We start from the raw sequence: 112,549 nt of genomic DNA, 5'->3' as shown, positions 1-112,549 counted from the left end.
GCTCGCCGACGGTCCGGTTGAAGCTCCACTCCTCGCCGGGCCGGACGAGGGAGCCGTTGATCAGCTCGGCGGCGCGGCCGATGTTGGTGCTGCGGTACGGGGCGGCCTCGAAGTCGACCGTGAACGACGACATCTTCTCGGTCAGGCCGAGCTCGTCGACGTTCTCGCGGCTGATCTGCGGCTGTGTGGTCTTCGTGGCAACCTCGCCGGTACGGGCGGTGGCGCCGGTCTTGGTCAGCAGCGGCATGACGGCCTTGCCGAGGGCCTTGTGGGTGACTTCCTGCCCGTCCCTGCCGTCGCTCGCGACCACCACGCGGTCGCCTTCGAGGGCCAGGTCGGCGTTCTCGGCGCCGCTGTTGAGTCCGTCGATGCGCTCTGCGACCTGCGGGTCCTTGATCAGGCCCTTGCTGTCCAGGCTCGGCTTCAGCCGGCCCTGGTCGTCGGCCTTCAGGTCCAGGTACTTGCCGAGCGTGCGCTCACCGATGGTGAGCTTGCTTCCGGCGACGTCGAGGGTGACGGGCCCGGACATGGCGGGCTCGGCGAACTCGCGCAGGGCGCGGTCGGTCTCCTTCGCGGAGACCTTCGGCTCGGTCCTGTGCGTCGGCAGCTTCGTCTCGGCGGCGGGCTTCTCGGGGAGGTACGCGGCGCGCAGGGCGGTGACGGCCCCGTCGACGTCGAGGGTGTGGCCGGTGCGGGCCTCGCGGGCCTCGGCCTTGCCGTTCTTGAAGGTGACGGCGCCGTTCCGGACCTTCTGCTGGTGCCGGTCGGCCAGGTCCTCCACGGCGGCACGCGCCTTGGACTCGTCCACGTCCACGACGGGTTCGACGTCACCACCGGAGCGGAAGAGTCCGCCGATCACGGTGAACGGGTCGGCGCCGCTGCGGGCCGCCTTGTCGACGGTGGCCTCGGTGTCGACGCCGAGCCCGGCGGCTGCGGGGACGACGGTGGCCTCCCGGTCCCCGATGCGCACGGCCAGGGGTTTCGAGCCCTCGCCCGCTACGAGCTCGCGCTCCAGCTTCTGCTGCGCCTCGGCCCGGCTGAGTCCGCCGACGTCCACGCCGCGAATGCGGGTGCCCGGGTCGATCCCGTCGCCGTTGACCAGCGAACCCGCCAGGTAGAGACCGCCGACACCGACCGCGAGCACACCTCCCGCTATCGCGGCGGCGTGCAGGTACGCGGGGCGTATTCGCTGCTGCATGGAGCTCCCTCGGAGACGGCTTCGGGCAGGATCCCGGCAGGGTGCGGGCGGCGCACGGGACAACCGAGCAAGTAACCCATAGTCGGGCATTGAGCGTGTAGGGCGCACCTCACAAATGCGTACATAGTGGGTCTTGCGTGAGCATCGTCACGCTCGCGATCACAGCAGGTTCCGGTCACTCCTGAAAGCCGGTCCGCTTACCCTCCGTGACGAGAGCGCTGGGCTTGCCCTCCGTGGCGAGAGCGCTCGGCTCACCCTCCCTGGCCAGAGCGCTCGGCGTGCTCCTCTGCGAAGCCCTTCACGTACCGGTCCATCCAGCCGACGAACCGCTCGCCGTACCGCTCCTCCGCCGCGAGCACGACCCCGTCCGGATCCACCGCGGGGCCCAGGCCGAACTCCCGCTTCAGCCAGGCGACATACAGTTCGTGCACCTCACCGGAGCCGGCGCCCTCCGCCGCGTCCTCCTCCGGGTCGGAGAAGGAGACCCCCTCCGGGAAGACGTACACATACCGGTCGCAGGCGAGCAGGCGCAGCAGGTCGCGCAGGGTGGACGCGACGAGGTGCACGCCGCCCTCGTCACCGAACGCGACGACCGGCAGCTCGGCCAGATCCTCGCGGTCGTCCACGCGCCACAACGCGTACAGCGACCCGGAGCCGTTGGCCAGGCCGAAGGAGCGGAAGCGGTCGAGGAACTCCGGATCGCTCGACCAGGTGTCGATGCCGCCGGTCGCCCCGAACTCGTCCAGTTCGAAGCCCTGCGAGAAGGAGGCGGCGAGGGGGTCACTGAAGGCGTGCAGCAGGTTCAGCTCGGGCACGGGCGCATACGCGTGGTCGGTCATACGAGCGACCGTACGACCCGGCAGTGACAATCCCGCCCTCCAAAGGGGGAGTTGAGCCCTCCGAAGAGGGAGTTGCGCCCTCCGCACTCACTCCCCCGGCGCGCTCCGCTCCACGAGTACGTCGATGATGCGGTCGATGCCGTGCGGCTCGAGCAGGGCGGGCACGGTCAGGTCGTCCACGATCACGCCGAGCATGGCGAGGTAGAGCAGCAGCACGGTGTCCCGGTCGCCTGGCAGCCCCGCGTCGAGGTGCCAGTTGATGTTGTCGTCGAGCAGCTCGGTGAACGTACGGGTCAGGTCCTCCTGCAGCTCCGGGCGGCGCGTGGACTCCAGACGCAGCTCCAGCATGGCCCGGTGGCTGCTGCTGTCGGCCCGCATCCGCTCGACGAGCTGCCGCAGCAGGGTCGCGGTCAGCTCACGGCTGGGCTCGGCCTTCATGGTCTCCGCCATCGCGGCCGGGTCCGGAGTGAGACGCTCCTTCGTACGACCCATGATCTGGCGGAGCAACTCGGCACGATTGGCGAAGTAGTTGGTGGTGGTGCCGGTGGGCACTCCGGCGGCCTTGTCGACGGCGCGCAGGGTGAGCCCACGCGACCCCTCCTGGGCCAGAACCTCGATCGCCGCGTCGAGCAGCGCGGTCCGGCGGGCGGGATTCTGTCGCATGGGTCTCCCCCACAAGGTCGCAAGACGGATACACAACTACGAATGCAGTACTACGGTTTTACCACTGCGGGCAGAGTACCGCCCCAGCACCCACCCCTGACCAAGAAAGGCCTGCCCATGCGAGTGCGAGTCAAGGACTTCGACCACCTGGTCCTGAACGTCGAGGACGTCGAGCGCGCCCTGGAGTTCTACTGCGGGCCGCTCGGCCTCGAACCGGTGCGGGTCGAGGAGTGGCGGGCGGGCAAGGTGCCGTTCCCCTCCGTGCGGGTCAGTCCGACCACGATCATCGACCTCCTCGCCCGCCCGCGCGGTGAGTCCAACGTGGACCACATCTGCCTCGTCGTCGAGCCGCTCGACTGGCAAGAGGTCATCGACGCGGGCGAGTTGACGGTCCTCGACGGCCCGGTCCCCCGCTTCGGCGCCCGTGGCGACGCCCAGTCGATCTACGTGCGGGACCCGGAGGGCAACACGGTCGAGCTGCGCTGGTACCCGCAGGACCGGTAGCACCAGGACGGTTCCACGAGAACGCACGAGACCGCAGGACGAGCAGGGGCGCGTCGGAGACATCCGGCGCGCCCCCGCCTAGTTGCGTGAAGAGCAACTCGATACCGATTTCAGCAACCATCAGAGACTCGACGCCCCCATAACTACCCTGCGGTCACCCTTGACAGGGCAATTCAGCGTTCCCATAGTTGCGTCATCGTTGCTTGTCGCGCAACTCGGATGCATGGGAGCCACGTTCATGAGCAACCCAGCCGCCCCACGGCCCGCCGACCCAGCCCCGGATCGGACCGAGGCGCACGCGTCCTCACCGGCCGACGGCGTCACCCCCGGGGCCCGCCGTCGAGTCGTCGCCGCCAGCTTCATCGGCAACTTCGTCGAGTGGTTCGACTACGCCGCCTACGGCTATCTGGCGGCGACCATCTCGACCGTCTTCTTTCCGGCGACCGACCGCACCACGGCACTCCTCGCGACGTTCAGCGTCTTCGCCGTCTCCTTCTTCGTCCGCCCGCTCGGCGGCTTCGTCTGGGGTCACATCGGCGACAAGGTGGGGCGGCGCAGTGCGCTGTCGCTGTCCATCGTGATCATGTCCGTGGCCACCTTCTGCATCGCCCTGCTGCCCAGCTACGAAGCGGTCGGACTGCTCGCGCCCCTGCTCCTGCTCGTGGTCCGGGTGGCGCAGGGCTTCTCGGCCTCCGGCGAGTACGCGGGCGCCTCCGCCTTCCTCGTCGAGTACGCACCGGAAGGGCGGCGCGGGCTCTACGCCTCCGTCGTCCCGGCCAGCACCGCGTCGGGGCTGCTCCTCGGTTCCCTGCTCGCGGCGCTGCTCACCGAACTCCTCTCCAACGACCAGATGCACAGCTGGGGTTGGCGCCTTCCGTTCCTCCTCGCCGCGCCCATGGGCCTGATCGGCCGCTACATCCGGCTGCGCCTGGAGGACACTCCGGCGTTCCGCTCACTGGAGCAGGAGCAGGACGTGGCGCGGGTTCCGGCCAAGGAGATGCTGCGCGCCAACCGGCGCCCGCTGCTCCTCGCCATGGGAGCCACGGTGCTCAACGCCATCGCCTTCTACATGCTGCTCAGCTACATGCCGACGTACCTCTCCGAGGAGCTCGACTTCGGCACCACCGAGTCGTTCCTCGCCACCACCGTCTCGCTCGCCGTCTACATCGTCTTCGTCTTCTGCACCGGCCTGGCCTCCGACCGGTTCGGCCGCAGGAAGCTGCTGATCACCGCGTCCGTACTGTTCACCCTGTTCACGGTGCCGGCGTTCCTGCTGCTCGACGGAGCCGGCCTGCTGACCGTCATCGCCGTCCAGGTGCTGCTCGGCGGCATGCTCGCGCTCAACGACGGGACGCTGCCCAGCTTCCTCGCCGAGCAGTTCCCGACCCGCGTCCGCTACAGCGGCTTCGCCATCAGCTTCAACCTGGCCAACGCCCTGTTCGGCGGCACCGCGGCCTTCGTCGGCACGCTGCTCATCTCCTGGACGGGCAGCGGCCTCGCCCCGGCCTGGTATCTGGCCGGCGGGGCGCTCGTCTCACTCGGGGCCGTACTGGCCGCCAAGGAGACCTCGCGCGAACCCCTCCGCGAGGACTGAGCGCACCCCACGCCCCCTCTCACTTCCCGACCGCACCGGTCGGGGGCACCCGCACCGCACCACGAGAAGGAGTACCCGTGTCCACCACAGACCTTGAGCGCCTGAAGCTGATCCGCAACGGCGAGAAGGAGCAACTCACCTTCTCCGACGCCGAGATGGAGCGCCGGCTGACCCTGCTGCGCAAGGCGATGACCGAGGCCGGAGTCGAGGTCGCCCTGTTCACCTCGTACCACAACATCAAGTACTACTCGGACTTCCTCTACACGGCCTTCGGCCGGCCGTACGCGCTGATCGTCACCGAGAGCGAGCAGATCAGCGTCTCCGCCAACATCGACGCGGGTATGCCGTGGCGGCGCTCCTTCGGGGACAACGTCGTCTACACCGACTGGCATCGCGACAACTACGTCCACGCCATCCGGGAGGCGCTGAAGCAGCGTGCCGTCTCGCCGCGCCGGATCGGTGTGGAGCACGACAGCCTGCCCCTCGACCTGCTGCGGAAGTTCGAATCCGCCTTTTCCGACGCCGAGTTCACGGACATCGCACAGGCGACCATGCGGCAGCGGATGGTCAAGTCGGACGAGGAGATCGCGCTCATCCGGGAAGGCGCCCGGATCGGCGACATCGGCGGCGAGGCGGTCCGCGCGGCCGTCACCGAGGGAGTCGCGGAGTACGAGGTGGCTCTCGCGGGCACGCAGGCCATGGTCCGCGAGATCGCCCGGGCGTACCCGCACACCGAGATCCGCGACACCTGGGTCTGGTTCCAGTCGGGCATCAACACCGACGGCGCGCACAACTGGCCCACCACGCGCACCGTTCAGCGCGGCGACATCCTCAGCCTCAACTGCTTCCCGATGATCTCCGGTTACTACACGGCCCTGGAGCGAACCCTGTTCTACGGCGAGCCGGACGCCCGCTCGCTCCAGCTGTGGGAGATCAACGTCGAGGTGCACCGCCGCGGCCTGGAACTCATCAAGCCGGGCATCAGCTGCGCGGAGATCGCGCACAGCCTCAACGAGATCTACGTCGGCCACGGTCTGCTGCCGAACCGCACCTTCGGATACGGCCACTCCTTCGGTGTCCTGTCGCACTATTACGGCCGCGAGGCCGGTCTCGAACTCCGCGAGGACATCGACACCGTCCTGGAGCCGGGCATGGTCGTCTCCATGGAACCGATGCTCATGGTGCCCGAGGGCGAGCCCGGCGCGGGCGGCTACCGCGAGCACGACATCCTGGTCGTGACCGAGGGCGGCGCCGAGAACATCACCAAGTTCCCCTTCGGCCCCGAGCACAACATCCTGGGCCGCTGACCGGAGCCCAGTGGCACACCCGGTGCCGCACCGTCCGGCCAGGACGGTGCGGCACCGCTCTGTCCCCTTCGGACCACGCCGTCCCGGGCGCCCACGCGGTCCCGGGCACCACGCGGTCCCCGGCCATGCGGCAGGATGGGCGCACCATGGCAGACACCCAGACGGACAAGATCAACGACGGTACGGGCGCGGGAGAGAGCCGCGGGATCTCCGTGCTCCACAACGGCATCGCCGTACTGCTGAGCTTCAGTGCCGAGGAGCCCCTGCTCGGAGTCACGGACATCGCCGCACGGGTCGGCCTGCACAAGAGCACGGTCTCCCGCATCCTGGCTACGCTCGAACTCGACGGTCTCGTGGAGCGGGACCCGGAGACCAGGCGCTTCCGGCTCGGGCTCGGCGTCATCGCCATGGCCGGCCCCCTCCTCGCGGACCTCGACGTACGCCGCGTCGCGCATCCGGTGCTGCGGGAGCTGAGCCGACGCACCGACGAGACCACGGCCCTGATGCTGTGGAACGGGTCCGAGGCCGTCTGCATCGAGCAGGTGCCGAGCCGCAACGAGATCAAGCACAGCACCCCCCTGGGCACCCGCTACAACACCGCGGCGAGCTCCTCGGTCCAGGTCTTCCTGGCCCAGCTGCCCACCGCCACCGCGCGGGCCCTCCTGACGGACGGATCCGTGGCCTTCGCCGGGCCGGACGACACGGCGATCGCGGCGTACCAGGCCAAGCTCGACGAGGTGCGCGAGCAGGGCTACGCCGTCAACTACGGGGAGACCTCGGTGCAGGAGGTGGGTGTGGCCGCGCCGGTCTTCGACCACCGGGGCGACGTGGCCGCCACCGTGCTCATCTCGGCGCCGCGCTTCCGGGTCTCCCCCGACCAGCTGCCGATCCTCGGCGACGCCGCCCGTGACTCCGCGGACCAGGTCACTCAGCGCCTCGGCGGACACCGCCCCGGGGCGTGAGTGGCGGCGGGGAGTCCACCCGCCCGCACACACGTATTTCGCGGCGGCAGCACGCGTATTTCGCGGGGCAGCACGCGTATGTCACGGGGCAGCACGCGTATGTCACGGGGCAGCACGCGTATGTCGCGGCCGCAGTCGGCCGTCACCGGCAACGCCCGATTCCCGTCAAGCGCGTTACGCCTGACGGGAATCGGGCCATGCCCCCGGTTCGCCCCGGGCGGCCTCCGGCTCAGCCCGCGGGCCGCGGAGCGTACTTCTCCGGCACCTCGACGCGCTCGATGTGCCGTACTTCCGTCAGGACCCCGGCCGCGTGGGCGGCGATCTCGCCGAGGGTGGCGACCCAGACGCCGTCCAGAGCGCGGACGTCGGCGATGAGGCGTTCAAGCGCGGCGGACCGCGAGGGACGGCCGGAGATGAACGGGTGGTTGGTGAGCACGAAGCAGCCGCCCTCGGCGTGCTGCGCCTCGGCCTCCAGGAGCCACATCTCGTGCACCTTCTTCGGGCTCTCGATCACACCGCTCCCGGTCCACCCCGGGTAGAACGCGTACTGCTCCCAGTCGTCGAGACTCCAGTCGACCGGTATCTCGACGAGGTCCCCGGCCGCACCGTGCCCGCCCAGTCGATAGGGGGTGTCGCCGTCGAGCAGGCTGGAGTCATAGCGGAAGCCGCGCTCGATGAGCAGGTCCGGGGTGTGCCAGTTCATCTCCCACCACGGCGCCCGGTATCCGACCGGTTGGACGCCGACCCGCTGCAGCGCCTCCAGGCCGCGGTCGAGGTACTCCGCCTCCGTCGCGGCGTCGATGCCTCGCATCGGCTCGTGGAGGTAGCCGTGGTGGGCCACCTCGTGCCCGTCGTCCACGATCGCCCGCACCACGTCGGGATACGTGTCGGCCGTGAATCCGGGGACGAAGAACGTGGCCTTCACCTCCTGGCGGCGCAGCAGCCTCAGGATCCGCGGGACACCGACGCGCGGCCCGTACGCCTGATGGGACATCAGGGACATGCGGGAGGAGGCCGAGGGGTCGTGCGCGAGGACGCACGACTCCGCGTCGACGTCGAAGGTGAAGGCGGCAGCGGCTGAACGGCCTTCAGGCCAGGGGAAGTTCATCGTCGAGCCTTTCCGGTGCAGAGGAGGTGGCGGGCCGAGGGGCGGGAGCGGAGGGCTGAGTGGCGCGGGCCGCGCGGGGTCCGAGTACGGCGTAGACACCGGCACTGGTGAGTCCGCCCGCGAGCCAGGACAGGTCGACTCCGCCGAGGGCGACGGCGCCCGGCCCCTGGAACGGCGGGATCAGGCCGTACATGAACAGCCAGGTGCCGAGGATGCCCGCGGCGAAGGCGGTGAGGCCGGCCCAGTTGATGTCGGGCAGCCGCCGGGTCCCCACGGGGTCGAAGAGCCGCTCGACCGCTATCTCGCCGCGCTCGATGCGGATGTAGTGGACGAGCATGATCCCGCCCCAGGCGGAGACCCAGGCGACCAGGCCGACCAGCCAGGTGTCGAGGATGGCGGCGAAGTCGGACTGGTAGATGAAGAAGACCACGACCACCATGGAGAGGACCCCGACGACGCTGCTCAGGGTGCGCCGGTGCACCTTGAGGTCGAGGGCCTGGGCGGCCACGGTGAAGGTGTAGATGTTGAGGATGTTGGTGGCGATCGGCCCGTGCAGGACGAGGAGGAGCACGGGTACGGCCAGTACGCCGAAGTTCTCCACGATGAGGCGGCCTGGATCCACGTCGCCGTTCTTGGTGGCGAGCGTGGCCCCGAGGACCCCCAGCCAGACGACGGGGATGAACTGGCCGAGCGTGCTGGCCAGATAGAGCTTGCGGCGGGGCACGCGGCGGCTGACGAAGCGTGAGTAGTCGGCGGCGTAGGTGAGCCAGGTGATGCCCCAGCCGATGCCGATGGCGGTCATCACCGCCGTCATCGCGGCGAACCGGTCCCCGCCGGTCAGCACGTCCCCCGCCGGTCCGGCGTACGACCAGTCGATGTCGAGGAAGAACCACGCCACCACCGACATCGCCACCAGGACCACGATGGTGGGCGGCACCGTCCAGCGCTCGAAGGCGGCTATCGCGCGGTAGCCGATCCAGGAGATGCCCACCTGGACGGCCATGATCGCGCCGGCGACCGCGATCTTCCAGATGTGGTTGGCGCCCTGCGGATCGACCAGACCGAGCCGGCCGAGCAGCGCCATGACGAGATCCAGGATGATCCAGGTGTTGACCGAGCACCAGCCGACGGCCAGGAGGGCCTGCACGGCGGCGGGCAGATAGTTGCCGCGCCGCCCGAAGGGAGCCCTCCCAAGGACCATGCCGGTGACTCCGGTCCGCTGCCCCAGGAGTACGAAGACGCCGAAGAACGCCATGCCGACGAGGTTGCCTGCGACCAGGACGATCAGTGTGTCGGCGAGCCCCAGGCCGAGATGGACGCCGAGAGCGCCGAGGACCCAGTTGATGGGAGCGATGTTCGCCCCGCACCAGATCCAGAACTGCCCGGAGACGCTGTCGGTCCTGGCGCTCTCGGGGACGGGCTGCAGTGTGCCCTCGACGTCATGGGCGGTGGACGGTTGTGGTGGAGACGAAGCTGACATCAGTTGGCTCCCAAGGAAGGTCCGGCGGCCCCGCTTGCCGAGCAATCCTGGTGGCGTGCGTCACACACAACAAGGAACGATCTGTCGCACAGATCGCGTGAAGTGATACACACATCGTCATGCGAATGACGGTGTCACGCGTGCTCGCCCACCCCAGCCTGGCCCCCGCCCGGCCGCGGATCCTGACCGGTTCCGAAGGCCTGGACCGGACCGTGCGCTGGATCCACTCCAGTGAGGTGCTTGCGATCGCGCCGCTGCTGCGCGGCGGTGAGCTGCTGTTGACGGGCGGCTCCACGCTGGCCCGCGCGGGCGAGTCCCAACAGCGTTCGTACATACAGAGCTTGTCGGATCGCGCGGTCGCGGGCGTGGCGATCGAGACCGGCGCGGAGCTGGCCGAGGTTCCGCCCGCGCTGCTCGCGGAGGCGTCCGGGCTTGGCTTCCCGGTCATCGAACTGCGCCGGGTCGTCCCCTTCGTGGAAGTGGCGGAGGTGATCAACGCGAGCCTGGTCGACGACTCCGTGGTGCGGCTCCGGTCCGCGGGTGCGCTGTCCCACGAGATGTCCGGGGTCCTCGCCGATGGCGGCGGCACCCAGGAGGTGCTCGACACTCTGGCCCGTCACGTCTCGGTCGGCGCCGCCCTCTTCGACCCCGCCGGTCGCGTCATCGCCACGAGCGGTTCCGGGGGCGTTCCGGAACCGGAGCTGCCGCACGCGCCCGTTCCGGAACCGGAGCTGCCGCACGCGCCGAGTGCCATGGAAGCGCCGCTGACCCTCCGTGGAGTGCCCACGGCCACCCTGGTCCTCTATCCCGGCGCCGAAGCCGATGTGGCGCTCCTCGAACTGGCGCAGGACCGCGCCGTCGAGGCGCTTCAGCTGGCGCTGCTGCGCACCCGGCCGCCGGGCGTGCAGGAGTTGGCCGCCGGCGAGCTGGTCCGCCTGGCCGCCGGGGAGAACGCCCGCCCCCAACGCATCCGCCGCCTCGGGGAGTCCCTGCGCTTCCCGCCGGACGGCCAGGTGATCGGGGTCGCGGTCCAGGCGGCGGGGCGGCCGACCGCCTTCCAGGGCCTGGAAGGCGTACTGGCCCGGCACGGGCGGACCGCGATCGACATGCCATCCCCGCTCGGCATCCACGCCCTGGTGTCCCTGCGCGCTCCCCGCCGCTCCGCGCGTGGCGTCCGGGCCCGGCTGATCGCGGAACTCACCGAGTGGAGTGCCGGGCGGACGGCGATCGCCGTCGGGCCGACGGTGCCCGAACTGGCGGACGCCGCGGTCTCCTTGAGGGCCGCGATGGAGTGCCTTCGGCAGCCGGGCGGCGGGTTCGCGGCCGGAGTCGTCGACGCGAGCGAGCAGAGCGTGGAGCGGCTGCTGCTCGACGACTCGTTCCGCGGCCCGGCGGAGCGACTCGTACGCGAACAGCTCGGGCCGATCCTTGCCCTGCGCGACGGTGAGCGCGAGCTCCTGCTCACCACGCTGAGCGCCTACTTCGAGACCAGCTTCAACAAGACCCGCACCGCGGCGGACCTGCATCTGCAACGGCAGTCCCTCTACGCCCGGCTGCGGCGGGCCTTCGACCTCCTCGGCGGCGACCCCACCGGAACACCGCGAGCCCTGCCGCTGCATCTGGCCCTGCGTCTGTACCGCCACGTCCTGTGACCCGGCCGCGGTGGCACCCGCAAGATCGGTGACCGGCCGGATCCAGCCGTCTCGTCCGCGATCCGGACCTCACTCCCCGACCGGCCCACCCGCCCCGTAGGCTGACCCGCGCAGCTGGTTCGCCCCGTCCGCCAGGCGGGAGGCGTCGCAAGAGGGAACCCGGTGGGAATCCGGGACTGCCCCGCAGCGGTGAGTGGGAACGACCGCCGTCACAAGCACTGGGTCCGAGGAAGTGGTCCTGGGAAGCGACGGCCAGTAGGAGTCTCGTACGACATGTGCGAGGCGCGCCCGCGAGTCCGAAGACCTGCCAACTGCCCGTGCACGTACGACGCGTGCGCGGACATCCCGGTGACCCCGAGGGCGGGTCGGCGTGCATCTCAGGCGTACGGCCGTGCCTCGTGGCGCGTGTGCGGCGCCTGGTCCCGTCACCCCTTCGCGCTCTCGTCCCGGCCACCGGGATCTCAGGGATTCATCTCGCGAAGGAGATCTCCGTGACCAGCAGGACCGCAGCCGCGACAGCACGGGCCACCGTGTACGGCTACCCCCGGCAGGGCCGGAACCGGGAGCTGAAGAAGGCCGTCGAGGGCTACTGGAAGGGCCGCGTCGACGCCGACACGCTGCGTGCGACCGCCGCCGAACTGCGCCGCTCGAACTGGCAGGAGCTGGCCGGGGCGGGCCTCACCGAAGTCCCCACCGGCGACTTCTCGTTCTACGACCACGTCCTCGACACCAGCGTCATGCTCGGCGCGATCCCCGAGCGGCACCGCGCCGCCGTGGACGCCGACCGGCTCGACGGCTACTTCGCGATGGCGCGCGGCACCCAGGACGTGGCACCCCTTGAGATGACGAAGTGGTTCGACACCAACTACCACTATCTCGTACCGGAGTTGGGCCCGAGCACGGTCTTCACGGCCGACTCGACCCGGCAGGTCGCCGAGCTCGAGGAGGCCCTCGCGCTCGGCCTCACCGCCCGCCCGGTCCTGGTCGGCCCGGTCACCTACCTGCTCCTGTCCAAGCCCGCCCCCGGCGTCGCCGCCGACTTCGACCCGCTCACGCTGCTCGACCGGCTCCTGCCGGTGTACGCGGAGGTCCTGGCCGACCTGCGCGCGGCGGGCGCCGGGTGGGTGCAGCTGGACGAGCCCGCGCTCGTGCAGGACCGCAGCCCGGCCGAGCTGAACGCCGCCGAGCGCGCCTACCGCGACCTGGGCGCCCTCACCGACCGGCCGCAGCTCCTGGTCGCCTCGTACTTCGACCGGCTCGGCGAGGCGCTGCCGGTGCTGGCCAAGGCACCCGTCGAGGGGCTCGCCCTGGACTTCACCGGCGCCGGGGCCCTGAACCTCGACGCGCTCGCGGCGGTCGGCGGGCTGCCCGGGAAGCGCCTGGTCGCGGGGGTCGTCAACGGGCGCAACATCTGGATCAACGACCTGGAGAAGTCCCTCGCGACCCTCGGCACCCTGCTCGGCCTCGCCGACCGGGTCGACGTGGCCGCCTCCTGCTCGCTCCTTCACGTGCCGCTCGACGCCGGCCTGGAGCGGGACATCGACCCGCAGGTGCTGCGCTGGCTGGCCTTCGCCAAGCAGAAGACCGCCGAGATCGTCACGCTCGCCAAGGGGCTCGCCCTCGGCACGGACACGATCGCCGCCGAACTCGCCGCCAACCGCGCCGACCTGGCCTCCCGCGCCCATTCGGCCCTGACCCACGACCCGGCGGTCCGCGACCGCGCCGCCGCCGTCAGCGAGGGCGACGCGCGCCGCTCGCAGTCGTACGCCGAGCGGGCCGTGGCGCAGCGCGCCCACCTGGGCCTGCCGCGGCTGCCGACCACCACCATCGGCTCGTTCCCGCAGACCGGCGAACTGCGCACGGCACGCGCGGACCTGCGGGCCGGGCGGATCGACACCGCCGGGTACGAGGAGCGCATCAGGTCCGAGATCCGCGAGGTCGTCTCCTTCCAGGAGAAGACCGGCATCGACGTCCTCGTGCACGGCGAGCCCGAACGCAACGACATGGTCCAGTACTTCGCCGAGCAGCTCTCCGGCTACCTCGCCACGCGGCACGGCTGGGTGCAGTCGTACGGCACGCGCTACGTCCGGCCGCCGGTCCTGGCCGGGGACATCTCCCGCCCCGAGCCGATGACGGTGCGCTGGACGTCGTACGCGCAGTCCCTGTCGGACCGCCCCGTCAAGGGCATGCTGACCGGTCCGGTCACGATGCTCGCCTGGTCCTTCGTGCGCGACGACCAGCCCCTCGCCGACACCGCCCGGCAGGTGGCGCTCGCCCTGCGCGACGAGGTCGACGACCTTGAGGCGCAGGGCACTTCGGTGATCCAGGTGGACGAGCCCGCGCTGCGTGAGACGCTTCCGCTGCGCGCCGCCGACCACCCCGCGTACCTCGCCTGGGCGACGCAGGCGTTCCGCCTCAGCACCAGCGGCGTACGGCCCGACACGCAGATCCACACGCACATGTGCTACGCGGAGTTCGGGGACATCGTCCAGGCCATCGACGACCTCGACGCGGACGTCATCAGCCTGGAGGCCGCCCGCTCCCACATGCAGGTGGCCCGCGAGCTCGCCGCCCACGGCTACCCGCGCGAGGCCGGGCCCGGTGTGTACGACATCCACTCGCCGCGCGTACCGAGCGCGAAGGAGGCGGCGGCCCTGCTGCGCAAGGGACTTGAGGCCATCCCGGCCGAGCGTCTCTGGGTCAACCCGGACTGCGGCCTGAAGACCCGCGGCTGGCCCGAGACGCGCGCGTCCCTGGAGAACCTGGTCGCGGCCGCGCGCACGGTCCGGGCCGAGCTCGGGTCGTCCGCGTCCTGACGCAGGGCGTGCCGGGTCGGGGCGCCGCGTGCGCCCCGCCCCGGCACGCCGTACCGCCGATGGGACCCGGTCGGCCATAACCAGCCGTCCCCCGGCAGCCCCTCTGGTCCCATCGGCCCGAGCCGACCTACGCTGACCGCGCAGTCGGTTCGCGCGCACCGGGAGGTGCCGTGCCGTAAGAGGGAACCCGGTGCGCGTCCGGGACTGTCCCGCAACGGTGAGTGGGAAACGGCCCGCCCTGTCACGGCGGCCGCGCCCACGAGTCCGAAGACCTGCCCACTGTGCGCGTACGGCTGCCGTGCGCGCTGTTCACGGTGACCTCGAGGACAGGGTGTGCTGGGTGAAGAGGAACGCCGGGCCTGCGCCGCAGCAGCGCGCAGCTCCCGCTCTCCGCCCGTCGCCGCACACGTACTCCGGCGTCTGCCACGGCACTCTGGGCGAGCTCTACCAAGGGCCGCTGTGTCCGGGGCCCGACCCGGACATCGCGCTCGTCTCGTTTCCCGTCGACCGGCACTCGTACGTGCACTACACCCTCGGGGACGACCTGCCCCGAGGGGCCCTGCCCGGACGGAAGTCTCAGACGGCCGCGCGGCTCTTCCTCGACCGCTCCGGGCTCCGGCTGCCACCGGGAGGCTGGAGCACCCACTCCGAACTGCCGGTCGGCGTGGGCATGGCCAGCTCCACCGCCGATGTCGTGGCCACGCTGCGCTGCCTGTTCCGGGTCTTCGCGCTGCCGTACGACCCGGACGCGGTCCTCGGCATCCTCTCCGCGATCGAGCGGGCGGACAGCGTGTTCCTCGACGAGTTCGCGCTGCACCTCAGCGGGAGGCATCGCGTCCTGCGCCGCCTCGGCACCGACGTCGGCTTCCACACCGCGTACGTCACTGAGGCCGACACCGTGGACACGGCCGCCGTGACACCGCTGCTGCTCCCCCACTACCGGCGCCGGGCCCAGGAGTACGAGCGGTGCCTGACCGACCTCCTCAAGGGTTTCTCGGTGGGGGACGCGGGGGCGGTGGCGCGGGCCGCGACGACCAGTGCCGTGCTCTCCCAGGAGGTGCTGCCCAAGCAGACCTTCGCCGAAGTCCTCGCCCACCGCGAGGAGTTCGGCGCCGACGGGGTGTTCGTCGCCCACACCGGCTCCCTCGTCGGCTATCTCTTCACCCGCCGCCCCGCCCCCGGACTGAAGGGTGAACTGTCCGCGTTCTTCCACTCGCTCGGCCACCAGTGCTCTTTCGCCCGAGGCGGCCATGGGTGATCCACCCGCATATCGCCGACGCCCTGAAGTCCCCCGACCTGGTCCGGCAGGCGGGCTTCGACCGGGTGCAGGTCTTCGGGGGAGTGAGCGCCCTCGGGAGGGGCGCACGCCGCTGTGACCTGCGCCCTTTCACTCCGTGCCGCGACAACCGTAGGATCGGCCGGTCATACCGCGACGGGAATCAGGAAGCCGGTGCGAATCCGGCACGGTCCCGCCACTGTGACCGAGGAGTGCGCCCCTCTCGACGTTCGAGATGCCACCGTGCGACGCGCGGGAAGGCCGGGGACGCGTGCTGATCCGGGAGTCAGGACACTGGCCTGTCGCGGGCCCGTTGTGAGGAGCGCGGACTCCCAGGAGGCTTCACGTGTACGACGGCATGCCCCGTCCCGGTTCCACCCTTCCCTTGCGCGTCCCCTCGCGCGTCCCCTTGTCGCGGCGCCGCACCCTGCGCGGCGCCGCCCTCGCGACCGCACTGGCGGCCGTCCTGCTGTCGGGCTGCGGTGCGCAGCAGGAATCCACTTCCCGCGACGACTCGGGGGGCGCCGCCGAGGGCTTCCCCATCACCGTCGACAACTGCGGTACGAAGACGACGTACCGGAAACCCCCGGCCCGCGCGGTCACCATCCACCAGCACCCGGCGGAGCTGATGCTGGCCCTCGGCCTGAAGGACCGCATGGTCGGCACCGCCTTCCCCGACTCGGCCGTACTGCCCGAATTCCGCGAGGACTTCAAGGCGATCCCCGAACTGGCGAAGAAGGAGCCGTCCTTCGAGACCGTCCTGGAGGCCGAGCCGGACTTCGTGTACGGCGGGTACGCCAGCGCCTTCGCGGAGAACGAGGGCCGCTCGCGCAAAGCCTTCGCGGACGCCGGTATCGACACGTATCTGAACCGCGAGTACTGCGGCAAGAAGCAGGTGTCGATGAAGGACGCCTACGACGAGATCAACACCATCGGCAGGATCTTCGGCGTCGAGGACCGCGCCGAACGGCTCGTCGAGGACCTCAGGTCCCGTGTCGACAAGACCGCGGCGGCCGTGAAGGACGAGCGCGAGGTGTCGGTGTTCGTGTACGACAGCGGCGACAAGTCCGCGTTCACGGCGGGCGGCAAGAGCCTGGGAACGGAGATCATCCGGCTCGCGGGCGGCCGGAACGTCTTCTCGGACCTGGACGAGGTCTTCGGCGACGCCTCCTGGGAGCAGGTCGTGGACCGCAAGCCCGAGGTCATCGCGATCTACGACTACGCGGGCGCGGGGAACGTGGAGCGGAAGAAGAAGTTCCTGCTCTCCCAGCCCGCCCTCGCGGACGTCCCGGCCATCAAGAACAAGCGCTTCGTGGTGCTGCCGCTGACCGCGACCATGCTCGGGGTCCGGCCGCCGTACGCGGTGGAGGACCTGGCGCGCGGACTGCACCCCGAGAGCTTCCGGTGACGGCGACCGCCGCCTCCCCGGCCACAACGAGGCAGACTTCCAAGGTCTCCGGTGAACGGCCGTGCTCGGGCCGGTCGTTCGCGCTGACGCTGTCGGTCCTCGCGGTACTGCTCGTGGTCTCCGCCACCGCGGCGGTGGCGATCGGCTCGGTGCGGGTGCCGCCCGGTCAGGTGTGGGGCATCGTCACGCACGCGGTCGGCCTCGACTGGGCGGACCCGGTGTGGTCGCGGGCGCGCGAGACGATCGTGCTCGACGTCCGGGCGCCGCGCGTGCTCCTCGGCGCGGTGACGGGCGCGGGCCTCGCCGTGGTCGGTACGGCCATGCAGGCCCTGGTCCGCAACCCGCTCGCGGAGCCCTACCTGTTGGGCGTCTCCTCGGGGGCGTCCCTCGGGGCCGTCGTGGTGATCGTGTTCGGCGTGACCCTGTTCGGACCGGTGTCCCTGCCCCTGTCGGCGTTCCTCGGGGCGCTCGCGACGCTGCTGCTCGTCTACGCGACGGCGCGCGCGGGCGGACGCGTGACCTCCGTACGGCTCGTGCTGTCCGGAGTGGCGATCGCGGCCGTGCTCACCGCCCTCATGAACGTGCTGCTGCTGATCTCGGAGCGGGGCAACGAGGCCCGTGCCGTGCTCGCCTGGACGCTGGGCGGGCTCGGCGGCGTGAACTGGGGCACGCTGTGGCTCCCGGCGGTCGCGCTCGCCCTGGGCATCGGCGTACTCCTCTTCCAGGCACGGTCGTTGAACCTGCTGCTCGCGGGCGAGGAGGCGGCCACGACGATGGGGCTCGACGTGGCCCGGTTCCGCGCCCGGATGTTCGTACTGCTGTCCCTGGTCACCGGCGTGCTCGTGGCGGCGGCCGGGCCGATCGGCTTCGTCGGCCTGATCCTGCCGCACCTCGTGCGGCTCTTCGTCGGCGGCGACCACCGCAGGGTGCTGCCGACCGCCGCGCTCGCCGGGGCGGTGTTCCTCATCTGGGCGGACGTGGCCGCCCGTACCGTCGCCGCGCCCATGGAGATCCCCGTCGGCGTGCTGACCGCGCTGTGCGGCGGGCCGTTCTTTCTGTGGCTGATGCGCCGCGAGGCCCGCCGGAGCACCGAGGAGGGAGTGGCATGACCGTCTCTTCGAGCGACCTCACCGTCGACGGTGTGACGCTCAGCGCGGGCGCCCGCCGGCTCGTCCAGGACATCTCGCTGACCGCACGGCCCGGCGAGGTGGTCGGCCTGGTCGGCCCCAACGGCAGCGGCAAGTCCAGTCTGCTGCGCGCCGTCTACCGGGTGCTGCGGCCCGACTCCGGCACGGTGCGGGTGGACGGGGACGACGCCTGGTCGCTGCCGGTGCGGCGGCTCGCCCGGACGGTGGCCGCGGTCGTCCAGGACGGCGCGGCCGACTTCGACCTGGCGGTGCGGGAGGTCGTCGCCATGGGCCGCACCCCGCACAAACGCCTCCTCGACGGCGACACCGCCGAGGACACCCGAATCGTGGAGTCCTGCCTCGCCTCGGTGGACGCCGCCGACCTCGCCGACCGGCCCTTCGACCGGCTATCGGGCGGCGAACGCCAACGCGTCCTCGTCGCACGCGCGTTGGCGCAGCGGCCGTCGCTGCTCGTCCTTGACGAACCGACCAACCACCTGGACATCCGGCACCAGTTGCAGGTACTCGGCATCCTGCGCGCCCTGCCCGCGACGGTTCTGGTCGCCCTGCACGACCTGAACCTGGCGGCGTACTACTGCGACCGGCTGTACGTCCTGTCGGAGGGCCTGGTCACGGCGTCCGGTCCCCCGGGGGAGGTGCTCACGCCGCGGCTCCTGAGTGAGGTGTACGGCGTGGAGGGGGAGGTCACGCCGCACCCGCGTACGGGGGCGCCTCAGGTGGTGTTTCTGCCTGAGGAGCGGGTTCCTGCCGGTTCTGCGTGAGCGTGCGGGTCCGTCGTGGGGGGGTCTTCTCCCCTCCCCGCCCCTTCCCGGCTGTGTCGATATGCGGCTGGCGCCGCGTGGCCTGCGGTCGGCCACGGGGACTCCGCCCCCGGACCCCGCTCCTCAAACGCCGGAGGGGCTGAATTTAATCGTGCGGCTCGGCCCGGCCAGTCGTTCGCTGCGCCGCGCGGGGCGAAGGAGCCGCACCAACAGCAGGACCAGGCCCTCTACCTGGTCGCAGTCGTCAACTACCGGCCGCCGCCTCCCCGAGCGGCCCGTCGTCCGGCAGGCAGGTCCAGGGGCGGAGCTGTTCCAGGGCCTTGCCGATGCGGAATACCGTCGCGTCGTCGTAGGTGTGGCCGACGATCTGCAGGCCCGTCGGCAGGCCCCAACTGGAGTGGCCGCTGGGGACGTTGAGGACGGGGCAGCGGTTGTTGATGTTGAAGGGGATGGTCATCGCCGCCCACAGCGGCTCGCCGTGGTCCTCGCCGTCGACCACCAGGCGTCCCAGGAGGTCGTCCCCGGCGGGCAGGCCCGGGACCGCGGTCGTCGGGCAGATGAGCGCGTCGAAGGGCCCCATCGCCTCGGCGAGTTCGCGCTGCATCCGCGTCTCGACGCGCAGTCCGTCGACGTACGAGAAGCGCGCACGGGCTTCGGCCATGTTGTCCGCGAAGGCCGCCGCGTAGGCGGACATACGGTCGCGGTGCTTCGCCTCGATCTCGGAGACGACGGCGCCGAAGATGGTGGAGAAGTGCGCCGCGAGGCTGATGAGGATGTCCTCCTTGGTCCACGGGAGTTCGATCTCCTCCACCTTCGCGCCCGCGTCGGTGAGGGCCCGGGCGACCGCCCGGGTGTTGGCCTCCACCTCCGGGTGGACCTCGTACGCACCGAGGTCCACGCACAGCGCGATCCGCAGGCCCGCGACCGAGTCGTACGTGGTCGGCAGGACGAGCTTCGGGCGCAGCGACACATGGTCGCGCGGGTCGGGCCCGGCGAGGACGTTGGCGAAGGTGACGCAGTCGTCGACGGTCCGCGCCATCGGGCCGTCGCCCCGGTAGTGGTCGGCGGAGAGCGGCGCGACGCCGGGGATCCGGCCGTACGGGGCCTTGTAGCCGACGGTGCCGGTGAACGCGGCGGGGATGCGGGTGGAGCCGCCGATGTCGGAGGCGGACGCGAGCAGCGTCGTACCGGCCGCGAGGGAGGCGCCCGCGCCGCCGGAGGAGCCGCCGGGGGTGAACTTCGGGTTCCACGGATTGCGGGTGACCCCCCACAGGCGGCTGTGCGTGAAGGTGGCGACGGAGAACTCGGGGGTGGCGGTACGGGCGTGGATGATGCCGCCGGCGTCCAGGACGCGGTCGATCACGGGGGCGTTCTCGGTCGCGGTGTTGCCGACGTTGACGAGGGAGCCCTCGGTGAGGGAACGCCCGGCGATGGCGTGCTTCTCCTTGGTGGCGACGGGGATGCCTTCCAGCGGACGCGGCGTCAGGCCGCCCTTGCCGAGGAAGCGGTCCTCGGCGTGCCGGGCCTGTGCGAGCGCCTCGTCGAAGAGCTGCTCGGTGAAGGCGTTGACGACCGGCTCGGTCCGCTCCGTGCGCGCGATGACCGCGCGCATCAGCTCCACCGGGGACAACTCCCGGGCCTCGAAGAGCCGTCGCGCCTCGGTGGCGCTGAGATAGCCGAGCTCGGTGCGGGAGTCGTACGCGTTCATGCGGAAGCCTTTCCGGACGGGAGTCGGACGGATCCGGTCGGGTGGTCCTCGGGGCACAGCCACGGGGTGGCTGCCGTGAGCAGGGACGTCACACCGGTCCGGAGGGTGGGTTCGGGTACGGGGGCGAAGTGCGGGGAGTGGTTGACGGGGATCGTGTCGGGCAGTCCGTCCGTCAGCATGGCCTCGGGGTCGAGGTCCTGGAAGAGGGCGGGGTCGGCGCCGCCGAAGTGCCAGAAGACCGAGGGAACGCCGAGGGCCGTCCCGAAGGCGCCGAAGTCCTCGCTGCCGGTGAGGGGCTGGGGCAGGGTGAACACCCGATCCGCACCGAGGACTTGGGCGAGCGCGGACAGGACGGTGCCGGTGGCCTGCTCGTCGTTGACGGTGACGGGGAAGGAGTTGATCTCGGCGATCTCGGGTTCCCGGGGTGCGCCGGAGGCGGCCGCCTCGGCGCGGACGATGCGGGCGATGGCCGCCAGGACCCGGTCCCGTACGGCGGGTGTCGTGGAGCGGATGTTGATCCGCAGCTCGGCGGTGTCGGGGATGACGTTCTCCTTCGTGCCCGTGTGCAGCGAGCCGACGGTCACCACCGCGGTCTGTGCCGCCCCCACCTCCCGGGAGACGACCGTCTGCAGCCGCATGACGACGGCGGCGGCCATGACGACCGGGTCGACGGTGCTCTCGGGGGCGGACCCGTGCCCTCCGCGCCCGAAGAGGCGGACCCGCAGGCCGTCGGAGGCGGCCATCACCGGTCCGGGGCGGGTACCGGCGAAGCCGACGGGCGCCGGGAACACATGCTGGCCGAGGCAGACGTCGGGGCGCGGGAACCGTTCCGGGAAACCGTCCTCGATCATCGCCAGGGCCCCGCCGCCGACCTCCTCGGCGGGCTGGAACACGGCGACGACCGTGCCCTGCCATTCCGCACGGGCGGCGGCGAGTTGGGCGGTCGCGCCGAGGAGACAGGTGACGTGCATGTCGTGGCCGCAGGCGTGCATCACGGGTACGTCGTTGCCCTCGCCGTCGACCCCGGTCTCCCGGGAGGCGTACGGCAGTTGGGTCCGCTCCTCCACCGGGAGCCCGTCCATGTCGGCGCGGAGCAGGACCACCGGGCCCGCCCCGTTGGCCAGGACGCCGACGACACCCGTGCCGCCGACCCCCTCGGTGACCTCCCAGCCCTGTTCCCGGAGCCGGTCGGCGACCACCTCGGCCGTGCGGAACTCCTGGAAGGACAGCTCGGGGTGGGCGTGCAGGTCCTCGTACAGGGCGAGCAGTCCGGGCAGCCGGTCCTCGAAACCGGCCAGCAGGCGCGTGACGGAGTCAGCGGTCATGTAGTGCTCCTCTGCGGGCGCGGGCAGTTCGGACGCACAGGTGCCAGTCCGGGGGGGACGGCGTCCTGCGAGGTCGGCAGGGCCATCGCGGTGGCGGTGGCCCCGCCCTACGATCCGGTCTGTGACCGGAACCGAGGAAGAATTGCAGGAAAGCATCTCGCGAGCACCAGCCACGCCGGATTCCCGCGGCACCGGCACGGACGGGTGCTTCGCCGAACTGGACCTGGCGCTCGTCGACGCCCTGCAGGCCGCTCCGCGGGCGCCGTGGTCCCGGATCGGACGCGCACTGGGCGTGGACGCGACCACGGCGTCCCGCCGCTGGGAACGGCTCCGCGCGAACGGCCTGGCGTGGGTCACCGCGTACGGGTCGGCGAAGTCGACGACGGTCGCCTACGTCGAGGTGAGGTGCCGGCCGCGGGCGGTCGAGTCGGTCGGGGCCGCCCTGGCCGAGATGCCCTGGGTCTTCAGCGTCGACGAGGTCGCGGGCGACTTCGACCTCCTGGCGTCGGTCGCCGCCGCCGACCTGCCCTCCCTCGGACGCTCCGTGCACGGTCTGATCGGCGATCTGGACGGGGTGCGGTCCACCCGCACGCGGCTCGGCATCACGCTCTACGGCGAGGGCGGCGACTGGCGGGTGCGGGCCATGGAGCCCGCCGGGCGCGCGGAACTGTCCGCTCCGCGCACCGCACGGCCGACCGTGTACAGCGCCCGTCTGCACCGCGGGCCCACACCGGAGGACGAGGCCCTGGTGGCGGCCCTCGGCGTCGACGGGCGCCTCGGCTACACCGAGCTCGGCGCGGCGGCCGGCCTGAGCGAGCACACCGCCCGGCGCCGCCTCCAGCGGATGGTCCGGGACGGCGACATCACGTTCCGCTGCGATCTGGCCCACCCTCTGGCGGGGCTCTCGACGGTGGTGCTCTACCGCACGGCGGTCCCCCACACCCACCTCGAAGCCACGGGCAACGCGCTGGCCAGGATGAGCGAGGTCCGCCTCGCCGTCTCCGTCAGCGGCTCCGACAACCTCCTGGTGATGGTCTGGCTGCGCGGCCTGCACGCCATCGACCCCTTCGAGGCACAGCTCGCGGACCGCTTCCCGAACCTGCTGGTCAGGGACCGCACAGTGTTCCTCCGCTCCCGCAAACGCATGGGCCAGCTCCTCGACACCTCCGGCCGTACGAGGGGGCAGGTGCCGTTCGGCCTGCCTCGGGTGTGAGGCGGACAGCCCCGGTCGGACGCGGTCATGGGATGCAGTCATGGTGCCTGTGGCGCGATCCTGGAAACCGGGGCGCCGAGAACCTCCCGGACGGATCCGCCCTACGGCAGCGGGGGCGTCCCCCGCCGAACCGGGCCGTCCGGCACTGAGCGCTGGAGGATCACCATGTCGCACACCACTGATTGGACGGCCCGCGTCCACCTGGTCGAGGAGGACCTCACGACCAAGGTCAGCGTCGACCTCGACACCGGCGGCGGCCGCCTCACCGGCCACGGCACCGCCCGCCGGAACCCCTCGGACGACGACGTACCCGAGATCGGCGACGACCTGGCCGCGGCCCGGGCCCTGGAGGACCTGGCGCAACAGCTCAAGCGCACCGCGTACCACGACATGGCGGCGGCGGGCACGTCACGCGAGCAGATGGCCGACAGGCCCTATGTCGGCTGGCCGGATGCATCGGAGGGCTAGTGGACACCCGGCAGTCCGGCCTTGCAGCGACGCGTAGACGGGTTGTCGTCACCGGTGAGGTGCAGGGGGTGTTCTTCCGGGACACCTGCCGTCGCACGGCGCTGCAGTACCGGGTGGCGGGCTGGGTGCGGAATCTGCCGGACGGCTCGGTGGAGGCCGTGTTCGAGGGCGAGCCGCACCATGTCGCGCTCCTGGTCGAGTGGGCTGGACAGGGCCCGCCCGCCGCGGCTGTGCGGCAGGTGTCCGTGGTGGACGAGGAGGCGGAGGGCCTGGAGGGCTTCGAGGTCCGCTCGACGCCGTACTGAGGCCTGCCCCGCCTCCCCCCTCGCTGAGGCCTCCGCGCCGTACTGAGGCCTGCCCCGCCTCCCCCCTCGCTGAGGCCTCCGCGCCGTGCTGAGGCCTGCCCCGCCTCCCCCGCACTGAGGTCTCCGGTCCCCTGTCCCGGCCCCGGTGGCACCCTGGGAGCGTGGACAAGCCGCAGCCCCGCCCCCGGGACCGGGCCGGAGTCCTCCTCGCCTTCCCCGCCGAGCTCCGGCTGTTCCTGCCCGCCCGTCACCGCGGCGAGGGGCCGGTCCGGGCGGGGGTCGACGGGACCTCGTCGCTCGGGCATGTCGTGGAGGCGCTGGGGGTGCCGTTGACGGAGGTCGGCGCGCTGCGCGCGGAGGGCCGCGGGGTCGGACCCGCGTACCGGCCGCGCCCCGGCGACCACGTGGAGGTGCGGTCCGTACGGCGGCCGCAGTGGCCGCGGCCGGAGCCGCCGAGGTTCGTCCTCGATGTCCATCTGGGCGCCCTTGCCCGGCAGTTGCGGCTGCTCGGCGTGGACACCGCGTACCGCAACGACCTCGATGACGCCGCGCTGGTCACGCAGGCGAACGCGGAGCGCCGGGTGCTCCTCACCCGGGACCGCGGGCTGCTGCGCCGCAGGTCCCTGTGGCTGGGGGCGTACGTGCGCGGCGCCGACCCGGACCGTCAACTCGCCGACGTCCTCGACCGGTTCGAGCCCGCGCTCGCCCCGTGGACCCGCTGCACGGTGTGCAACGCGACCCCGCTGACGGAGGTGCGGAAGAGCGACGTGGCGCCGTTGCTCGCGCCCGGCACCCGCCGTACGCACGACTCCTTCACGCGCTGCCCCGGGTGCGGGCGCGTGTACTGGCGGGGCGCGCACAGCCGCAGACTCGAACGGATCGTCGCGACCGCACGGCAGCGGACCGCGGAGCGGGCCAGTTGACGCGGGCAAGAAGATCCGGATGGAGCGGAGAGGCGATCTACGCGGGGGCGCCCGTCACGCGGACATTCCCTCAGGCGTACGCGAACCCTGCTCGGTGCGGTGGGCTGAGGAGCAGCCGGGGCCGTGGCGCGGCGGCGTCGGCCCGCTGATGCGATGGCGCTGGTGAGCACGCCCGCGAGCAGCCCCCAGAACGCGGATCCGATGCCGAGGAGCGTCACGCCGGAGGCCGTGGCGAGGAAGGTGACGACCGCCGCCTCCCTGGACGCCGGGTCCGACAGGGCACTGGCCAGGGACGCCTCGATCGTGGCGAGCAGGCCGATCCCGGCGACGGCCAGGACGAGTGCGTGCGGCATCGCGGTCAGCAGGGAGGCGACGGTCGCGCCGAGCAGGCCGACGCACAGGTAGAAGGCACCGGCCCACACGGCCGCGAGATAGCGTCGCCGCCGGTCGGGGTGGGCCTCGTCGCCGGTGCAGATCGCGGCGGTGATCGCCGCCAGGTTGAGGCCGAACGCCCCGAACGGCGCGAGGACGGTCTGCGCGGTCCCCGTCCACGTCAGGACGGGCGAGACGGGCACGTCGTACCCGGAGGCGCGCAGCACGGCGACTCCCGGGAGGTTCTGCGAGGCCATGGTGACGACGAACAGCGGCACACCGACGCTGACGAGCACCTTCCAGTCGAACGCGGGCGCCGTGAACACCGGCTGCGCGAGCGACAGTTGGACGCGCTCCAGATGCCAGCCGCCGGTGAGGACGGAGGCGACGACTCCGCCGCCGAGCGCGAGAAGGACCGCGTAGCGGGGCAGCAGCCGGCGCGCGAGCAGGTACAGCACGAACACCGGGAACGCGATCGCGAAACTGCCGCCCATCTGGGAGAAGAGCCCCGTCCCGAATTCAAGGAGCACACCGCCGAGCAGCGCCGACGCCAGCGGTACGGGGATCCGGTCCATGATCCGCGCGAACCATCCCGTCAGACCGCTCACCACGGTCAGCACGCCGCTGAACACGAACGCGCCCACGGCCTTCTCCATGGAGACCCCGGTCAGGCTCGTGGCGAGGAGCGCGGCTCCCGGCGTCGACCAGGAGGTGAGGACCGGCGCCTTGTAGCGCAGCGACAGACCCGCGCTGGTCACGGCGATCCCCACGCCGAGCGCCAGCATCCACGACGAGATCTCCCGTGTGTCCGCCCCCGCGGCCCGCGCCGCGGTGAAGACGATCGCCGCGGCACTGGTCACGCCGACGGTGACGGCGATGAGCGCCGCCGTCACGGCCGAGGGAGGTGCGGTGGCGCGTATGCGGGCGAGCGCGGACATGCGGGGTCACTTCCGGAGAGGGGCGGGAGCAGGGGTGGGTTCGACTCACAGGCGTTCCACGAACGGAACGTTCTGTTTGTGGAACACTAAGGACGCCGGTGGCGAAACGTCAAAGCACGCGGGGACGGACGGAATCCGAGATGGGACTGAACGACGAGGTCGGGCGCAGGCTGAAGCAGCTGCGGCAGGCCGACGGCCTGTCCCTGTCGGAGCTGGCACGCCGCTCGGGCGTCGGCAAGGGCACGCTCTCCGAGCTGGAGACGGGCCGGCGCAACCCCACCCTCGAAACGCTCTACGCCCTGACGACCGCGCTCGGCCGCCCGCTCAGCGCCGTCCTCGACGACCCCTCCCCCGGCATCGCGGCAAGCACGGGCGGAGTCTCGGGCAGTGCCGTCACGGCGGTCCTCCTGGAGCGGTACGAGGACGAGAGCGCGGCCACCGACGTCTTCCGCATCACCATCGCCGAGGGCGCGCCCCAGGAGTCGGCCGCGCACGCCCCGCACGCGACGGAGAGCCTGATGGTGCTCTCCGGAACGGCGGTCGTCGGCCTGCCCGACGCCCCGCAGACAGCCGGCCCCGGCGGCCACGCACACTGGCCTGCCGACACCCCGCACGTCTACGGCGCACCGGACGGCGAGGTCCAGGGCGTGCTCTTCGTCCGGTACCCCAAGCGCCCGACTTCGTCCGATTAAGCCCCTCTCACCACCATTGCCCATTTACGTAAATTACCGCCCTCGATGCGAGCAGTTCGCATAAATTACACCAGCTAATACACAAGGGCGCCGAATTACGCCGCGGCACTGAATTCAGTGAATCGGATCACACCGGGCAACCATGTCCGTCGACACGGGGAAAAGCGCAGATCCGTTTCGCGCCAAGAGAGTTGAGCCTTGTCGATCTCAGAACGGGAAGGGCTCGGGTAAGCAAGAACGATCTCTGTGCATTCGCCGTTCAATTTCTCCTCTTGTTCCTTCCGGACTTTCTCGCTTAACGTCACCGTGAATCCGGACGGAACGCCGAATCCTGCCGCTGTCCGGAAAACCTCACACCCACTCACATACGCAGGGCAGGAGCGGGGGACCCAGGTAAGTCGCCGATCCGGACTCCGGAACGGCTCGGGGTGAAGTCGCACGCTCAGTGCGGCCGGACATCTCCCGTCCGAACCCGACAGCTCACCTCGTAGGCGACGGAGAGGAATTCGTCATGCCTGCAAAGGGAAAGCACCGCCGCCTCAAGTCCCGTTCGCTCAGCCGGGGAATCATCGCCGCAGGGACGGGCGGTGCCGCGCTCGTACTCCCGCTGATCGGCGCGAACGCCGCAGCGGCGGCTCCTGCCGACTCCCTTCAGGCGGGTGCGGCAGCAAAGCCCGCCGCCGCAGCGAAGACCTATGTGGTCGCCGCGGGCGACTCCCTCTCCGCGATCGCCAAGGAGCACTCCCTGAGCGGCGGCTGGAAGAAGCTGTACCAGGACAACCGCAGCGTCCTCGGTGACAACCCGCGGCTGATCCACCCGGGCGTCAAGCTCACCCTCGGCAAGAAGGCCGCGGAGAAGGCGGACGCCTCGCGCGCCTCCGCCGAGCGGGCCGACCGCTCCGAGCGCACGACCGCCGTCAAGCCCGCCGCGGCGAAGAAGTCGTACACCAACGACCTCGACGGCTGGATCAAGGAGTCGCTCGACATCATGGCCGAGCGCGGCATCCCCGGCACCTACGAGGGCATCCACCGCAACATCATGCGCGAGTCCTCCGGCAACCCGCTGGCCATGAACAACTGGGACATCAACGCCCAGAACGGCGTCCCGTCCAAGGGCCTGCTCCAGGTCATCAAGCCCACGTTCGACGCGTACCACGTGCCCGGCACGTCGACGGACAGCTTCGACCCGGTCGCCAACATCACCGCCGCCTGCAACTACGCGGCCGACCGGTACGGCTCGATCGACAACGTCAACGGCCCGTACTAGGCCGCCCGTCGGCCTCTGCTGAAGGCCGGCCCCTGAAGGGGGCGTCACGACCGCGGACCCGTTCCGCAGCCGTGACGCCCCCTTCGCTTACGCCCGTCGCGTACTGCTCCTTCGTACGCCCCGGGCGGGCCTCACCCCCGGAGGGAAGCCGAGATGTCCTCCAGGCTGCGGCCCTTCGTCTCCGGGAGCTTGCGGTGCAGGTACACGACGCCGAGCAGGCCGAAGAGGCCGTAGATCCAGAACAGGCCGGTGGGCGTCAGGGCGTTGATGGTGGTGAGGACGGTGAGGGAGATGGCGAAGTCGAGGCCCCAGTGGGTGACGTTGCCGAAGGAGCTGGCCTTGCCGCGGACCGCCGTCGGGAAGATCTCGCTGTTGATGAGCCAGATCGCGAGACCGAGGCTGGGCGCGAACGCCGCGATGTACAGGCAGAGTCCGGCCACCAGGAGGCCGCCCGAGACGGGCCGTCCGTCGTCGCCCATCAGGTAGAGGGCGCCGAGGAACACGAGGGCGAGGATGACGACCGAGGTGCCGCCGAGCAGCAGCGGGCGGCGGCCGACCCGGTCGACGAGGAGCAGCGCCACGAACGTCAGGCACATGTTGACCAGGCCGATGCCGAGCGAGGACAGGATCGCGGCGGAGCTGCCGAAGCCGGCCTGCTTGAGCATCGTGGGCGCGTAGTAGATGACCGCGTTGACGCCGACGAGCTGGTTGGTGGCCGCGACGACCACGCCGAGGAGGACGGCGGGACGCATCGCGGGGCGCAGCAGATCGCGGTAGCTGGTCCGCGTCTCGGCCGCGGACAGCGACTCGATCTCGGCCAGTTCGGCGTCCGCCGCTTCGGGTGTACGCGTACGGAGCAGCGCCGCGCGCGCCTCCTCGCGGCGACCGCGCCCGAGCAGCCAGCGCGGGCTCTCCGCGAGGCGCCGCACACCGAGGAACATCGCGAGCGCGGGCAGCAGCCCGAGCCCCAGCATCCAGCGCCAGCCCTCCCCGTCGTCGAAGAGATAGCCGACCAAGTACGAGACGAAGATCCCGACCGTGATCATGAGTTGGTTGAGGGAGACGAGGCGGCCGCGGGACTCCGCCGGGGCGATCTCGGCGATGTAGGCGGGCACGGTCAACGAGGCCGTACCGATCGCGAGACCGAGCAGGACACGGGCGACGATCAGCACCTCGACGCCGGGTGCGACGGCCGAGACGACCGCGCCGACGGCGAAGACGGCGGCCCCCACAAGCAGAGTGCGCCGCCGGCCCGCCGCGTCCGTGACGGCCCCCGCGCCCAGGACGCCGACGATCGCGCCGAGCAGGAGCGAGGCCACGGTGACCTGCTGCATCCCGTCGGAGAGGCCGAACTCCGGCGCGATGAACAGGAGGGCCGAGGAGATGATCCCCGTGTCGTACCCGAACAGGAACCCGCCGAGCGCGGCCACCGCGGACGCGCCGAGCAGGGAGCGGCGCGCGGCGGAGGTCAGCGGCGGGGAACCCGGTGGCGTGGTGGTTCCGGCAGTCGTGGTCTGTGGCATGTCGGCGGCTCCTGACGGTGAAACAGGCTGAGGCGTACGGGAGTTGGGGCAGCGTGGCGCTCGGCTGCTTGAGCGCGTGACGAGTCGGCCCGTCCTCCGGTGGGGACACGGGTGCGGGCGAACAGAGCAGGGCGGGGCAGGGCAGGTCGTCGGGGGGCGTCGCCCCGCCACGGGTCGGCTGGGCGGGGCGGCGCACCCCAACTGTGGCCGCTGCTGCGGTAGTTGGTGACTGCTTGGCGGCTCGGGGGCGGTCACGAGCGCCCATTGCGGCATGCGTCGTCGGATGCCGTGGACGTCCGGTCGGGAAGCAACCGGCCCCGGTGCAGCATCGTGACGGCGGAGACGGTTTCGCGCAACCGTTTGCGCAATCGTTTTTCTATGTTCCCTCACGTACGATCCCGTTGCACGACCCGAACCGATCGATCCCGTTGCACGACCGAACCGAGCCGAACCGAACCCAGCCGAGGAGCCGCTCATGGCGAAGATGGCCGATGTCGCCCGCCGGGCCGGCGTCTCCGTGTCGACCGTCTCGCACGTCATCAACGGCACCCGGTACGTCAAGGACGAGACCCGCGAGCTGGTCCTGGAGGCGGTGCGCGCGACGGGGTACACGCACAACACCGTCGCCCGTTCCCTGAAGACGTCGAGCACCCTGACCCTCGGCCTGGCCGTCTCGGCCGTCGGGAACTTCCACTTCGCGGAGCTGGTGTCGGCGGTGGACGCGGCGACCCGCGCCTCGGGCTACACCCTGCTCATGGCCGACACCCACGACGACCCGGCCGAAGAGCTCAGCGTCGTCAGGATGCTGCACGAGCGGCGCGTGGACGGCCTGCTGCTCGCGACCGCCGCGGGCCCGCGCGGCGCCGCCCTGCGCCACGTGAAGAACGCGGGGCTGCCGACCGTCCTGATCGACCGCTGCGCCTCCCCTGCCTTCGACCAGGTCGCGACCGCCAACGTCGAGGCCACGGCACGGCTCGTCGACCACCTAGCCGACCTCGGGCACACCCGCATCGGCCTGGTCGCCGGGCGGCGCAACCTGCGTACCAGCAGTGAGCGGCAACGGGGCTGGCAGCGCGGCATGGAGCGCAAGGGCCTCACGGCGTCCGACGACCTCGTCGTGGTCGGCGACTCCCAGGCCTACCCGGCGGAGCTGGCCACCGAGCGCCTGATGACCGGCCCGGACGCCCCCACCGCGCTGGTCTCCGGGAACAACCAGATGACCCTCGGCGTACTGCGGGCCCTGTCCCGGCTCGGCCGCAAGGTGCCCTCGGACGTGGCACTGTGCGCGTTCGACGACTTCGAGTGGGCCGACCTGATGCACCCCTCGCCGACGGCGATCGCCCAGCCCGTACAGGAGACCGGGCGGCGCGCCGTGGAACTGCTCATGGAGCGGATCGCGGACCCGGACGGCGAGCGCAGAACGGTCCTCCTCGAACCGACCTTCGTCCACCGGGAGTCCTGCGGCTGCACACGGCCTGCGTGACGGGCCACGCCGCCCGCGCTCAACCGGCAATCCGGTCAAGGGGGTTGACGTACCCACGGCAGATGGCTTTACGTGACGGGGCGGCGTTCGGGCCCGCTTGTCGGCTGGCGTCCCGAACTCCGCTCCCCTTAGGCCGCCTCCTTCGGATATTGCCGGGAGCCGGTCCCAGCTCCAGCCCCCGCATGTCCGGTCGATCGGGAACGGCCCGGTGCGGTGGGCGGATCCGCCTTTCGCGACCACTGATCACTCCTCGATTGGGAGAGACCCATGCCGTTCCCCAGCCGCCGCTCAGTCCTGACCTCCGCGCTCGGCGTCACAGCCGCAGCCGCCGTCCCCCTCCTCGGCGGTACGGCCGCCGCGACCCCCGGGGCACTCGGACGCGGACGCGCCGAGACGTACCGACCCCGGCTGCACTTCTCCCCCGCCAAGAACTGGATCAACGACCCCAACGGGCTGATCCACCACGAGGGCCGCTGGCACCTGTTCTTCCAGTACAACCCCGAGGGTGACGTCTGGGGCAACATGTCCTGGGGCCACGCCGTCAGCTCGGACCTGCTGCACTGGGAGGAGCGTCCGGTCGCCATCGCGCACGACGACCAGGAGATGATCTTCTCCGGGTCCGTGGTGTACGACGAGCGCAACACGAGCGGCCTCGGCTCCGCCGGCCGGCCCCCGCTGGTCGCGATCTACACCAGCACCCTCAAGGACGCGTCCGGCCTGCAGCGGCAGTCCCTCGCGTACAGCACGGACGCCGGTGAGACCTGGACCAAGTACGCGGGCAACCCCGTACTCGACATCGGCGCGCGGGACTTCCGCGATCCGAGCGTCTTCTGGCACGCGGAGAGCGGCCGCTGGGTGATGGCCCTGGCGCTGCCCACCGAGTACAAGATCCGCTTCTACGCGTCGGACGACCTCAAGTCCTGGCGGCAGCTCAGCGACTTCGGCCCGCTCGGCGCGACCGGCGGCATCTGGGAGTGCCCCAACCTGTTCCCGCTCGGCGACCGCTGGGTGCTGCTCGTCAGCCTCAACCCCGGTGGCCCGGCCGGGGGTTCGGCCACCCAGTACTTCACCGGCAGCTTCGACGGCACCACCTTCACCCCCGACCCCGGCCAGGGCACCCGCTGGGTCGACCAGGGCGCAGACTGCTACGCGGGCATCACGTACAACAACGCCCCCGACGGCCGCCGCGTCTTCCTGCCCTGGATGAACAACTGGCTCTACGCCGACCGCATCCCCACCGCACCCTGGCGCGGCGCCATGGGCTTCCCCCGCGAACTCGCCCTGCACAACGGCCAGTTGGCGCAGGCCCCGGTGCCCGAGCTGGAGTCTCTGCGCACCCGTACGCTGCTCTCCCTGACCGACGCGACCGCTCCCGAGGGAACCCGCCGACTCCTCGCCGACACCGGCCAGTTCTACGAGCTGGAGGCCGTGCTCGCGCCCGACGGCCCGGCGACCTCCGGCTTCGGCCTGGACATCCGCACAGGGGGCGGCTCGTACACCCGGATCGGGTACGACACCGCCGCCGGTGAGCTGTACATCGACCGCAGGTCCTCGGGGGACGTCGGCTTCGCCGCGGAGTTCCCGGGCGTGCACCGAGCCCCCCTCGCCCTGCCGGACGGCGGCCTCGACCTGCGCATCCTGGTCGACGCCTCGTCCGTCGAGGTGTACGCGGCAGGCGGCACCGTCTGCCTGACGGACCAGATCTTCCCGGACCCGTCGTCGTGCGCCCTGCGCGCGTACGCGGACGGGGGCGCTCTCAGGATCGAGACACTGAGGGTGCGGGCCTTGCGGTCGGCTCTGCGGGGCTGAGGCCCGAGAACTGATCGGGGGGCCGTTTCAAATCCCTCTGAAGCGGCCCCCTCGATCTGCGACTTCGAAAAGTCCGTGGGACATCGTCACCCGCGAGGTGGACCGGCGCTGCAAGCTCGGCGACGCTTGGATTCAGCTCAACGCCGCCGGCCGCAACCCCACTCACCTCAGCGCTCCTCGCCGGCGCCGAGCACGAGGACCTGGATGGCAAGGACCGCCGCGCCTCGGGCCCATTCGTGGAAGTCGGAGACCTTGGTCTCCAGGACCACGGGGTCGGCCGACGGGTGGCGGTTGGCGTCGATCGCCTCGCGGACGGTCTCGCCTGCTACGTCCACGAGGCCGACGCCCTCCCCGGCGAGCAGGATCTTCTCCGGGACGGCGAAGTTGGCGATCTGGGCGACGAGCGTGCCGAGGCCTCTGGCCGACTGGTGCACGATGCGGTGCGGCAGCGGTTCTCCGGCGGCTGCGCCGTCGAGGATCTCGGCGTACGTCGCCTCGCGCCCCGTGGCCGCCTGCATCTGGAAGCGGATGCCTGGGATGGTCAACAGGCCGTCGGCGGTGCCCCGTTCGCCGTTCTTGTCGAACGGTCCGTACGGGTCGATGATCCAGCGCTTGCCGTCCTCGCGGGTACGGACCAGCTTCCCCCCGAGGACGAGCCCGTAGCCGAAGCCCGCGCCGATGGTGAGGACGGCGAAGCGCTCAAGGCCGCGGCCCGCGCCGAACCAGGCCTCGGCCTCTATCAGGGCCGCCACATCGTTGTCGACGACGGCCGGCAGACCGGTGCGCTCCTCGACCATCGCGGCGAGCGGCACGTTCTTCCAGCCCAGGAAGGTGTTCTCGACGACCAGCGAGCCGTCGCGCACCTGGCCGCCCACACCGATGCCGATTCCCGCCAGGCGAGGAAATTCCACCTTGAACTCGCTTGCCATGGCGTCGAGTTGGTCAACCACAGCCTCGGGTTCCTGGTCGCCGAGCGGCATCAGGCGTCGGGCCACCACCTCACTTCTCAGAGTGGTGACCACGCCGTACACCGCATCGGCGGTGACCTTGAATCCGGCGAAGTGCTGCGCTTCGGCGACGACCTCCAGGGGCTTCGTCGGACGGCCCTGGCGGGCCATGGCACCACCGGGCAGCCCGGCGGGCGCGGGCTCGTCCGGCGCGGCCCCCGCGTCGACCAGCAGGCCCGACTCGATCAGGGGCTTGGTGAGCCGGGTCAGGCTGCCGGCCGAAAGGTCGAGCTGCTTGGCCAGTTCGCTGCGGGACAACGGTCCGTGCGTGAGGATCGCGATCGCGACAGCGCGCTCTCCAGGGCTCAGCGGACGCCAGTTCGGCATGGCTGCACTGCTGCTGGGCACCTCAACCTCCTCGCGTGATCATCACCGCCGGATCTGTGTCAGCCCCATCATGATTCATTTTGCCACGGAAGTAAATACGCGGGCGTGACCCGGGGCAGGCTCGCGAGAGGCCCGCCGAGATCGACCACTGCACGCCCATTGACGGCACAATAATTCCGCAGCAAAAGTATATGGGGAACCGAGTCACCGACGAGGGAGCCGTGCATGACCGTCGCCTCCAGTGCCAGCCCAGCCCGGAGCCCAGCCAAGTCGTACGGGGCCCGACCCCTGCGCCGCATCCCGCGCCGCCGCGGCGACGGCGCGCTGGCCGCGGTCTTCGTCGCACCGGCCCTGCTCGGCTTCCTCGTGTTCCTGCTGTGGCCGACGCTGCGCGGGATCTACCTGAGCTTCACGCAGTTCAACCTGCTGACGCCTCCGCGGTGGGCCGGGCTCGACAACTACGTGCGGGTGGTCAACGACCCGGTCTTCTGGGACTCGTTGGCGGTCACCGTCGAGTACGTGGTCATCAACATCGGGGTGCAGACGGTGGCCGCGCTCGCCATCGCGGTCCTCATGCAGCGCCTGACGCGCTCGGCACTGCTGCGGTCGGTGGTCCTCGCCCCGTATCTCGTCTCGAACGTCGTCGCCGGCATCGTCTGGCTGTGGATGCTCGACACACAGCTCGGCATCGGCAACCAGATCATCGGCGCCTTCGGCTTCGACCACATCCCGTTCCTGACCGACGAGGCCTGGGCGATCCCGACCATCGCGCTCATCAACGTCTGGCGGCACGTGGGGTACACGGCGCTGCTGTTGTTCGCGGGTCTCCAGGCCATACCGGGCGACGTCTACGAGGCGGCGAAGGTGGACGGCGCGAGCGAGTGGCGGATGTTCTGGCGGGTCACGCTGCCGTTGCTGCGACCGGTCCTGGCCGTCGTACTGATCATGACGGTCATCGGGTCGTTCCAGGTCTTCGACACCGTCGCCGTGACCACCCTCGGCGGACCCGCGAACGCCACCAACGTCCTGCAGCTCTACATCTACAACTCCGCCTTCGGACGCTTCCAGTTCGGCTACGCCTCAGCGATGTCCGTCGCGCTCCTGGCCGTCCTCAGTGCGATCACCGTCATCCAGTACCGGATGACCCGCGCCGGCCACACCGACCTCGGCTGACGCCACGGAAAGGAGACCGCCATGGCCACTCTGACAACCGCCGCGCCACCACGCCCCCGCGCCCGGCGCCTGCCCTCGCCCGGACGTGTCCTGGCCTGGGCCGTGATGATCGCGATCGCCGTCATCACCCTGCTGCCGTTCTACTGGATCCTGCGCACGGCCCTGTCCTCGAACGCCGCCCTCACCGCGAACCCCTCGGCTCCCCTGCCCACCGATGTCACGACCGGCGGCTTCGCCCGGGTCTTCGGACTGCAATCCACCAAGGAGGCACTCGCACAGGGCGGTTCGGGCACCTCCATCGACTTCTGGCGCTACCTCCTGAACTCGGTGGTCGTCTCCACTCTGATCACGGTCTGCCAGCTGCTGTTCTCCGCGATGGCCGCGTACGCCTTCGCCCGGCTGAACTGGCCCGGCCGCGACCGGGTGTTCGGGCTGTTCCTCGCCGGGCTCATGGTGCCGGCGATCTTCACCCTGCTGCCCAACTTCGTCCTGGTGAAGGAGTTGGGCCTGATCGACTCCCTGTGGGGCATCGCTCTGCCCACCATGTTCATGACGCCGTTCGCCGTGTTCTTCCTGCGGCAGTTCTTCCGGAACGTGCCGCGCGAGGTGGAGGAGGCCGCTCTGCTCGACGGCGCCGGGAAGGTGCGGATCTTCTTCCGCGTGCTGCTGCCCATGGCGTCGACTCCCGTGACCACGCTGGCCGTTCTGACGTACATCACCGCCTGGAACGACTACTTCTGGCCACTGATGGTGTCGTCCAGCGACAGCTCACGCGTCCTCACCGTCGCGCTCAGCGTGTTCCGCTCGCAGACCCCGCAGGCCGGCACCGACTGGTCCGGCCTGATGGCGGCGACGCTCGTGGCCGCGCTGCCGATGCTGCTGCTCTTCGGCTGCTTCGCGCGACGCATCGTCAACTCCATCGGCTTCACCGGCATCAAGTAGGGAGGACCGCAGATGCGTTCGCGAGCTGTCACCGCATGCGCCGGGGCCCTGGCGCTGGCCTTCGTCTCCGGTTGCGCCTCCGGGGACTCCACCGGCGCCGCCGCCTCGCGCACCGTCACGTACTGGCTGTGGGACGCCAACCAGCTCCCCGCGTACGAGGCCTGCGCGAAGGACTTCGAGAAGCGCAACCCCGGCCTTGACGTCCAGATCACGCAGATGGGCTGGAACGACTACTGGACCAAGCTCACCGCCAGCTTCATCGCCGGTACCCAGCCCGATGTGTTCACCGACCACATCTCGAAGTTCGCCCAGTTCGCGGACCTCAAGGTGCTGGCCCCGCTGGACGAGTTGCCGTACACGAACAGGATCGAGGACTCCGACTACCAGCCCGGTCTCGCCTCCGCCTGGATCGGGCAGGACGGACACCGCTACGGCGCGCCCAAGGACTGGGACACCGTCGCTCTCTTCTACAACAAGAAGATGGCCCGCGCGGCCGGCCTGAGCCCCGAAGAGCTCAACAACCTCACCTGGAACCCGAAGGACGGCGGCACCTTCGAGAAGGCCATCGCCCGCCTGACCGTCGACGAGAACGGCCGGCGGGGCGACGAGAAGGGCTTTGACCCGCGTCGCGTGAAGGTCTACGGCCTGGCCACCAACGACGCAGGGGACGGCGACGGCCAGACCCACTGGAGTTCCTTCGCCGCGTCCACCGGCTGGCACTACACCGACAAGAAGACCTGGGGCACCCGCTACAACTACGACGACCCCCGCTTCAAGGAGACCATCGACTGGTACTTCGGCCTGGCGAAGAAGGGCTACCTGCCGCCCCAGAAGGACTTCTCCGAGACCAACGGACCCGAGGTGCAGTTCGGCTCGGGCAAGGCAGCGACCGCCCTCCACGGCTCCTGGATGATCCAGACCTACTACGGCTTCAAAGGCATCGACGCCGCCACGGCGCGTACGCCCGTCGGCCCCACCGGCAAACGCGCCACCATGATGAACGGCCTCGCCGACTCCATCACCAAGAACGCCCGCAACAAAGAGGGCGCCGCGAAGTGGGTCGCCCACCTCGCCTCGGCCGACTGCCAGCGCACCGTGGGCCGCAGCGGCGTCGTGTTCCCCGCCACCAAGGACGGCACGGACACGGCGGTCAAGACGTACGCCGAGGACGGCATCGACGTCGACGCCTTCACCGAACCCGTCGCCGAGAAAGCCACGTTCCCCTTCCCGATCACCAACTTCGGGGCCGACGTCCACGGCCTGATGCGCCCCGCCATGCAGGACATCTACGCCAACGACGCACCCGTGGACACCCTCGACCGCACCAATGACCAGATCAACCTGCTGCTCTCGCAGTGACCTGTTGTCTCACCACACAAGAAGGAAGACCTTGATGACGTTCTCGCTCGGCATCGTCGGCGCCGGACAGTTCTCCGGCCAGTTCGCCAAACTCTTCCGCGCACACCCGGGCGTCGGCGACGTGTACGTCACCGATCTCATCGCCGACAGGGCTCAACAGCTCGTTACCGCCGAGCAGTTGAGCGGCGCCTTCGACTCGTACGACACGATGCTGCGCTCGCCGGACGTCGACGCGGTGGCGATCTTCACGCAGCGCTGGACGCACGGCCCGCTGGTCGTGCAGGCGCTGCGCGCGGGGAAGCACGTCTACTCGGCGGTGCCCATGGCGATCACGGAGGAGGAGATCGCCGCGATCATCGAAGCCGTACGCGAGACCGGCCTGACGTACATGATGGGCGAGACCAGCCAGTACAACCCGGCCACCGTGCACGCGCGCAACCAGATCGCCGAGGGCGCGTTCGGCCGGCTCTTCCACGCCGAGGGTGACTACGTCCACGACATGGACCTGGGCTTCTACGAGGCGTACCAGTACAGCGGCGGGCCCAACTGGAAGGCCACCGCCAGCTATCCGCCGCTGCTCTACCCGACACACTCGGTGGGCGGGGTCCTCGGCGCCTGGCAGACGCATGCGACGAGCGTGTCCGCCGTGGGCGTGCGCGACGACCGCGGCGACGGCGTCTTCGACAAGGACATCAGCCAGTTCGACAACGACCTGTCCAATGCGACGGCCCTCTTCGAGGTGGCGGGCGGCGGCTCATTCCGTACGAACGAGTTCCGCCGGGTCGGCTACCCCTGCCACATCCGTGAGTCGCGTTTCCGGTTCTTCGGCACGGACGGCAGCATGGAGCAGCTCGCCACCGTCAGCCTCTGGCAGGACCGCAAGGGCGTCGAGGACATCAGCGAACTCCTGCAGCCCAAGCCGACATTGGCCCCCGACGACCCGTCACTGCAGCACATCGCCCCAGCCCTACGGGACGCGTTCACCTCCGGCTCGGCCCCCGTACACGACCGGGCGCGACTGCCCCGCGAGTTCGACCACCTGCCCAACGGGCACGAAGGCAGCCACCACTTCCTCGTCGACGACTTCGTGACCGCCGTCGCGGGCGGCACCCAACCCCCGGTCAACGCCTGGACCGCCGCCCGCTACACCCTCCCCGGCATCGTCGCCCACCAGTCGGCCCTGCGCGACGGCGAGCGCCTCCGGATCCCGGACTTCGGGGACGCACCGGGAACACCGGAGGCACCGCGCACCGGCCGGCTCGCGGGCTGATCTGTCGACGAGTTCGGCTCCTGGTCCCGGTTCCGACCGCAGCTTTCGGCAGGCGGAACCGGGGCTCTCGGCGGTACGTGAGACGGGCCAGGTCTACGGCCCCGGACATGCGAAAGGCCGCTCTCTCACGGATGAGAGAACGGCCTCCGACCTGTGTTACCACAAGTCGGGACGACAGGATTTGAACCTGCGACCCCTTGACCCCCAGTCAAGTGCGCTACCAAGCTGCGCCACGTCCCGGTGCCGTCCGTGACCTGGGGTTTCCCCGCGGCCGAACGCGCACCGAAACAATACCGCACTCGGGCGGGTGGTCGTGAACCCGTTTCCGGGTGCGCACGGAGCGTCACGGCCCGCACGTCCGAAACGCGACGCACACGCGCACCGAGCGCTTGACCTCAAGTTTGCTTGAGGTTGCACGCTCCTTCTCATGACGACCACGACAACGCCCCTCCACCGCGGCTACGCCGACCTCGGCGGCCTCATGGCCCTGATGACCGGCGACGAGAAGCACGGACCCGCGGCCACCTCCACCCTCGACGCGCTCTGGGTCCTCTACGACCGCGTCCTGCGCGTCTCCCCCGACACCGTCGACGCCCCCGACCGGGACCGCTTCCTGCTCTCCAAGGGGCACGGCCCGATGGCGTACTACGCGGTGCTCGCCGCGAAGGGCTTCGTGCCCGTCGACGTCCTTCCGGGCTTCGGCTCGTACGACTCTCCGCTCGGGCACCACCCGGACCGGCTGCTCGTGCCGGGCGCGGAGATCGGCAGCGGCTCGCTCGGGCACGGGCTGCCGATCGCCGTCGGCACGGCGCTCGGGCTGCGCGCGCAGGGGCTGACCGATCCGGCCGTGTGGGTCCTGGTCGGGGACGCCGAGCTGGACGAAGGCAGCAACCACGAGGCGATCGCGTACGCCGGTCCGGCGGGGCTCGACCGGCTGCACGTCCTGGTGATCGACAACTCCTCGGCCAGCCACGCCAGGCCCGGCGGTCTCGCGGCGCGATTCGAGGCGGCCGGCTGGTCCACGGCGACCGTCGACGGCCGCGACCACGAGGCCCTGCACGCCGCGTACACGGCCCCGCACCCGGGACGGCCACACGCGGTGATCGCCCGCGTCGAGCCGAAGAACGCCACCCCGGCCCACGCCACCCCCGCCCGCTGACCCACGACCACGACCACACCCCCACGGAGGATGACCATGGATTCCATGCGTGACCGTTTCGCCCGCACCGTCACCGAACTGCTCGACCGGGACCCCCGGGTCGCACTCGTGCTCGCCGAGATCACCCGGGACCGGGTCGAGGAGGCCGAGCGGCGGCATCCGGACCGCGTGATCAACGTCGGCATCCGGGAGCAGCTGCTCGTCGGCGCCGGGGCCGGGCTCGCGCTGACCGGGATGCGGCCGGTCGTGCACACCTTCGCCAGCTTCCTCGTCGAGCGGCCCTTCGAGCAGGTCAAGCTGGACTTCGGGCATCAGGGCGCGGGCGGCGTCCTGGTCAGCGCGGGCGGCTCGTACGACTGGCCCGCCGGCGGGTTCACGCACATGGCGCCCGGCGACGTGGCGCTGCTCGACACCCTCGACGGCTGGACCGTGCACGTGCCGGGGCACGCGGACGAGGCCGAGACGCTGCTGCGGCACGCCGTCGCCGCCGGGGACGACAAGGTGTACGTACGGCTGTCGGAGCAGGCCAATCGAGACTGGCTCGACGTCGACGGGGCGCGCATGCTCACCCTGCACGAAGGGCGCGGCGGGGTGGTGATCGCCGTCGGGCCGATGCTCGACAACGTCCTGGCGGCGGTCGAGGGTCTGGACGTCACCGTGCTGTACGCGACGACCGTGCGCCCCTTCGACGGCGCGACGCTGCGCCGGATGGCCGGGGAGCGCCCGGACGTGGTGATCGTCGAGCCCTATCTGGCCGGGACGTCCACGACCGCCGCGAACGAGGCCCTGCAGTCCGTGCCGCACCGCGTGCTCGGTCTCGGCGTGGGACGGCGTGAGCTGCGGCGGTACGGCGACATGGCCGAGCACCTGACCGCGCACGGCCTGGACCCCGCGTCCCTGCGTGCCCGCATCACGGAGTTCCTGCCCAGCCGCGTGGCCGCCTGAGACGCCGCACCACGGCCCGGACGACCACCTGTCGCTGGACGCCCGGACGGCCTCACTCCGGTCTGGGCACGCCCAACTCCGGGTACTGCTCCAGGAGTTTGGTGGGGGCCGCCTGGCGCCAGGAGTCCGCGAGGATGTCGCGGAGCTCGTCCAGGTCCTCCAGCTGGGCGATGCGGGCGCGGACCCAGGCGAACTGGGCCTCGTGGGCGGCGATCCAGAACTTTCCGGGCTCCGCGAGGACCAGCTCGTCCCGCTCCTCCTTCGGGCAGCGGATGGCGAGCGATGTCTCGTCCTCGGGGAGCGTGGCGAACATCTTGCCCGCCACCCGGAAGGTGGGCATGGACCAGGCGATCTTCTCGGTGGTCTGCGGCAGCGCGAGGGCTGCCGCACGCACGTCTTCGGAGGTCAGGGACTTTGCGGCCATGACCCCGACACTAGGACACGCCACTGACAACGGCCGCCGTGCGAGGGCGGGTTGCCCTCTCCCGTGAGCCCCGCCGCCCCCGCCGCCCCCGCAGCCCCGCCGCCCCCGGCGCCCCGCCCCGGCGACCCGCCTCAGACGTGCTTGTCCAGCCACTCCACGAGATCCCGCTGGACCTCGTCGCGGTTGGTCTCGTTGAGGATCTCGTGGCGGGCGCCCTCGTACCCCTTCCAGGTGAGGTCGCTGACGCCGACGTAGCGGAAGTCCTCCAGGAGTTCGTAGACCAGGGTCATGCGCTGGTTGCAGGGGTCCTGTGTGCCGACCGCGACATGGATCGGCAGGTCGGCGGGGATGCGGGCGAGGTTGCGCGGGTCGTTGATCTTGCGGACGTTGCGGACCCAGTCGAGGGCGAGGCCCGACGAGAAGGGGAAGCCGCAGCGCTCGTCGGCGACGTACGTGTCCACCTCGGCCGCGTCGCGGGAGAGCCACTCGAAGCCGGTGCGGTGCTCGTACGGGTCGTTGAACGAGGCGAAGAGGTGCGGAATGAAGTCGGACAGGGCGGTGCGGCCGCGCTCGGCGATCTCGCGCTCCAGGTCGGCGACCGACCGCTCGGTCTCGGCGCCGGGCAGCGAGCGGAACGTGCCGGAGAGGATCAGTCCGGCGACGTCGTCCGGGTACTCCTGGGCGTAGTCGCGGGCGAGGAGGGAGCCCATGCTGTGGCCGAGGAGCACCAGCGGGACGCCGGGCTGCAGGGCGCGTACGGGATCGCCGACGGCCTTGAGGTCGTCGACCATCGCGCGCCAGGAGTCCTCGATGTCCTCGCCGGTCACGCCGTGGCCCCCGGTGCCCGCCGCGGTGGCGCCGTGCCCGCGGTGGTCGGAGGCGATGACGCCGAAGCCGTGGGCGGCGAGGTGGAGGGCGAACCGGTCGTAGCGCAGGCCGTGTTCGGCGGCGCCGTGGGCGATCTGCACCCACGCGCGTGGGCGTCCGTTGTCGGGCTGCCAGGTGTAGGTGGCGATCTGCACGCCGTCGCGGGCGGTGGCCATTCCCACGGAGTACGTCATCGAGTACGGCTCCTTCGCTGTGCCTGAGCGGGTCGTTCCGGTCGGGGAGACGGGGAGACGCCCCCTGGGCACGACCCTCCCCCGTACGGGGCGGTGCACACCAGCCCTACGCCACAGGCGACGCACCATTGACCCCCCGGAACCCGGGAACCTACGCTGAACGACGCCGCCAAGAAAGCGCTTTCTACGCTTCCTTGGCACCTCTCCGGCACCCGTAGCTGTTCCGTCCCCCGAGCACAGGGAGCGCCCATGAGTCATCCGGCAGGTACCGTCCGAAGACCACTCGTCACGCTGCTCGCGTTACTGGCGCTGATCCTCGCTCTGGGAGTCACCTCTGTCCCGACTTCCGCGCAGGCGGCGCCTTTTCGCGTGCTTGTCTTCTCGAAAGTGACGAACTTCTCCCACGACTCCATCCCCGCGGGGATCGACGCGATCAAGAAGCTGGGCAGCGAGCACGGCTTCGAGGTGGAGGCGACCGACGACGCGGGCGCGTTCACCGACGCCAACCTCGCCCGCTTCCAGACCGTGGTGTTCAACAACACCAACTCCACGCCGGAGAAAGGCGATCTGCTGAACGCCGAGCAGCGCGCCGCCCTGCAGAAGTACATCCGCGGCGGTGGCGGCTGGGTCGGCCTGCACGCCGCGTCGGCGAGCGAGCGCGACTGGGAGTGGTACGAGGGTCTGGTCGGCGCGATCTTCGACAAGCACCCGCCCGTGCAGACGGGCCGGATCAAGGTCCTCGACCAGGCGCACCCGTCCACGAAGGGCCTGCCCGAGCTGTGGGAGCGCAGCGAGGAGTGGTACAACTGGCGCGCCAATCCGACCGGCAAGGTGCACACCCTCGCGCAGATCAAGGTGCGTGACGGCGTCGACGGCCTGGACGAGGGCGTCGACCACCCGTGGTCGTGGTGTCAGAACTACGACGGCGGCCGGTCCTGGTTCACGGCCGGCGGGCACGACAAGGCGGCGTTCTCCGAGGAAGGCTTCCTCAAGCATCTGCTGGGCGGCATCGAGTGGGCGGCGGGCGCGAAGTCCGGTGACTGCACGGCCACCAAGACCGGCGCGTTCCAGCGCACGCCGCTCGCCACCGAGGATCTCGCCGACCCGTTCGAGCTGGCGGTGGCGCCGGACCGGCGGGTGTTCTTCATCCAGCGGACCGGCAAGCTGAAGGTCATCGACCAGGAGACGCTGCGGGTCAGCACGGCCCTGGACTTCGACTACACGCCGGAGATGACGAGCCAGTCCGACGGCCTGCTGGGTCTCGCGCTCGATCCGAAGTTCCAGGACAACCACTGGCTGTATCTGCTGCATTCGGACAAGACCGAGAAGCGGCTGAATCTCTCGCGGTTCACGGAGAGCGGCGGCAAGGTCGACATGGCCTCCGAGAAGCGCCTCCTCACCATTCCGACGTTCCGGAACGAGGGCCGCGCCAATTCGCATATGGCCGGGTCGATCGCCTTCGACAAGAAGGGCGATCTGTACGTGGCGACGGGCGACAACACCGACCCGTTCGCCTCGGACGGATTCGCGCCGATCGACGAGCGCGAGGGCCGGCGCGCCTGGGACGCCCAGGCCACCGCGGGCAACACCAACGACCTGCGCGGCAAGGTTCTGCGCATCACGCCGAAGGACGACGGGAGTTACTCGGTCCCCGAGGGCAATCTGTTCGCGCCCGGCACCGAGAAGACCCGCGCCGAGATCTACGCGATGGGCATGCGCAATCCGTTCCGCATCACCACGGACCCGCTGAGCGGCGCCCTGCTCGTCGCGGACTACGGACCCGACGCCCGCAGCGCCAAGCCGGACCGTGGCCCCGAGGGCACCGTCGAGTACAACCGCATCACCAAGGCGGGCAACTACGGCTGGCCGTACTGCATCGGCAACAACACCCCGTTCAACGACTACGACTTCGCGACGAAGACGTCCGGGGAGAAATTCGACTGCGCCAAACCGGTCAACGACTCCCCCAACAACACCGGCCTGCGCGAACTCCCGCCCACAGAGCCCGCGTTGGTCTGGTACGCCTACTCCGAGTCGAAGGAGTTCCCCGAGCTGGGCACCGGGGGCGGCGGCCCGATGAGCGGTCCCGTGTACGACTACGACGCGGACAACTCGTACCGCACGAAGTTCCCCGAGGCGTTCGAGGGGAAGTGGCTGAACTACGAGCTGACCCGGAAGTATTTCAAGTCCTTCTCGATCCAGCAGAAGGACCAGACATTCCAGGACCCGCGCTTCCAGCCCGCCAAGGCCGGGGATCTGCATTCCATCAACTCGGTCTTCGAGGACATGAAGTGGAATCAGCCTTTCGACGCGGATTTCGGTCCTGACGGCGCCCTTTACGTGATCGACTTCGGGGTCGGCAGCGGCACCGGGCGCGGCGGCGCCAACGAAGGTGCGGGCATCTACCGCATCGACTACGTCGGCGACGACCGGCTGCCGGACGCACGGATCTCCGCCTCGCCCGACAACGGCCCAGGGCCGCTCACCGTGAAGTTCTCCAGCAAGGGATCGGGGCTGCCCGACGGCACCCCGGTGACGTACGCCTGGGACTTCGACGGGGACGGCACGACCGACTCGACCGAGGCCGAGCCCACCCACACGTACGAGAAGAACGGCCGCTTCAACGCGCTTCTGAAGGTGACCGGACCGAAGGGGCTGACGGCACTCGCCGTGCAGGAGGTGACCGTCGGCAACACCCGGCCCGAGGTGACGGTCCAGACACCGGACGACGGCGGGATGTTCTCCTTCGGCGACACCATCCCGTTCAAGGTCAAGGTCACGGACCCGGAGGACGGGAAGATCGACTGCTCGCGGGTCGTGGTGCAGTCGCAGCTCGGCCATGACTCCCATCTGCACCCGCTGGACAACTACACCGGCTGCGAGGGGAAGATCGCCACGGACGCCGGCGACAGCCACGGCCCGGGACAGAACCTGTACTACGGCATCACCGCCCAATACGAGGACAAGGGCGGCCCCGACGGGGTGCCCGCGCTCACCGGGTCCGACGCGCTCACGCTGCGGACCTCGTTCCGGGAGGCCGAGCACTTCACGAAGACCGGCGGGGCGCACGGCGGTGCCGAGCCGGCCTCACACGAGGACGCCTCGGGCGGCAAACGCCTGTCCGAGATCGAGCACGGCGACTGGGTCAGCTTCGCGCCCACGCACCTCAAGGGCGTCGAGTCCGTGACGGTCGGCGCCGCGTCGGCCGGGCTCGGCGGCGACATCGAGTTCCGCGCCGACTCCCCCACGGGCGAGCTGCTCGGCAAGGTCTCGGTGCCGGACACGGGCGGCTGGGGCAACGTCGTCTCCCCGACCGTGGAGCTGAAGGACCCGGGCAAGAGCGTCTCGTTGTACGCGGTGTTCACCAACCCCGAGTGGGCCGACGGCAAGCCCGATCTGCTCGCCCTGGACTGGCTGCACTTCAACGGGCACGGCGTGGAGCAGCAGCCCGCGTCCCAGGTCGGCGTCGAGGCCGCGCCCGCGGAGGGTGGTGCGCCGCTCGCGGTGAAGCTGTCGAGCTCGGTGAACCTGCTTCCCGGTCGCCAAGTCGCCTCGTACCACTGGGACTTCGGCGACAACGCGAAGCCCGCGGGCGAGGAGGGCGCCACCGCTGAGCACACGTACGCCCGCAAGGGCAGTTACACCGCGCGTCTGACGGTCACGGACGACAAGGGTGACACCACGACCGGCTCGGTCCGGGTCACGGTCAAGTGAGGGAGGTTTCCGTGGATCAAGTGAGGAAGGTTTCCATGGAGTTGAGATCGCGTACGGCCACACGGCGTGCGTTTCTCGGTACGTCGCTCGGCCTCGCGGCGGCCGCGGTCGCGGCGTCCCCCGCGCCCGCGGTCGCCGAGGGGCGGCGGCGCATTCCGCGCGGCGGCATCGGCATGCATCTGTACACGATGCGCGGCCCGCTGGCCGCGGACTTCCACGGCACGCTGGAGCGGCTCGCCGAGATCGGGTACGCGACGGTCGGCGTGAGCGGACGGCACGGGAACAGTGCGGCCGACATCCGGCGCATGCTGGACGCCACCGGCCTGCGGGCGGTCCTGGAGCATGTCTCGTACGACACGCTGCGGGGCCCCGGTCTCGCGCAGGCGCTCGCGGATCTGCACACGCTCGGCGCGAAGTGGCCGGTGGTGCCGAGCCTGCGGGGGTCGCTGCACACACCGGCCGGATTCCGGGAGGTGGCACGGGAGTTCAACCGGATCGGCCAGGCTTCCCGCGAGGCCGGTCTCGGGCGGCTCCTCTTCCACAATCACGGCGGGGACCACGCCACGGTGGACGGCGAGGTGCTCTACGACATCCTCGTACGGGAGACCGATCCGGAGTTGGTCGGCTTCGAGCTGGACGTGTACTGGGCGGCGAAGGGGGACGCGGACCCGGCCGGGTATTTCGTGCGGCATCCGCGGCGTTTCCCGGCGCTGCATGTGAAGGACATGGCACCGGACGGCTCGTTCACCGACGTCGGCTCCGGGGTCCTGGACTTCGCCGCGATGTTCCGGCACGCGCATGTCGGCGGGGTCAAGCAGTGGCTGGTGGAGCACGACTCGCCGGCTGATCCGTTCGCCACGGCCCGCAACAGTTACGGGTACTTGGCGGCGTTGCGGTACTGAGCAACGGGAAGTCTCACCCCGGGGGCGTCGCTCGGTGCGGCGCCCCCTTTCCCGGTCCCGGGTGGCTACAGCTGCTTGTAGAACAGCGTCGTCGGACGCAGCGTGCCCTGCGGGTCGGCCGCGAAGTCGGGGATGGTGCCGACCCGGGTCCAGCCGGCCGCGGCGTAGAAGCCCTCGGCGGTGCTGCCGGTCTCGGTGTCGAGTACGAGCAGGGTCACGCCCCGCTCGGCCGCGGCCCGCTCGGCGGCGGCCAGGAGTGTCCGACCGAGCCCGAGCCCGCGCGCCGAGCTGTGCACCATCAGCTTGACGATCTCGGCGCGGTGCCGCCCGTTGGCCTTGTCGACCAGGTCGACGCCTACGGTGCCGACGACCCGCCCCTCGTGCCGTACGGCGAGCAGCAGCAGCCCGCCTCCGTCCACCTCGGCGGCCCGCCCGCGCCACCAGGTCTCGGCCTCGGCGCGGTCCAGGGGTGCGAGGAAGCCTAGGGAGTTGCCGCCGTGCACGATGTCGAGCAGCAGGTCGGTGAACTCGGCGTTCAAAGCGTGGAGTTGAGCGCCGCAGAGCAGTTCGGCGGCTGCCGTCGTCGGTGCCGTCTGCTCAGTCGTGCGCGCGCTCATCGTCTCGTACCGCCTGCTCTCGCCGCCCTCTGTGGTCGGGGAGATCGTAGAGGCGAGTGGTTACGGGGACGTTTCCGAGGCTGCGTTACGGTCTTCCGGTGACCGAACTCCCCACGCTGCGCGCCACCCGTGACGCCTACGACGCCATCGCTCCCACGTACGCGGAGACGTTCCAGGACCCCTTGCGCGAACGGCCGTTGGAGCGTGGGCTCCTGAGTGCCTTCGCGGAGCTGGTCCGGGCGGACGGCGACGGGACGGTCGCGGACCTCGGCTGCGGGCCCGGCGACCTCACCGCCCACCTCGACGGGCTCGGCCTGACCGCCTTCGGCGTGGACGCCTCCCCCGTGATGATCGAGCTGGCCCGCAAGGCGCACCCCGGACTGCGGTTCGAGGTCGGCTCGATGGCCGCCCTGGACATCGCCGACGGCGCGCTCGGCGGGGTGCTCTCGCGGTGGTCCGTGATCCACACCCCGCCGCCGGAACTGCCCGCCGTGCTGGCCGAGTTCGCCCGGGTGCTGGCTCCCGGCGGGCACCTGCTGATCGACTTCCCGGCCACGGACGGCACCCACATCGAGACCCAGTCCTACGACCACGTGGTGGCGACGGCGTACCGCTGGTGCCCGGACCACTTCGCGGAGCTGCTGCGTGGGCTGGGCCTTGAGGAGGTGGCCCGCCTGGTGATGCAGCCGAAGCCGACGGACAAGCGGCAGTTCCGGGAGGTTCAACTACTGCTGCGCAAGGGGTAGTCAGGGTCAAACAGGGCCCGGGGGCGGAGCCCCCAGCCCCTAACCCCCCACCCCCACACTCCCCAACAACCCCCGGATATGCCCCGTGGCCGAAGCGAACTCGGGGCGGGTCATCGTTTCCCCGTACTCCCGCTCCGCGGGCAGCCCGACGTCGATGATCTCCCTGATCGTGCCGGGGCGGGGGCTCATGACGACCACGCGGTCCGCGAGGTACACCGCCTCCGCGATGGAGTGCGTGACGAGCAGCACCGTCGTGCCCGTCTCGCGCCAGATGCGGCGCAGCTCGATGTTCATCTGCTCGCGGGTCAGCGCGTCGAGGGCGCCGAACGGCTCGTCCATGAGCAGCACCGGCGGCTCGTGCAGCAGGGCCCGGCACAGGGCCACGCGCTGCTGCATGCCGCCGGACAGCTCGTGCGGGTAGGCGTCCTCGAAGCCCTCCAGGCCGGTCATGGCGATGAGTTCGTCGGCCCGGGCGGCGGCCTGCGCGGACGGCATCCTGCGCATCTCGGCCTGGAGCAGGATGTTGCGGCGGGCCGAGCGCCACTCCAGGAGGGCGGCGCGCTGGAACACATACCCGATGTCGTGGCGCGGCCCGCTCACCCGCTCCCCCTGCAGCCGCACCTCGCCCGTGGACGGGGCGAGCAGACCGGCGACCAGCTTGAGCAGCGTGGACTTGCCGCAGCCCGAGGGGCCGACGAGGGCCACGAACTCGCCCATCCGCACGTCGAGCGAGACCTCGGCCAAGGCCGTGACGTCGCGCTTCTTCGTACGGAAGCGGACGTCGACGGCGTCGATCCCAACGGCGGCAACTGCCCCACCGTGCACGGGAGTTGACGGTTTGCGCAGGCTCATGTCGTTCGGCGAGGTCGGCATGTCGTTAGCCCTTCACGGCCGCGTCCGAGGCCCAGTAGTCGGTGACCGGCTTGGCGTTCTTCACCATGCCCGCCTCCTTGAACACGTCGATGGTCTGCTGCCAGTCGGCCTCGTCGTTCACCCCGGGCGCCTTGCCCTCGGTGGCCTTGGTGTGCAGCAGGGTCAGGGTGGTCTCGAACTGCTCCGCCAGGACCTTCTCGGGCGGGAGTTGACCGGAGGCGCCGTCCATCGCGGCGACCGCGGGTCCCGGCGACTTCTCGGCGGCGCTCCACGACTCGCTGACGGCCTTGGCCATCCGGGCGGCCAGGTCCTTGTCGGACTTCAGGGTGCGCTCGCCGGTGATCAGGCCGTTGGAGAAGAAGTTGAGCCCGTGCTCGGAGAAGCGCAGATACGAGACGTCCTTCTTGGCCTTGTCCTGCATGATCGGGCCCTGGTCGCTCGCGTACCCGAGGAGCGCGTCCGTCTTGCCGGAGATCACCGCGGCGATCTTGCCCGCGGGGTCGGTGTTCTGGACCTTGACGTCGCTCTCGGAGAGCCCGTTGGCCTTGAGGAACGCCGGGAACGTACGGGACAACGCGTCACCCGTGGTGCCCGCGACCGTCTTGCCCTTGAGGTCGGCCGGGGCCTTGATGCCCTGGGCGTCGAAGAACTGCACGGACGCGGGCGTGGTCTGCAGGAACACCCCGAGGCTCTTGACCTGCACACCGGACTCGACGCCCGCGAGCACGGCCGGGGTGTCGGCCCAGCCGAAGTCGGTCTGTCCGGCGCCGGTGGCCTGCACGGTCTTCTGCGAGCCCTGGCCGGCCTGTATCTGCAGGTCGATGCCGTGCTTCTCGAAGATCTTCTGCTTCTTGCCGTAATAGAACGGCGCGTGTTCGCCGTACGGGTACCAGTTGAGGGTCAGCGTCACCTTGTCCAGGGTCTTGCCGTCGGCGCTGGTGGTCGTCGCCGAGTCGTCCCCGCCGCATGCGGTGGCGGCGACGAGCAGCAGCGGGACGAGTCCGGCCAGGGTGCGGCCGGTCTGGGTTCTGCGCGGGGTCATCGGGGCGGCCCTTTCGCGAGGGGACGGGCTGTGGGTACGAGTAAGGGTGCGAGTACGGGTACGAATACGGGTTCCGGCGGCTCAACAAGCCTGAAATACAACGGCAGTTGGACGGTTCAGTACGAGGTCGTCATCGAGGCGTCCCGGCGGCTCGCGTGCCAGGGCAGCAGCAGCTTCTCGGCGATCTCCACGAGCACGAACAGGACGACGCCGATCAGCGACATCACGAGCAGCCCGGCGAACAGCATCGGGGTGTCGAGGTTGCCGTTGGCCTGCAGAATCACATAGCCGAGGCCCTCGTTGGCGCCGACGAACTCGCCGACCACGGCACCGGTCACGGCGAGCGTGACGGCGACCTTCAGACCGGAGAACAGATGCGGGAGTGAGGCGGGCAGCCGGATCTTCACGAACGTCTGCCAGGGGCGCGCGCCCATGGTCGAGGAGAGCTGCAGCATCTCCGGGTCCACCGCCTTCAGGCCCGTGACCATGGAGATGACGACCGGGAAGAACGCGATCAGGACGGCGATCAGGATCTTCGGCGCGATCCCGAAGCCGAGCCAGACGACGAACAGCGGCGCGATCGCGATCTTCGGCACCACCTGCGCGAACAGCAGGATCGGATAGAGCGTCTTCTCGACGGTGGTCGAGTACACCATCACGACCGCCGCGAGCACACCGACGACCACGGCGATGACGAAGCCGAGCAGTGTCTCGTACGTGGTGATCCAGCTGTGCTGCCACAAGTAGTCGGACTTCTCGGTGAGTACGTCGAGGGTGGCGCCCGGCGACGGGACGAGATACGGCTCGACCAGCTCGGCGGCGGCGATCGCCCACCAGACGACGAAGCAGGCGAGCAGCAGGGCCACCGGGCGCCAACTGTGCTCGGCGGCCTCGGCGACCCGACGGCCGAGGCCCGGCCGCTCTCGCACGGCGACGCCCGCGGTCTTCGCGGGCGGTGCGGACAGTGCGCTCTGGCTCACGGGTAACTCCCCGGTGTAGGGCGGTGGTTGGCGAGTCTGCGGGAGCTGGTACGGGCGGATCCTGGTTTGGGATCCGGGTTCGGGATCCGGGTTCGGGATCCGGGTTCGGGATCCGGGTTCGGGATCCGGGTTCGGGACCCGGGTTCGGGACCCGGGTTCGGGACCCGGGTTTGGGATCCCGGTTCGGGATCTTGGTACGGGCGGATCCTGGTTCCCGAAACCGCTTTCAGAAAGCGCTTTCTGCTAGCATGTCGGCCACGCTAATGACCCCTCGACAGCACGGTCAATAGGTCGTCCCGAAGTTTCCTCCGAGCCCCCACCGTCGGCGCCCGGGGGCCGGCCACGACGCCCGAAGGGGGCGCAGTGAGTGAACGGGAACGCACACGCCAGGAACGCCTCCACCCCCACAGCACCGCACCGCCCCCGGTCACGCTGCACACCGTGGCCCACGCGGCGGGCGTCTCCCCCGCCACCGCGTCCCGCGCCCTGAACGGCACGACTCGGGTCCGTGAGGAGCTGCGCGGCCGGGTGCTCGCGGCGGCCGCCGAGCTCGGTTACATCCCCAACGCCCATGCGCAGGCGCTCGCTTCGGCCTCCAACAACACGGTCGGCGTGATCTGCCATGACGTCAGCGACCCGTACTTCGCGGCGATCGCGAGCGGCGTGATGCGCGCGGCCGCCGAGCGCGACCTGCTCGTCATGCTGGCCTCGACCTTCCGCGACCAGGCCCGGGAGATCGCGTACGTGTCGATGCTGCGCGCCCAGCGCGCGCGGGCCATCCTGCTGATCGGCTCAGGCATAGAGGACCGCGCCTGGGAACGCGCCCTGGACGCCGAACTCGCCCCCTACACCAGGGCGGGCGGCCGGGTCGCGGTGGTCAGCCGGCACCGCAGCCTGCGCGTCGACACCGTACTGCCGGAGAACCGCGAGGGCGCGGCGGCCCTGGCGCGCGCTCTGCTCGCCCTGGGGCACCGGGAGTTCGCGGTCCTGACGGGTCCGCCAGAGCTGACCACCGTCGCCGACCGGCTCACCGGCTTCCGCGAGGCGCTCGCCGCGGCCGGGGTGTCGCTGCCCGAAGAGCGGGTGGTGCAGGGCGCGTTCACCCGCGACGGCGGCCACGCGGCGGCGCTCGGACTGCTCGCCCGCGGCGCCCGCCCGACCTGCGTGTTCGCGGTGACGGACGTGATGGCCGTGGGCGCGCTCGCGGCCCTGCGCGAACGCGGCCTGCGGGTCCCGGACGACGTGTCGCTAGCGGGCTTCGACGACATCCCCCTCGTACGCGAACTCACCCCGCCTCTCACGACGGTGGCCCTGCCGCTGAGCCGGATGGGAGGCAGCGCGATCGCCCTGGCGCTGCGGGAGCCGCGCGCCGCACGCTCGCGGGTGGAGCGCATACCGGGCGAGGTGGTGCTGCGGGCGAGCACGGGGCGGCCGCGGGGGTAGGCGGGACCTCCCCGACGCCGCCGTCGATGGTCTCTGGTGGCAACGGCGCAGCACCCCGGTCTGTCGGGCGGACGCGGCCGAATGCACGCGGCGGCCGGCTCCGGGGCGGTGGTGAATTCGACGTACCGTGCCGAGGGCCGCACCGTGTGGCCGGATCGCTGATCGGAGGGAGCGGACGTGGCGGACACCTCGAACCCGTTCGCGGCCTCAAGGCATCGGGAGCAGGCGGCCATTTCGGCATGCCGGCGAATCTGGAAACCTTCTGCGACCTGCAGCGGGTGACCGTACGGGCCGAGATCGAGCGCTACCCGTTCTGACCCCGGGGGTGTCTCCGCCGGCTCAGCCAAGCGCCGCCCGGGTCACAGGGGAAGGACGACGAGGGCGGTGTCGTCGGTGGCACCGGAAGGCGGGAGCAGGTCCGCCAGGAGGGCGTCGGCGAGTGTTTCGGGGTCGGCGCCGCGGTGGCTGGTGAGGGAGTCGGCAAGCCTGGCCAGGCCGCAATCGATGTCCTCGCGGCGGCGCTCGACGAGCCCGTCGGTGTACAGCACAAGGGCCGCCCCCTCGGTGAACTCGATCTCGGCCTGGGGGCGGGGGACGTGTTCGGGGCGGGCTCCGAGCGGGGGATCGGTGGCCTGGTCGAGGAAGTCCACGGTGCCGTCGCGGTGCAGCAGGGCCGGCGGAGGGTGGCCCGCGCTGCTGTACGCGATGATGTGGCTGTCGTAGTCGATGAAGACGGTCACCGCGGTGGTCGACTCCGCGCCGTCGACCGAGCGGGCGTACAGGCCGAGGGCTTCCAGCGCCTGTGCGGGGCCGTCGGCGATGCGGGAAGCGGCACTGAGAGCGCTGCGTAGCTGGCCCATCACGCCGGCGGCGGCCAGGCCTTGGCCGACGACGTCGCCGACGGCGACCGCCATGCAGTTGTCAGGCAGGTCGACCAGGTCGTACCAGTCCCCGCACACATTCAGCGCTCCGACCGCCGGGCGGTAGCGCACTGCTGCGCGGTGATCCTGCAACGGCCCGGAGGCGGGCAGCATCGCCCCTTGCAGAGTCAGGGCGACTTCGCGTTCGCGGGCGTGGGCCTGGCGCAGCCGTTCGTTGACCTCCTGCAGTTCCCGGGCCCGGGTGACCAGCTCGGCCTCCAGCATTGTCGCCCGGTCGTCGCTGCCCGGGCCACTGCGGGAGCGGACCAGCTCGGTGATGTCCTCCTCCCGGTGGAGCAGCAGCGCCACCTTTCCGTCCGGGCCGAAGACGGGGACGTTGACCGGACTCCAGTACCGCTCCTCCCACACCCCGGGCCGGTCCGGGAGCTCCACGTCGTAGCGGTGCAGTGTCATGGCGTCGCGCTGCCCGGTGGCGGCCACCCACCGCAGGGATGCCTGCAGTTTGGCCATGCCCGTCACAGCGGGTTCTTCGGGGTTGTCGGGAAAGGCATCAGGCAGGTAGCGGCCCACCACCTGGTCACGGGTACGCCCCAAGCTGCTGAGGAACTCCTCATTGACGTCGATGTACACCAGGTCGGTGGTGAACAGGGCCACCGCGCTCGGCAGCGCCTGGAACACCGCCTCGTAGTCGATCTCGGATGCGTTCACGATGCCACCTGCCCGCGACGCTAGCCGGTCGCGTGCTCTTTCACGATGAGCACCAGAGACGATCGGGTCTTCCCGGGATGGAATGCCGCTCATGAAACCGGCGGGAACACGATCTGCTCGATTGCCCATCGACGGAAATGAAGGAGGTAACGACCGCCGCGGGCGTGGAGCAGGGCGGCGATGCGCCGCCCTTCGGCTCGCCCGTGAACGGGTACGTAGATCACGCTGTGTCCCTGTCTCAGCGCTGTGCTGTGTGCCTCCAGAGTGTTTCCTTCATAGGCACCTCGTTGGAGAAACCGGATGACGCGCGAGTGCCGGCCGTGGCCGTATCCGCGTTTGTTCCAGTATCCGCTCGCCTTCCGGACCGGTCGGCACGTGCATGGCCCCCGGGCGGTAGAAGCGCTCCTGATTTTCGTGTTCCCTGCCCATCTCGGAAGACTCCTTCGCGGACACAGGTGCACGGATCGCCGTCTGCCGGGCCCCTTTTCCACCACGGTTACTCAGACTCGCTCGCGGCGCCACCGCCCGCAGCGGCAGGCGCGGCCTCCGAAAGGGCAACCTCTTCCGGCTCATGCCCGAGGCCCCAGGCGGCTCCCGACGGCGGCCGGGGCGCCTCCCCCTGACTCACCCCCGAGCCCCCAGCACCCGTACCGTCGCCGCCCGCAGCTCAGACGCCGCCTCGGCCACGGTCATCCGCCCCGCGCCCACCTCGTCCCCCGCAGCGTGCCCGAGCGCGATCACCGCGGCGACCAGCCAGGCGGCAGAGGGATCCGGGTCGAACTCCTTCGCTGCCTGGCCCTTGGCGATCAGCCGGGTCAGCCGGGCGGTGACGGGCTCGTGGCGGGCACGGTCGGCTTCGGCGTGGCCGGGGGACGCGCCGAGTTGGAGCAGGACCGGGTGGCGTTCGAAGAGCTGCCAGCCGATCTCCTGGAGGCGCAGGAGCGCGTCGAGGGCGGGCCCCTCCTCGACCTCGGCCGCGTCCATCGCCGCCATCGCCTCTTCCGTGACGTGATCGGCGACGGCCTCCACCAGGGCGTCACGGCTGCCGAAGTGGGCGTACACGGTCTGGCGGGTGACGCCCGCGGCGGCGGCGACGGCGGCCATGCCCGCGTCGGGCTGCTTCTCCAGGAGGTGACGGGCGGCATCGAGTACGGCCTGCCTGCTCCGCACGGCGTCGGCGCGGCGGCGGCGGCCTGCCGGGGTGTCCGCCGGATTGTCTGCCGCGGTGTCCGTGGGGGTGTCGGATGAGCTCCGGGAAGCAGTCAACTCTTACAACCTTGTCAAAGTTAGCCAGGGCGCATATCTTACAGGTGTGTAAAGGATCCTAGCTGAGTCCCTGAGTCCCTCTCGTGGCCGGAGCCTTATGAAACCTCTGGAAAGCGTGACGCCCGCAGAGTTCGTCACCACCTACTTCACGTCCTTCACCGAGGCCGTCCTGCACAGCTCGGACGAGCCCGCCGAGGTCATGGCGCGGTACTGCACACGGGACGTCGTCCAGGTCGCCGACGGCCTCCGGCTCGACCGGGACCGCCTGGTGGCGCACCTCCGTCCCGTACGGAAGAACCTGATCGACTTCCGGTTCGAGGTGCACGAGGCGCTGGCGGCCGGGAACCGGATCGCGGCGCGGTTCACGATCCACGCGCGTATGCGCAAGGCCGGGCCGGTCAGCACGTTGGTGCACCTGTTCGCCGAGTTCACCGAGGAGGGCCTGCTCCGCCGGGCCGAGCAACTCACCATGTCCGTCGAGCCGTTCGAGCCGCTCGAGGCACCGAAAGGGGTGTAACCGATGGACCGGCGCATGCTGATCCGGCCGCTCCTCGGCCTCGCCCTGCTCTCCACCGGCACCCTCGCCGGCGCCTTCGGCTACGGCGCCGCCAATCTGGTGCCCACGTTCGACGCCGTACCGCTGGCCATGCGGCTCTCCTTCCACGCCGAGCTGATGAAGATGAACGGCATCACCATGCAGGCGGCGATGGCCGTGTCGGCGCTCAGTGCGCTGGCCCTCGCCGTCCTGGGCCGCGGCACGGTGCGGCGGATCGCCGCGGGCGCGGGCCTGCTCGCGCTCGCGTCCTTCCTGATCACCCGGCTCGGCAACGTCCCGATCAACGGCCGGATCAAGGAGTGGGCCGTCTCCGCCGCCCCCGCGGACCACGCGGCGATCCTCGACCGCTGGGAGGCCTTCAACTACGCCCGTACGGGTACCGCGTTCGCTGCTTTCCTGCTGCTGATCGTGCTCGCCCTGTGCCACCGGCACAGGGCCGCGACCAGCCTCAGCGGGACGCCCTCCCCCGCCGGTCGATCTCCTCGGTCAGCTCGGCAGCCAGCTGCTTGATCGTGGCGAGCCCCGCCCTCCCCCACGGGTGCGGCTCGGTGTCCACGACGCAGATCGTGCCGAGCGCCATGCCCGTACCGTCGATGAGCGGCGTGCCCAGGTACGAGCGGATGCCGATCTCGTCCACCACCGGGTTGCCCGCGAAGCGGGGGTAGTCGCAGACGTCCTCCAGGACGAGGGCCTTGCGGCGCACCACCACGTGCGGGCAGTAGCCGTGGTCGCGGTCGAGGTAGCGGCCGACGCGCCCCTCCTTGGTGTCGATGCCGCGGTCCCGGCCCGCGACGTTCCCCTCGGGCGTGTGCAGACCGGCGAAGAACTGCCGGTTCTCGTCAATGAAGTTGACCATCGAGTAGGGCGCCCCGATCGTCTCCGCGAGCCGGTCCGCGAACGCGTCGAACGCCGGGTCCGGCTCGTCGCCGAGGCCCAGCTCCCGCAGTCGCAGCACCCTGCTGGACGCCTCCTTGTCGACGGGGGTCAGCAGCAGGTGCCCGGTCGGGTCGTACGTCATGCGTGCACTCCGTGGGTGGGGGCGGGGGCGGGGGCCGGGGTCTGGGTCAGCAGGTACTGGACGAGGGTCACCAGGGTCTGGATGCCGGAGCCCGGGACGCGCGCGTCGCACAGCACCACCGGCACCTCGGGCTTGAGGTCGACGGCCGCGCGCACCTCCTCCGGCTCGTAGCGGTACGAACCGTCGAACTCGTTGACGGCGACGACGAAGGCGATCCCGCGCCGCTCGAAGAAGTCGACGGCGGAGAAGCAGTCCTCCAGGCGTCGGGTGTCGGCGAGTACGACGGCACCGAGCGCCCCGTCGGACAACTCGTCCCACATGAACCAGAACCGCTCCTGGCCCGGGGTGCCGAAGAGGTACAGGACGTGGCGCGCGTCGAGGGTGAGGCGCCCGAAGTCCATCGCCACGGTCGTGGTGGACTTGCTCTCGATGCCCTCCAGGCTGTCGGTCGCCTCGCTGACCGTGGTGAGCAACTCCTCGGTGCTGAGCGGTTCGATCTCGCTGACCGTACTCACGAAGGTCGTCTTGCCCACGCCGAACCCGCCCGCGACCAGGACCTTCAGCGCGTCCGGGAAGCCGTCCCCGGAGTCCCTGGAGTCCCTGGAGTCTCTGGTGTCCCCGGAGTCCCCAGAGGCCCTGGCGTCCCTGGCGTGAGCACCGGGTGCGCGGGGGGCCGTCAGCGGGTCAGAGCCGTCGTCGTAGACCATCGAGCACTGCCTCCAGCAGGGACTGGTCATCGGTGGGGTGGTGGCGGAAGGTGGGGGCCTTGGCGGTGAGGGCGCCGCAGTCGACGAGGTCGGAGAGCAGCACCTTGGTCACCACGGCGGGCAGCCGCAGCTGCGCCGCGATCTCGGCCACGGAGGTGGGCCCGGCACCGCACAGTCCGAGTGCCTGTGAGTGCTCGGGCCCCATGTGGGCGACCGACACCGCGCCCGTCGGCACGACCATGGAGAGCAGGTCGAGCGGGGCGCTGGGCCGGGTTCTGCCGTTGATCACGGTGTACGGGCGGACGAGCCGGCCGGCCGCGTCGTCCAGCCACGGCCCGTCCTGCGGAAGTGCCGGAGGTGCCACGGTCACGGCCTCATCACCGAGGGCTCTACGGGCTGCCGCGCGGGCGTGACGAGATACGGCCGCACGCTCTTCACCAGCATCGCCATCTCGTACCCGAGGACCGCCGCGTCCGCCTCGCGGCCGGCCAGGACCGCGAGACACGTGCCGGACCCGGCGGTGGAGACGAAGAGCAGCGTCTGCGCCAACTCCACGACGACCTGCCGGACTTCGCCCCCGTCACCGAAGCGGATACCGGCGCTGCGGCCGAGCGAGTACAGGCCGGAGGCGAGCGCGGCCATGTGGTCGGCGCTGTCCGGGTCGAGTCCGTGGACCGATTTGACCAGTCCGTCGGAGGAGAGCAGGACCGCGCTGCGGGTGTGCGGCACCCGCTGCACCAGACCGCTCAACAACCAGTCGAGGTCGGAAACCTGGCCGGTCGGTACATCGCTCGCCATGGGGGATCGACTCCTTGAGTACGAAGTACGGCGTCAACTTGCGGGTCGTGGAAGGGGGTTGGTCGGGCCCACACGGCCTGGGGTCAGCCGGCCGGTTCGCCTTCCCCTTGGTGCGCACCGTCCTGGTGCGGGTGGGGTGCTGCGGGGCGCAGGGGTACGGGTGTGGGGTGCGCCTCGGGTTCGGGCCGCGGGTCGTCGTGCGCCTCGGCGAGTCCGATGCCGCGCTGGAAGGCGGCCATGAGGCCCGGGTCGTGGCCGTCCGTCTCCCGCTCGGCGGCCGAGGCGTGCGGCGCGGGGGCGTCGCGCAGCTGCGGCACCAGGTGCTCCTGGGCGCGGCGCTTGGGGAGTTGGGGCCTGCCCATGGTGCCGCGCACGCCCGTGGGTGCGGAGCTCGCGGGCTGCGGGGGCTGCGGGGGCCTGAGGGACGCGTCGGCCGGGTTGGGCCGCGACTCGTGGGCGCCGCGCACCGGGAGCGGGGGCGCCGGTCGGCCGCCGGGCTCGTCGTCCTGCGGCTGCGGCGCGGACTGCGTCGGGACCTGGGCGACGGGCGTGTGGGTCGCGGTGTGCAGCGTCAGCGCGGGCGCTTCGGCCCCCCGCCTGGGCAGCCGTACGGGCTCCGCCGGTGCGGGGGTGGCCGGGTGCGCGGCGGGGGTGTCCTGGTGGGGTACGGGGAGCGGGCCGATGGACGTGAACTGGTCGCTGTTCTGGGCCTGTTGGGCTTGCTGGGGCTGTTGGGCTTGCTGGGCCGTGGTGGCCTGCGCGGGGGGCGAGGTGCGGGCGGGCTGCGGGCCCGGCTGGAGGCCGCCCTCCTCGACCACCGGCTGCGGACCCGTACGGACCACCGGCTGCGATCCCGTATGGACCACTTGCTGCGATCCCGCATGGACCACTTGCTGCGGGCCCGTCCGAGACACCGCCTGCAGTCCCGGCTGGGCAGCGGTCTGCGGCTGTCGCCCAGCGGCGGCCGTCTGCGGCTGTCGCCCAGCGCCCGCCGCCTGCGGCTGCTGCCCGTCGGCGGCCGTCTCCTCGTCCGCGCCGAGGAGGCTCTGCGGCAGCACGATGACGGCCTGCACACCGCCGTAGATGTTGGTCTGCAGCCGTACGGCGATGCCGTGCCTGCGGGCGAGTGCGGCGACCACGAAGAGGCCGATGCGCCCCCCGGCGATGAGCCCGGCGACGTCGACGTCCTCGGGGTCGGCGAGCAGCGCGTTCATCTCGCTCTGCTCCTCGCCCGCCATGCCCAGGCCCCGGTCCTCCACCTCGATGGCGAGGCCCGAGGTGACCCGGCTGGCGCGCATCAGGACCTGGGTGTGCGGGGGTGAGAACACCGAGGCGTTCTCGACGAGTTCGGCGAGCAGGTGGATCACGTCGGCGACCGCGTGTCCGCGCAGCGTGCCGTCGATCGGTGGCACGAGCTTGACCCGGGAGTACTGCTCGACCTCGGCGATCGCGGAGCGCAGCACCTCGCTCATGGTGACGGGGTGGGACCACTGGCGGCGCGAGATGGCGCCGCCGAGCACGGCGAGGTTCTCGGCGTGCCGGCGGATGCGGGTGGCGAGGTGGTCGACATGGAAGAGGCCCTTGAGCAGCTCGGGGTCCTCGACCTCGTTCTCCAGCTCGTCGAGCAGCTGGATCTCGCGGTGCACCAGGGACTGCAGCCTGCGGGCCAGGTTGACCAGAAGCTCGACCTTCTGCTCGCTGCTGGCCTGGCTGGACAGCTGCGCGGCCTGCACGACGGAGGCGGCAGCGGACTCGTGCGCGCGGGTCAACTCCCGTGCGAGCTGGTCGAATTCGTCGCCCGCCATTCCGGCCGCCGGGCCGGGGGACGTCGTGGTGGTGCGCGGGGCGGCTTCGCCGCGGCGCAGTCGCTCGACGAGGGCGCGCAGGTCGCTCTGTCCGCGGGCGGTGGTGCGGCGCAGGGCGGACACGCGGTCCATGACGGCCCGGGTGGTGCGGTCGGCGGCCACGACGGCGGCGGCGATCCCGGCGACGGCCACGGTCGCGGCGGCGGCGAGGAGGCCCCACAGGAGCGGGGTGGGCCGGGCGCCGGTGACCTGGACGACGCAGAGCACGGCGGCCGCGCCGGCCAGGGCGACGGCCACGGCGGGCAGGACGGAGGCGCGCAGGAGTTGCCGGCGTATCCGGGCCTCGGGCAGCTCCTTGACGGCACGGGGTCCGGGCCTGCCATGGCGTCCGCCCTCGCGGCGTTCTGCGCGTGCGGCCGGTTCGCGAAGGTGAGACATCAGCGTCCTCGTCGAGTGGACTCGTGGTGCGCGGGCATCGGCGCTCGGCCTCGGGCATGCGGCATGGCGGTGCCGTTCGTCGGCGAGCAGTGGATGCGCCCTGCGTTGGTCGACGAGCACACACGGTAGTCACGAATCACGGCCCCGCGATGGGCAGTTGAGGAACTTCACCGAACCGCGTTCAACCCCGGTGTGACATCTCGTACAATCGCGCGAATCCCGCAGGTCGGACGCTTGTTCGCGTAGCTTCCGGCCGGCCTCTGGAGCGGTTCGTACGGGGTGGTCCCGGGCGGCTTCGCAGGTGGGCGGGGCGGCGCGTGGGTGACTCCGGCGGGAGCGCGGTGGGAGCGGCGGCGGTTCCGCGCACCGGTGCGCGGGGCGCGCACGGCGCGGGCGGGCGCCGGAGGCGGGATGCGGCGTACGAACTCCGGGCGTCTTCGCGATCAGAAACGATCGGCATCCGCAACCGTACGAAAGAGAAACGGGCACGCCCGGTCTCTGGAGGGGTACTCCGAGAGACCGGGCGTGCCCGGGAACTTCCCTGCCGCGGTGGCTAGTTGTCGCCGCGCCACCAGTTCAGCCACAGGTTCAGGACCTTGCCTCCGAGCGACGGCTTCGTCGGTGCCGGGGGCGGCGGTCCCGGCTGGAGCAGCGAACCCGCCCTGGGAGCCTCGCCGTTGGCGACGGCCGAGGCCTTCTCGGCGGCGCGTGCGGCACGCGGCGAGAAGCGCACCGGGAGGGTCTTCAGGGCCCGGTGGAAGGGGCCCGGGCGCCACTCCAGGGTGGACTCGTCGACCGCGAGGCGCAGGTCCGGCAGGCGCTTGAACAGCATCTCGATCGCGGTGTGCGCGATGGAGAGGGCCTGGCGCTGCGCGGGGCACTGGTGCGGGCCCGCGGACCACGCGAGGTGGGCGCTGTGCGTCGCGTCCTGCTCGGCCGCGATGCCCTCGTCGGGGTCGTTGTTGGCCGCCGCGAAGGAGATCAGGATCGGCACGCCGGTCGGGAACACCACGTCGTGCAGCTCGGTCGTACGACGGGCGTAGTGCACGCCGTAGTTGGCGAGCGGCGGGTCCCAGCGCAGCACGTCGTTGATGGACTCGCTGATCGGCGGGTTGATGCCGGCGAAGTGCCCGGCGAACCGCGGGTCGGCGAAGATCTTCAGGGCGGCCGTGCCGATGAGGTTGGCCTCCGGCTCGGTACCGGCGCCCATCAGCGTGACGAGCTGGTGGATGATCTCCTCGCCGCCCGGCTGCGCGGGGTGGGCGAGCATCCAGCTGGTGACGTCGGAGCCGGGCGTCGCGGTCTTGAACTCCAGGAGGTCCACAAGACCCTGGGTGACCAGGGCGTTGGACTTCTCGGGCTCGCGGCCGTCGAAGAGGGCGGACATGCCCTCCACGAGCCGGTCGGCGATGTCGTCGGGGCAGCCGAACATGCGGTTGAAGACGCGCAGCGGCAGGGTCTTGGCGTACTGCCCGATCAGGTCGGCGCGCCCGGTCGGGGCGAACTGGTCGATCAGCTCGTCGGCGGCCTCTTCGACGAAGCGGCGCAGCTGGTAGAGGTCGACCTTGCCGAGTGCGTCGTCGATGACCTGACGGCGTGCCTGGTGCTCGTGGCCGTCGCTGAAGAGGGCGTTGGGCCGCCACTCCATCATCGGGCGGACGGTGCTGTCGGCCGGGACGTTGCCCCGCATCAGGTCGGCCCAGTTGCGCGGGTCCTTGGAGAAGTCGGGGCTGAGCAGGATCTCGCGGGCCGTGGCGTAGCTGGTCACGAGGATGGCGTGCACGCCCGGTTCGAGCGCGACGGGGTGGGCGCGGGAGCCGGTGGCCCGCAGACGTCCGTAGACGGCGTGCGGGTCGGCGGCGAAGTCCGCGCCGAACAAGGGGGTGACGGCCGCGGCACCCGTGCCCGTCACGGGGCAGCCGGGCGCGTTCTGGCTCTGTTGGCCGTAGGAGTCGACGGGGTAACTCACCGGAAGCTCTCTTGGTGTACGGCCCGCTCGTGGAGGTGTTCCACGAGGCGGATCAGGGCGATGGTGGAGGACTGGGGGTCACGTGCGTCGCAGGTGACCAACGGGGTGTCATGGTGCAGGTCGAGCGCGTCCCGGACCTCGGCCTCGTCGAACCTGCGCCCGCTCGCGAAGTGGTTCACGGCGACGCCGTACGGCAGTCCGAACTCCTCGACGCGGTCGAACACCGGGAACGACTCGGCGAGGTTGCGGGTGTCGGCGAGGACGAGGGCGCCGAGTGCGCCGTACGCCAGGTCCTGCCACAGGCGCCGGAAGCGCTCCTGGCCGGGGGCGCCGAACAGGTACAGGACGAGGCGGGGGCTCAGCGTGAGCCGGCCGAAGTCCATGGCGACGGTGGTGGTCTTCTTGTCGGGGAGGCCGACCAGGTCGTCGTAGCCGACGCTGGAGGCCGTCATGACCTCTTCGGTACGGAGCGGGTCGATCTCGGACAGGGTTCCCACGTACGTGGTCTTGCCGACGCCGAAGTGCCCCGCGACCAGGATCTTCGTGGCCACCTGCACGGTGTCGGCCAGATATATGGGCTGCTTAGAGACGGGCGCGGAGCCCATTGAGGACCTCCTCCAGGAGGGTTCTGTCTGTGGCGGGGGTGCTGGTGGGCGACGTGCGGGTGGTGATGAGCTGCTCGTCGACGAGGTCAGCGACCAGCACCTTGGTCAGCGCCACCGACAGGTTGAGGTAGCCCGCTGCCTCGGCGACCGTCATCAGCGCGCCGCCCCGGCAGAGTTCGGTGATGGCGCGCTTCTCGCGGTTGAGCCGGTGCAGGGGCTCATTGCTTGCGGTCGCCTTGATCAGGGTGATGACGTCGATGTCCGCTCTCGACGGCTTGGCTCGCCCACCGGTGATGACATAAGAGCGGACCAGTGAGCTGTCGTCCGGTGCGCTCATCCGTGGTAGCCAAAGCCCTGCCGGTCCGCTACGGCCATCTCGTGCCCGATCTGGCCGACCAGCTCCTGCATCCGGCGGCTGATGGCGGCGATGTCCACCGCGGCCGTCGTCGACACACCCAGGTAGGCACCCGCTCCGGCACGAATGGCGAAGACGTACCGCGAGTCGAACTCGATCATCGTCTGGAGCCAGGGGTTGTGCGCCCCGCCGCTGAAGATCGGGTCCTGGCACAGTGACGCGAGGCCGGACATGGCGGCGGAGTAGGTGTCCGCCTCGTCCTTGCTGATCTCCTCGGTGCGGGCCTGCATGAGGCCGTCCCGGGAGAGCAGCACCGCGTGCAGGACCTCGGGGATCTCGAGGAGGCTGCGCAGCATCCACGCGGGCTTGCTCGTCGTGTCACTCATGAAGTTGTCGTCCCCTTGTGCTCGTCTGCCGTGCTGCTGACACGGCCCTCACGGTTGCCCCGCTGCAGTGCAGCCATACGGCGCGCGGTCTCCTCCGCGGAGCGGGGAGGCTGCACGTCGCCGTCCTGGAGTCGCGCGTCCACGGCCGGTGCCTTGCGGCGGCGCCGCGGCAGTCCGCCCGATGTGGTGCCGAGGTCGCCGGTGCCGGGCGGCGCGGTCCCCTCGCTCCGGTCGGCCTCGGTGGGCGACTCGGGGCCGGGCGCCGCGCTCCAGTCACGGGTGGTGGACGGCGTGTGCGGGCGCGGGGGTTCGGGCGCGGGCGGGGGCGTGTGCGCGGGCTCGGTGGACTGCATCGGCGCGTGCGTGGGCGTGGGCTCCTGCCGGGGTGCGGGCATCGGCGCGGGCGCGGGTCGCGGGGCCGGTGCGGGCCTGGGCGCGGGCGGCGGCGGGGGCGCCACGGCGGGGCGCTCCTCGGTGGCCGCGGTGAGCGGTGCGGCGGTCGAAGGGGCCGCCGCGGCATGGCCGTTGAGGACGTCCATGGGGCGCTGCGGGGCCACGCCGGGCACCTGCTTGGGCGCGCTCTCGGGCATCTGCGTGAGCAGCGCGTTGGGCAGCATGATGACGGCTCGTACGCCCTTGTAGAGGCTGGTCTTGAGGCCGACGGAGAAGCCGTACTGCTGGGCGAGCTGGCCGACGACGCGGAAGCCGAAGCTGGGCTCCTCGGCGAGCTCCTCGATGTCCAGGGCCGGGGGGCGGGACAGGAGTTCGTTGGCCTCCTGGACCTTCTTGGGGGCCATGCCGAGACCGCGGTCGTCGACGGAGATGGCCACGCCGTTGGGCAGGCGCTCCAGCTCGACCTCGATGGGCTGCTCGGGGTTGCTGAACTGGTCGGCGTTGTCGAGGAGTTCGGCCACGGCGTGCACGATGGGGTTGACCGCGTGGGCGGCCACGCCGACGTCCAGCTCGTTGACGAGGCGTACGCGGGTGAAGCCGCGGATGTAGCCGGTGGCACCGCGGACGACGTCCGTCGCGGTCTCGGGTACCCGGGAGCGGCCGGGGAAGCCGCCGCAGAGCACCACGATGTTCCTCGCCTTGCGGAGGAAGTACGACGTGCGGTGGTCGACCTTCATCAGCGCTTCGAGGAGCCGGGGGTCCTGGAGCATCCGCTCCAGGTCGCTGATGGTCTTCTGCTGCTCGGAGCCGCGGGCCAGGAAGCTCTCGCCGATGACCTTGAGGAGCTTCCACAGGGACTCGCCCATGCGGTCCCGGGCGACGTCGCTCAGCTGCGAGAACCACTCGGCGATGACCCGCAGGTCATGCTCGAAGTCGCTGCCCGCCAACGAGCCGAAGGCTTCGGGGAGTTGGAACGGGGGCGGGGTCTCGTTGGGGTTCGCGAGGCGCGGCAGGTAGTTCTCGAGCAGGAAGCGTGCCGCGTCGTCCCTCCGCTGTCGCTGCGCCATCGCCTCGGCGCTGCGCTTGCGTTGAACGCGGGCCACATTGTGCCCTCGCAGTGCGAGCACCACGAGGACAACCATGGCCCCGATCAGGCACCAGAACACCCAGTCCTGCTGCCCAAGGTATTGGATCATCGCTCTAGGGCCCCTCGGCCCATCCTCCTTCGTCTAATCGATTCCTCACACTCAACGCCCCTTCGCCTGGCGGCCGTTGAGGGCCGTTGCCAGGAGATAGCCGTCGAGTCCCGTGAGGTCGCCGCTACGGGCGGGGGTCCCGTATGCGCGCATCAGAGCCTTGGTGCCACGCAGTGCGGCGGGTGAACGGCGTGCGATGGTGCGTGCCCACCGGTCGACGATCTTGTCGAGTTCCGTGGAGTCGGCTGCTACGCGGTGCAGCAGCGACCACTCCAGGGCTCGTGCAGAGTCCACGACGTCGCAGGTCAGCACCATTTCCCGGATACGGGGTGCGCCGACCTCGGCGATCAGCCGGCTCAGCGCGCCGCCCCAGGCCGTCGGGAGTCCGAGGCCGAGTTCGGGCATCCGGAAGGTGCAGTCGGCGGTGCCGACGCGCAGGTCGCAGTAGAGGGCCAGGGCCACTCCTGCGCCCACGGCGGGTCCGCGTACGGCGGCGATGGTGGCCACGTCGGCGGACTCCAGGGCCTCGCAGACGCGTCGGGCCTTCTCGGCGACCCGGAGGACGGCCTCGCCGGTGCTGTCGGCCTCGGCCAGGGACTCCAGTTCGTGGCGGTCGCCGCCGAGGCAGAACTCCGTCTCCTCGCCCGCGAGCACCATCACGCGCAGGTCGGGGCGTTTCCGCAGGTGTGCAAGTACGTCCTCGAGGTCGTCGAGGAGGGCCTCGTCGGCGACGTTCTTGGCGCCCTCGCGGCGCATGCGTACGTGCAGGGCTGCGCCACGCTCGGTGACGTCGAGGGTCTTCAGGTCCAGGGAAAGGGTCTGCTGGTCCATCGTCACGCTCCGAAAGAGTAGAAGCGCGGCTTGGGCGCGAGGCCCACCCGCAGACTGGCCATCCGCCGGAACGCCACCCTCGGCTCCCAGCGCGGCTCGGACACCACCCGCAGTGTGGGAAAGCGGGTCAGCAGCTTCCGGAGCAGCACATGGCCCTCCAGCCTGCCGAGTCCGGCCCCGAGACAGAAGTGGGCACCCTGGCCGAAGGCCAGATGCCGGGAGGGCCCGGGGCGTCGCACATCGAAGCGATCGGGGTCGGCTATGAACCTCGGATCATGATGTGCCGAGCCTATGCACACGTACACCAACTGCCCCTTGCCTACGGCAACATCTGACAGAGAGTCACTGCGGGACCCTACACGAGTAGTTATCGACACCGCGGGGTCATATCGAAGAATCTCCTCAGTCGCTGCGGGAATCCCTTCGGGGTGGTATCGGAGCCAGTCGGCCTGGTCCGGATGCCGGTCGAGGAGCCACATCGCGGCGTTGAGGAGGTTGGACGTCGTCTCAAGTCCCGCCATGATGCTGAAGGTTGCCAGCCGCTGCACGATCTCCGCCGCCTGCTGGGGGTCCTTCTCCACCTCGCTCCACGCACGGATCCAGGAGGAGAGTACGTCCTCGCCGGGCGACTTGGTGCGTTCGGCCACCAGGTCCTCGAAGTACGCCTTGAGGTTCAGGGCGGACTCGTCGGCGACGGCCAACTGGGCGGGCGTGGGGAAGAGTTCCTGCGACCAGGCCTGCCCGTGCGTCCAGTCGCGGAGGTTGCGGTAGTCGGCGGCGGGCACGCCGAGCCAGCGTCCTACGGCGGCCACGGGGAGGCCGTCGCCGACGATGTCCGCGTAGTCGGCCTCGCCGTCCTCCTTCATCCTGACTTCGAGCTCGTCGAGGACACCGTCCACCAACCCACCAACTACTGCGCCGAGTTGGTCGATTGTGCCACGGTCGAAGGTATTGCCGAGCACGCGGCGCTGCCGGGTGTGCTCGGGGGCGTTCAGGAGCATGATCATCTGGCTGAACTCGGTGGAGGCGGGGGACGTCCACCTCGGCTCGCCCTGCTGCAGACGCCATTCGAGGTCCGGTGTGCGGTACGAGCGGTCGCGCAGCACCGTGCTGGCGGCCTCGTACGACGTGACCATCACGCCACCCCACGGGGACGGCACGACGTCGCCGCACTCGCGCAGCTTCTCGTAGGCCGGCCAGGGGTTGCTCTGCCCGTCCCCGAATTTGCGTGCTGAACGTAACCGGGAGAGGAGCACGGCCACCTGGCGCGTGGCATCGGGCGCCGGCGGCGGCGCCGCTTCGGCAGATTCGGCCGGAACCGACTGCTGTGCTTGTTGCGGGGGAACGGATTGTGGACAGGCTATCGAGGCGTCAACGGACATGTGCTCCTCCAACCCACGGGGCGCGACGCGGGCGCGTGCCGGATGAACTTGTAGGACTCATATGCCTGTTGACCTTGGCAGGTCTCCTACCTAGTGTGAAGGACGCTTTTTCGCCACTACGGCCGACGAGCCACCCCTGGTCTCAGCCATCGAGACGGGCGCTCCGCTTTGCGGCCCCTCAACACGGCTCGACCAGCGGGATTCTTGAGACAGATGGGATTCCGCGTAACCCTTGGGGCCGTTGTGGCTCCACATGTCACCGTGGCTCAAATTCGCCCTACCGCACACCTCGATCGCGCGGGCGAGCGACCACTAAACATCAACGTCGGCCGGTTCTGCTCCGCCGCAGACTCTGTCCGGCAATCGACGCTCGGTCCAGCCTTCATGACGGTCCGTCAGGGTCTGACACACAAGCGCCACGGAACCGTCTGTGCACGTTCATGGGGTGAAGGCTTGACCGGCCGGAGGCTCTTGTTCCGTCGGGGCGGGGTGGCGGGCACGCGCCCTCGCACCCCGCCCCGCGCCTCGCCCCGCGCCTCGCCCGGCTCCCGGCCCCGTTCCCCGCGCGCTCACGCGTCCGTGCGGATCACCACGTCCAGGACGCGCGGGCCGTGCACGCCCTCGACGCGTTCCAGCTCGATGTCGGACGTGGCCGACGGCCCGCTGATCAGGGTCGTGGGCCGCTGCGGCACGAGCCGCGCCACGGCCTCCGGCACGCCCGCCTCCACCGACGACAGGTCGACGACGCACACATGAAGGTCGGGCACGAGCGACAGCGCCCGCCGCCCCTGGTCGGCCGAGCCGTCGAGGAAGATCGTGCCGGTCTCCGCGCAGCTGACCGCCGAGGCTGTCACCACCCCGTCCAGCGCGTCGAGTTGGGGCGCCGGAATCTCCGCCGCGTCCTCGCGCACCTCACCGTCGTACGCCGCGAGCCAGCCCCGGTCGAGCCCCGCGGGCACCCCGACCTTCCGCGCTCCGCGCTCGCGCAGCACGTCGGCGATCACCTCGGCGGTGCGGTCGGCCGTGCAGGTGTGCACCTGGGCCCGGTAGTCCATGAGCCGGTCGACGAAGAGGGCGAGCCGTTCGCCGTCGGGCAGGGTCCGGCCGGTGCGGTAGTCGCGCGGGACGGTCACATCGGGCCGGTGCGCGAGGGTCAGGGCGTCCCGTACCCGTCCGAGCACGGTCTCTCGTGCGCTCACTGCTGCTCTCCGTCCTCGTGCGACCCATCGGTCCGCACGCCTTCGTCCGCTGCCGCCCGCAGTGCCGCCGCGCCCTCGGCGGACGCCATCCACGCGCGGAAGGTCTGCCGGGGCGGCGCCGGTGTGTCCCTGCTGTCGCTCCAGCCGTCGAAGGGAGGCGGCAGCTTCGAGATCGTGCCGTCCCGCCCGGCGACCACCCGGCCCGCTCCGGCCGACTTCTGTGCCGCCGTGTACAGCTTCGGCCGCTTCATGACCTGGGCCGCGGCCTTCATGGCCAGCTTCTCCGCCGTCGTACCGGACTGCTCCGTGTGCTGGTGCCGCAGCTCGACCAGGAGCGACGGGATGTCGATCTTCACCGGGCAGGCGTCGAAGCACGCCCCGCACAGCGTGGAGGCGTACGGCAGCGAGCTGTTGGGGTCGTCCTTGGCCGCGTGCATCCCGGCGAGCTGCGGAGTGAGGACCGCGCCGATCGGGCCGGGGTAGGTGGAGCCGTAGGCATGGCCGCCGGCCCGCTCGTACACCGGGCAGACGTTGAGACAGGCCGAGCAGCGGATGCAGTTGAGCGCCTCGCGCCCGACCTTGTCCGCGAGCGCGGCCGTACGCCCGTTGTCGAGCAGCACGAGGTGGAACTCCTGCGGACCGTCGCCCGGAGTCACGCCCGTCCACATCGAGGTGTACGGGTTCATGCGCTCGCCGGTCGAGGAGCGCGGCAGCAACTGCAGGAAGACCTCCAGGTCCTGGTAGCGCGGCAGCACCTTCTCGATGCCCATGACGGTGATCAGCGTGCGCGGCAGTGTCAGGCACATCCGGCCGTTGCCCTCGGACTCGACCACCGAGAGGGTGCCGGTCTCGGCGATGCCGAAGTTGGCGCCCGAGACGGCCACCGGGGTGGTCATGAACTTCTCGCGCAGATACGCGCGCGCGGCTGCCGCCAGGTGCGCCGGTACGGAGTCGAGTCCGGGGTCGACGCCGGGGATCGCGGCGCGGAAGATCTCCCGGATCTCCTCCCGGTTGCGGTGGATCGCGGGCACCAGGATGTGCGACGGCTTGTCGTCCGCGAGCTGCACGATCAGCTCGGCGAGGTCGGTCTCGTACGCGGTGACGCCCTGGGCCTCCAGGTGTTCGTTGAGGCCGATCTCCTGCGTGGCCATCGACTTGACCTTGATGACCTCGTCGCTGCCGGTCTCCCGGACGAGCCGCGTGACGATCTCGTTGGCCTCGACTCCGTCGCGCGCCCAGTGGACGGTGCCGCCGTGCTCGGTGACCTTCCGCTCCAACTGCTCCAGGAGTTCGGGCAGTCGGTTCATGGTGTCGGTCTTGATCGCCGAGCCGGCGTCCCGCAGCCGCTCCCAGTCGGGGAGTTCGGCGGTGACGTCGAGCCGTTTGGCGCGGATGGTGTGGGTGGCCTTGCCGAGGTTGCGGCGCAGCTGCTCGTTGCGCAGCTCGTCGCGGGCGGCCGCGGGGAACGTCCGCTCGCCGCGCAGGTTGCCCGTCCCGTACGGGGAGCGGGGCGGGGCGGCGGGCATGCCGAGGAAGGTGCTGCTCATCGTGCGGCCTCCGACAGGTGATCGGCCTGCATGGCGTACGGCGTGCTCCGGGTCGAGGCGAGGATCTGGGCCAGGTGCAGCGTGCGCGTACCGGACTTGATCCGGGAGAGCCCGCCGCCGATGTGCATCAGGCAGGAGGAGTCCCCGGCCGTGCAGACGTCGGCGCCGGTGGCGGCGACGTGGCGCATCTTGTCCTGGAGCATCGCGGACGAGGTCTCGGCGTTCTTGACCGCGAAGGTGCCGCCGAACCCGCAGCACGCGTCGGCCTCCGGCAGCTCCACCAGATCGATCCCGTCGACCGCGCGCAGCAGCCGCAACGGCTTCTCGCCGACTCTCAGCATCCGCAGCGAGTGGCAGGTGGGGTGGTAGGTCACCCGGTACGGGAAGTACGCGCCGACGTCGGTCGCGTCGAGCACATCGACGAGGAACTCCGACAGTTCGTACGTCTTGGCCTGCACGGTGGCCACCCCGGCGCGCAGCGCGGCGTCGCCGTACCGCTCCGCGACGATCCCGTGCTGGTGGCGGACCGATCCCGCACACGACCCGGACGGCATCACGACCGCCTCGATCGACGGATCGCCGAACTGCTCGGCGAAGCCCCGCACCAGCGGGACCGGTTCCCGCTGGTAGCCGGTGTTGACATGCATCTGGCCACAGCAGGTCTGCTCCGGCGGGAACACCACCTCGTGGCCGAGGCGGGCCAGCAGGACAGCGGTGGATCTCACCGCCTCGGGGAAGAGCGTGTCTCCCAGACAGGTGGCGAAGAGTCCGATGCGCATGGGACCTCCCCGATCGTTTCCGGCACGCCGCGCGCACCATGTTTACGGTCCGACCATACTCATTGCGAGCCAAAAGTGGAACCACAACAGTTTGGTCGGACCTTATTGACATGCAACATCTTCGGTGCGCTACTGAGTTCCGTTCGTCAGCGACACGGCGCCGCGGACGCCCGGGGCGGGACCCGGCACCGGCAGGCGCAGGCACAGGCACAGTCCGAAGGAGCACGCACGTGACCACCGCGCCACCAGCCGCACTAGCGGCCTACACCCCCGACGTGACCGCCGTCGGGGACAGCCTCACCGCCGGCGCCCTGCTGGGCCTGGTCCCCCTCGCGGCCTTCTTCCTGCTGCTGATGGCGGCCAAGCGCCCCGCCCTGCAGTCCGCGCTCGGCGCCCTGCTGACCGCGCTGCTCGTGGCGGTCCTCGGCTTCGGCATGCCGGTCCAGCTGGGCGTGCTGTCCGCCACCCAGGGCCTGCTCTTCGGCCTCTTCCCGGTGATGCTGATCGTGGTGGCCGCGATCTGGTTCTACGAACTCACCGTCGTCAGCGGCCGGTTCGAGGATCTGCGCCGCTCCTTCAGCGCGGTCGGGCGCGCGGATCTTCGAGTACAGGCGATGCTGATCGCCTTCTGCTTCGGCGGTCTCCTGGAAGCCCTCGCCGGGTTCGGCGCGCCCGTCGCGATCACCGCGGCGATGCTGATGGCGCTCGGCCTGCCGAAGCTCAAGGCGGCCGTGACGGTCCTGGTCGCCAACACCGCGCCGGTCGCCTTCGGCGCGATGGCCATCCCGATCACCACCGCGGGCAACCTCACCGGTATCCCGCCCGGCGAGATCGCCGCCGTGGTCGGCCGGCAGAGCCCGCTGCTCGCCCTCTTCGTACCGCTGCTGCTGCTCTTCATCGTCGACGGCAGGCGCGGGGTCCGGCAGTTGTGGCCGATCGCGCTCGTCACCGGGGCCGTGTTCGCCGTCGCCCAGTTCTGGTGCTCGGCCCACTTCGCGTACGAACTCACCGATGTGGTGGCCGCGTTGGCCGGGTTCGCCGCCGCCGTGCTCATGCTGCGCTTCTGGGCCCCGCACACCCCGGACGAGCAGCGCTCCCAGGTCGAGGCCGAGCCGCTCACCACCCGCCGTGTCGTCCTCGCCGTGCTGCCGTACATCCTGGTGATCGCCGTCTTCGCCCTCGCCAAGCTCCGGGCGGGCGCCCTGGACATCCCCCGGCTGCTCGGCACGCTCGACATCGAGGCGCCCTGGCCCGGCCTGTACGGGAACCTGCTGGCGCCCGACGGCTCCCCGGCCGGCAGCGCGGTCTACAAGGCGGAGCTCCTGGGCAACCCCGGCACCCTGCTGATCGTCTCCGGCCTCCTGGTGATGCTCGTCTACGGCCGCGCCCGGGACGCCGACCGCTTCCCGATGACCGGCCGGATGGGCCTGTCGGCCGCGGTGCGCACGGTGCGGACCATGCGGACCGCCATCATCACCGTCGCGACCGTCCTGTCGCTGAGCTACGTCATGAACCAGTCCGGCCAGACCGTCGCCATCGGCACCTGGCTGGCGGCCGTCGGCGGCATCTTCGCGCTGCTCTCCCCCGTGCTCGGCTGGCTCGGCACCGCCGTCACCGGCTCGGACACGTCCGCGAACGCCCTGTTCGCCACACTCCAGCAGACCGCGGGCAAGGGCGCGGGAATCGACCCCACTCTGCTGGTGGCCGCGAACACCTCGGGCGGCGTCGTCGGCAAACTGGTCAGCCCGCAGAACCTGACGATCGCCGCGACCGCGGTCGAACAGCCCGGCTCCGAACGGATCCTGCTGCGCAAGGTCGCGGGCTACAGCGTCGCGCTGCTTGCCGTCCTGTGCGTGCTTGTCTATCTGCAGTCGCTGCCGGTACTGAGCTGGATGCTGCCGTAAGCACCGTTGCGAGGGCGTGCCCTACTCGGCCGCGCCCTCGCGCTCGTTCTCGCCCTCGCGCTCGTCCTCGCCCTCGCGCTCGTTCTCGTCCTCGTCCTTCTCGTCGACGAGCGTTCCGTGGAATCCGCGGATGTGCTTCTCGACGAGGTCGGCCGCCTCGGCGCCCTGACCCGCCCGGACCAGACGCAGCAGTTCGGCGTGCTCGGCGTTGAGCCCTGCCGCCGTGGCGGGCCAGTCCTCGGCCGCCTCCAGGGCCTGGAGGATGAGCGGGCGCACCGATTCGCGTACGGCCGAAGTCAGCGTGGAGGTCAGCTGGTTGCCGGAACCGCGGGCGATCTGGACGTGGAAACGGGTGTCCAGGTCGTTGAACTCGGCCACCCCGACGGACGGTTCCTTCATCCGTACGAGGAGTGCCTCCGCCTCGTCGAGGTCCTCGGCCGAGGCGTGCTCGGCGGCCGCCGCGAAGCTGGACCGCTCCAGGACGACGCGGGCCTCGAGGACGTCCTCCAGGCGGTAGCTCCCGAGGGCGAAGTGGAGACGGAGCAGGCGGCCGAGGGCGTCGTCGGGGTTGCGGACGATCCGCGCCCCGGCGTCCGGGCCGCGCCCGGCCTGTGCCACGAGCACGCCGATGGTCTCCAGAACGCGCAGCGCCTCCCGCAGCGCGGAGCGGCTGACCCCGAGCACCGGCGCCAGCTCCCGCTCCGGCGGCAACCGGTCCCCGGCCTTGAGCTCACCGGCGAACACCCGCTGCTCGATGCTTTCGAGCACCAGCTCATGGGTGCGGGACTGCCGCACGGGTTGCCACTCGACAGACATCCGCCACTCCCTCGCTCGGCCGATTCGTCCGAGCTCTCACTATGTCACACAGTGCGTATGGTCGGACCAAACGGGAGCTCCGCCTCAGCTGCGGCCCCTCACCCTCCCGAGCCAGGTCGAGGCGACTTACCCCTCCCGAGCCAGGTCGAGGGCCGCCCGGGTCGCGGCCACCGCCACGTCGTCCGCCTCCGACCGCAGGCGCCACGGCTGGGCGAGGGGTGCGGAGACCGGGCGCCACCACGCCTGAGCGGGAAGCTCCCCCGCGGGCTCGAAGGGCTCGCCGGGGTGGGGCGTGGCGACCGGCTGGGCGGCCTCCTCCGCGGCGTGCCGGGTCCACTCGCCGGGCTCGGCCCACGGGTGCGGGGCCAGGTTGAACGTGCCCCAGTGGATGGGAAGGAGCGCGCCGTGCGGCCGGCCGCCCTGCAGGTCGAGGTGGGCCTGGACGCCCTCCTCGGGGGTCATGTGGATGTCCGGCCAGTACTCGCTGTAGGCGCCGATCTGGATCATCGTCGCGTCGAACGGGCCGTGCTCCGCACCGATGTCGCGGAAGCCCGGGAAGTACCCGGTGTCCCCGGAGTGGAAGATGCGGTGCTCGTCCCCCGCCACCACCCAGGACGCCCACAGCGTGTGCTGTTCGTTGCGCAGGCCGCGGCCGCAGAAGTGCCGGGCCGGGGTGGCGGTGAGGCTGAGCCCCGCGATCCGCGTCTGCTCGTTCCAGTCCAGCTCGCGCAGCCGGTCCGGGGAGACGCCCCAGTGCTCCAGGTGCGCCCCGACGCCGAGCGGCACCGCGAAGACCGTGTCCGTGTCGGCCAGGGCCTTGATCGTGGGCAGGTCCAGGTGGTCGTAGTGGTCGTGCGAGATGACGACCACGTCCACGGGGCCGAGCGCGGTGAGCGGGACCGGCACCGGATGCAGCCGCTTCGGCCCGGCGAAGTCGAAGGGGGAGCAGCGCTCTCCCCAGACCGGGTCGAAGAGCACCCGGCGTCCGTCGATCTCCGCGAGCACGCTGGAGTGCCCCATCCAGGTCAGCCGCAGGCCGCTCGCGGGCGGACGCGCGAGGTCGGCGAGCGTCGTCGGGTGCACGGGCACGGTCCCGGAGGGTGCCCGGCGCAGCCGCTCCTCCTTGCGGAAGTACGTCTTCGCGAACTCGACCTTGGAGCCCAGGGGGCCGACGCGCGCCCCCACCGGGTTGGTGAACCGGCCGTTCGCGAAGTTCGGCGAGCTGTGGATCCGCGCCAGGCGCTCACCGCTCGGATCGGCACCGAAGGGTGCGGGCCGCAGCGAGCGGAGCCCGGAGCGAAGGGAACGGAAGCCGGTCACGGATCCTCCAGCAGTGCTGTTCGGTCGGTTTTCCATTATGGGCGGCAGGTCTGACAACGCCTCACGGACGCCTCCCCCGGGACGGGCGTACGCCCCTCACCCGGCAGGCTGCCCGTAAGCGCGCCCGACCGGCAGCCGGAGCACGAGCCGCCGGTCACGCACCATCGCGGCGCGGTAGTCGTCCCAGTCCGGGTGCTCGCCGCGCACGTCGCGGTAGAGCCGGATCAGCTCCTCGACCGTGTCGTCGTACGGGTCCTCCGCCGCCGGAGTGAGCTCGGCGGTGCCCTCGACGACGGTCCAGGCCCAGCGGTCGGCGCTCGTGACGTGGTACGAGGCGCGGGGGTCGCGGCGCAGGTTGCGGGTCTTGGCGCGGTCGTCCGTCACGGAGATCCGCAGGACGCGCGCCGACGGGTCGTAGTGGTGGTTGACGTTGGACAGCTGGGGGCGCCCGTCCCGTCTCAGCGTGACGAGGACCCCGCCGTCGTACTCCGTGAGCAGCTTCAGCAGGGCGTCCTGATGATCGTCGCCTGTCGTCATGCCTCGACAACGTGCCGGGCCCCCGAAGGATTCCGCCCGCGCGATGTCACATTCCGTCCACCGCCACACGTCGAAGGGGTAAGAGGCCCGCACAACACCTGGAGGTGGCCCCATGGCCCGCATCTCGCTGAAGCCGCGCAACACCGTCCTCAACCGCCTCGTGCAGTGGTACTGCACGCGCGCGTACGGCAAGGTCATGGACCCGGTGAAGGCGTCCGGGCACCACCCGAAGCTGTTGTGGGCGCAGCTGCGGTTCGAGCAGAGCGTGAACAAGTGGGACAAGCTCGACCCCGACCTGAAGGCGCTGGCCGTGATGGCCTCGGCGGCGTCGATCGGCTGCTCCTGGTGCATGGACTTCGGGTACTGGAAGGAGCACGGGCGCGGCATGGCCGAGCGCAAGCTCCGGGACGTGCCGGCTTGGCGCGAGAGCGAGGCCTACTCGGACGTGGAGCGGGACGTCATGGAGTACGCGGAGGCCATGACCGCCAACCCGCCGGAGGTCTCCGACGAGCTGGCGGCTCGGCTCGTCGGCCGCCTGGGCGAGGCCGCGTTCGTCGAGCTGACGATGATGGTCGCGGTGGAGAATCTGCGCTCCCGCTACAACGCCGCGCTCGGCCTGACCAGCCAGGGCTTCAAGGACTCCTGCGAGTTGCGGGACGTACGGGCCGGGGGCTGATGCCTGGCAGCAGCGGATTCGGCAGGACTCGGCAGGACTCCGGACCGGATTCGACAGGGGCGCCCAGGCGCCAACTCCCGCACTGTTTACGGGGGTTGGCGCTGCCTCGACAATCGAGGCATGCCTCAGCAGATTCCTGAGCCACCCGGACCTCACGGACACCCCGACCATCCCGGCCACGCCGACCACTGCGCCGTACCGCCACCGCCCGCTCCCGGAACTCCCCGCAGAACCGTCCTCACCGCCGCCGGAGCAGCCGCCGGTGCGGCCGCCGTCGGCGTCGGTGCCGGGCTCGGCGCGACACCGGCCTCGGCGACACCGGCCTCGGCCGCCACCGGGGACCCCCGCCCGCCCACCGCACAGCCGCCGAACCGTGAACTCCGCGAGCTCCTGCGGGAGATCGACCCGGAGCGCATCGAGGCGACGGTGCGCAGGCTCGCCGGATTCGGCACCCGGCACACCCTGTCGAGCCAGGACGACCCGGAGCGCGGCATCGGCGCCGCCCGCGACTGGATCAAGGCGGAGTTCGAGCGGTACGCGCGACGCAGCGGCGGCCGGATGACCGTCGAGCTGCAGTCGTACGTACAGGAACCGGCGCCGCGTATCCCCGTGGCCACGCGGATCACCAACGTGGTGGCGACGCTGCGGGGTTCGGTCGCCCCGGAGCGGGTGTACGTGGTGTCGGGCCACTACGACTCGCGCGCCTCGGACGTCATGGACGCCACCAGCGACGCACCCGGCGCGGACGACGACGCCTCGGGTGTGGCGGTCGCCATGGAGCTGGCGCGGGTACTGGTGAAGCGGCGGCCCGCGGCGACGCTGGTGTTCGCGGCGGTCGCGGGCGAGGAGCAGGGCCTCTTCGGGGCGGACCACATGGCGTCCCGGTTCGAGGCCGCGCAGACCGACGTACAGGCGATGTTCACGAACGACATCGTCGGCAGCTCGACGGCGGACGACGGCACCCGGGACCCGTACACGATCCGCCTCTTCGCCGAAGGCGTGCCGACGTCCGAGACGCCCGAGGAGGCCGAGACGCGGCGGTCGGTGGGCGGCGAGAACGACTCCCCCGCACGGCAGTTGGCGCGGTTCGTGCGGGACACGGCCGACAACGACGCTACGGGGATGCGGGTGCGCGTGGTCTACCGCAGGGACCGCTATCTGCGCGGCGGCGACCACATCCCGTTCCTCGAACGCGGCTACCCGGCGGCCCGGTTCACGGAGCCGGCCGAGGACTTCGCGCATCAGCACCAGGACGTGCGGGTGGAGGACGGGAAGCAGTACGGCGATCTGCCGGAGTTCTGCGACTTCCCGTTCGTGGCGCGCGTGGCCCGGGTCAACGCGGCCGCCCTGTGGACCCTCGCGCAGGCCCCCGGCACCCCGCGCGGCGCGCGGATCCGCACGAGCGCCCTGACCAACTCCACGGAGCTGCTCTGGCAGCGCGGCGAGGAGCCGGACCTCGCGGGCTACGAGGTGGTGTGGCGCGAGACGACCGAGCCGGAGTGGACGCATGTGATCGAGGTGGGCGACGTGACGGGCCACGAGGTGGACCTGTCCAAGGACAACGTCTTCTTCGGCGTCCGCGCGGTGGGCCGCTCGGGCCGGCGCAGCCCGGTGGCCTTCCCGACACCCCTACGCTGACAGACTCCAGCGCACCCCCGGCGTCCGGCTCAAGTGGCGGACTTCAACTGCGACTTGAGGACGTACGGGTCGACGACCCCCTTCGCCGCCACATGGTCGCCGGAGGACTCGCCGCGCAGCCTGCGCCCGATCCACGGCACCAGGTACTCGCGGGCCCACTGGATGTCGTCGCGCCGCACTTCGAGGGTGCCGCGCGGCGGCAGCGGCGGCCACGGCTGGTCGGGCTCGACCGGGACGTCGAGGCCGAGCACCTGGGCGGCGCGCAGGGCGACACGGGTGTGGCCCTCGGGCGAGAGGTGCAGCCGGTCGCCGTCCCAGGCCCGGCGGTCCTGCACGGACCTCAGGGACCAGAGGTCGAGCACGGGGCAGCCGTAGCGGTCGGCGACGGCGCGGACATGGCCGTTGTACGTGGCGATCTTGCCGCGCAGGTGGCGCATGACGGGCACGCCGCGGGTGTCGAAGCCGGTGGTGATCATGACCGTGCCGACCGACTCCTTGAGGTCGGCGACGGCTCGCTCGAAGCGCTCGGCGACCTCGTCCGGGTCGGTGCCGGGGCGGATGATGTCGTTGCCGCCGGCGCAGAAACTCACCAGGTCGGGGGCGAGCTCCTTGGCCCGCGGCACCTGGTCGGCCACGATCTGGTCGAGCAGCTTCCCGCGGACGGCCAGGTTGGTGTACTCGAAGGTGTGCTCGGGGTGCCGGTCGGACAGGAGCACGGCGAACCGGTCGGCCCAGCCGACGAAGCCGCCGTCCGGGCCAGGGTCTCCGACGCCTTCGGTGAAGCTGTCGCCGACGGCCGCGTAGGAGCCGGGGACCGCGGTGCTGTTGAGGGGTGTCGAATCGTCTGCCACGTCGGCATATCCTTCACCTCGCTAAGTGTCCTACGCCACCGTATGTAACGTTCAGACGGACGAATAGTCCGTTTTGCATACCTTCTGGCTTTGCGTCGTGAGGAAGCCCACAAACCAAGCCAAGATGGGCACGCTCGTTCCCCTGAGCACCAATTGGAACGTACAGCCGCATTCACCCGATTTAGGCGATTACTGGTGGAGCACCTATGCCCGGGTGACCGTTCCAGACACGCTCGCGACCTGGCACAACGCCATGGTCGAAGCCGAGCTCTCACAGAAGACGATCTCGACCCGGATAGCGCAGGTCGACGTCGTCTGCCGCTACCACCGACTGGCTGACCCGACGCTCATCACCCGCGAACACATCAAGAGCTACTTCGAGGAGCGGGAGCTGTCGCCCGCAGCACGGCTGAAGTACCTCGAACACCTCAGGATGTTCTTCCAGTTCGCAGGCGTCCCCGACGCTACCGAGGGCATCAAGCGCCCCAGGCCGCCCCGGTACCGACCCCGACCGCTCACGCCGGAGAACTACCGGACCATCTCCGACCACGTCCGCCGCACCTCCCGCATCACGCACCTCTGGTTCCGCCTCGGCGGCGAACTGGGCCTGCGGGCCTTCGAGATCGCCAAGGTCGCAGGCCGCGACCTGGATCCGTCGTCCCGCACGCTCCTCGTGGTGGGCAAGGCGGCGCTGGTGACCACGGTTGACGTGCCGGACGACTTGTTCGAAGCGCTGTGGGAGGTCACCGACGGCAACCCGGGTGCGCTGTGGCCCGGGACGACGGGGATCAAAGTGAGCAGCGAGATCTCGCTGCTCGCGGCCCAGGTCGGAGTCCGGATGCAGTGCCACCAGCTCCGGCACACGGCGATCACCCGCTACTACCAGCGCTCTCAGGACCTGATCGCGACACAGGAGTTCGCGCGTCACGAGAGCCCGGAGACGACCGCGGTATACGCCCTGTCCGCCAAGAAGAACCACCGCACGATCCTCAACACCCTGCACTCTCCCGAGCCCGAAGTCTCGCCACCGCCGCCCGACCCTTTGCAGCTGAAGCAGTTCGACTCCCGGCTGGGGATGATCCTGCACGCCTTCGGCGTCACCGCCGACGACCTGTTACCCCTCCTGACCGAGCGTCGCGCCAACGAGCTGCGCCACGACGGCTGACCCCTTGCCCGCTCAGGCCCGGCCCTTCTCGGGCCGGGCCGCCCAGTCACGAAGCACTCGATGATTCAAGCCGACCTGACCGATGAGCGCGTGGCAGCCCTCCTCGCCCACCTCAAGCAGCACCACCCCCGCGCCCATTTGTGGGCCCTGCTGGCCGCCCAACGCGGATTGAGAGCTTCGGAAATTGCCCAACTCGCCGTAGGCGACGACTTACTGACGCATCTCGGAGGTCACGCGGTACCGCCCTCGATCGAACTGGCTCACGCCCTGGACGCCGCCGAAGGCGGCATTGTGTGCCCGCACACCAGTGCACATCTGCACCGGGTCTTCCGCGCGCAGAGTGAACACGACGGTCAACCGCCCGTCACGTTGCACGCGCTCCGTACGTACTTCCTGGCCCAGCTGGCAGCCGCCGTATCGGCCAGCCGCTACTCGCCCACTCAGGCCACCGAAATGGCCCGGCTCAAGCAGCGCCCCCAGATACGTCGCCGCCTCTCTTCTCTCGGCCGGGAGCAGCGCGATGCGCCCTGACCTCTTCGGCTCGTGGACGTGTGCGGGGTCACCTCGACGCAACCCGACAGCCTCTATTTAAATTCCTACAGTTGAGACCAAGAGGACAAACACACCAAACAGGAGTAAGCGCAATGAACACCTCGGACGCTACTGCCCAGCCCCGCATCCCCCGCACGCTCAACGCACGCACCACCCGCCTGCGCGACCGCCTCGACGCCAGCTACGGCGTCGCATACACCGAACTCATCCTGCGCGCCGCGTCGCTGACCACCGCGACCTCACCCGCCCCCGGCAATCCCGACAAGATCGACCAGCTCACCGAGCAGGCCGCCCAGATACTCACCGAACGCGAAGTCGGCCAGGCCCACCTCATGGCCACCACCCACGTCACCTCGGTCGTCTCCACGATGCGGCGCCGCTGATGGTCCGCCGAGGCCCACAGCACTGGCGCTACATCTGCCGCCGCTGCAAACGCGATGCCCTCGACGACGAGGGATACGACACGAGCAACTACCTGTGCGTGCGGTGCGAGCACGAGCTCTACGGCTCGGATCACACCTGGTGCTCGTGCCCCAAGAACACCCAGGCAACGAAGACGAGGGTCCTGTGAGCACGCCGACCATTCTGATCGCCACCCAGCAGACCATCGACGCCTACCACCGGCTGGTCGACCTGGCGACCCGCAGCTACGCGGACCGCCACAGCGTCGCAGGCGTTGAACGTGCCGCAGCCCTACGCCACTTCACGCTCGGACTCATCCGTCGCGGGCAGGGAGCCGAGGTCGCGGCCTTCGCCGCCCACCAGGCCGCCGACCATCTTCAAGCGCGTGGCATGACCTGGGGATCGCTGACGCCGCAGCTGACTGGTCTGCGCCACCTCGGTCCCGAATCCCGCGCGGTGGTCACCGACACGCTCGCCGCACTCGAAACTGGAAACCCGATGCTCGTGCAGGCATGCCTGCACGCGATGGAAGACCAGGGTCTGACCGATGCGCTCGCCGCGCTGCTGGCAGTCCTCTCCGGGCTGGGTGCCCGCGCTCAGCAGAGCGGCCACGCTCCACTGATCCTCGATGCGGGCCTGCCCGCTCAGGCTGCGCCCGACCCAGGCGAGTGGCGTCCGAACCCGAAGGCCTTGCCCGAGTGGCGGCGCAAGCTGATCGCCCACTACACCCAGGGCAGCGGGCCCACCACGCTCTCCTCGGCACTGGCGCAGGGCCTGTTCACGCTCTGCCCCGACGCCGGTCCCGGCGATGACGGCTACATGGACTGCGACGGGCCGGGCCGGTTCCTGGCCACGGAGGAGGCCACGACGCTGAGCCGCGCGGGCCTGTACTACGTGGACGCCGACATGTGCGCCGTCGCCGTACGCAAAGCCATGCGCCCCAAGAAGGCACCGGTGACGCGCGAGCGGATGCTGCGCGGGCCGGGCCTGGTCGTCTTCGAGACACCGGTGGACATGGGTTCGAGCAAGCCGATCGTCGCCGTCTCCTGGAGTACGTGGGACCCCGCGGCGTGGCCGGGCGGGTCGTGGTTGTGGAGGCGCAACGATCACGTGCACGACGAGCAGGACGGGCCTCGCATGGTGTCCGTCCCGGCCGCCGAGTTCGCCAAAGTCGGGGATCCGGTGTGGTGGTTCACCCTCTACACCCCGTCCCTCATCAGCGGGGGCCCGCCGATCGCCTGGGAGACGGAGATGATCGTCGCCGACGGCGCCATCTTCGACACCGAGCCGATCGAGGGCACCAACGAACTCCCCGTACGGGCCGCGATCGCCGTGCACGAACTCATCACCCAGACACAGCGGTTGGGCAAGACCATCACCCGTACCACCCTCCACAAGCGCAAGCCCACCGACCAGCGCAAGGACCGGCGCCGGGGCATCACGGACGACGGGCACGTACGTCTCGTCACCATCGGCGGCAACGGGGCCAGCCCAGCACGCCGCCCGGCTGCCGGCGAGGCCTACAAGCGGGGGCCGTGGCAGTTCCGCACCTGGCGGCGCGAGCACGACCGCATGCAGTGCCCCAACCCCCGCCGTCACGCTGAACTAGGCGACGCCTGCGTCCACCAGGAAATCACCATCCTCGAACACCCCATGGGCCCCGAGGACGCCCCTTTCCGCCCCTCCAACACCGTCCGCCAGCTCAAGGGCAGGGAGAGCGAGTGATCCCGAACCCGCCGCACCGCACCAAGGGCGGCGCCCCGCAGCTCGGCGCGAACACTCCCGGAGAATCCGGTCCCTTCGGCCCCTGCGGCTCACAGGACGATCCCGAACCCTCCCCGGCCTGCGACACCGAGCCCTCGCCCGCCATGCCGTACCGCAAGGCTCCATGCGCCGAGTGCCCCTGGCGCACCGACGTCGCACCAGGCCGCTTCCCGGCCACCCGCTTCGAGGAGCTGCGCTCCACCTCCGTACAGCCCGAAGGCACCGAAGCCGTCCTGGCCGCCCTCATCCACGGCCAGGACAAGTTTGGCTGCCACAAAGGCGCACCCCGCACTGGCGAGGATCTCGCCTGCGCCGGGTGGCTCGCAGTCGCCGGCTGGGAGAACTTCAGCGTACGCAGGGCGCTCCTTGAGGAGCGATTGCCGCCGCAGGCACTGGAGCTGGGCCCAAACTGGACTCCGCTGTACGAGTCGTACGACGCCATGGCGCATGCGAACAGGGTTTCGGCGTCACGGCGGCGACGCCCACACCGCAGAGCCGACCACCAAGTGCTCCCAGGTGCGGGCGGCCTTCTTGCCGCCCGGGCAGTTGGCTGACCGGTTCTCTCACTGGTCGCGCCGTTGCGCGCTGGTGACGGCGAGCACGGCTGTGGTGAGCGCCCACACCGCGTAGACGGTCCAGGCTCCGCCGGTCGTCCACGGAAAGTCAGTCCGGGGTGAGCCGACCTCCACGAGCCGTGACCACGCCTGGTAGAGCGTGGCGTGCCCGGCGACCGCCGACCAGTGGCGGCCGTCGGTGAAGATGATGGGCAGCACGAGGATGACCACCACCGAGGCGATCATGGTGGCCGAGGTGTGCCTGATGACGGAGCCGATGGCCATGCCGGCGACCGCGCACACGGGCGCAAGGAGGGCGGACGCCACTACGACGCGCAGGGCGCCCGGGTAGCTGATCGATATGCCGGCGTCCCGGCCGTCGAGGATCGCCTGCGTCAGGCCGAAGGAGGCCCCCGCGACGATCGTGCCGAAGACGGTGGTGACCGCCGTGACGGCCACCGTTTTGGCGGCCATCACCGAATGGCGGGCCGGAACGGCCGCGAACGTCGTACGGATGGTGCCCGTGCTGTACTCGCCGATGATCGCGACGGCGCCGATGGCACCGAGGGCAAGCATCATGACCATGGCGGCGTTCGCCGTGAACGCCTCCTGCAGCGGAATTCCGGCCCGGACGAAGTCGGCCCGGTCCACCGCGCTCCGCTCCGGCCAGTAGTTGTAGGTGTCGTAGGCGGTGCCCGCGTTGAACGCGATGACGGCCAGTGCGGTGGCCCCGTACGCGATCCAGGTCGAGCGCAGCGACCGAAGCTTGATCCACTCGGCGGCCACGAGGTCGTGAAAGCGGGCGTGGGGTTCGTCGGCGCCGAGTCCGCCGGCAGGGTACGTCTTGGTCACTGGGGGTCTCCTGCGAGGTATTGCACGCTGTCGGCGGTGAGCTCCATAAACGCCTCTTCCAGGGAGGCGGAACGGGTGCTGAGGTGATGCAGCGGAATGCGGTGCTCCATGGCGATCTCACCGATCCGGACCGCGGTCACACCGGTCACAGCGAGCAGGTCGCCCGCCGTGTGCACGGCCGCGCCCTCGGCCGTGAGCAGGCCTCTCAGGTCTGCCGCGGCGGGCGTGCCCACCGTGACGCTCTGCCGGGTGCCGCGAGCGGAGAACTCCGTGAGGCTTTCCGCCGCGATCAGCTCGCCGCGGCCGATGACGACCAGCTGGTCGGCGGTGTGCTCCATCTCGGACATGAGATGGCTGGAAACGAACACGGTGCGGCCCTCGGCGGCGAGCCGCCTGAACAGGTCACGCACCCACTTCACGCCTTCCGGGTCGAGGCCGTTGAGCGGTTCGTCGAAGAGCAGTACCGGTGGGTCGCCGAGCAGGGCGGACGCGATGCCGAGCCGCTGTTTCATGCCGAGCGAGAATCCGCCGATGCGGCGCCGGGCGACCTCGGCGAGACCGACCTCCCGCAGCACCTCCTCCACCCGGCGCTGCGGGATGCGGTTGCTGCGGGCCAGGGCGGACAACTGTGCTACCGCGCTGCGCCCGCTGTGCACGCCGTGCGCGTCGAGAAGGGAGCCGACATGGCGCAGGCCGCGGGGGAGATCGCGAAAGGAACGGCCGCCGACGGTGACGCTGCCGCTGGTGGGCTCATGCAAGCCGAGGATCATCCGCAGCGTGGTGCTCTTGCCCGCACCGTTGGGTCCGAGGAACCCGGTCACCTCACCGGGTCGCGCGGTGAAGGTCAGATCTTTGACGGCCGTCGTGCTGCCGTATCGCTTCGTGAGCTCGTTGACTTCGATCACGGGGACAACGGTGCCGGGGGGCGACCCCGCCCGTCGTCGGGCTGGAGCTGACAAGCGCCGGGCGCGAGTGTCAACCCCGGTTGTACATCCGCGGGCCGATGGCCCCTCAACGGCACACGGTTACGATCACCAGATGTCCGTCTCCGTGTCTTTGCCGCTGCTCAAGCGCATACCGCCGGGCCTGTGGACGGCGCTGGCGTGGTTGGCGGCAGCAGTGCAGCCCATCGTCGAGTACATCGTGATGCCGCCTGGGCCGACGCACTCGCTCAACTTTCCCCGGGACGGGCTCGATTCGCTTGGCGCCCGGGCTCTACTTGCGCTCGCCTTCGTACTGGTCCTGGCCGGCAGTACGGTGCTGCGGCGCAGTACTTCGCTGGCGTACGCACTGGTGATTGCCGGTACGGTCGCCTCGACGGTGGCCTGGCGTCAGGACGAGATCCCGCCGCTGCAGTTTCTGGCAGTGGATGTGGCCCTCTGCTACATCGCGGCCATCCGATCCCGGCGGAATTCGATCACGGCGGCCGCAGGGGCACTCGGCATGCTCACCTGCTATTTCATGATGCGGCTGCTCATGGGGGACGACTCCGGAATCGCCCCCGAGCCCTTCCTGGCCCTGACCGTGGCCATCGCCTGGCTCATCGGCAACTCGGTGCATCAGGCCCGCGCCCACACCGAAGAGTTGTACGCACGGGCCGCCACGCAGGCCGTCACCGCCGAACGGCTGCGCATCGCCCGCGAGATGCATGACACTGTCGCCCACAGCATCGGCATCATCGCCCTGCAGGCCGGCGCCGCGGCCCGGGTCGTCGAGACCCAGCCGGCCAAGGCCCGGGAGGCGATGCTCACCGTGGAGAAGGCGGGGCGCGAGACCCTGTCCGGGCTCCGGCAGATGCTCGGCGCCCTGCGCCAGGCCGACCAGAATCAGGAAGGCACCAGTCAAGACGTTGGGCTCGCACCAGCATCCCTGCAGCCGGCCACTGGCCTGGCGGACGTGGAACGGCTCGCCGCGACGGCCACGGCCGCCGGCGTCCGCGTGGAGGTGTGCCGGCAGGGGAGGCACCGCCCACTGCCCGCTGACATCGACCTCGCGGCGTTCCGGATCGTCCAGGAGTCGGTGACCAACGCCGTACGGCACTCGGGGGCCGATTCCTGCCTCGTGCGCCTCGAATACCGCGCGGACGAACTCGCTGTCGAGGTCTCGGACCGAGGGACAGGCGGCGGCACCAGCACGGACACCGGATACGGCCTGATCGGCATGCGCGAGCGGACTGCCCTGTTGAACGGCGATTTCACGGCCGGGCCCGGTCCCGGGGGCGGCTTCCTGGTAGCGGTCAGATTACCGATACCGACAATGACCGAGGCAGAAGAGAAGGCGAGAGCCAGATGACCATCCGCGTCGTACTCACCGACGACCAGCCCCTGGTCCGCGCCGCCCTGCAGATGGTCATCACCGACACCGCCGACATCGAAGTGGTGGGCGAGGCCGGAGACGGCGCGGAAGCGGTACGACTGGCGGAGGAACTCGCCCCCGACGTCGTCGTGATGGACCTCCGGATGCCCGGCATGGACGGCATCGAGGCCACCGGGCTGATCACGAAGGGCACCGGCTCCGCACGCGTCGTCGTCCTGACGACCTTCGACGACGACGACTACGTATACGGGGCGCTACACGCCGGCGCGTCCGGATTCCTCGTCAAGGACATGGCCCTGGACGACATCCTCTCCGCAATCCGGATCGTTGCCGCCGGGGACGCTCTGATCGCACCAGCTGTCACACGCCGGCTGATCAAAGATTTCACCGCCCGACCCGCAGCGTCACCGCCGCGGCGGGCGGAGCTCGGCGGCATCACAGCCCGGGAACGCGAGGTGCTGACCCTCGTCGGCAGGGGCCTGTCCAATGCAGAGATCGCAGGCGAGCTCTGCATCAGCATCGCCACCGCCAAGACCTACCTGACCCGCCTGCTCGCCAAGCTCGATGCCCGCGACCGGGTGCAGCTGGTGATCCTGGCCTATGAGGCAGGCCTGGTGACAACGTCCCAGTGAGTGGACGGACTCCCTGCGCAGAAAGCACCGGCGGGCCGTGTGCGATCCGCGCGAGTCCGCTCCAACCCCGCCTGCCGTCAGTGCGCAGTTGACCAAGGTTCTGGCTCACCGTCGGCTGTCACCGGGGGCCAGAAGGCTGGTCAGCTCGGCGACGGCCGCCGGTGAGGACTTGAAGTAACGGCGGAGGTTCTCCGGCTACTTGTGACGCGACTTGGCCATCAGCATGAGCAGTGACGCACCTTGCTCGCCGAGGTGCGTCAGGGCAGAGTGCCGGTACTCGTGAAGGTCCCAACCGCTGCCAGGTCCACGAACTGGGGTGCGCCCATCCAGTAGGGCGCGGGCCTGCCCGTACGAGAGCCGGGCAAAGTCTGTGTCCGGACACACGTCTCGCGGGCCCACCACCTTCCCAGGGCCGGCTCGGCGGTGGGTGACGAACACCGGCCCGCGCGTACGTCCCTTGAGCAGCCGGGGCAATAGCCTGGCCGTGCCCGCGTCCCAGTACACAGTCTCCAGTACGAAGTCCTCGCGCGTCTGGCTGCGTCGGGGGGCCTTCGTCCGGGCACCCTTGGCCTTGACCTGACAGCGGCGCCCGGCGAAGTCCAGATCCTCATGTTCACGCCCAGAATCTCGTCGGATCGAGCGGCGGTCTCATAGAGCATCCGGTACAGGGCCTTCTCCCGCAGGTGCACCTCGCGCCGCGCGATCAGCCGGTCGATGGCCATGCGCGAGCGGGCCGGGGTCTCGGAGTCCGGCACCGCCAGCCGCTTCGCCCAGGCCGGGACCGCCGGACACTCGTAGCCGCGCTCGCGGCACCACGCCAGCCAGGACAGCACCGATGCCCGGCGGGAGTTCCAGGTGTTCACCGCCGCGGTACCCCAGAGCAGTTCGAGGGCTTCCCCCACTTCGTCGTCCGCGACCGAGCCGAGCGGCCGGCCCTCGCCGAGCTGCAGCGCAGTCTTGCCCACCCCGATTCCGTAGGTGCGGACCGTGTTCGGGTTTGCCGAGCGAGTCGAGGAAGAGGTCGGCCGCCGTCCGGACGGTGAGCGCTTTGCCGGTCGGCAGCTGTACGACGGTGGGCACCGCTTCCTCCTTGCCGCAGATAACAGGGCCGCTTCGTGTAGGACCCGAAGAGCGTCACCGCAGGTGACGGATCGAGCTACCGCAGATATTGGGGTGTTATCGGCGAGAAGCCTTCTGTGGACGCTCACGCAATTCCCCAGCCAGAAGTTCACGATCTTCCCCAGGGGGATCCCGGAGTCCACGCCGCAGGCGCCGTTGGATGGAGGGGGCACCGGCGCTCCGACCCGGTGTCCTGCGTCGGCCGAACGCGCTGATAGAACCCCGCCATGACATACCGATTCACTGCTCGTATTGCCACAACAGAGATCGACCCTGACGGCTACTTCACTGAAGCTGCTCTCGCTGAGGAAGCGGACGGAAGCGGATTCACCTTGATGTTCATGGCGGGCGAGGACGACCCAGATGATCAGGAGGTCGCCTTGGGGATGGACACACACTGCCTGGTCACTGCCGGACAAGGGACCGCCTATGGCTGCGTGCGCGAAGCCGTTCTGACGGGCAATGTCCTCCGCGTCTCGCTCGACCCTGACGCACTGGAGGACCTGCGGTTGAGCGACAGCGAGGTCGAGGCCGTCATCCAAGCACCGGACGAGGATGTCGTCCAGTTCCGTGCAGTCCTCGCCCAGGTGCTCGCCTACGGACGTGCGGACGCCGTGCCCGTTCGTGTAGCGGTCTGAGCCGGCCATCGAACCGAGTCAAAGGGTGGGGAATACGTGAAGCCGACGGCGCGATCCGTGGGGAATTGCATGACCGCCGACACCTTCAGGTCGCGTTCGCTTCCGATGCTCCGTCAGCCGCCCACCAGGAACGACGAGGGCTTAGCGCACGATCTGACATGGATGTTCCTCAAGCCCCTTTGTTCGAACGGGCCACGGCCCAGGGCCGTCCCGCTCAGGACAGGCCCTAGTCGTCGATCCAGGCCCGGCGGACTTGCTCGAACCGTGCCGGCAGCGGCTCCCATCCGTACGCCCCGACCTGCTGGGCGTTTGTGCGCGCGGCCCACCGTCGCCACGACGCATCCAGTCCGCGTGGCTCCAACGGGAGTCCGACCTGCTTGAACCGGCCGCGCCAGACGGTGTGGTGGCACGTCACGAACAGAGCGTTCACAGCTCCGCCCTCGACGTTCTCCGCGATCAGCCGCCCCCGTACGCGCACCCATCGCGCCAGCACGGCGTGCAGGTCGTCGTCGACCGGCGCGGTGAAAAGCTGCTCGAACTTGCCGCGCCGTACGGTCACCTGACGCCGCCGCGGATGAAACGAGGCCACCGTCATCGCCAACACCTCGCCCCGGCGCGCCCGTGTGACCCGCACGATGCCGACCACAGCCGCCAGGCGCACGATCTCCGCGCTTGCGTCATCGGCCATCGCTTGCGACCACAACCGGGCCCAGACCCACTCCGCTTGGACCTCCCCCACTGTTGGACGTGGGTACCTCTGCGGATCGGGCGGGAAGTTGACCCCTTGCTCACCCCCTATGCACCCGTTATGAGCTGTTGATTCGTGGCGCGTGGTTACCTTTTTTTCCACGGTTCACGAGGGTACCGATCGGGTGTGATCTGCGCAGCGCGACGGGCAGTTGACCCCCGTGCAGGCCCGGAGGGGCTGCGGTTTCTCCGCCCGCGCTGCGTAGAGCGTGTGAGTGTTCGGCTCCTGGTCGGGCGGGTGTCCGGTGGTTAGGCGACGTCGAAGTCGGGGTGGTCCTCGGCGATCACGAGCGCTTCGTTCTCGTCGGCGCTCTGGACGTGGGCGATGAAGGCGTGCTGGTAGTCGTCGTATCCGGTGGCCAGCGGGGTTATGTGGCCGGGGAACGCGGCTAGGGCGGTGCGGTCGCCGGATTCCCAGACGGTTCCGATGACCGTGAAGTGGGCTTGGTGGGCGCCGGGTTCGGGCGCGGCCTTCAGTTGGTGGTGGGCTGGCATGCGGGGTTCCGTTCGGTTCTTGAGAGGCGGGCGAGGGGGTGGGTCGCGTGTCCTGGTGCGGAAGCGATTCCTCCACCCCCTCGCTCACATCTATTAATTTACATTTCGGCCAGGGTGGTGTCGGGTCGGCCCGGTGTGACCTGACCGACTGGGCGCGGACCCGACACCTCGCGGCCCCATCTGTAGATTTTTAGAAATCAGTCAGTGAGCAGCACGAGAGAGAGCCACCCATGAATGTCGTCACGACCCGCGAGCGGCACCTCGACGCCCTTGCCGCCCTGGACGAGATCACCGTCGATGAACTCGCCAAGGTCTGGACGGAGACGCTGCTGGCCCAGTCAGTCGAGTCCAGCCCAGCTCGACGTCGCTCCTTCCTTGTCGCTACCCGCGTGCTGGCTGTCGCCACGCTCTCGATGCGGCACCACGAAGCCCTGCAAGCACAGGCGTGCACCGAAGAGGGTGCAGGCGAGGAGCAGATGAAGGGTCACGAGTTCAGCCCCTGGGGCCTGTAGCCACCGTCACTGCGGCGTGGCCCGACACCGCCTCACTCCATCTGTAGAGTTAAAACGTAAGCGAAGCCGAGAGAGAGAAGACCGAAATGACCGCCGCCGCCCCCGCCACCATCCCCGCCAGCCACCGACAGCCCGCCTGGAAGCTTCTCAACGCCTCCAACCAGCTGTCCGCATCCAACTGGACTGCCGCCCGTGAGACTGCTGGCCTGATGTGGGAGCCGACCGTTAGCCGCATCCTCAAGTCCGACGCGGACGGCATGCCAGTCCTGGAGGGTATGGACGATGACGGCCGTCCGGTCTACGCCTACGAAGAGGGCCACAAGCGCATCACCCGCGGCCCCGGCGGGGACAAGCTCGGCATCGTTGGTGAGTCCTACGGCGTCATCTCCCACGCTGCGATCGGAGCACTCGTAGACCCGCTCCTCGACGTGCCGGGCACGAGCTTTGAGCACCTGGTGGAACTTGAGGGCGGGCGCCGCGTGTTCGCGCTGATCCGAGTCGGCGAAGAGCGCCAGTTGGGCGCCGACTTCTCCCCCACGGTCCCGCTGCTGGCTATGCAGACCTCCCACGACGGCACCGGCGCGCTCAGGCTCTGGGGCACCTGCACCCGTCTCGTGTGCACGAACCAGGCTTCGGCCTCGGAGGTGACGGCCCGCTCCAAGGGCCTGTCGGCGACGATCCGCCACACGAACCGGTGGGAGTTCAACGCACAGCGAGTCAGTGCGCTGGTGGAGATGGCGCGCAGTCAGTTCGACATGATCGCGTCCGTTTCGGCGGAGCTGTCGGACATCAAGATCACCTCTCGGGAGCGTGAGGCGTACGTGAGGGCGATGTTCCCGATGCCGCCCGTGGGTGAGCGCACCGATCGGGCGATCCGCGCTGTGGAGAAGAACCGGCTCAGCCTGCAGGAGCTTTTGGAGTCGGAGACGAACGAGCCGATCGCCCACACCGCCCTGGGTCTGGCGCAGGCGGCTGTGGAGTGGGCTGACTGGCAGCGCCGGTACGACAGCCTGGACTCCTTGCTGCACCGCAACGTGATCCGCCCGCAGTTGGTCAAGGTGAAGGCCTGGAAGCTCGCCCGCAACGTGCGCTCCCTGGAGCTGGCCGCCTAGCGCCGCCGGGGCCCGCCCGCCACTGGAGGCGCCCGCGATCTGACGTGTCGTCTGCCTGTGCACTCGACCCGGCGGCCACTCTCCTGCCGGGCCGCCGGCATGTCGGCGGCGTCACAGCGGGAGGATTCCGCCACTCCCAAATCAGTACGTACTGTTTTAAAAGTAGGCAAATAAGGAGAGCACGTCATGCACGACGACCACGCCACCCGCGAGAACTTGGCTGAGCGCCTGCCCGTGGGGTCGCTGGTGAGCCTGCGCCCGAACTTCGGCACCGCACGTCCGGTGCGGGCTCGAATCGACGGCCACGGCGAGAAGAACGGCCGCGCGCTTGTCGATTACAGCTTCCGACTGAACGGACGCACGGAGGCGCGGTGGGCATACATGAGTCAGATTGACGCAGTCCTGCGGCGCGGGCCGCTCACCGCGTGAGGGAGAGCCGGGATGTCGGCGCCGTCACGTCGGGCGGACCCGACACCACCATCGCCAATCTGTATCGTTAAATAAGTAAGCAAGAGCCCAGGAGGAGAGAGCGGATGCCGACCACCGAGATCGACCTGATCAACGAGACGGTCATCCAGTGTTCCGCCTGCGGCGACATCGCACCCGCGCAGTACGACGAGGACGAGGTCGACTACGAACTGGGCTGGCACGTCCTGCACATCCACTGCTCCTGCGACCTGCTGTGCGGCGACTGCTTCGAGGACGTCCGGGCCGCCTGCGACGCGGTCATATATGACGCCGCCTGACCTGACTGTAGTGCCAAGACCGACGCGAAAGGAGGGGCGTCATGCGCTACCCGGCCACCGTCCAGACCGCCCCTGCTGCCGAGCCCCGCGCGGGCGAGTGGTGGTGCGTCGAGCTCGACGACGGCACCCCGATGCTCACCTTCTGGCGCGGCCACGCGCCCGTCTCTTGCTGGTGGCAGGGGTGGCTCATCCCCATCGCGACCCGCCATCGCATCAGCGACAGCGAGTGCCCCAACTGCGCCAGGGACAAGGGCACGAGCCTGCGGCGCGAGGTAGTTCCCGACCACTCCGCGATCGAAGCCAACCCCAACGCGGCCTGCCGGGTCCCCCTGCACCGAATCCGCGACCGCCACAAGTAGCGGCCGCCAGGGCCGGAGGAATCGGCCCCCACCCCTTTAGCGCATCAGCAAGCGAGGAGCCCCATGACCGACGCCACCCACAGCGAGCCCGAGTTCACCGAACTCACCCCCGCACCCTTCCGCCGCCTGACCGCCCACACCCGCCACGGCGACATCCAACTCACCGAAGAGGCCTGGAGCTGGGTCGCCCGCATCCCCCTGCCCGACGGCACCACCGCCGCCGTCGACCTCGCCTTCGAGCAGGCCGCCCTCCGCTTCACGAGCGCCCTGCACCACTCCAGCACGCCTCCCACCGACCTCCAGCAGCTGCGGGCCACCGCCGAGACAATGTCCTCGATCGTCCGCGCCGAACGCAGACAGGCCCACATCACGAACCAGCACCCACCGGAGGAGTCGCGATGACCGACGCCACCACCCACACCACCCAGGCAGCCGGCAACGCGTTGCGGCAGGCCCAGGCGCTCGCCCGACTGATGGCCCTCGCCGAGGAACACGGCGAGCTGGCCCAGGCCCTGGCCAACATCGACACCCAGGACATGGAGCAGCGCCTCACCCTCGACGGCTTGCGCGCCGAGTACGTGGCAGCTCACCGGGACGCCTCGTACTACAGCGCGTCGGCGGAGACCTCGCGCCGGATCGAGGAGGCGAACGGTCAACGGGTGTGTGCCTGCGCGCACACCGCGACGCGGCACGCGAAGGAGCTCACCGACGACATGCGGCTGCCGTGCGCGGCCGAGGGCTGTCGGTGTGCGGATCTACGCCTGGCGGCTACCGCCGGTCGGTGATCCTCACCATCTGTAGGGTCGGGTATGTAATCGGTACCCGACTCCGACAGGATCCTCCGTTGAGCGACACCGGCCCCCCGTGGTTCGAGAGCCCGAATCCCATGACGGCCCAGGACATCAGCGAACGTCTGGACTGTGCCCTGCCCACCGCGCGGGAGTGGGCCCGTCAGGGCCTGTTCGGGGAGCCCGTCACCCGCCCCTCGGTACGTAGCAAGCCCTACGAGTACGAGGCGCGGCGGGTGTATCTGGCGGGGCTGCGCAAGGGCATCCTGAACAAGGACGGCACCGTCGCCAGGGCGCTGCGTCGCGGCGAGCACCGCGCGTACAGCGAGGAGACCAAACGGGACGTCGACGGGATGGAACTGCTGAACGTCCCACAGGTCGCCGACATGTTCGGTGTGCGCGTAACGACGGTCAACCAGTGGGCCTACCGGCGCAAAGCGCGAGGCAATCCCAACGACATGCCCGCGCCCGACGTGCGCGATCTGGGCCACGTGTACTGGCGCCGCGACACCCTGAGGCGGTGGGGGCGCGACACCGGGCGCATGGATCCGGAGGGCAATCCGATCCGCAAGAACAGCATCTGACTGAAGTGAAATAAACAGCAGGGAGGGTGCGTCGCCACCGATCCCCATCAGCCAGCGACACACCCTCCCCTTTCGACGAATGGAGCAGCGTGACCGCCGAACCATCCATCACCAAGCCTAAGCCGCCCCCAGCCGCCCCCCAGAAAGCGGTGACGGTGCACCAGGCCATCAACGCCGTGATGCGCGACATGGACCCCGTCGGCAAGAACGGCTTCAACGACTTCTCCCGTTACAAGTTCCGCAGCGTCGAGGACGTCATCAACGCCGCCAACGGTGCCTTCGTCCGCCACGGCCTGTTCATCGCACCCGAAGTCGTCAACGAGCGTTACGAGTTGCGCGGCGGGAAGAACAACACCGCGATCCTCACGATCAAGTACCGCATCTTCGGCCCCAGCGGCGACCACGTCGAAGCGGTCATGGTCGGCGAGGGTTCCGACGTGTCCGACAAGGCGGCGAACAAGGCCATGACGGCAGGCTTCAAATACCTGCTGAACCAGGTTTTCATGATCCCCACCGAGTCCACGGACGACAGCGACCGGGACACCCCCGTCGGTGCCCCCGATCCACTCTCCGGGTTCTTGGCCCGCATGCGTGACCCGTACGTGTGGAATGACCCCAAGGCCCTGTCCCTGATCGCCCAGGATGCTGAACTGGCTCAGGTTTCGGGGCACCGGGTCCCGATGAAGGCGGGCGCCGAGCCCGTCACGCTCGCCCAGCTCATCTCGAACCGTCGCGCCCAGCTCAACGCCCAGCATCAGGAGCAGCAGGCAGCATGAGCGAGTTCGTCGCCGAGGCCGCCGCCGCCACCGCGACGGCGGCCAACCGCGCTCCGGTGGCCAGGGAGTTCGACGGGCGCGGCTTCGTGCCCGTGCGCGCCGACCATCTCTTCCACTTGATCAAGACCGTCGAGCAGCACGGCCGGATGCTCACCGAGATCCGCGACCAGCTCGCCCAGCTGGCGCCCACTCACGCCGACCCAACGCCAGCCGACAGCAACTAGACCTCCCCTGCCCGGCGGCGGCACCCACTCGAACGGTGTGCGTAACACGGCCACGGTTACCCTGGCGCGCATGCTCATAGCCAGCCTGAAACCCCGGACCATGGGCGGCACCACGAACACCGGCCTGCTCGCCTACGCACTGCACCGCGCCGGGCGGCCGGTCGCCGTCTATGACGCGGACGAGTCACAGCAACTCGCCGCCTGGGCCCGCGACGCAGGCGACTTCCCCTGCCAAGTGGTGCCGGCGGCCACGGCGTTCTTCGCGGACACGATATATCCGGCGATGGACCCCGAGCGGATCAATCTGGTGGACGTCGGGCACGCGGAGAACCACCCCGAGATCGTCGACTCCGTCCTCGAAGTCGCCGACGTGGCCCTGGTGACGGTGTCGCCGACGCAGCCGGACTATCAGCGGCTGATGCGGCCGGAGAAGGGCACCCCGCTGGCGAAGATGGTCAAGCGGTCCGCGAGCCTGCGCGACACCGGCGCCCCGCCCACGACGGTCGTGCTGCTGAACCGGTGTCAGGCCGGGGCGAAGAGCACTGGCGACTACAAGTCGAAGCTCCGGGCGGATGGTTGGGACGTACTCACGTCGACGATTCCGCGCCGCGAGGCCATCGCGAGCGCCTTGGGCTTCCCTTGCGATAAGCCCGAGCGCCGCGCTCCTTACGACCAGCTCGTGACCGAACTCGCCGACAGGGGGCTTCTGAAGTGACCGCCACTTTCCTGCCCGCGCTGCCCGCACAGAGCGACGTCGACCCATGGGCGGACCTTCAGAACTCCTCGGAACGACGTCAGGCGTTCGACTGGGGCAGCGTCCTGCCGCCGGCCGACATCGACGCCACCGGCCCCCTCAGCCCGCGCGAGAGCGCGCAGCTCGCCAAGCTCCACACTGCTCGCAACGGAACCCAGAACGCGCGGTGGATGCGCGGCGCGATCCTCGAGTCCGTCAACCGGCGCGGCCTGCACCGGGGCGAGAGCGGCGAACGCACCTGGCCCGAGTACCTCGATCAGGAGTGGGCCGGGCTCTCGGAGTCGCAGGCGTACCGGGAGATCGAGGAATGGCGCATGGGCTACGCGGTCTCCCAAATTTGGGAGGGCATCGTCGCCGACTCCCACGTACGTGCCCTCCTGCCCCTGGAGGAGTACGGGCCGCGCCCCGAGATCGCCGCGGCCTACAGCCGGATGCGCACCGCCTGGGAGAACGACGGCAAACGCCTCACCGCCGAGCATGTCCGCGCCTCCGTACGGGAGTTCCGCGCGGCGGCTGGCGCTCTCGACGTGGCGGTTCAGGTTCGGGAGCTTCCGGCTCCGGTGGTGCCCGCCCCGGCCAAGGCGGCATCCGAACCTGGTGCCGTGGAGCCCCAGCGCGAGGAGGGCACACCGTCGGTCACGGCGCTCGGGGAGCCGGACGGCGGCCTGGACGGAGAGATCGACGACGATCCCAACCCGCCCCCGGCCGAAGCTGAGGAGAGTGGGGAGCGCGAGCACATCGCAGCGCTCCTGAAGCAGCTCGGGAGGCTGGCACACCAGGTGGGTGGCCGGGCGACGCGAGCGGACGCAGTGCGCGTCCTCGTCGACGAACTCCCGCAGCACCCTGGGATCTGGGCGATCGTCCGGCGGCGCCTGGAATCGCTGTAGCCACCCAACCGGGCCATTGGTCATACTGGACCGGTATTCATATACCGGCGCAGGGGGTCAGGGTGAGCACAACGACGGGGAGCGTCATAGGCGCCATCGCCCATGCTGCCTGGACCAAGTTCGACGGTTACAACCTGCGCTTCCGAACCGTCGGCGGGGAAGTCCACGCCGTCACCACCGGCTGGTGGAAAGACCAGATGGTGCCGCGCACTGCGTGCCCGACCCGCTCGTACGTCCTCACGGAAGACGCGCGCCGCACCTGGGGCCCAGTCACCTGCGAACGCCCCGGCTGCCGCGAGCTGACCGGTGCCACCGGCACCGAGGTCGCCTACCAGCACGAGTACACGTCGCTGCACATCCGGCTCTTCCACCAGGACGGCACAGAGGAACGTGTGCCCCTCGACGACTGCATGAACGTACCCGTACGCCGCGCGGCCGTACGGAAGATCCACCGCCGAACCGGCCACCCGGTCCTCGGTGAGGCCCTGCGACGGTGGGACAGCTCGGCCCAGCAGGAGACCGCCAGCCTGGACCAGTACGCGCAGTGGGTCACAGAACAGCGCCAGCGCCGCATCGAAGAGGCCCAGGAACGGGGCCTGCTCTTCGACGTCGCCTAACGCCGGAGCCAGTCAGGCGGCCTCGTAGTGGTGCGCCCGGCCGCCACGCCACATCGCCCACGACTCGTCATCCAGGATCCGTTCCGCCCCCGGCAGCCCCGCCCTGCGAAGGAACTCGATCAGATCCTCATCGCTGCACGCCAGGCCGAGGATCTCACCTCGCGCGGTGACGCGGCGGCCCCCGGTGCCCTGCGGCGGGTGGACGACTATCGGCGTGCTCATGCCTCTAGCGTGCTCCCACCGCGCACCGGCGGCACGCCCGAGTAGGACTTCCAGCATCACGATCCAGGACCAACGACCCCCACACCCCTCGCCTTACCCACGGCTTACGTTCGACGGTATGAGCGCCCCCTTGCATGCCAGCCACGCCGCGACCGATCAGCCCTGCTCCTGCCAGCACGGTCCGCATACGGCGCCGGTTCAGGTGGCGATGATGCAGCAGGCGGTGTCGCAGCAGCGCATGGGCTACGGCGAGATCGCTGGCACACGATCATGACTCTGTGCACGGGAGGCCTGCGGTTGATCAAGGTCGCCTCTCGCCGACGCCAACTCCGTACGGTCGCCCACTACCAGTGACGGCACGCACGGGCAGCGGATCGCAGAAGCGACGGTTGGTTCGTTTTGTGTGAACCGACGACAGGGCACACGCCTCTGAGTGTGCCAACATTCAGGAGTTTTTACCTCACGTGCGAGTCGCCCCGAATGCCATGTGTAGGAGTTGCGCCAAGCGACTGCCCTTCCGGCATATGCCGAACGTGAGCGCGGGCCCGAGCTAGGTTCGATGTCGTGGAACACCGTTTCCGCACAACGAAACAGCTACCGGCGCGAAGGGCGGCCCGAAGTGATCCCCAATGAGTACCGCGGCAATGAGAAGCTCGATGGCGTCGCAAAGGGCGCCATCAGCCAAGGGGCCGAACTCGTGCCGTGTGACGTGCACTTACGCTTCTGCGCCAACAATCCGTACGTGGTCACCGTCAGCACATCAAGGTCCGACACGGACTGCGGCAAGTGGCGCCTCTCTCGCGACCTGCTGTCCGCGGGTCTGACCGGAGCGGCTGGCATCGGCGCAGTGGCAGTGGAACCGGAAGCCTTCGACGGGCTGGTTTTACAGGTCCGGATCCGGGTCCGCGAGCTGGATGGCGAATCGTTGCTGCACATTGATCACAGGGCGCTGCTCCAGTACCTGGAATACACCCATGCTCTGGTTCCGTTCGGCTCTGAGGCAGTCCTGGGCGGGATCGACGATGCCCTCGACAGCGCCCTCGATAGAATCCTCGACGAAGACTGACAGCGGTGACAGCCGGAGGGCCAAGGGCGTGACGGCCCGGCTTGAGCCCCACATGACCTGGCCGCGCCCGAACTCGGGGCGGCTCACCCGAAGTCGGGAGACTCAGGCCGTGCGCGGTCCCGGTGCACGGAGCGCGCTCAGGACGAGCAGATGAGTCGAGGAAGGGCTACGAGTGGCACGGATGCTGGAAGAGCGCGTGCACCGTTCGACCATGGACCACCGCCTGCTGGGCCTTGAGGATGGCGAGGCTGGTCGCGAGGCGCCGCCGCTGCCGCAGGGAGGGGACGAGTGGTTCACCACCAGCCCGGGAAAGGTCCTCTTCCAGTGCGAGGAGGAGATCATCGTTCTGGAGTTGCGGCTGCAGGTCTGGGACGCCGAAGCTCCCCTCGCCGTAGGCGCCTGGGACCGCAGTGGTGAGTTCGGACTGGATGCCCCGAGCGGACATCTGGGGCAGAACCTGATCGCGGCGGGCGGCGACGAGGCGATCGACCTCCCGTGGCCAGGCCGGTGGCGGGCGAGGGCCTCCTGGAAGCTGAGCGATGTGCCCTTCGCGTACGACGAAGAGGTCGACGACATCGACGATGACGCGGTCAGAGAGCCCGAGGCGTGGCTTCTGGTGCAGTTCTGGCCGACCGCAGCCACTGATGCGTAACCCGTGCCGTCGCCAGTGAACTGATGGACCATCCCGGCCGATCCGCCTCGTCGGTGGACCACGGAAAGCCACGTCTCGGGGCGTGTCTCACTGGGTCACCGAACAGCGTCGGCGCCGGATGGTCGACGAGTCCCGGCTGGCCTGCCCGCCGCAGGGACTCGGTCAGGTCCTGGTCGCCGTGGGCCAGGCCATGGATCTCGCCTCGCGCGGTGACACGGCGGCTCCCGGTACCCTGCGGCGGGTGGACGAATCTATGCCTCCAGCGTGCTACCGGAAGGGAACGCACGGCACACCGAGGGACGGCCACCGTCAGGGTCTTCCAGCCCAAGGAGCTTCCCCCTCGCCAAGGAAGGGCACCACCAGCAGCCCCGCCTGATCTAAACGAGGCCTGCCCCGCCGGATGGATCCGCCGCTCTTGCCGGTTGGGCCATACAAGCCGCGCCTCAGAGCCCTGCCGCAGCGCGGCGGCGAGCCGAAACGGCACACCTCGCAGAAGGCCAGCCCATGACGGCTCCCCAGCTGGCGTGACCACGGCTAGCTCGACCTCGACCGCGGCGTACTCCTGCCCGACGATCAGTACGGGCAGTGCAGGTGAATCGGACACGCGCCCAGCCTGCCCTGCTCCCCCACCCGCCCGCGACGCAGACACGGTTATGCGCGCGGCGTCGAGCGTGGGAGCCACAGCAGCAAGAGTTCTTCCTGCCCCCAGAGAGCCGACCAAAGGCACACGGGCATGGCCGCTGTCCGTTCGCCGAGGTTGAGCGTCAACACACGTCCTCAACAGGCCCGTTGTAGCGACCGGTTCGACGGCGCGGCTGCGCACTCGCGAGACGGTGCGGCATCGTGGGCTTTGTATCGCCATCGGGACACTGGAGGGGCCATGGCGTGGACCACGGAAGAGTTCGGGAAATCCCACGAAGGCTGGACGGGCGCCGTCCTCCCGGACGGAACCGAACCTAAGAAGGCGTACCTAGACCCGGGAAGCGGCTCCAACTTCTATGAGACGCACGAGTGGTGGGCCTACCGGGGCGGCCTGAACAGGCCCATGGCCGCGAGGGTCCGTGCCGCGTGCTCGTGCGGGTGGCGGGGCGAGAAGGAGTATTCGATCGACTGGGACGAGGTCGGCACGTTCGTGCAGGACTTCCCCTCCCCCGAGCCCTTGGTCGACTGGGAGCGGCACCTAGACGAGGTGGAGGCGCTCACCATTCCGCTGCCCGACGAGCTGACTGTGCTGCTGGAGCAGGTAACGGAACAGCTGGAACGTCTCGTGCAGAACTCCCCCCTTGCCGCCATAAAGGCGGTGTCCGCGCTGGAGCGGGCGACCAAGCGTTTCGGAAGTCAGGCCGCCGCCTACACGGAGGCGGATGAGTTGTCGGACGAGACCGTCGCGAATGCTCTGGGCCTATCAGCAGCGGACGCCCGAGCCCGGTTGCTGTGCTACCGCCTCACGCGGTAGCCCGGCGCCCTCACGTGGCGGGGTCAGCGAGGCCACCACAGCAGTCGCAATCCCGGCCGAGCGGAGTCGTCGTGCAGTCCCCGGGTGAGCCACACGCGGGCGTTGCGCAGGGGCCTGCGGATCCGGTCCCACCAGAACAGCACTAGCGGGCTGAGGGGCTTCTCGGGTCCCCTGCCGAGGTCGAGCCGGAGCGGAAGGTCCGGTTGTTCGCCGGGGGCGAGGACTTTCGCGTGCTGCGTCATGCGCACTGCTCCTTGGTGACCAAGGTGGGCGGGTCGCTCTCAATGTGCCCTGTGTCTGGCTGCCCGTCCTGGTCCTTCACCAGATAGGCGGTGGCGTCCAGGACTGTTCGATAACAGCCAGGGACGCATTCGGTCTCCGCTCGCACGGTCTTGACTGACCCGTGACAGCGAATCTTGACGGCTTGCCATCGAAGATTGACCGCCCAGTTTGGGTCGGGCCGTCCAGAAGTCGATATTCAGGCGCTGGACAGGCAGCCGTGTAATCTCCTGCCTCAACTGAGGGGGGATCGAACGTGGCAGAGGCTGACAACGACGCAACCGCCGACAGGACGGCCACCTTGACCGCGCTTTACAGCGCTGACCGTCAAGATTCGACAATGCTGGTCACGGCTCGGATTGCGCTGCTTGCCCTGCAACTCACTTACATGGGGCTTGTCGCGATCGCGCTGAGCGGCGGCGAGCCCGGGGCGGGACCTTGGGTGGCCGCGTTCAGCGCCTTCCCGCTGTGGTTCATACATGCCTACCATCTGATCCTCGTCGCGGTCAGCATGATCCGGGTCAGGTCCGTGGGCGAACTCGAGGACGCGCTGTACGAGCGCAGCGGCCTGCCGACGAGCAAGCGCGAGTTCATCGGAATCCGCGCGGGAGAGCGTTTCGCCGACATCGCCCAGCAGCCACTCCCGGTGCAGGTCCAAGCGGCCGTCAGCTACGGCGGCATTGGCGCGGCCATGGTTGCCTTTTCGTCGTATGCGGTCGTGGTGGCAGCCCGCTCCGACGGCTGGGCCAGCGCCCCTGTCATCCTTGCCGCCCTGCTCTACCTGCTGCTCACGGCTGCGGCGTTGACCGCCTGGCTCCATGTTGCTCGCCTTCCTCGCACAATCGAGGGTCTGTACTGACTCGGCCCAATGGCGATCAATCTTCGATGGCAAACCGTCAAGATTCGCTGTCACGGGACATTGACTTGCATTTTCCCCGGGGCCGACGAGTCGGTTGTCTTGGCGACCTGGATCCATGCTCCGTTGCCGTTGCGGCGCTGGATCTGCAACGTCATGTGGTATTCGATCACGGCCTGGCGGCACTGGGCGGCGGCCTGCGCCCAGATCTGGTGCCCGCCCAGATACGGCGGGCCGGTGTGGTGTGAGCAGCGGCCGTCGGTGACCTACCCCTGGCGCTTCCCGCCGGGTACCGGTTCGGCTGTACCGCCTGCGGAACATTGGCCTTGAGCGCCGAGCAGTGTGAGAACGACAGCGGGTATGAGGGCGAGCCGAGCAGCGCGCCGACGGGTCATGGATGCCTCCCAGTCTGAGTGTCAGGTCAGGCGCCAGAGGGCGACGGGTACGAGCAGGCCCAGGCCCACGATCACCAGGGCGAGCAGGCAGCCCCAGAACAGGACCGGCCCGTTCGAAGTAGCGAGCAGGGCTGCGTCCTTCGCGGCCTCCGCGGCCTCCTTGGCCTGCTGTTTGTCGTAGTCGGCGTGCTGGGTGGTCAGGCAGATGGTGCAGTACGGCGAGTGGTCGTGGTCGCCGTGTATGTGGTCGGGCACGTCTCATCTCCCCGCCGGGCGGATGGCTCGGAAGATCGCGGAGCCCCAGTGCCGGTTGATCTTGTCGTTGGGCTGGTGGACGTGGTCGATGCGGTAGCCGTGGTCGGTGAGGATGCGCACCCAGCCGTCGATTGAGTACATCCAGCGCACCGTGAGGAGTTGGCGTCCCGGTCCATTGCGTACGAGGTGGGCTCGTCGGCCTTCGGGGGTGCCGGGCTGGCGGGCCAGGCAGGAGAACACGAGCCGTCCGCCCGGGCGTAGGCGGGTGTGGAGGGCGGGGAGGATCTGGTGGGGGTCGGCGAACCAGAGGGCTCCGAACATCGAGTACGCGACGTCGAGTTCGGGAAGTCGGGCTGTGATCGTGCAGGCGTCACCGAGCCACCATTCGAGCCGGTCGTCCTGGTGCTTGGTCATGGCGGTGTGGATGCGGGTCGGGGACACGTCGATGCCGATTCCGCGGTGGATGCCCAGTTGGGTGAGACGGGCCAGTCGGGTGCCGTGTCCGCAGCCGAGTTCGGCGACCGTGGTGCCGTCGAGATCGCCGAGGATCTCGAGGCCGGGTCCGGGTGCGGTGCGGAACAGCCAGGAGACAGCGTCGGCCTCGGTGCGCATGGTGGAAGCGATCTGATCCCAGGTACGGGCGTTGATCGTGGCGTCACTGTGCGGCAAGGGCATCTCCTCACGTCTCGACGGCCGGGCGGCCATCCAGTCAGCTAGGCCGGGTGCGGTGTGCGGTCCACTGTTTGGCTGCGGCGTGGACGCGTTGGGTCCACGGGTCGGGGTCGTCGGCCGCGATGCCGGACCAGAGCTGTTCGTTGGCGCTCGCGAAGGCGTTCACGCCCACGGCCGGAGCGGTACGGAACGCGGGGATGCGGGCGGCCCAGTGCTCTGCGGTTTCGGGGGTGTGGCCGTCGGCGATGAGCCAGAGCGTCCAGTACGCGGCGTCCAGCCAGGGCGCAGCGCGGGTTGCCCACGCCCAGTCCACGAGTACGGCGCGGCCACCGCTGATCAGGATGTTGGACGGATTCGGGTCGGTGTGCGCGAGGGCGTCCCCGGCGAAGTACGGCAGGGCGGCGGCGGGCGCATATGCGGCCAGGCGCTGTTCCGCGTGGCGCAGGTCGAGACCGTCGGGTGCGCGGGTCTGGGAGAGGCGGGTGAGAGTGTCGGCGATGCGTACGAGGTCGTCCCTGTCGTTGTAGTCGGCGTGCGGGCCGTCGATGGCTTCGAAGGCAAGGACGTCCCAACCTGCAGTCTGAACACGCCACTTCAGCCGGGGTGAGACGTGTGTGACGTGCGGGTTGATGGCGGCTTCGCGAGCCTGGGTGGCGATTCGGGGGTGGTCGGCGGGCAGGCCCTTGAGGAAAACGGTGCCCTGCTCGGTGGTCAGCCTCGCGGAGATGGCCGAGTTGAACCCGGCCTCGACGGTGCGGACGTGAAGGACGGGGCCTGCTTGCTGCTCGATGGCGGTACGAAGTCCGGCGGGAAGCAGGTCGAAGGGGACGCGTTCGGTGGGCACGGAAGGTGGCTCCAAAGCGGGTGAGGGCTGGCGCCCCGCCGACGTGACGGGGCGGGGCGGCAGACGTGGTGCTGTTTACCGGTAGGGGTTGTCGTCTCCGCATCCGGGAACGGCGCCGTCGGTCAGCGTCTCCAGGTCCTCGACGAGGACGGGGGCGGTGATCTCCTCGGGTTCGACGGGTCGGGGGGTGATCTCTACGGCCACAGCAGTCATGCGGGCACTCCCTTTCGTTGTCCGTGCTGGCAGTAGGTTTCCAGTGGTGCCTTCGCCTCCTGGGAAGACTTCGCGAGCGGGCGGCAGACCCGGCAGGTGCCGGAGAGTTTGCAGCCCGCGCAGCCTCCGGTGCGAAGCATCTGGGCATCGGCGATTCCCGGCAGGCGGGTGAGCCCGTCAAGGCCGGTGTCCAGAAGACTGATGGGGTTCTCCCGGCCGACCTTGCACATCGTGGCCTGGCCGAACGGGTCGACGTGGAAGAACGTGTGACCGGCCGGGCAGCCGGCGAACGCGCTGTGCCGGTCGAGGAATCCGGGCGCCTGGGCCGCGAGCGGGTCGGGCTGCCCGTCGTAGGTCGGGGAGATCGTCGCGTACTCGGTGACCGTGTCCGACAGTTCGCGGGCGAGGGTGCGCATGGCGTCGACCTCGTGGGCGTTGTGCTTGGTGATGATGATCGCGATCTCGGTGTTCAACCCGGCCTCCTGGATCGCGTTCAGGCCCTTGAGGGCGCGGGTGAATGCGCCGGGGGTACGGGTCAGGGCTTCGGCGGAAGCATCGCTCGCGCCGTACAGCGAGACGGTGGTCTTGTGGGGGCGCAGGCGGGTCAGCAGGTCCAGGAGTGGGCGGTGGGCCAGGCGGGAGCCGTTGGTGAGGATCTCCAGCAACATGCCCTGCCGGTAGGCGTATTCGTACGCGGCAGGAAAGTCTTTGTCGATGGTCGGCTCACCGCCGGTGAACTGCAGCCACAGCACTCCTGCATCCCGAAGCATGTCGATCAGGCGGAACTTGTCCTGGCGGGTCATGCCTTCGAACGTGCGCTGGGCCAGGAAGCAGTGCTCGCAGTTGAAGTTGCAGCCCTTGTTGATCTCCCAGGTGGCGCGGGAGTAGTTCCACGCGGTACGTGGCCGCACCAGCACCGTGGGGTTCATCGGCGCACCGGCAAGGTCCAGGCCCCACGCGTCGGCGGCCATCCGCGCAAGCCAGGCGGGCACCGGTTCGTCGGACGCTGCCGCGTCGAGGAGCTGGTTGAAGTGGAGCTCGGGGAGTCGGGCGCCGTTGCGGTATCCGGGGCGGGCGAGCAGGTAGGCGTTCTGCTGGGGACTGGCGAGGAGTTGGTGCACGTGAGTCCTCTCGCTTGGGCCCGCGCCCTTCCCGACCGGGGGGATTCAGGGCGGGAAGGGGCGGGAGTTGAAGGCCTCGGCGCGATGGCGTGCGTCGGCGTGCGCGCCATCGGGCCGGGAGGTTCATGGCCGTACGACGACCTGGTAGAGCAGGGCGCTGAATGTGATGAGAACAGCGGTGACGATGACGGCGGTGATGGCGGCTTCGCCGAGGTTGCGGCGGCGGTGGCGGTTCACGGCTGCTTCCCGCAGTAGCAGGGCGCGCCGGGCGGTTCGACGGCGATGCTGCGGCCGCAGTGCGTGCAGCGCAGGGCGGGGTAGTCCTTCACTGGTCACCCCCGTGTCCGCGGAGTTCGGGGCAAGCGCAGCGCGCGTGCTCCGGGTCCTGGCAGTGTGCGCACGCTTGCAGGTGTTCGACCGGTCGGTACGCCACCACGCGTGCCTCAAACGTGCACCACATCGACGTCGGAGGCTCATACTGCGGCCGGGGAGCGCCACTTGGGCCGCTCGCCCGTCGGCTGGGCGCCCTCATCGCTGTCCCGGGTCGGCCAGACGCAGGTACTTCCTGGCGAGGCGCCCCAAGTCGTCACGGTGAATGGCCCACGTGCTCCTGGTGGCATCGTGGGACGGCCACGCCTGGACGTCGAGCAGGCGACGAGCGTCCCCGCGCAGGGTGGCATCGTCGGTGGCGATGGACTCCTGGAGCGCGTTGAGGTAGTCGCGCAGCTGGCCGCATTCCACCCGCAGCGTTTCGTGCGACGCGGGCGCGGGAGGCAACAGGGACAGCTCTTTGACCACGCGGTTTATCTCGTCGAGGGCCGTGGTGCCGGGCGCTCTCGCGCGGTCGGCTTGCGCTGCCTTGTGCCGAGACGGACTGTGCATGCGGATCACCTCTGGGCTGCGAAACGGCTGTTCATCGGCGTTTCGTTGAGAATCGGCTCCGCTGAACCCGCGACTCAATGGACTTCTATGGACTTGCAGGGCTCATCCGACGGCGTCGATGGCCTTGGTGATCAGCTTGCGGGCGGCGGCGCCGTAGACCGCGATGTTGGACAGCTCGGAGAAGGTCCTGAGGTAGTCACCGATCTCCCCTGGCTGCGTGACCGTGAGGTTGGCCGACACAAGTTCCACGCACGTCTGGGCGTTGTCGTAGACGGTGAAGGATTCCGTGGGCCAGGCGTCGCCTCGCGGTACCCCCATGGGGATGATGCCCAGGCTTACTGATGGGAGCGCGGTCGAGGCGATCAGGTGGCCGAGCTGCGTGGCCATGACGTCCGCATCCCCGATGACTGTGCGCAGCACCCACTCCTCCAGGAGCATGGCGAACTGCTTCGGACGCGTGTGCAGCACCTGTTGGCGATCGACTCGGACCTGGAGTGCGTCCTCGACGTCGTCAGGAGCGCCTCGCAGGGAGACGGCGGTGTTCAGCACAGCTCGCGTGTACTCGGGGGTCTGCAGCAGACCGGGAACGACCCAGGACTGGTAGAAGAGGAAGCGGTTGGTGCGCTCGAACAGTGGCAGCACCGACTGCTGCACCCGCTTGAGTCCTGACCGCTCCAAGCGGCGCCACTCGATGTACATGCCTTCGATGCCACGTGCGGTGGCTATCAGGTCCTGCTCTTGCTCCCATGCGTGGCACAGGCGGGTGTACGTGCGGATGTCGTCGTCCGACGGCGGCGTCTTGCCGTTCTCCAGGCGGGACGCCTTCGACTCGTGCCAGCCGGCCGCCGCCGCCAGTGCGCGTGCGGTCAGGCCACGGTCCTTGCGGATCTCCCGTAGGCGCTGCCCGAGAGCCTTCTGGGCCTGCTGGACGCTGGAGACTGGCGACGACGGCGACACGTAGTTCTGCCTGTTTCACTGGTAGTTCAAGACAGTTGGTAGTCCTGGTGCGGGACAGCGATGTCCCAGACGGCCTCGAAGGCCGTCGAGCACATCTGCACCACCTTGGCGTCGGTGGTGCGTTCCTCATCGTCGTGTGGGGCAAGTTCACCGTCACCGGCGAAGTGGAGGAAGACGACGAGGCTGTGGTCGAACAGCCAGAAGTCGTTGCCGGGCAAGGCAAGTTGGGACGCCTGGCGGCGTGGCAGCCACCGGATCTGCTCACCGGCTTTGACGTTGGCGTCGCTCAGGTGGTGTTCGAACCGGATGTAGTCGGACTCGGGGACCGAGACGACACGGGCGCGCCGGATCTCCACGCCGCGTGCGGTCGTGTCCTGCATCAGCTGAAGCCACGGCCGCTGACCAGGATCGGTGTCGGCCGGTCGGTCGCGTTCTCCCCTGCACCATGCCTGGTACGCGGGGTCGGAAGCCATGTAGCTGTCGCGCATCTCCAGGTGGAGCGCGCTGCGCCGGGCCTGTCGGAACAGGTCAGTGAACCTCGGGCTCTGCGCTGTCACCGTTCACCTCCGGGAAGAACTGCGCCATGTACTTGGGGATCTCCACCACGGTCTCGTAGTTGGGCAGGTCCATCTGCGAGAGCCGCTCCTCGTCCAGGACCTTCAGCCCCTGGACCAGGTAGCGGTCTTTGACGTCGTCGTAGTAGATCGTCGCGGACTTACCGTCAGGCGAGTTGGGGTCCTTACCGAGCATGTGCAGGGTCATCCTGGCCTCCGTTGGTGAGACTCACGATCTCTTTGCATCAGCTTGCACTCGCGTCCCCGCTCGGCGCAGCGAACTTCTACGAACTTGCAGGCCTTCATGGGTAGTTCGCCTGTGCAGGCGTCGCACCGCCGCTGTGCCTTCAGATCGGCCCAACCAGTACATCGCCCGCAACAGCACGCTCCTCGACCCCGAGACCTGCTTACCCAGCCACGAACCCTGGCCACCTGGTCCTCAAGGTGACCGCTCTCTGGCGGTGCTGTAGAACGACGGGCCTGGACGTGGGGCACACTGGGATTCTTGATCTCGCCTACGGATGAGAGGTGCCAATTGAGCAGGATGCTGGATTCTTGCGAGACGACGGTCTCTCCGAGTTACCGCTTGTTCGGACTAGTCGACACAAGTGTTGACACATACACCCCGGATACGGATCGCTCCAATTGGTTGCTCTCCGCCCCCGGAATGGTCTACTTGCAAGTACCCACCGAGGTGATTCGCGCGTCCATACGCCTCGAATCTTGGTCGACTGCACCACCGCAACCCACGGAGCGATGGTCCGGCCGGGAAGAGGTGGAGGTGGAACTCCCTGAAGGCGAATTGGCCATTGCGACTATCGACAGCGGCTCGACAGAGATCCCGCTGGTGCTGCCGTCGCCAGGCACATACCGCATGCGGTGGCAATGGGCGTTCAACCCTGAACGCGGCCCCTTCACCTCACCCCTAGAAGGACCTCGAGAAGACCTGGAGATGCCTCCCGGTCACGAAGGCGAGCTGAACGACAGGGACCAGTTCTGTCTCGTGCAGATCTGGCGAATATCCGCTGAGCAGCAGCGGAGCTGAGAGCGCTGTGGGGCCGATCCTGATGGGTCGGCCCCACAGCTCAGTTATCGGACAAGCACGTGCTTCGTTCAGGCTCCGATAGAGATCACGAACGATTCCCAGTGCAGGATCCGGTCATTCTGGTACCAGGCGCCGAGTCGACTTCCTGCTTCTTGGTTTTCGCTCGAGTCGATGTACCGAGCAGAGAAGTCGTCTTTGTACTGGTCGCCTTCGTACTTGTATCGCGCAGCACCTTCGGTGGTGGACGCGAAGGGGTATTCGTCGCAGTCCTTTCCGGCTGCGGGGCCGCCCGGTACGGCACCGCTGTTGCAGAGGGACGTCACAACATTGCGGTTGGCGTCGTAACGCGTCTCATCTTGCGAGGAAACGAGACGGTGCAGCGGGTCCAGCGGTTCGGCGCCAGGCAGCTTCTTGTCGGCCTTCTGCGGGACGGTGCTGCCTGGGTTCTTACGGGCATCGTCGATGTGTTGGGCTACTGCAGCGACGCCGGTGTATGCGGCCGGCGGGCCGGGTCGGCTCGTGTCGCTCTTGTCGTAGCGCAAGGCAGGCGTCGCGTCGGGAAAGACTGATCCGACCTTGCCCCAGGTGAGGTAGGCGGCGCTGTCGAACCTGATCTGCCCCTCTTCCCCTTCCGACGGAATGAACTGGCCGTATCCGGGGAGGGTGAAGTCGAATGTCGGCGTGAACTTTCCTTCCGCGATCTGCTCGCCAACGTCAACGCTGGGCAGCTTCGGCGTGGAGGACCACAGGTCGAATTTCGTATCGCCGTCGACGTCCCACTGCGTGGGCGAGACCTCGCGCTCCTCATAAATCCCGGAGTAGCAGGCGTAGTTGGGGTCGGCGCCGGGGTTTCCTGTGTTCCATTCCCCCTCGCAGGGCAGGGATGCCTTCATCTTGGCGCCGGTCTTCTTGAAGTCCCCGCCAACCCAGTGGACGTCGACGTTCAGATCAAACTCGGCGTACCGCGTGTAGTCGCTGCCGTCCCTGCCGCCTATCTTCCCCATTCCGATCAGGGTGTTGGTGGCAATGAACTCGCCCTGAAGGTAGCAACCAGGCGGAAAAAGTCCGCATTTGATGGCCGGCATCACGGTCAGCGTCTCCTGGCAGTAGGAGAAACGGTTCTTGATGTACCCAGCGACGTTGTCCGCGTCATCGGCATTGGAGCATTCTTCGACGCTGGCTATGTAGTCGTACTGGTCCGCAGGCTTTCTTCCGCCGGTGAATTTTGTGCTGGGGATGGTGTACGAGCGCTCCCAATCGGCCATCGTCTGGACAGTCGTCGGCGCGGACGGGCCACGCGTGGGCTTCACCCCGAGCGCTTCTAGGTTGCCGTCCCGCTTGAACACCTCGACCACCTTGGCCGGGTCGGCCAGCAGGGCTCGGTCGGAGATCGTGTATGAGTCGCCGGGCTGAAGGTTCGTGGGCTGACCAGCGGCGGCGGTCTCAACAACGAACTCGCGCCATGGCGACCAGTTAAGGTTGTAGTGGGTGCCGTCGTAGGCGTTGGTGCGGAACTTGTACGTCTTGCCGTCCACAAGCTGACCAGCGGGGACCTGCACCGAGGCCCAGTCACCGGGGGTGACGTAGTCGGAGACGATCACGCCGTCACCCGCCGGAGTGGTGATGGGCTGGTTCGTGGCGGCGTCGTACACCTGGAAGCTGCCGCTGACCGTGTCGCCGTCAGCGTCGGTGAACTTGTCCCGCAGCGTCGGGGTGAGCGTGTTGACACCCCAGACTCCCTGGTAGGACTCGAACGGAGGTCCAGCCTGCTGCGCGGCGCCGTCCCCAGGACGGTAGTTGTAGTTCACGGTGAGCTTCGGCTGGTTCGTGGTGGCATTGCGGGAGTTGACCCGCTTCCACCCCAGCGCCGAGTCCTCCGCGGCCCGAACGCCCATGTGCCCTCGGGTCTGCTTGGCCGACGCCCACGTCTGCACCAGGCTCTGTACGTCCGCCTTGATCCAGCCGTGCTCCGTGGAGGAGCAGCCCATGGCGTTCCCCTTGGTCTCGGTGGAGCTGGCGTACTTCTGCAGCCAGTCCGGCTGTGCCGTCCAGCGAGAGGCAGACGAGCCTGCGGTCGTTCCCCACACGTCCCACGCATGCGGCTGGCAGTCGGTGTTGCCCGAGTGGAAGTTGTAGAACTCCACCTTCGCCGAGGAGATCAGCGCGTCGGCGAACGGCTCCGTGTTCCACGTCATCAGCGACCGCGCGATGCGTGTGGTGCCATCGCTGTTCTTCGTACCGGGGTTACCCCAGTCCAACTCGGTTTCAGAACCCAAGTCGGTGGTCTCGCCGCGCTGCACGTACGTGTCGAACGTGTTGCCCAGCGCCGAGGTGGATGGGTCGATCGTCACCGGATACCGAGTGCTCTTGTCGGCCAGCCACTTGGCGTCGGGCGTGACGACGAGGTCGATGTCGCCCGAGCCGTGATCGATGACCTTCATCCCGACGCGGTGCCGGTTCTCGTGCTTGCCCGAGATCTTGTCCACGGAGGCGTCCCACATCACCGGCGCGGGCATGGTGGCCTTCTTCGCACCGGTCTTGGAGTCGGTGAACGTCACCGAGCCGTCCGCGTTCGCCTTGGCTTTGAGGCCGTCGGCCTTCAGGGGCAACGTGTAGGTGTACGGGCCGGAGGGCCGTTCCTTCAGCCGGGTGTACTGCTCGAATCCGGTGCGGGTGGCCTCGACGATCACGTCAGCCCCGGGAACGGCATTGTTGTAGGTGGCAGTGGTGCCATCGAGCTTGGGGGTGGGAAGCCCGCCCTTCCACTGCAGGGTTACTTGCTCGCCGTCCTCACCGCCGAGGGTGACCAGATCACGGGGAGCCGCGTCAGCCGTGGCCTTGATGGACTTCGCCCGAGTTCCGCTGCCGCCGGCCAGCGTCAGACCGGTCGGGTGCGCCTTCGCCTTTACCTTCCCGTCGTCCGTCTTGTGGAAGCTGGCGTCGACGGGGACCCACTTGCCGCCCCTCTCGATCCGCTCGGGTCCGGCGGTCACCTCAGAGGTGAGAGTGCCATCGAGGTTCGCGTAGGTGAGGCTGGTGGGGGTGGTCTCATTCGGAACCAGAGTCTTCTTGCCGGACTTCTTAGAGGTTGTCTCATGTGGTGAGTTTGGCCAGTTTTTTGTAGCAGGTCAGTGCCGCTGCGAGGCCGAGGAAGGCCAGGAAGTGTGTTCCCTTCCGTTCGTAGCGGACGGTGAGGCG

The 112,549-nt window shown here is 69.8% G+C and carries 113 protein-coding genes, 1 tRNA gene, 3 pseudogenes and 4 riboswitches (1 of these 121 cut by a window edge); of the genes and pseudogenes, 61 read left to right on the top strand and 56 right to left on the bottom strand.

Translation table 11 applies throughout. The features are described from left to right. From RCO28_RS21140 to RCO28_RS21130, 3 genes are all read right to left on the bottom strand, one after another. On the bottom strand, positions 1-1,198 hold the 5' portion of the coding sequence (locus RCO28_RS21140; protein ID WP_308942745.1) for a VanW family protein. The gene continues 545 nt to the left of window position 1, outside the view; only the first 1,198 of its 1,743 coding nucleotides appear in the window; the start codon lies at positions 1,196-1,198; its stop codon lies beyond the left edge, outside the window. A gap of 251 nt (positions 1,199-1,449) precedes the next feature. Then, complete coding sequence (locus RCO28_RS21135) at positions 1,450-2,037, bottom strand: hypothetical protein (RefSeq protein ID WP_308942744.1); 588 nt, start codon at positions 2,035-2,037, stop codon at positions 1,450-1,452. 87 nt (positions 2,038-2,124) lie between these two features. Continuing rightward, positions 2,125-2,700 (bottom strand): TetR family transcriptional regulator, encoded by a 576-nt coding sequence (locus RCO28_RS21130; protein WP_308942743.1) that lies wholly within the window; start codon positions 2,698-2,700, stop codon positions 2,125-2,127. Positions 2,701-2,817: 117 nt separating this feature from the next. Here RCO28_RS21130 and RCO28_RS21125 point away from each other — a divergent pair, with 117 nt between their 5' ends. The 4 genes from RCO28_RS21125 (at position 2,818) to RCO28_RS21110 (ending at position 7,067) form a co-directional block, all read left to right on the top strand. Then, positions 2,818-3,204: a VOC family protein gene (locus RCO28_RS21125; RefSeq protein ID WP_308942742.1), complete on the top strand. Its 387-nt coding sequence runs from the start codon at positions 2,818-2,820 to the stop codon at positions 3,202-3,204. Between the two features lie 238 nt (positions 3,205-3,442). Further along, complete coding sequence (locus RCO28_RS21120; protein WP_308942741.1) at positions 3,443-4,798, top strand: MFS transporter; 1,356 nt, start codon at positions 3,443-3,445, stop codon at positions 4,796-4,798. 77 nt (positions 4,799-4,875) lie between these two features. Next, a complete protein-coding gene (locus RCO28_RS21115) occupies positions 4,876-6,105 on the top strand; it encodes a M24 family metallopeptidase (protein WP_308942740.1) in 1,230 nt (409 codons plus the stop codon). Positions 6,106-6,251: 146 nt separating this feature from the next. Beyond that, positions 6,252-7,067, top strand: a complete 816-nt coding sequence (locus RCO28_RS21110; protein ID WP_308942739.1) for an IclR family transcriptional regulator — start codon at positions 6,252-6,254, stop codon at positions 7,065-7,067. Positions 7,068-7,296: 229 nt separating this feature from the next. Here RCO28_RS21110 and RCO28_RS21105 read toward each other — a convergent pair whose 3' ends face one another. Then, a complete protein-coding gene (locus RCO28_RS21105; RefSeq protein ID WP_308942738.1) occupies positions 7,297-8,175 on the bottom strand; it encodes a polysaccharide deacetylase in 879 nt (292 codons plus the stop codon). Then, complete coding sequence (locus tag RCO28_RS21100; protein ID WP_308942737.1) at positions 8,156-9,655, bottom strand: cytosine permease; 1,500 nt, start codon at positions 9,653-9,655, stop codon at positions 8,156-8,158. The genes RCO28_RS21105 and RCO28_RS21100 overlap by 20 nt, the downstream gene beginning before the upstream one ends. A gap of 125 nt (positions 9,656-9,780) precedes the next feature. Between RCO28_RS21100 and RCO28_RS21095 the strand changes: the two genes are divergently transcribed. The 6 genes from RCO28_RS21095 to RCO28_RS21070 all read left to right on the top strand — a co-directional run bounded on the left by RCO28_RS21095 (position 9,781) and on the right by RCO28_RS21070 (position 18,716). Continuing rightward, a complete protein-coding gene (locus tag RCO28_RS21095) occupies positions 9,781-11,307 on the top strand; it encodes a PucR family transcriptional regulator ligand-binding domain-containing protein (protein WP_308942736.1) in 1,527 nt (508 codons plus the stop codon). Between the two features lie 98 nt (positions 11,308-11,405). Then, positions 11,406-11,634, top strand: a riboswitch (cobalamin riboswitch). Positions 11,635-11,798: 164 nt separating this feature from the next. Continuing rightward, the gene (gene metE / locus RCO28_RS21090) at positions 11,799-14,123 is read left to right on the top strand and encodes a 5-methyltetrahydropteroyltriglutamate--homocysteine S-methyltransferase (protein ID WP_308942735.1); all 2,325 of its coding nucleotides are present in this window, start codon (positions 11,799-11,801) and stop codon (positions 14,121-14,123) included. Positions 14,124-14,251: 128 nt separating this feature from the next. Further along, positions 14,252-14,418, top strand: a riboswitch (cobalamin riboswitch). Between the two features lie 45 nt (positions 14,419-14,463). Beyond that, positions 14,464-15,381 (top strand): hypothetical protein, encoded by a 918-nt coding sequence (locus RCO28_RS21085; RefSeq protein ID WP_308942734.1) that lies wholly within the window; start codon positions 14,464-14,466, stop codon positions 15,379-15,381. 144 nt (positions 15,382-15,525) lie between these two features. Beyond that, positions 15,526-15,717, top strand: a riboswitch (cobalamin riboswitch). A gap of 28 nt (positions 15,718-15,745) precedes the next feature. Continuing rightward, positions 15,746-16,807, top strand: a complete 1,062-nt coding sequence (locus tag RCO28_RS21080; RefSeq protein ID WP_374991209.1) for an ABC transporter substrate-binding protein — start codon at positions 15,746-15,748, stop codon at positions 16,805-16,807. After that, a complete protein-coding gene (locus tag RCO28_RS21075; protein WP_308942733.1) occupies positions 16,804-17,916 on the top strand; it encodes an iron ABC transporter permease in 1,113 nt (370 codons plus the stop codon). The genes RCO28_RS21080 and RCO28_RS21075 overlap by 4 nt, the downstream gene beginning before the upstream one ends. Beyond that, entirely contained in the window at positions 17,913-18,716 is an 804-nt protein-coding gene (locus RCO28_RS21070) for an ABC transporter ATP-binding protein (RefSeq protein ID WP_308942732.1), read from the top strand. Before RCO28_RS21075 ends, RCO28_RS21070 begins: the two co-directional genes overlap by 4 nt. Positions 18,717-18,960: 244 nt before the next feature. Here RCO28_RS21070 and RCO28_RS21065 read toward each other — a convergent pair whose 3' ends face one another. Together RCO28_RS21065 and RCO28_RS21060 are read right to left on the bottom strand one after the other, a co-directional pair. After that, positions 18,961-20,424, bottom strand: coding sequence for an amidase (locus RCO28_RS21065; RefSeq protein WP_308942731.1), 1,464 nt, complete (start codon positions 20,422-20,424; stop codon positions 18,961-18,963). Further along, entirely contained in the window at positions 20,421-21,749 is a 1,329-nt protein-coding gene (locus RCO28_RS21060) for an amidohydrolase (protein ID WP_308942730.1), read from the bottom strand. The genes RCO28_RS21065 and RCO28_RS21060 overlap by 4 nt, the downstream gene beginning before the upstream one ends. A gap of 121 nt (positions 21,750-21,870) precedes the next feature. On the opposite strand from RCO28_RS21060, the gene RCO28_RS21055 reads away from it, so the two are divergent. From RCO28_RS21055 to RCO28_RS21040, 4 genes are all read left to right on the top strand, one after another. Beyond that, positions 21,871-22,962: an Lrp/AsnC family transcriptional regulator gene (locus RCO28_RS21055; RefSeq protein ID WP_308942729.1), complete on the top strand. Its 1,092-nt coding sequence runs from the start codon at positions 21,871-21,873 to the stop codon at positions 22,960-22,962. 165 nt (positions 22,963-23,127) lie between these two features. Further along, positions 23,128-23,430, top strand: coding sequence for a dsRBD fold-containing protein (locus tag RCO28_RS21050; protein WP_308942728.1), 303 nt, complete (start codon positions 23,128-23,130; stop codon positions 23,428-23,430). Further along, positions 23,430-23,735 carry an acylphosphatase gene (locus RCO28_RS21045; RefSeq protein ID WP_308942727.1) on the top strand — a complete coding sequence of 102 codons (306 nt, stop codon included), beginning with the start codon at positions 23,430-23,432 and terminating at the stop codon, positions 23,733-23,735. The genes RCO28_RS21050 and RCO28_RS21045 overlap by 1 nt, the downstream gene beginning before the upstream one ends. 161 nt (positions 23,736-23,896) lie before the next feature. Continuing rightward, a complete protein-coding gene (locus RCO28_RS21040) occupies positions 23,897-24,658 on the top strand; it encodes a Mut7-C RNAse domain-containing protein (protein WP_308942726.1) in 762 nt (253 codons plus the stop codon). A 167-nt stretch (positions 24,659-24,825) separates the two neighbouring features. Here RCO28_RS21040 and RCO28_RS21035 read toward each other — a convergent pair. Next, positions 24,826-25,968, bottom strand: a pseudogene (locus RCO28_RS21035) (benzoate/H(+) symporter BenE family transporter); the annotation flags it as partial. Positions 25,969-26,108: 140 nt separating this feature from the next. Here RCO28_RS21035 and RCO28_RS21030 point away from each other — a divergent pair. Continuing rightward, positions 26,109-26,660, top strand: coding sequence for an XRE family transcriptional regulator (locus RCO28_RS21030; protein WP_308942725.1), 552 nt, complete (start codon positions 26,109-26,111; stop codon positions 26,658-26,660). 344 nt (positions 26,661-27,004) lie between these two features. Beyond that, positions 27,005-27,167, top strand: a riboswitch (cyclic di-AMP (ydaO/yuaA leader). A 4-nt stretch (positions 27,168-27,171) separates the two neighbouring features. After that, positions 27,172-27,927: a LysM peptidoglycan-binding domain-containing protein gene (locus RCO28_RS21025; RefSeq protein ID WP_308942724.1), complete on the top strand. Its 756-nt coding sequence runs from the start codon at positions 27,172-27,174 to the stop codon at positions 27,925-27,927. A gap of 131 nt (positions 27,928-28,058) precedes the next feature. Here the strand turns inward: RCO28_RS21025 and RCO28_RS21020 are convergent, their stop codons facing one another. Then, positions 28,059-29,450: a sugar porter family MFS transporter gene (locus RCO28_RS21020; protein ID WP_308942723.1), complete on the bottom strand. Its 1,392-nt coding sequence runs from the start codon at positions 29,448-29,450 to the stop codon at positions 28,059-28,061. A gap of 475 nt (positions 29,451-29,925) precedes the next feature. Here RCO28_RS21020 and RCO28_RS21015 point away from each other — a divergent pair, with 475 nt between their 5' ends. Together RCO28_RS21015 and RCO28_RS21010 are read left to right on the top strand one after the other, a co-directional pair. Then, the gene (locus RCO28_RS21015) at positions 29,926-30,933 is read left to right on the top strand and encodes a LacI family DNA-binding transcriptional regulator (protein ID WP_308942722.1); all 1,008 of its coding nucleotides are present in this window, start codon (positions 29,926-29,928) and stop codon (positions 30,931-30,933) included. A 267-nt stretch (positions 30,934-31,200) separates the two neighbouring features. Then, positions 31,201-32,742, top strand: a complete 1,542-nt coding sequence (locus RCO28_RS21010; protein ID WP_308942721.1) for a glycoside hydrolase family 32 protein — start codon at positions 31,201-31,203, stop codon at positions 32,740-32,742. Positions 32,743-32,909: 167 nt separating this feature from the next. Here RCO28_RS21010 and RCO28_RS21005 read toward each other — a convergent pair whose 3' ends face one another. Continuing rightward, positions 32,910-34,076, bottom strand: coding sequence for an ROK family transcriptional regulator (locus RCO28_RS21005; protein WP_308942911.1), 1,167 nt, complete (start codon positions 34,074-34,076; stop codon positions 32,910-32,912). A 225-nt stretch (positions 34,077-34,301) separates the two neighbouring features. Here RCO28_RS21005 and RCO28_RS21000 point away from each other — a divergent pair, with 225 nt between their 5' ends. From RCO28_RS21000 to RCO28_RS20985, 4 genes are read left to right on the top strand one after another with little or no spacing between them, the layout of a single operon-like run. Continuing rightward, complete coding sequence (locus RCO28_RS21000) at positions 34,302-35,249, top strand: sugar ABC transporter permease (RefSeq protein ID WP_308942720.1); 948 nt, start codon at positions 34,302-34,304, stop codon at positions 35,247-35,249. A gap of 21 nt (positions 35,250-35,270) precedes the next feature. Next, positions 35,271-36,191, top strand: coding sequence for a carbohydrate ABC transporter permease (locus tag RCO28_RS20995; RefSeq protein ID WP_308942719.1), 921 nt, complete (start codon positions 35,271-35,273; stop codon positions 36,189-36,191). Positions 36,192-36,203: 12 nt separating this feature from the next. Next, the gene (locus tag RCO28_RS20990; protein ID WP_308942718.1) at positions 36,204-37,550 is read left to right on the top strand and encodes a sugar ABC transporter substrate-binding protein; all 1,347 of its coding nucleotides are present in this window, start codon (positions 36,204-36,206) and stop codon (positions 37,548-37,550) included. Positions 37,551-37,584: 34 nt separating this feature from the next. Then, positions 37,585-38,820, top strand: a complete 1,236-nt coding sequence (locus tag RCO28_RS20985; RefSeq protein ID WP_308942717.1) for a Gfo/Idh/MocA family oxidoreductase — start codon at positions 37,585-37,587, stop codon at positions 38,818-38,820. A 166-nt stretch (positions 38,821-38,986) separates the two neighbouring features. Here the strand turns inward: RCO28_RS20985 and RCO28_RS20980 are convergent. Beyond that, positions 38,987-39,060, bottom strand: a tRNA-Pro gene (locus RCO28_RS20980). 187 nt (positions 39,061-39,247) lie between these two features. Between RCO28_RS20980 and RCO28_RS20975 the strand changes: the two genes are divergently transcribed. Together RCO28_RS20975 and RCO28_RS20970 are read left to right on the top strand one after the other, a co-directional pair. Further along, the gene (locus tag RCO28_RS20975; RefSeq protein ID WP_308942716.1) at positions 39,248-39,979 is read left to right on the top strand and encodes a transketolase; all 732 of its coding nucleotides are present in this window, start codon (positions 39,248-39,250) and stop codon (positions 39,977-39,979) included. Between the two features lie 36 nt (positions 39,980-40,015). Beyond that, entirely contained in the window at positions 40,016-40,924 is a 909-nt protein-coding gene (locus RCO28_RS20970; RefSeq protein WP_308942715.1) for a transketolase C-terminal domain-containing protein, read from the top strand. A gap of 52 nt (positions 40,925-40,976) precedes the next feature. Here the strand turns inward: RCO28_RS20970 and RCO28_RS20965 are convergent, their stop codons facing one another. Together RCO28_RS20965 and RCO28_RS20960 are read right to left on the bottom strand one after the other, a co-directional pair. Beyond that, complete coding sequence (locus tag RCO28_RS20965; RefSeq protein ID WP_308942714.1) at positions 40,977-41,348, bottom strand: MmcQ/YjbR family DNA-binding protein; 372 nt, start codon at positions 41,346-41,348, stop codon at positions 40,977-40,979. A gap of 131 nt (positions 41,349-41,479) precedes the next feature. Further along, the gene (locus RCO28_RS20960) at positions 41,480-42,409 is read right to left on the bottom strand and encodes an alpha/beta hydrolase (RefSeq protein ID WP_308942713.1); all 930 of its coding nucleotides are present in this window, start codon (positions 42,407-42,409) and stop codon (positions 41,480-41,482) included. Positions 42,410-42,658: 249 nt separating this feature from the next. Between RCO28_RS20960 and RCO28_RS20955 the strand changes: the two genes are divergently transcribed. Together RCO28_RS20955 and RCO28_RS20950 are read left to right on the top strand one after the other, a co-directional pair. Then, complete coding sequence (locus tag RCO28_RS20955) at positions 42,659-46,123, top strand: ThuA domain-containing protein (protein WP_308942712.1); 3,465 nt, start codon at positions 42,659-42,661, stop codon at positions 46,121-46,123. A 35-nt stretch (positions 46,124-46,158) separates the two neighbouring features. Next, the gene (locus RCO28_RS20950; protein WP_308942711.1) at positions 46,159-47,025 is read left to right on the top strand and encodes a sugar phosphate isomerase/epimerase; all 867 of its coding nucleotides are present in this window, start codon (positions 46,159-46,161) and stop codon (positions 47,023-47,025) included. 65 nt (positions 47,026-47,090) lie between these two features. On the opposite strand, the gene RCO28_RS20945 is transcribed toward RCO28_RS20950, so the two are convergent. After that, positions 47,091-47,642 (bottom strand): GNAT family N-acetyltransferase, encoded by a 552-nt coding sequence (locus tag RCO28_RS20945; RefSeq protein WP_308942710.1) that lies wholly within the window; start codon positions 47,640-47,642, stop codon positions 47,091-47,093. Between the two features lie 98 nt (positions 47,643-47,740). On the opposite strand from RCO28_RS20945, the gene RCO28_RS20940 reads away from it, so the two are divergent. Further along, positions 47,741-48,388 carry a class I SAM-dependent methyltransferase gene (locus tag RCO28_RS20940; RefSeq protein WP_308942709.1) on the top strand — a complete coding sequence of 216 codons (648 nt, stop codon included), beginning with the start codon at positions 47,741-47,743 and terminating at the stop codon, positions 48,386-48,388. A gap of 39 nt (positions 48,389-48,427) precedes the next feature. Here the strand turns inward: RCO28_RS20940 and RCO28_RS20935 are convergent, their stop codons facing one another. The 3 genes from RCO28_RS20935 to RCO28_RS20925 all read right to left on the bottom strand — a co-directional run bounded on the left by RCO28_RS20935 (position 48,428) and on the right by RCO28_RS20925 (position 51,283). Next, positions 48,428-49,261, bottom strand: coding sequence for an ABC transporter ATP-binding protein (locus tag RCO28_RS20935; RefSeq protein ID WP_374991208.1), 834 nt, complete (start codon positions 49,259-49,261; stop codon positions 48,428-48,430). 4 nt (positions 49,262-49,265) lie between these two features. After that, positions 49,266-50,303: an ABC transporter substrate-binding protein gene (locus RCO28_RS20930; RefSeq protein ID WP_308942708.1), complete on the bottom strand. Its 1,038-nt coding sequence runs from the start codon at positions 50,301-50,303 to the stop codon at positions 49,266-49,268. 116 nt (positions 50,304-50,419) lie between these two features. After that, positions 50,420-51,283, bottom strand: a complete 864-nt coding sequence (locus tag RCO28_RS20925; RefSeq protein ID WP_308942707.1) for an ABC transporter permease — start codon at positions 51,281-51,283, stop codon at positions 50,420-50,422. A 432-nt stretch (positions 51,284-51,715) separates the two neighbouring features. Here RCO28_RS20925 and RCO28_RS20920 point away from each other — a divergent pair, with 432 nt between their 5' ends. Further along, on the top strand, positions 51,716-52,726 hold the full coding sequence (locus RCO28_RS20920) for a LacI family DNA-binding transcriptional regulator (protein WP_308942909.1): 1,011 nt from the start codon (positions 51,716-51,718) through the stop codon (positions 52,724-52,726). 146 nt (positions 52,727-52,872) lie between these two features. Next, a complete protein-coding gene (locus tag RCO28_RS20915) occupies positions 52,873-53,043 on the top strand; it encodes a hypothetical protein (protein ID WP_308942706.1) in 171 nt (56 codons plus the stop codon). 42 nt (positions 53,044-53,085) lie between these two features. Here the strand turns inward: RCO28_RS20915 and RCO28_RS20910 are convergent, their stop codons facing one another. Together RCO28_RS20910 and RCO28_RS20905 are read right to left on the bottom strand one after the other, a co-directional pair. After that, the gene (locus RCO28_RS20910) at positions 53,086-54,318 is read right to left on the bottom strand and encodes a PP2C family protein-serine/threonine phosphatase (protein ID WP_374991213.1); all 1,233 of its coding nucleotides are present in this window, start codon (positions 54,316-54,318) and stop codon (positions 53,086-53,088) included. A 621-nt stretch (positions 54,319-54,939) separates the two neighbouring features. Then, complete coding sequence (locus RCO28_RS20905) at positions 54,940-55,581, bottom strand: TetR family transcriptional regulator (RefSeq protein ID WP_308942704.1); 642 nt, start codon at positions 55,579-55,581, stop codon at positions 54,940-54,942. A gap of 115 nt (positions 55,582-55,696) precedes the next feature. On the opposite strand from RCO28_RS20905, the gene RCO28_RS20900 reads away from it, so the two are divergent. Both RCO28_RS20900 and RCO28_RS20895 read left to right on the top strand, forming a co-directional pair. Next, the gene (locus RCO28_RS20900; RefSeq protein WP_308942703.1) at positions 55,697-56,098 is read left to right on the top strand and encodes a nuclear transport factor 2 family protein; all 402 of its coding nucleotides are present in this window, start codon (positions 55,697-55,699) and stop codon (positions 56,096-56,098) included. A 3-nt stretch (positions 56,099-56,101) separates the two neighbouring features. Further along, positions 56,102-56,647 carry a DUF1772 domain-containing protein gene (locus RCO28_RS20895; RefSeq protein WP_308942702.1) on the top strand — a complete coding sequence of 182 codons (546 nt, stop codon included), beginning with the start codon at positions 56,102-56,104 and terminating at the stop codon, positions 56,645-56,647. On the opposite strand, the gene RCO28_RS20890 is transcribed toward RCO28_RS20895, so the two are convergent. The 15 genes from RCO28_RS20890 to RCO28_RS20820 form a co-directional block, all read right to left on the bottom strand. Beyond that, entirely contained in the window at positions 56,586-57,155 is a 570-nt protein-coding gene (locus RCO28_RS20890; protein ID WP_308942701.1) for a GAF domain-containing protein, read from the bottom strand. The two genes, RCO28_RS20895 and RCO28_RS20890, sit on opposite strands and share 62 nt — an antisense overlap. After that, on the bottom strand, positions 57,152-57,862 hold the full coding sequence (locus tag RCO28_RS20885; RefSeq protein WP_308942700.1) for an ATP/GTP-binding protein: 711 nt from the start codon (positions 57,860-57,862) through the stop codon (positions 57,152-57,154). Before RCO28_RS20885 ends, RCO28_RS20890 begins: the two co-directional genes overlap by 4 nt. Continuing rightward, complete coding sequence (locus RCO28_RS20880; protein ID WP_308942699.1) at positions 57,840-58,226, bottom strand: DUF742 domain-containing protein; 387 nt, start codon at positions 58,224-58,226, stop codon at positions 57,840-57,842. Before RCO28_RS20880 ends, RCO28_RS20885 begins: the two co-directional genes overlap by 23 nt. A gap of 2 nt (positions 58,227-58,228) precedes the next feature. Further along, positions 58,229-58,660 carry a roadblock/LC7 domain-containing protein gene (locus RCO28_RS20875; protein ID WP_282538674.1) on the bottom strand — a complete coding sequence of 144 codons (432 nt, stop codon included), beginning with the start codon at positions 58,658-58,660 and terminating at the stop codon, positions 58,229-58,231. Between the two features lie 83 nt (positions 58,661-58,743). Then, the gene (locus tag RCO28_RS20870; RefSeq protein WP_308942698.1) at positions 58,744-60,903 is read right to left on the bottom strand and encodes an ATP-binding protein; all 2,160 of its coding nucleotides are present in this window, start codon (positions 60,901-60,903) and stop codon (positions 58,744-58,746) included. Between the two features lie 553 nt (positions 60,904-61,456). Next, positions 61,457-62,872 carry a cytochrome P450 gene (locus RCO28_RS20865; protein ID WP_308942697.1) on the bottom strand — a complete coding sequence of 472 codons (1,416 nt, stop codon included), beginning with the start codon at positions 62,870-62,872 and terminating at the stop codon, positions 61,457-61,459. Beyond that, entirely contained in the window at positions 62,869-63,477 is a 609-nt protein-coding gene (locus RCO28_RS20860) for an ATP/GTP-binding protein (protein WP_308942696.1), read from the bottom strand. The genes RCO28_RS20865 and RCO28_RS20860 overlap by 4 nt, the downstream gene beginning before the upstream one ends. Beyond that, positions 63,455-63,814 (bottom strand): DUF742 domain-containing protein, encoded by a 360-nt coding sequence (locus RCO28_RS20855; RefSeq protein ID WP_308942695.1) that lies wholly within the window; start codon positions 63,812-63,814, stop codon positions 63,455-63,457. Before RCO28_RS20855 ends, RCO28_RS20860 begins: the two co-directional genes overlap by 23 nt. Next, the gene (locus RCO28_RS20850) at positions 63,811-64,218 is read right to left on the bottom strand and encodes a roadblock/LC7 domain-containing protein (RefSeq protein ID WP_282538669.1); all 408 of its coding nucleotides are present in this window, start codon (positions 64,216-64,218) and stop codon (positions 63,811-63,813) included. The genes RCO28_RS20855 and RCO28_RS20850 overlap by 4 nt, the downstream gene beginning before the upstream one ends. After that, the gene (locus RCO28_RS20845; RefSeq protein ID WP_308942694.1) at positions 64,215-65,807 is read right to left on the bottom strand and encodes an ATP-binding protein; all 1,593 of its coding nucleotides are present in this window, start codon (positions 65,805-65,807) and stop codon (positions 64,215-64,217) included. Before RCO28_RS20845 ends, RCO28_RS20850 begins: the two co-directional genes overlap by 4 nt. A gap of 51 nt (positions 65,808-65,858) precedes the next feature. Further along, a complete protein-coding gene (locus RCO28_RS20840; RefSeq protein ID WP_308942693.1) occupies positions 65,859-66,638 on the bottom strand; it encodes an enoyl-CoA hydratase/isomerase family protein in 780 nt (259 codons plus the stop codon). Positions 66,639-66,640: 2 nt separating this feature from the next. Beyond that, positions 66,641-67,894 carry a cytochrome P450 gene (locus RCO28_RS20835; protein WP_308942692.1) on the bottom strand — a complete coding sequence of 418 codons (1,254 nt, stop codon included), beginning with the start codon at positions 67,892-67,894 and terminating at the stop codon, positions 66,641-66,643. Between the two features lie 695 nt (positions 67,895-68,589). Next, a complete protein-coding gene (locus RCO28_RS20830; RefSeq protein WP_308942691.1) occupies positions 68,590-69,219 on the bottom strand; it encodes an LUD domain-containing protein in 630 nt (209 codons plus the stop codon). Beyond that, on the bottom strand, positions 69,216-70,766 hold the full coding sequence (locus RCO28_RS20825) for a lactate utilization protein B (protein WP_308942690.1): 1,551 nt from the start codon (positions 70,764-70,766) through the stop codon (positions 69,216-69,218). Before RCO28_RS20825 ends, RCO28_RS20830 begins: the two co-directional genes overlap by 4 nt. After that, entirely contained in the window at positions 70,763-71,545 is a 783-nt protein-coding gene (locus RCO28_RS20820; protein WP_308942689.1) for a (Fe-S)-binding protein, read from the bottom strand. Before RCO28_RS20820 ends, RCO28_RS20825 begins: the two co-directional genes overlap by 4 nt. Before the next feature lie 230 nt (positions 71,546-71,775). Here RCO28_RS20820 and RCO28_RS20815 point away from each other — a divergent pair, with 230 nt between their 5' ends. Beyond that, positions 71,776-73,449 carry an L-lactate permease gene (locus RCO28_RS20815; RefSeq protein ID WP_308942688.1) on the top strand — a complete coding sequence of 558 codons (1,674 nt, stop codon included), beginning with the start codon at positions 71,776-71,778 and terminating at the stop codon, positions 73,447-73,449. A 21-nt stretch (positions 73,450-73,470) separates the two neighbouring features. Here RCO28_RS20815 and RCO28_RS20810 read toward each other — a convergent pair whose 3' ends face one another. The 3 genes from RCO28_RS20810 to RCO28_RS20800 form a co-directional block, all read right to left on the bottom strand. Next, positions 73,471-74,265, bottom strand: coding sequence for an FCD domain-containing protein (locus RCO28_RS20810; RefSeq protein ID WP_308942687.1), 795 nt, complete (start codon positions 74,263-74,265; stop codon positions 73,471-73,473). A 126-nt stretch (positions 74,266-74,391) separates the two neighbouring features. Next, positions 74,392-75,621, bottom strand: a complete 1,230-nt coding sequence (locus tag RCO28_RS20805; protein WP_374991207.1) for an MBL fold metallo-hydrolase — start codon at positions 75,619-75,621, stop codon at positions 74,392-74,394. Positions 75,622-75,681: 60 nt separating this feature from the next. Continuing rightward, positions 75,682-76,122, bottom strand: coding sequence for a PPOX class F420-dependent oxidoreductase (locus tag RCO28_RS20800; protein WP_308942685.1), 441 nt, complete (start codon positions 76,120-76,122; stop codon positions 75,682-75,684). Positions 76,123-76,234: 112 nt separating this feature from the next. Between RCO28_RS20800 and RCO28_RS20795 the strand changes: the two genes are divergently transcribed. Both RCO28_RS20795 and RCO28_RS20790 read left to right on the top strand, forming a co-directional pair. Next, positions 76,235-76,798, top strand: coding sequence for a carboxymuconolactone decarboxylase family protein (locus RCO28_RS20795; RefSeq protein WP_308942684.1), 564 nt, complete (start codon positions 76,235-76,237; stop codon positions 76,796-76,798). A gap of 120 nt (positions 76,799-76,918) precedes the next feature. Next, a complete protein-coding gene (locus RCO28_RS20790) occupies positions 76,919-78,436 on the top strand; it encodes a M20/M25/M40 family metallo-hydrolase (RefSeq protein WP_308942683.1) in 1,518 nt (505 codons plus the stop codon). Positions 78,437-78,465: 29 nt separating this feature from the next. Here the strand turns inward: RCO28_RS20790 and RCO28_RS20785 are convergent, their stop codons facing one another. Continuing rightward, complete coding sequence (locus RCO28_RS20785; protein ID WP_308942682.1) at positions 78,466-79,287, bottom strand: SGNH/GDSL hydrolase family protein; 822 nt, start codon at positions 79,285-79,287, stop codon at positions 78,466-78,468. A gap of 124 nt (positions 79,288-79,411) precedes the next feature. On the opposite strand from RCO28_RS20785, the gene RCO28_RS20780 reads away from it, so the two are divergent. The 5 genes from RCO28_RS20780 to RCO28_RS20760 all read left to right on the top strand — a co-directional run bounded on the left by RCO28_RS20780 (position 79,412) and on the right by RCO28_RS20760 (position 83,724). Continuing rightward, on the top strand, positions 79,412-80,452 hold the full coding sequence (locus tag RCO28_RS20780; protein WP_308942681.1) for a tyrosine-type recombinase/integrase: 1,041 nt from the start codon (positions 79,412-79,414) through the stop codon (positions 80,450-80,452). Positions 80,453-80,512: 60 nt separating this feature from the next. Continuing rightward, entirely contained in the window at positions 80,513-80,983 is a 471-nt protein-coding gene (locus RCO28_RS20775) for a hypothetical protein (RefSeq protein WP_308942680.1), read from the top strand. Between the two features lie 113 nt (positions 80,984-81,096). Next, positions 81,097-81,387: a hypothetical protein gene (locus RCO28_RS20770; protein ID WP_308942679.1), complete on the top strand. Its 291-nt coding sequence runs from the start codon at positions 81,097-81,099 to the stop codon at positions 81,385-81,387. Between the two features lie 184 nt (positions 81,388-81,571). Further along, on the top strand, positions 81,572-83,131 hold the full coding sequence (locus RCO28_RS20765; protein ID WP_308942678.1) for a hypothetical protein: 1,560 nt from the start codon (positions 81,572-81,574) through the stop codon (positions 83,129-83,131). Next, positions 83,128-83,724, top strand: a complete 597-nt coding sequence (locus RCO28_RS20760) for a DUF6283 family protein (protein WP_308942677.1) — start codon at positions 83,128-83,130, stop codon at positions 83,722-83,724. Before RCO28_RS20765 ends, RCO28_RS20760 begins: the two co-directional genes overlap by 4 nt. A 9-nt stretch (positions 83,725-83,733) precedes the next feature. On the opposite strand, the gene RCO28_RS20755 is transcribed toward RCO28_RS20760, so the two are convergent. Together RCO28_RS20755 and RCO28_RS20750 are read right to left on the bottom strand one after the other, a co-directional pair. Beyond that, positions 83,734-84,576: an ABC transporter permease subunit gene (locus RCO28_RS20755; protein WP_308942676.1), complete on the bottom strand. Its 843-nt coding sequence runs from the start codon at positions 84,574-84,576 to the stop codon at positions 83,734-83,736. Beyond that, entirely contained in the window at positions 84,573-85,481 is a 909-nt protein-coding gene (locus tag RCO28_RS20750; protein WP_308942675.1) for an ABC transporter ATP-binding protein, read from the bottom strand. The genes RCO28_RS20755 and RCO28_RS20750 overlap by 4 nt, the downstream gene beginning before the upstream one ends. 133 nt (positions 85,482-85,614) lie before the next feature. Between RCO28_RS20750 and RCO28_RS20745 the strand changes: the two genes are divergently transcribed. After that, positions 85,615-86,868: a histidine kinase gene (locus RCO28_RS20745; RefSeq protein WP_308942674.1), complete on the top strand. Its 1,254-nt coding sequence runs from the start codon at positions 85,615-85,617 to the stop codon at positions 86,866-86,868. Beyond that, complete coding sequence (locus RCO28_RS20740; protein ID WP_308942673.1) at positions 86,865-87,524, top strand: response regulator transcription factor; 660 nt, start codon at positions 86,865-86,867, stop codon at positions 87,522-87,524. Before RCO28_RS20745 ends, RCO28_RS20740 begins: the two co-directional genes overlap by 4 nt. Positions 87,525-87,629: 105 nt before the next feature. Here RCO28_RS20740 and RCO28_RS20735 read toward each other — a convergent pair. Continuing rightward, a pseudogene (locus RCO28_RS20735) lies at positions 87,630-88,604 on the bottom strand (tyrosine-type recombinase/integrase). Between the two features lie 266 nt (positions 88,605-88,870). Between RCO28_RS20735 and RCO28_RS20730 the strand changes: the two are divergent. After that, positions 88,871-89,281 carry an Imm10 family immunity protein gene (locus RCO28_RS20730; RefSeq protein WP_308942672.1) on the top strand — a complete coding sequence of 137 codons (411 nt, stop codon included), beginning with the start codon at positions 88,871-88,873 and terminating at the stop codon, positions 89,279-89,281. Positions 89,282-89,507: 226 nt separating this feature from the next. On the opposite strand, the gene RCO28_RS20725 is transcribed toward RCO28_RS20730, so the two are convergent. Both RCO28_RS20725 and RCO28_RS20720 read right to left on the bottom strand, forming a co-directional pair. Further along, positions 89,508-89,969 (bottom strand): hypothetical protein, encoded by a 462-nt coding sequence (locus RCO28_RS20725; protein ID WP_308942671.1) that lies wholly within the window; start codon positions 89,967-89,969, stop codon positions 89,508-89,510. A 308-nt stretch (positions 89,970-90,277) separates the two neighbouring features. Beyond that, positions 90,278-90,523: a hypothetical protein gene (locus RCO28_RS20720; RefSeq protein WP_308942670.1), complete on the bottom strand. Its 246-nt coding sequence runs from the start codon at positions 90,521-90,523 to the stop codon at positions 90,278-90,280. A gap of 230 nt (positions 90,524-90,753) precedes the next feature. Between RCO28_RS20720 and RCO28_RS20715 the strand changes: the two genes are divergently transcribed. The 13 genes from RCO28_RS20715 to RCO28_RS20655 all read left to right on the top strand — a co-directional run bounded on the left by RCO28_RS20715 (position 90,754) and on the right by RCO28_RS20655 (position 97,882). Next, a complete protein-coding gene (locus RCO28_RS20715) occupies positions 90,754-91,035 on the top strand; it encodes a hypothetical protein (protein WP_308942669.1) in 282 nt (93 codons plus the stop codon). A gap of 86 nt (positions 91,036-91,121) precedes the next feature. Next, on the top strand, positions 91,122-92,147 hold the full coding sequence (locus tag RCO28_RS20710; RefSeq protein WP_308942668.1) for a DUF932 domain-containing protein: 1,026 nt from the start codon (positions 91,122-91,124) through the stop codon (positions 92,145-92,147). 186 nt (positions 92,148-92,333) lie between these two features. Continuing rightward, positions 92,334-92,576 carry a hypothetical protein gene (locus RCO28_RS20705; RefSeq protein WP_308942667.1) on the top strand — a complete coding sequence of 81 codons (243 nt, stop codon included), beginning with the start codon at positions 92,334-92,336 and terminating at the stop codon, positions 92,574-92,576. 104 nt (positions 92,577-92,680) lie between these two features. Next, positions 92,681-92,893, top strand: coding sequence for a hypothetical protein (locus RCO28_RS20700; protein WP_308942666.1), 213 nt, complete (start codon positions 92,681-92,683; stop codon positions 92,891-92,893). Between the two features lie 41 nt (positions 92,894-92,934). Next, complete coding sequence (locus RCO28_RS20695) at positions 92,935-93,252, top strand: hypothetical protein (protein WP_308942665.1); 318 nt, start codon at positions 92,935-92,937, stop codon at positions 93,250-93,252. A 63-nt stretch (positions 93,253-93,315) separates the two neighbouring features. Continuing rightward, entirely contained in the window at positions 93,316-93,654 is a 339-nt protein-coding gene (locus tag RCO28_RS20690) for a hypothetical protein (RefSeq protein ID WP_308942664.1), read from the top strand. Further along, positions 93,651-94,037 carry a hypothetical protein gene (locus tag RCO28_RS20685; protein WP_308942663.1) on the top strand — a complete coding sequence of 129 codons (387 nt, stop codon included), beginning with the start codon at positions 93,651-93,653 and terminating at the stop codon, positions 94,035-94,037. The genes RCO28_RS20690 and RCO28_RS20685 overlap by 4 nt, the downstream gene beginning before the upstream one ends. A 59-nt stretch (positions 94,038-94,096) precedes the next feature. Further along, on the top strand, positions 94,097-94,624 hold the full coding sequence (locus tag RCO28_RS20680) for a hypothetical protein (protein WP_308942662.1): 528 nt from the start codon (positions 94,097-94,099) through the stop codon (positions 94,622-94,624). A gap of 89 nt (positions 94,625-94,713) precedes the next feature. Further along, on the top strand, positions 94,714-95,400 hold the full coding sequence (locus RCO28_RS20675) for an ERF family protein (protein ID WP_308942661.1): 687 nt from the start codon (positions 94,714-94,716) through the stop codon (positions 95,398-95,400). Beyond that, entirely contained in the window at positions 95,397-95,624 is a 228-nt protein-coding gene (locus RCO28_RS20670) for a hypothetical protein (RefSeq protein ID WP_308942660.1), read from the top strand. Before RCO28_RS20675 ends, RCO28_RS20670 begins: the two co-directional genes overlap by 4 nt. A 70-nt stretch (positions 95,625-95,694) precedes the next feature. Next, on the top strand, positions 95,695-96,339 hold the full coding sequence (locus tag RCO28_RS20665) for a plasmid partition protein (protein ID WP_308942659.1): 645 nt from the start codon (positions 95,695-95,697) through the stop codon (positions 96,337-96,339). Next, positions 96,336-97,265: a hypothetical protein gene (locus RCO28_RS20660; protein ID WP_308942658.1), complete on the top strand. Its 930-nt coding sequence runs from the start codon at positions 96,336-96,338 to the stop codon at positions 97,263-97,265. Before RCO28_RS20665 ends, RCO28_RS20660 begins: the two co-directional genes overlap by 4 nt. Before the next feature lie 62 nt (positions 97,266-97,327). After that, positions 97,328-97,882, top strand: a complete 555-nt coding sequence (locus RCO28_RS20655; protein ID WP_308942657.1) for a hypothetical protein — start codon at positions 97,328-97,330, stop codon at positions 97,880-97,882. A 12-nt stretch (positions 97,883-97,894) separates the two neighbouring features. Here RCO28_RS20655 and RCO28_RS20650 read toward each other — a convergent pair whose 3' ends face one another. After that, entirely contained in the window at positions 97,895-98,104 is a 210-nt protein-coding gene (locus RCO28_RS20650) for a hypothetical protein (RefSeq protein WP_308942656.1), read from the bottom strand. A gap of 118 nt (positions 98,105-98,222) precedes the next feature. Between RCO28_RS20650 and RCO28_RS20645 the strand changes: the two genes are divergently transcribed. The 4 genes from RCO28_RS20645 (at position 98,223) to RCO28_RS20630 (ending at position 101,278) form a co-directional block, all read left to right on the top strand. Beyond that, a complete protein-coding gene (locus RCO28_RS20645) occupies positions 98,223-98,378 on the top strand; it encodes a hypothetical protein (RefSeq protein WP_308942655.1) in 156 nt (51 codons plus the stop codon). Between the two features lie 285 nt (positions 98,379-98,663). After that, on the top strand, positions 98,664-99,170 hold the full coding sequence (locus tag RCO28_RS20640; RefSeq protein ID WP_308942654.1) for an SsgA family sporulation/cell division regulator: 507 nt from the start codon (positions 98,664-98,666) through the stop codon (positions 99,168-99,170). A 211-nt stretch (positions 99,171-99,381) separates the two neighbouring features. Next, on the top strand, positions 99,382-99,822 hold the full coding sequence (locus RCO28_RS20635; RefSeq protein ID WP_308942653.1) for a hypothetical protein: 441 nt from the start codon (positions 99,382-99,384) through the stop codon (positions 99,820-99,822). An 880-nt stretch (positions 99,823-100,702) separates the two neighbouring features. Next, positions 100,703-101,278 (top strand): hypothetical protein, encoded by a 576-nt coding sequence (locus tag RCO28_RS20630; protein WP_308942652.1) that lies wholly within the window; start codon positions 100,703-100,705, stop codon positions 101,276-101,278. Between the two features lie 23 nt (positions 101,279-101,301). Here RCO28_RS20630 and RCO28_RS20625 read toward each other — a convergent pair whose 3' ends face one another. Next, positions 101,302-101,520, bottom strand: coding sequence for a hypothetical protein (locus tag RCO28_RS20625; protein WP_308942651.1), 219 nt, complete (start codon positions 101,518-101,520; stop codon positions 101,302-101,304). A 293-nt stretch (positions 101,521-101,813) separates the two neighbouring features. Here RCO28_RS20625 and RCO28_RS20620 point away from each other — a divergent pair, with 293 nt between their 5' ends. Continuing rightward, entirely contained in the window at positions 101,814-102,416 is a 603-nt protein-coding gene (locus RCO28_RS20620) for a hypothetical protein (protein WP_308942650.1), read from the top strand. A gap of 413 nt (positions 102,417-102,829) precedes the next feature. On the opposite strand, the gene RCO28_RS20615 is transcribed toward RCO28_RS20620, so the two are convergent. The 9 genes from RCO28_RS20615 to RCO28_RS20575 form a co-directional block, all read right to left on the bottom strand. Further along, a complete protein-coding gene (locus tag RCO28_RS20615; RefSeq protein ID WP_308942649.1) occupies positions 102,830-103,063 on the bottom strand; it encodes a hypothetical protein in 234 nt (77 codons plus the stop codon). Between the two features lie 3 nt (positions 103,064-103,066). Then, positions 103,067-103,732 (bottom strand): class I SAM-dependent methyltransferase, encoded by a 666-nt coding sequence (locus tag RCO28_RS20610; RefSeq protein WP_308942648.1) that lies wholly within the window; start codon positions 103,730-103,732, stop codon positions 103,067-103,069. A gap of 40 nt (positions 103,733-103,772) precedes the next feature. Continuing rightward, positions 103,773-104,579: an aminoglycoside phosphotransferase gene (locus tag RCO28_RS20605; protein ID WP_308942647.1), complete on the bottom strand. Its 807-nt coding sequence runs from the start codon at positions 104,577-104,579 to the stop codon at positions 103,773-103,775. A 75-nt stretch (positions 104,580-104,654) separates the two neighbouring features. Then, positions 104,655-104,792, bottom strand: coding sequence for a hypothetical protein (locus tag RCO28_RS20600; RefSeq protein ID WP_308942646.1), 138 nt, complete (start codon positions 104,790-104,792; stop codon positions 104,655-104,657). Beyond that, positions 104,789-105,913: a radical SAM protein gene (locus RCO28_RS20595; protein ID WP_308942645.1), complete on the bottom strand. Its 1,125-nt coding sequence runs from the start codon at positions 105,911-105,913 to the stop codon at positions 104,789-104,791. Before RCO28_RS20595 ends, RCO28_RS20600 begins: the two co-directional genes overlap by 4 nt. A gap of 528 nt (positions 105,914-106,441) precedes the next feature. Continuing rightward, positions 106,442-106,795 (bottom strand): hypothetical protein, encoded by a 354-nt coding sequence (locus tag RCO28_RS20590; RefSeq protein WP_308942644.1) that lies wholly within the window; start codon positions 106,793-106,795, stop codon positions 106,442-106,444. Positions 106,796-106,897: 102 nt separating this feature from the next. Beyond that, a complete protein-coding gene (locus tag RCO28_RS20585) occupies positions 106,898-107,752 on the bottom strand; it encodes a helix-turn-helix transcriptional regulator (RefSeq protein ID WP_308942643.1) in 855 nt (284 codons plus the stop codon). A 26-nt stretch (positions 107,753-107,778) separates the two neighbouring features. Next, the gene (locus RCO28_RS20580) at positions 107,779-108,240 is read right to left on the bottom strand and encodes a DUF6879 family protein (RefSeq protein ID WP_374991212.1); all 462 of its coding nucleotides are present in this window, start codon (positions 108,238-108,240) and stop codon (positions 107,779-107,781) included. A gap of 40 nt (positions 108,241-108,280) precedes the next feature. Then, the gene (locus RCO28_RS20575) at positions 108,281-108,514 is read right to left on the bottom strand and encodes a hypothetical protein (protein ID WP_308942641.1); all 234 of its coding nucleotides are present in this window, start codon (positions 108,512-108,514) and stop codon (positions 108,281-108,283) included. Between the two features lie 573 nt (positions 108,515-109,087). On the opposite strand from RCO28_RS20575, the gene RCO28_RS20570 reads away from it, so the two are divergent. Continuing rightward, positions 109,088-109,351, top strand: coding sequence for a hypothetical protein (locus tag RCO28_RS20570; protein ID WP_308942640.1), 264 nt, complete (start codon positions 109,088-109,090; stop codon positions 109,349-109,351). A 68-nt stretch (positions 109,352-109,419) separates the two neighbouring features. On the opposite strand, the gene RCO28_RS20565 is transcribed toward RCO28_RS20570, so the two are convergent. Then, positions 109,420-112,344 carry a DNRLRE domain-containing protein gene (locus tag RCO28_RS20565; protein WP_308942639.1) on the bottom strand — a complete coding sequence of 975 codons (2,925 nt, stop codon included), beginning with the start codon at positions 112,342-112,344 and terminating at the stop codon, positions 109,420-109,422. A gap of 100 nt (positions 112,345-112,444) precedes the next feature. Further along, positions 112,445-112,549 (bottom strand): annotated as a pseudogene (locus tag RCO28_RS20560) (IS5/IS1182 family transposase); the annotation flags it as partial.

The organism is Streptomyces sp. LHD-70 (assembly GCF_031157275.1).
In the GTDB taxonomy this organism is placed as follows: Bacteria; Actinomycetota; Actinomycetes; order Streptomycetales; family Streptomycetaceae; genus Streptomyces.
This window is presented reverse-complemented; position numbering and strand designations above follow the sequence as displayed.

Coding starts and splice junctions, on each gene's coding strand:
- RCO28_RS21135 (WP_308942744.1), bottom strand. CDS start 2,037: ATGACCGACCACGCGTATGCGCCCGTGCCCGAGCTGAACCTGCTGCAC.
- RCO28_RS21130 (WP_308942743.1), bottom strand. CDS start 2,700: ATGCGACAGAATCCCGCCCGCCGGACCGCGCTGCTCGACGCGGCGATC.
- RCO28_RS21125 (WP_308942742.1), top strand. CDS start 2,818: ATGCGAGTGCGAGTCAAGGACTTCGACCACCTGGTCCTGAACGTCGAG.
- RCO28_RS21120 (WP_308942741.1), top strand. CDS start 3,443: ATGAGCAACCCAGCCGCCCCACGGCCCGCCGACCCAGCCCCGGATCGG.
- RCO28_RS21110 (WP_308942739.1), top strand. CDS start 6,252: ATGGCAGACACCCAGACGGACAAGATCAACGACGGTACGGGCGCGGGA.
- RCO28_RS21105 (WP_308942738.1), bottom strand. CDS start 8,175: ATGAACTTCCCCTGGCCTGAAGGCCGTTCAGCCGCTGCCGCCTTCACC.
- RCO28_RS21100 (WP_308942737.1), bottom strand. CDS start 9,655: ATGTCAGCTTCGTCTCCACCACAACCGTCCACCGCCCATGACGTCGAG.
- RCO28_RS21095 (WP_308942736.1), top strand. CDS start 9,781: ATGACGGTGTCACGCGTGCTCGCCCACCCCAGCCTGGCCCCCGCCCGG.
- RCO28_RS21070 (WP_308942732.1), top strand. CDS start 17,913: ATGACCGTCTCTTCGAGCGACCTCACCGTCGACGGTGTGACGCTCAGC.
- RCO28_RS21065 (WP_308942731.1), bottom strand. CDS start 20,424: ATGAACGCGTACGACTCCCGCACCGAGCTCGGCTATCTCAGCGCCACC.
- RCO28_RS21060 (WP_308942730.1), bottom strand. CDS start 21,749: ATGACCGCTGACTCCGTCACGCGCCTGCTGGCCGGTTTCGAGGACCGG.
- RCO28_RS21050 (WP_308942728.1), top strand. CDS start 23,128: ATGTCGCACACCACTGATTGGACGGCCCGCGTCCACCTGGTCGAGGAG.
- RCO28_RS21030 (WP_308942725.1), top strand. CDS start 26,109: ATGGGACTGAACGACGAGGTCGGGCGCAGGCTGAAGCAGCTGCGGCAG.
- RCO28_RS21025 (WP_308942724.1), top strand. CDS start 27,172: ATGCCTGCAAAGGGAAAGCACCGCCGCCTCAAGTCCCGTTCGCTCAGC.
- RCO28_RS21020 (WP_308942723.1), bottom strand. CDS start 29,450: ATGCCACAGACCACGACTGCCGGAACCACCACGCCACCGGGTTCCCCG.
- RCO28_RS21015 (WP_308942722.1), top strand. CDS start 29,926: ATGGCGAAGATGGCCGATGTCGCCCGCCGGGCCGGCGTCTCCGTGTCG.
- RCO28_RS21010 (WP_308942721.1), top strand. CDS start 31,201: ATGCCGTTCCCCAGCCGCCGCTCAGTCCTGACCTCCGCGCTCGGCGTC.
- RCO28_RS21005 (WP_308942911.1), bottom strand. CDS start 34,076: ATGCCGAACTGGCGTCCGCTGAGCCCTGGAGAGCGCGCTGTCGCGATC.
- RCO28_RS21000 (WP_308942720.1), top strand. CDS start 34,302: ATGACCGTCGCCTCCAGTGCCAGCCCAGCCCGGAGCCCAGCCAAGTCG.
- RCO28_RS20995 (WP_308942719.1), top strand. CDS start 35,271: ATGGCCACTCTGACAACCGCCGCGCCACCACGCCCCCGCGCCCGGCGC.
- RCO28_RS20990 (WP_308942718.1), top strand. CDS start 36,204: ATGCGTTCGCGAGCTGTCACCGCATGCGCCGGGGCCCTGGCGCTGGCC.
- RCO28_RS20985 (WP_308942717.1), top strand. CDS start 37,585: ATGACGTTCTCGCTCGGCATCGTCGGCGCCGGACAGTTCTCCGGCCAG.
- RCO28_RS20975 (WP_308942716.1), top strand. CDS start 39,248: ATGACGACCACGACAACGCCCCTCCACCGCGGCTACGCCGACCTCGGC.
- RCO28_RS20970 (WP_308942715.1), top strand. CDS start 40,016: ATGGATTCCATGCGTGACCGTTTCGCCCGCACCGTCACCGAACTGCTC.
- RCO28_RS20965 (WP_308942714.1), bottom strand. CDS start 41,348: ATGGCCGCAAAGTCCCTGACCTCCGAAGACGTGCGTGCGGCAGCCCTC.
- RCO28_RS20960 (WP_308942713.1), bottom strand. CDS start 42,409: ATGACGTACTCCGTGGGAATGGCCACCGCCCGCGACGGCGTGCAGATC.
- RCO28_RS20955 (WP_308942712.1), top strand. CDS start 42,659: ATGAGTCATCCGGCAGGTACCGTCCGAAGACCACTCGTCACGCTGCTC.
- RCO28_RS20950 (WP_308942711.1), top strand. CDS start 46,159: ATGGAGTTGAGATCGCGTACGGCCACACGGCGTGCGTTTCTCGGTACG.
- RCO28_RS20945 (WP_308942710.1), bottom strand. CDS start 47,642: ATGAGCGCGCGCACGACTGAGCAGACGGCACCGACGACGGCAGCCGCC.
- RCO28_RS20935 (WP_374991208.1), bottom strand. CDS start 49,261: ATGCCGACCTCGCCGAACGACATGAGCCTGCGCAAACCGTCAACTCCC.
- RCO28_RS20930 (WP_308942708.1), bottom strand. CDS start 50,303: ATGACCCCGCGCAGAACCCAGACCGGCCGCACCCTGGCCGGACTCGTC.
- RCO28_RS20895 (WP_308942702.1), top strand. CDS start 56,102: ATGGACCGGCGCATGCTGATCCGGCCGCTCCTCGGCCTCGCCCTGCTC.
- RCO28_RS20890 (WP_308942701.1), bottom strand. CDS start 57,155: ATGACGTACGACCCGACCGGGCACCTGCTGCTGACCCCCGTCGACAAG.
- RCO28_RS20885 (WP_308942700.1), bottom strand. CDS start 57,862: ATGGTCTACGACGACGGCTCTGACCCGCTGACGGCCCCCCGCGCACCC.
- RCO28_RS20875 (WP_282538674.1), bottom strand. CDS start 58,660: ATGGCGAGCGATGTACCGACCGGCCAGGTTTCCGACCTCGACTGGTTG.
- RCO28_RS20870 (WP_308942698.1), bottom strand. CDS start 60,903: ATGTCTCACCTTCGCGAACCGGCCGCACGCGCAGAACGCCGCGAGGGC.
- RCO28_RS20860 (WP_308942696.1), bottom strand. CDS start 63,477: ATGGGCTCCGCGCCCGTCTCTAAGCAGCCCATATATCTGGCCGACACC.
- RCO28_RS20855 (WP_308942695.1), bottom strand. CDS start 63,814: ATGAGCGCACCGGACGACAGCTCACTGGTCCGCTCTTATGTCATCACC.
- RCO28_RS20850 (WP_282538669.1), bottom strand. CDS start 64,218: ATGAGTGACACGACGAGCAAGCCCGCGTGGATGCTGCGCAGCCTCCTC.
- RCO28_RS20845 (WP_308942694.1), bottom strand. CDS start 65,807: ATGATCCAATACCTTGGGCAGCAGGACTGGGTGTTCTGGTGCCTGATC.
- RCO28_RS20840 (WP_308942693.1), bottom strand. CDS start 66,638: ATGGACCAGCAGACCCTTTCCCTGGACCTGAAGACCCTCGACGTCACC.
- RCO28_RS20825 (WP_308942690.1), bottom strand. CDS start 70,766: ATGAGCAGCACCTTCCTCGGCATGCCCGCCGCCCCGCCCCGCTCCCCG.
- RCO28_RS20820 (WP_308942689.1), bottom strand. CDS start 71,545: ATGCGCATCGGACTCTTCGCCACCTGTCTGGGAGACACGCTCTTCCCC.
- RCO28_RS20810 (WP_308942687.1), bottom strand. CDS start 74,265: ATGTCTGTCGAGTGGCAACCCGTGCGGCAGTCCCGCACCCATGAGCTG.
- RCO28_RS20805 (WP_374991207.1), bottom strand. CDS start 75,621: ATGGAAAACCGACCGAACAGCACTGCTGGAGGATCCGTGACCGGCTTC.
- RCO28_RS20800 (WP_308942685.1), bottom strand. CDS start 76,122: ATGACGACAGGCGACGATCATCAGGACGCCCTGCTGAAGCTGCTCACG.
- RCO28_RS20795 (WP_308942684.1), top strand. CDS start 76,235: ATGGCCCGCATCTCGCTGAAGCCGCGCAACACCGTCCTCAACCGCCTC.
- RCO28_RS20790 (WP_308942683.1), top strand. CDS start 76,919: ATGCCTCAGCAGATTCCTGAGCCACCCGGACCTCACGGACACCCCGAC.
- RCO28_RS20780 (WP_308942681.1), top strand. CDS start 79,412: ATGGGCACGCTCGTTCCCCTGAGCACCAATTGGAACGTACAGCCGCAT.
- RCO28_RS20775 (WP_308942680.1), top strand. CDS start 80,513: ATGATTCAAGCCGACCTGACCGATGAGCGCGTGGCAGCCCTCCTCGCC.
- RCO28_RS20770 (WP_308942679.1), top strand. CDS start 81,097: ATGAACACCTCGGACGCTACTGCCCAGCCCCGCATCCCCCGCACGCTC.
- RCO28_RS20745 (WP_308942674.1), top strand. CDS start 85,615: ATGTCCGTCTCCGTGTCTTTGCCGCTGCTCAAGCGCATACCGCCGGGC.
- RCO28_RS20740 (WP_308942673.1), top strand. CDS start 86,865: ATGACCATCCGCGTCGTACTCACCGACGACCAGCCCCTGGTCCGCGCC.
- RCO28_RS20730 (WP_308942672.1), top strand. CDS start 88,871: ATGACATACCGATTCACTGCTCGTATTGCCACAACAGAGATCGACCCT.
- RCO28_RS20725 (WP_308942671.1), bottom strand. CDS start 89,969: ATGGCCGATGACGCAAGCGCGGAGATCGTGCGCCTGGCGGCTGTGGTC.
- RCO28_RS20720 (WP_308942670.1), bottom strand. CDS start 90,523: ATGCCAGCCCACCACCAACTGAAGGCCGCGCCCGAACCCGGCGCCCAC.
- RCO28_RS20715 (WP_308942669.1), top strand. CDS start 90,754: ATGAATGTCGTCACGACCCGCGAGCGGCACCTCGACGCCCTTGCCGCC.
- RCO28_RS20710 (WP_308942668.1), top strand. CDS start 91,122: ATGACCGCCGCCGCCCCCGCCACCATCCCCGCCAGCCACCGACAGCCC.
- RCO28_RS20705 (WP_308942667.1), top strand. CDS start 92,334: ATGCACGACGACCACGCCACCCGCGAGAACTTGGCTGAGCGCCTGCCC.
- RCO28_RS20700 (WP_308942666.1), top strand. CDS start 92,681: ATGCCGACCACCGAGATCGACCTGATCAACGAGACGGTCATCCAGTGT.
- RCO28_RS20695 (WP_308942665.1), top strand. CDS start 92,935: ATGCGCTACCCGGCCACCGTCCAGACCGCCCCTGCTGCCGAGCCCCGC.
- RCO28_RS20690 (WP_308942664.1), top strand. CDS start 93,316: ATGACCGACGCCACCCACAGCGAGCCCGAGTTCACCGAACTCACCCCC.
- RCO28_RS20685 (WP_308942663.1), top strand. CDS start 93,651: ATGACCGACGCCACCACCCACACCACCCAGGCAGCCGGCAACGCGTTG.
- RCO28_RS20670 (WP_308942660.1), top strand. CDS start 95,397: ATGAGCGAGTTCGTCGCCGAGGCCGCCGCCGCCACCGCGACGGCGGCC.
- RCO28_RS20665 (WP_308942659.1), top strand. CDS start 95,695: ATGCTCATAGCCAGCCTGAAACCCCGGACCATGGGCGGCACCACGAAC.
- RCO28_RS20650 (WP_308942656.1), bottom strand. CDS start 98,104: ATGAGCACGCCGATAGTCGTCCACCCGCCGCAGGGCACCGGGGGCCGC.
- RCO28_RS20645 (WP_308942655.1), top strand. CDS start 98,223: ATGAGCGCCCCCTTGCATGCCAGCCACGCCGCGACCGATCAGCCCTGC.
- RCO28_RS20640 (WP_308942654.1), top strand. CDS start 98,664: ATGTCGTGGAACACCGTTTCCGCACAACGAAACAGCTACCGGCGCGAA.
- RCO28_RS20635 (WP_308942653.1), top strand. CDS start 99,382: ATGGACCACCGCCTGCTGGGCCTTGAGGATGGCGAGGCTGGTCGCGAG.
- RCO28_RS20630 (WP_308942652.1), top strand. CDS start 100,703: ATGGCGTGGACCACGGAAGAGTTCGGGAAATCCCACGAAGGCTGGACG.
- RCO28_RS20625 (WP_308942651.1), bottom strand. CDS start 101,520: ATGACGCAGCACGCGAAAGTCCTCGCCCCCGGCGAACAACCGGACCTT.
- RCO28_RS20600 (WP_308942646.1), bottom strand. CDS start 104,792: ATGACTGCTGTGGCCGTAGAGATCACCCCCCGACCCGTCGAACCCGAG.
- RCO28_RS20590 (WP_308942644.1), bottom strand. CDS start 106,795: ATGCACAGTCCGTCTCGGCACAAGGCAGCGCAAGCCGACCGCGCGAGA.
- RCO28_RS20580 (WP_374991212.1), bottom strand. CDS start 108,240: ATGCGCGACAGCTACATGGCTTCCGACCCCGCGTACCAGGCATGGTGC.
- RCO28_RS20575 (WP_308942641.1), bottom strand. CDS start 108,514: ATGACCCTGCACATGCTCGGTAAGGACCCCAACTCGCCTGACGGTAAG.